The organism is Erythrobacter sp. SN6-5 (assembly GCF_057364945.1).
In genome coordinates, this window is the sequence record NZ_CP200282.1 from 1,139,085 (window position 1) to 1,251,207 (window position 112,123).

Here is a 112,123-nt window from a genome sequence, read left to right on the forward strand (position 1 = left end):
TATTGAGTTGACCGTGCGGCTAGCGCCAAGCGTTGGCTCTTTCGATGTGGCTGAATGGAACGCGCTCGACCCCAGCGGAAATCCTTTTGTCAGCCATGAATTCCTTACCGCCATGGAGGACTCTGGTAGCGTGGGCGACGGCACCGGCTGGGATCCGGTGCCAATCGCGATGACTGACGAGAATGGCAAACTGCTCGCCGCCATGCCGAGCTATGCCAAAGGCCACAGCCAGGGCGAATATGTGTTCGATCATTCCTGGGCGGACGCCTATCAGCGCGCTGGCGGGCGTTATTATCCAAAACTTCAGATTGCCTCGCCATTTACCCCTGCGGCGGGGCCACGCTTGCTGTTGTCCGATCCCTCATTGGCTCTGCATCTGCTCAAGGGCGCTGAATTGGTGTGCGAGCAAAATGGACTGTCCTCAGCGCATGCGACCTTCATCGATCAAGCGCAATTGCCGCTGTTCGAGGATGCTGGCTGGTTGAAGCGAAGCGATTTGCAATTTCACTGGATCAATCGCGGCTACAGCACCTTTGATGGTTTTTTGGATGCCCTCTCGTCCCGCAAGCGCAAAAACCTGCGCAAGGAGCGGGCAGCGGCGCAGAAAGGCCTGCAAATCTCTAGGCTTTCCGGAGACGACATAAAGCCAGAGCATTGGGATGCCTTCTGGCTGTTCTATCAAGACACTGGTGCGCGCAAATGGGGCGCGCCCTATCTAACGCGCGAGGCATTTACGCTGCTGCAGGAGCGGATGGGCGACCAGCTGGTTATGATCCTCGCACTGGACGAGGGGATGCCAATAGCAGGCGCGCTTAATTTCATCGGCCAGGATGCGCTTTATGGCCGCTATTGGGGATGCGCGCGTGATGTGCGCTTCCTGCACTTTGAGCTGTGTTATTACCAAGCAATCGAAATTGCGATCGAACGCGGTCTCGATCGGGTCGAAGCCGGTGCGCAAGGTGGCCACAAACTCGCTCGTGGTTATGAACCAGTGCAAACTTGGTCGGCGCATTGGATTGCCGACCCTGGTTTTCGTGACGCGGTCGCGGACTTCCTAGAGCGCGAGCGCGATGGCGTGGCGACCGATCAAGTCCTGTTGGGCAGGCGCACGCCCTTCAAGCAAAACTAGGCAGCTTGGCGGCGTGTTTCCGACAGCCATTGCCGCGCACGACGCTGAGCCTCTGCGATTTCGCGAGCGGTCATTTCGTCAGAAATGTCTGCGCGGCACCATGCGGCTTCTTCATGACCCTGCGCAGCAGCAAGATTAAACCATTTGTGGGCTTCAATAAGGTCGCATTCAGCCCCATTGCTGCCGGTTGAAAAGGAAACACCCAAATCAAAATGCGCTGAAATGTCGCCTTGAGATGCCGCCGCCAGATAATCGGCAAGGATCTCATTGTTCAGATCCGTGTCCAGTTCGGTGGCTACGCCGCCAGTGATAGGTTTAAGTTCCATAATTTGGTTACCCCGTTAATCACGAAACCAACACCCCCCGGCTGGCTCGCTTAACCATGTCCTCGCTACTCGTGGTCAACAATTGGTTAACGGCGACGTTAATTTTTGTGATCAAGCGGCACGAAATGCGTGAGATCCAGTATTTTACGTCTCGCGATGACACTGGGGTGGGGAAAGCCGCTTGTGCGTCTCAGACTGCAAGCCTATAGGCGCGCTCAATGCGTTGACTTAGGGGGCTTAGCCAAGCGTTTGGAAATTCCGCGCTTAGCGAATTGGACAGTCTCGCCGAAAGTGATTGGGGTAAGAGGACCACATGGCCACTGCGTCGACTGACGATATTGATATTCTCGCAAAAGCGAAGAGTATGCTCGAGCCGGGCTACGTGCCCAGCGATAACGAAGAGTATATGAACGAGCAGCAGCAGAACTATTTTCGTATGCTGCTGCTTGAGTGGAAACGATCGATCCGCGATGCGGCTGATCAAACACTCCAGTCTTTGCAAGACGGCCCAATTCGAGAAGCTGATCTCAATGATCGTGCATCTAGCGAGACGGATTGGGGCATTGAGCTGCGCACTCGCGACCGTCAGCGCAAGCTAGTGGCCAAGATTGAATCCGCTCTGCATCGGATCGACGAGGGCGAATATGGCTATTGTGAAGTAACGGGCGATCCGATCGGATTGAAGCGACTAATTGCCCGACCTGTCGCGACCATGACCGTTGAGGCGCAAGAAGCGCACGAGCGCAAAGAGAAAATTTCCCGCGACGACTGATCAGCCAGGCTAACGAACGGCTTGGAACAAGTGCCAGATTGGGACGCGTGCGTTTTCAAGGCTGCTCCTGCGCGCCTGTTAAACAATCATTAGGCACTGCGGCATAGCCCGCGAGACAGTAGACAATGCTCTGCGCGCTATTGTGGCGACGTAAGAGCCGATGGAATGGCAGTTTTGTTTGTGGTGGGCACAGGAGACTTCTTAGAATGACTGGTGTTGAAACTAGGAGCGTGTCGCGAGACAGTCTCTTTCTGCTCGCCGGTATTCGTGTGGAGCAGGCAGGGGACACGCACCGTATACGCGTGCGCAACTTGTCCGATGGCGGCATGATGGGCGAAGGCAATTTGCGCGTTCAACCCGGCAATCGGTTGGACATTGAGCTGAAAAATATTGGCTCTGTGACGGGAACTGTCGCTTGGGTTCAAGATGACCGTTTTGGTATCGCCTTCGATGAGGAAATTGATTCCCAATCTGCACGCAAGCCTACCAACGGTGACGATCAATCAGACACTGCGGGCTTGAGCACTGCTCATACGCGTAAAGCGCCGTCGGCTCCTGATCCACGGGATTTTCGCAAGGTCTGAGGATTTCCGTCGGCTTCAACGCTGACCAACGGGAAACAACCTGATAGGCTCGCGGGGATGATGCGAGTCTTGCTGCTTTTCCCCTTCTTTTTGGCGCTTTTGGCCTGTGGTCCCTCGGCGGACGACGGGCCGGTTAAAGTGGTGATCATTGGCGAGCCGAAGAGCCTGCTGCAGCAAGGTGTTCGCCTATCACCTGCCGCTCAGCATTTGCGCGCATCGACTCATGAAGGCTTGGTTGCACTCGACCCATCCGGTCAAATTCTCCCGGCAATTGCAGAACGCTGGATCGTCACTGACGATGGGTTGAGCTATATTTTTCGTTTGCGAGAAGCGACTTGGCCGGATGGTGAGGCGATTACAGCCCAGGGCATAAGACTCCAACTGCGCGATCTCCTGCGCCGCTTAGAGGGTACGTCACTCGGCCTCGATTTAGCAAAAATCACTGAAGTCCGGGCCATGACCGGTCGGGTGATCGAAATACGATTGAGCAGTCCGATGCCTGAGTTCCTCAGGCTCATGGCCCAGCCAGAGCTTGGCTTTGTGCGCGAGGGCAGCGGGATGGGACCGATGATCGTCTCCAGCGATGAAGAGACCCCGCTTCTTGCTCGTTTGAATGCCTTGCCGCCTCAGGAGCGAGGCCTGCCCGCCCGCCAGGATTGGGAAGAAAACGCTCGGCCGATCCTTGTGCGCGCCATGTCAGAACAGCGTGCAGTGGCCGCGTTCTCCAATGGCGATGTTGATATTCTGCTAAATGGCCAGTTGGTCAGCTTCCCATTGGCGCAGCTGGGCCCGCTGTCACGCGGAAATATTCGGGTCGATCCGGCGGCTAAGCCTGTTTGGGTTTGCGATCCGCAATGACGATGGCGTCTTGGCAACGCCCGCTTTGCGAGAAGCACTGTCGATGGCGATTGATCGGGATGCTTTGATCGAGCCGTTCAGTCTGGGTGGATGGCAATCGACCAGCTGGGTGGTGCCGTTGGATTTGCTTAAGCCTGTCACCACCGGTGATGAGCGGTGGCAAGACCTAACACTAGCTCAGCGCCGCAGTGTTGCATCTCGCCGGATTACCAGTTGGGAAACCGAGAACGGCGCAGAGGCCGTTTTGCGCGTCGCGCTGCCCTCTGGGCTAGGCGGTGATTTGTTGTTCAATCAATTGGTGGCAGATTGGGAGACCGTGGGCCTTCGGCTGATCAAGATGGAGCCTGGCACGGGCGCTGACCTGGAGTTGAGAGACCGGCTGGCGCGCTATTCCTCGCCCCGTTGGTATCTCAATCAATTCAATTGCGAGCTTGAAATTGGGCTATGTTCCGAAGCAGCCGACCAATTGGTGGCGCAGTCGCTGACCGCGCGCGACCCGCGTGAAAAGGCGTTGTTGCTGGCGCAAGCGCACGCGATAATGGTTGCGGAGGAGGTGTTTATTCCGCTTGGTGTGCCCGTGCGTTGGTCCCTGGTTCGGGGCACTGTTAACGCCTACCAGCCCAACCAATGGGGCGTGCACCCCTTGTTCCCGCTCTCTCAACCCACCATTTAGGGGGTAAGGAGAGACACTATGGATGGGCCTGAACGACCACAGGCGATAAATTTCGCCCTACCAACTGGCACGGATCCCGGTTCTGTGCGGCAACGCGTGGTCGCGATGGAAAACCTTCTGGAGCGCACTTTTCGCGTGCCAGGCGTCAATATGCCCATTGGTCTGGATGCGATTGTTGGTTTGATCCCGGTTATCGGTGATCTGGTTACCACCGCTCTTGGTGCCTATATTATTTGGGAAGCGCGCAACCTTAAAATTCCAAAGTGGAAGCTTTGGCGTATGGGCGTGAACGTCGCATTCGATACCGCTATTGGTTTGTTGCCGGTAGTTGGGGACGCAGCTGACTTTCTCTACCGCTCGAACTCGAAGAATCTGCGCATCATTATCAAGCATCTCGACGCACATCACCCGGAGACTCGGGTGATTGAAGGTTAGAACAAAGCCAAGAAAACGGGCGTTAAGCTTCCAGTTCGATGTCCCAATAGAGCCAATCTCGCCATGTCTCATGCAGATAGTTGGGCGGGAACATTTTGCCATATTGCTGCAATTGCCAGCTTGTCGGCCGAATTGGCTTCATCATCAGGCTCATATGCGCCTGTTTCGGTGTGCGGCCGCCCTTCTTCATATTGCACGGTGCACAAGCAGTGGTGATGTTCTCCCACGTCGTCTTACCGCCCAGACGGCGCGGGATGACATGATCGAAGGTCAGGTTCTGTCCAGGCCCCTGACCTTGCCCGCAATATTGGCATTGAAATCGGTCACGCAGGAACAGATTAAACCGTGTGAAGGCGGGAAACTCGCTTTGCTTAACATATTGCCTAAGTGCGATGACACTCGGAATCTTCATGTCCAGCGAAGGGGAATGAACCTCGCGGTCATAGCTCGCGACAATATCTACCCGGTCTAGAAACACCGCCTTGATCGCAGTTTGCCAAGGCCACAGACTCAGAGGGTAATAAGACAGCGGGGTGTAATCCGCGTTGAGCACGAGCGCGGGGCATGCCGACGGATTGCATGTCGGGTCTTCGTCGGCGCTGCGAAACCGCGCCACTCGCTCCATCAATTCGGCTTTGAACACACTCGTGATCCTTTCCGATTGCCATGAGAATGCCGTGGCACGTGAAATAGTCAAACCCATGACGTGCTGGGTTTCCACAAGGATTTTGGGTGGTATCGCGCTTCTTCCTCCACTGTGGCAGTGGAAAGCTGCGATGATTGTCACACGATTTGCCCCTAGCCCCAACGGTCACTTGCACCTTGGCCATGCCTTTTCGGCTATTATTGCGCATGATCTGGCTAAGGCAGCCGGAGGCACATTTTTGCTGAGGATTGAGGACATTGACGGTGCCCGGTCGCGGACAGAGCTGGTGGATGAATTCCGGCGTGATCTCGAATGGCTTGGGTTCGATTGGCAGGAAGTGACCCCACAGTCACAGCGGATTGAAAGCTATCGGGCTGCTGCGCAGAAATTGAAGGACGAAGGGTTCCTCTATCCATGTATATGCACGCGATCAGAGATTCAGCGCGCGCAGCAGGCAGCTGGCATTCAAAGCGGCCTTTATCCCGGGACTTGCAAGGGGCGAGACGATCTCGATCTGGAGAAACCGCATTGCCTGCGGCTCGATCTGAACAAAGCAATGGCAGGCGTCGGCGAATTGATCTGGACGGATGAACATGTCGGATCGGTGATGGTCGATCCGCGCGATTTCGGCGATGTCGTGATCATGCGCAAGGATGAACCCGCCAGCTATCACTTGGCTGCGACTTTGGATGACGCAGCAGACGGAGTGACTTTGGTCACTCGCGGCTCTGACCTCTTTTCATCGACTCATATTCACCGTCTTTTGCAAGAGCTTCTCGAACTGCCAGTGCCGCGTTGGCATCATCATAAACTCTTGCTCGACGAGCAAGGCAAGAAGCTTGCAAAACGGCGCGGTTCGTCTTCGCTGGCCGACATGCGAGAGCAGGGCGCGGACGGCCTCTTGCTGGCAGAGCAATTGCGGTTGCAACGTTTGCCGGGTGGTATCTCACTGGAAAGCGCCTAAATACTGCGCATGACATATTTTCTCATAGCTGTTCTGGCCGTCTTGAGCGTTCTGGTGCTTGTGTCGCTCGTTCGCGGTATTATCGCATTTCTTAAAACGACGAAGATCGACCTGGAGACGGGCGAGGGCGAGACTGCCACCGATATGCAATTGCTTCAAAACAAAGCGATGTTTGCACGGATCAAATATCAGGCGCTGGCTATTCTGGTCGTGGCGATCATTTTGGTTGTGGCACGCTAGGCCGGTCTAGGGGCGCAAAGAGACGTGGTAAAACTCAACAAGATTTACACCCGCACCGGGGATGACGGCACCACCGGTCTAGTCGATGGATCGCGTTCGGCAAAGCACTCGGCACGAATTTCAGCCATTGGCCGCGTTGATGAAACGAACAGCGCGATTGGTCTTGCCGCATGCCATTTGGCTGAGGGGCTGTATAAGCAACTCCTTACACGGGCTCAGAACGATCTTTTTGATCTCGGCGCTGACCTCGCGACTCCAAGCGAAGCCGGTGATTTCACGCCGTCGGAAATGGTGCTTCGGATCGTTCCTGCTCAAGTGACCTGGCTTGAGGATCAGATTGACGGCCTCAATGAAGAGCTAGAACCATTGACCAGCTTCGTGCTGCCCGGTGGCAGCGAAGCCGCCGCGCGCACTCACGTCGCCCGAGCTTCGGCTCGTGCAGCCGAGCGGGCGATGACCCGACTATCAGAACATGATGCTGTGAACCCATCAGCGCTTGCCTATATCAACCGACTGTCCGACTGTTTGTTCGTGCTGGCCCGAGTGCTCAACGACAATGGCCGCGCCGATGTTAAATGGGTGCCGGGAGCTAATCGCTAGCCAAGCGGGATTTGCATCGCTAACACGCGCTCTTTGCTGCACTTGCGAAGGGATTCTTCATGCGGACGATAGCGGTTATTGGAGCCGGGCAGATGGGCACTGGCATTGCTCAAACCATTGCTCAGCATGGCATGCCGGTTATGCTATCCGACGTGGATTTGGCTCGCGCTGAAGCTGGTAAAGCCGCTATTGAAAAGGCCCTTGTAAAACTGGTTGGGCGCGGAAAGATCGAAGCAGATGCTGCTGAAACCGTGCTCACCAAGGTCACGCCAATTGGCGATTACGCACCTATGGCCGAAGCAGGGCTGATTATTGAGGCCGCGACTGAGCAAGAGGCGATCAAGCAAGCGATCTTTGAGCGCGCTGGCAAAGTTCTGGCTGGCGATGCGATCATGGCCAGCAATACAAGCTCTATTCCGATAACGCGTATGGCGAATTATTCGCCCGATCCAGAGCGCTTTATCGGGTTGCATTTCTTCAACCCTGTGCCGGTGATGGGTCTGATTGAGGTTATCCCTGGGCTTGCGACCTCACAGGATACAACCGATCAAATTTCGGCATTTGCTGAAGGTTTAGGCAAAGAAGTGGTGTTGAGCCAGGACGAGCCAGGCTTCGTTGTAAACCGCATACTGCTGCCCATGATTAATGAGGCTGTGTTTGTTCTAGGCCAGTCAACCGCTGGTATTGAAGACATCGATAAGGGGTGCCGACTGGGTCTCAACCATCCCATGGGGCCCTTGCAACTCGCAGATTTCGTTGGGCTCGATACATGCCTTGATATCATCAAGGTGCTTTACAAAACGACGCGCGATACAAAGTATCGCCCAGCGCCGCTGCTCGTGAAATATGTCGAGGCGGGTTGGCTGGGCCGCAAAACCGGACGCGGTTTTTATGATTATACAGGCGAGGCGCCGGTTCCAACGCGGTAGTCTCTCTGGAGGCTTCTATGAGAAGGCGTCTTCCGACCTAATATGTCTAAAGATTAAGTCTTACAGATCGGGCTTGAGCCAATCCTGCGGGTTGGACCCTGGTTCTCTCTTTACTGGGGTGAGGCCGCCACGACTTTGAGATGACTCAGCCGCACCTTGGTTGGCTTGTGGATTAGCACGCGTGCCACCTGTAGTCGGAGAACTATCAGGATTTGGATCAAACCCGTTGGTATCATCAACCAGCTCTGCATCAGATGCAAAATCGCTAATCACCGGCTGTTCGTTTGGTACTGGGCTAGATGCTCGCTGGTCCGCAGGTATTGGTGGTAAGTCCGAGCTAATCTCGCTTTGCTCGCTATCTGTTGCTGAACCCTTAGTGTCTGCGGAAAGTGAGCTACCAAAAATCGCCACGCCGCCAACAACGATCGCGGCAAAGGCCAAGACGGGTTTGTAATTCTCGAATATCGCCATAATGGGTGAGCGATACCCGAACTTGGTTAAGGTTTGGTAGACGTCAACTCGTTTTTGAGATGGTACAGAAAATCAAGCGCTTCTCGAGGCGATAAGGCATCAAGATCAGCGCCTTCCAACTTCTCTTTCAGGATATCGCCAGCTTCGAGTTCTCCGGGTTCATCCGTCTGGGCTGCATTCGCGAACAGCGGCAATTCGCCCAGCCCAGCGGCGATGCCTCCAGTTTCTGCCCGGGCCGCCTCCAGTTTTTGCAGCACTTGCTTGGCTCGCTTTACGACTGGAGCCGGGACGCTAAGCCAATTTGGCCACAGCAAGACCATAAGAACGATCCGCAGGGCCTTCTGATACTTCGTGTAGGAGTACCAAATCACCCTTCCATTCGCGCGCTTTCACATGGTGCAAAGACAGCGCTTCACAGCTATCGGCTAGCCGAGCAAGCTCATGGTAATGGGTGGCGAACAAGCAGCGGCAAGTAATCTTGGAATGCACTGCCTCAACGACCGACCATGCGAGCGCCAAGCCGTCGTAGGTGGACGTTCCGCGGCCCACTTCATCAAGGATGACAAAGCTGCGCTCAGTAGCTTGCGAGAGGATTGCAGCGGTTTCGACCATCTCCACCATAAAGGTTGAGCGTCCCCTTGCGAGATTGTCTGAAGCGCCGACGCGGCTGAACAGCCGGTCGACTAGCCCAATTCTGGCTGCTTTTGCTGGTACATAACCGCCCGCCTGTGCCATCAAAATGATCAGCGCGTTTTGCCTCAGGAAGGTCGATTTACCGCCCATATTGGGTCCGCCAATCAACCACAGGCGGTCTTGCCGCGCCAGGTTGCAATCATTAGCGACAAAGCGATCATTGGTCTTGGCCAAAGCAGCTTCTACGACAGGATGGCGGCCAGCGGTGATCGCAAGTTCGGTCGTATCGACGATCTCAGGCTTGCACCAATCGCCTTCTGCTGCGCGCTCCGCCTGGCCCGCTGCTAAATCAATTCGGGCCAGCGCTGCTGCAGTTTGCGCAATGGCTTGCTGTGAGGCGATCACCGCGCCAGTCAGCTCTTCAAAATGCGCTTCTTCCGCTGTCAATGCGCGTCCGCCAGCCTCAGCAATTCGGGTTGCTTCTTCGTGCAGCGACACCGAATTGAACCGCACGGCCCCTTTCATCGTCTGCCGGTGGGTAAAGCCGCTGTCTTGCTCCATCAAAGCATCGCCATGCCGGCTAGGCACCTCAATGAAATAACCGAGCACACCGTTGTGTTTGATCTTGAGCGAGGCAATTCCCGTCTCTTCGCGGTATCTCGCCTCCATTGCGGCAATCGCCTTGCGCGCATTGCCGGAGACTTGTCGCAGCTCGTCCAGCCCTGCGTCGTAACCATCCGCGATATATCCACCTCCAGATCGCTCTGTCGGAGGGGCCGCAACAAGCGCATTTGTTAGCAAATCTACCAAGGCGCTGTGACCGGTCAGGCATGGCATGAGCTGCTTCAGCAGGCTTGGGTGATCGCTTTGCTTTATCAGCGTCTCATGAAGCAGTCGGGCATCTCTAAGGCCATCTCGCACCTGACCCAAATCTCGTGGACTTCCTCTACCAGCTACTACTCGGCCCAAGGCGCGGCCAATATCCGGCAGTGCGCGCAAGGTCTCGCGCAGGTCTGCGCGGTCAATCGGCTGGCTATGCCAGAACTGAACTAAGGATAGCCGCTCTTCAATTGCGGATTGGTCAAGCAATGGTGAGCCTAAGTCTTCTGCCAATTGCCGAGCGCCTAGCTCCGGTAACGCAGCGGTCGATTGCCGCGATCAAGCTGCCGCTGCGCGAGCCATCTTGAGATTGCAAGATTTCTAGGCTCGCGCGGGTCGCCTCGTCCATCACCATGCCTTCGGCACCGCGCCGTGAGACTGGCGGGAGGAGCATAGGCAGATTGCCGCGACTTACATGCTCGAGATAGGCAATCAGGCCAGCCGCCGCCGCCAGCATAGCGCGCGAGAAATCGCCAAACCCATCCAATGTCGCAACACCATGAAGCTTACGCAGCCGCTCCGAGCCATCGTCGCTTGAAAAATCACCTTTCGGCCGAGGCGTGATTTCATCTGGCCCATGCGTCCAGTTTTCCGGTGCAACAATTTCGTTTGCGCCAAGCCGTGCCAAATATGCACCCAGCATATCTGGCGTACATTCTTCTAAGGCCATTATGCCTGTTGAGATGTCGCAGCTGGCCAAACCGATCGCCCCGCGGACATCAGCCAATGCGACGAGCAAATTGGCATTGCGCGGCTCAAGCAAGGCTTCTTCAGTTAGCGTTCCAGCCGTCACAAAGCGCACGATGTCGCGTCTTACGAGCGCCTTGGAAGAAGGAGTGCCTTCCTTTTTAGCCCTTATTTTGGCTTCTTCTGGTGTTTCCACCTGCTCTGCAATCGCGACCCGGCAGCCGCCCTTGATCAAACGGGCCAGATAGCTGTCGGCGGAGTGTACCGGAACACCACACATCGGCACTGGCTCGCCGCTGTGTTCACCGCGGGTGGTGAGGGCGATATCGAGAATGGCCGATGCAGTCTTGGCATCGTCAAAGAACAGCTCGAAAAAATCGCCCATCCGATAGAACAGCAAGCAGTCACCCGCCTCTTGTTTGAGGGCGAGGAATTGCTCCATCATCGGTGTCGTTTTTCCGGCCATGGATTAGGCCTAGACACCCGTAGAGCGATTCGGAACGGCCCCTAGGCTCCTTTCCCCTATCGTTTGCATCGTTAGGTCGCTAAGCGCACGGTAGAAATCGATTTGGGAGACCTCCAGATGGCCGATGACCGGCAAGTCACATTCACGACCCGAGAAGCCCTTTTTTATCACGAGACAATTCGTCCGGGCAAAATTGAAATTGTGGCGTCAAAGCCAATGGCATCTCAGCGTGATCTCAGTCTCGCTTATTCACCAGGGGTTGCCGCTCCGGTTGAAGCTATCGCCGCTGATCCCAGTCTTGCGGCCCGCTACACTGCCCGGTCAAACTTGGTTGCGGTTATCTCAAATGGCACGGCTATTCTCGGCCTCGGTAATTTAGGGGCATTGGCCTCAAAGCCGGTCATGGAAGGCAAGGCAGTGCTGTTCAAGCGCTTCGCAGATGTCGATTCTATCGATCTGGAGCTGGCGACTGAGGATCCAGAGGCCTTCATTGAAGCGGTGGCGTTAATGGAGCCGAGCTTTGGCGGCATCAATCTGGAAGATATCAAAGCCCCGGAATGCTTTATTATCGAGCAAGCATTGCGTGAGCGGATGAACATTCCTGTCATGCACGATGACCAGCACGGGACCGCGATTATCACAGCCGCCGGGTTGCTCAATGCCTGTCATTTGACTGACCGAGACGTGAAAGACGTAAAGATCGTCGTCAATGGCGCCGGGGCTGCAGCGATTGCTTGCACTGCGCTTATCAAGGCAATGGGTGTTGCTCATGAGAACGTAATTATGTGTGATCGCACCGGTCCTATCACTCCGGGACGTGACAATGTGGATCAGTGGAAAAGCGCGCATGCCGTCGACACTGATGCGTCGAGCCTGGAAGAGGCGTTAGTCGGTGCTGACATTTTCCTCGGCCTGTCGGCAGCCGGAGCCTTGAAGCCGGAATGGGTGAAGAAGATGGCGGATAAACCCATCATCTTTGCAATGGCCAATCCCGTTCCAGAAATCATGCCAAACGAAGCGCAGGCAGTGCGTCCGGATGCGATCATTGCCACTGGCCGGTCGGACTTTCCGAACCAGGTAAACAACGTACTGGGTTTCCCATTCATATTTCGCGGCGCACTCGATGTGCAGGCGACCACGATAAATGAAGAAATGAAGATTGCCGCCGCCAATGCGATTGCGGAGCTGGCTCGCAAACAAGTGCCAGAAGAGGTTTCCAGCGCCTACGGCAAGAACCAAAAGTTCGGCAAAGACTACATTATTCCGGCGCCGTTTGATCCGCGCCTGATTGAGGTGGTTTCTTCCGCTGTCGCTAAGGCCGCGATGGATTCTGGCGTGGCACAGGCCAAGATCGAAGATTTTGACGCCTATCGTCATGCGCTGAAATCGCGCCTCAATCCAACAACCGCCGTCCTCACGGGCACCTACAACGAAGCGAAAGCCAATCCCAAGCGGATGGTGTTTGCCGAGGCGGAAGAGGAAGTGGTGCTGCGCGCGGCCATTCAGTTCCGCGATTTCGGATACGGGACACCAGTTTTGGTCGGCCGCACGAAGGCTGTTGTCGACAAATTGCATCAATTGTCGGTGTCTGACCCGGGCAGTTTTGAGATTCAAAACTCCGCGACCTCAGAACATGTCCCTGAGATGGTAGAATACCTCTACAAACGCCTGCAGCGCAAAGGCTACACAGAGCGTGATGTGCGCCGAATGGTAAACCAAGAGCGCAACGTCTTTGCGGCCCTACTGGTTGCACTTGGCCACGGCGACGGGATGATTTCTGGCCTAACGCGGACATTCGCGCAGACGGCTCGAGAGGTGAATCTGGTGCTCGACAAGAAGCCGGATGCATTGCCGTTTGGCGTGCATATGATGATCGGCAAAAACCACACAACATTTCTGGCTGACACGACGATTAACGAGCGCCCGAGCGCGGAAGAATTGGCTCATATTGCCAAGGAAACGGCCGCTGTCGCACGGCGTATGGGACATGAACCACGGGTCGCCTTCCTGTCGTACTCGACATTCGGGAATCCTTCAGGCCAATGGCTAGGCAATATTCGCGAAGCCGTTGCAATTCTGGACCGTGAAGATCCTGGGTTTGAGTATGAAGGTGAGATGGCGCCAGACGCCGCCCTTAATCCCAAGGTAATGGAGCTCTATCCGTTCAGTCGCCTGTCTGCGCCTGCCAATGTGCTGATTATGCCGGGGCTGCAATCAGCCAATCTTTCCGCAAAATTGCTCAGAGAGCTGGCCGGGAATGACACCATTGGGCCAATGTTGATTGGCATGGAAAAACCAGTTCAGATTGTGCCGATGACTGCGATTGCGCCGGATGTTTTGACCCTAGCGGTTCTCGCGAGCGCAGGCGTGGTGGGCTAGACCTCTGCATGCCTGGTATTGCCTGTCAACGAGATCGTTTTTCGATCCCACGCGACGTACACTACCTCAATTGCGCTTATATGGCGCCGCTATCGCACGACGTAGTCCGAGCGATGGCGGATGCCTCGCGACAAAAGGCGACGCCTTGGAATATTAGTCCGGCTGACTTCTTTGTTCATAGCGAACAATTTCGGCGCCGCGCGGCGCAGTTGACGGATGTTGGCGCAGACAATTTGGCGATCGTGCCATCGGTCAGTTACGCTTTGGCGGTTGCGGCCAACAATCTATCGCTATCAACCGGGCAAGAGATCGTAACCCTGGCGGATCAATTCCCATCCAACGTCTATGTTTGGCGCGAATTGGCCAAGCAATGCGGGGGAACGGTTGTGACGGTGCAGCGTGATGAAGACGCCGCTTGGACCGATGCTGTTCTGGATGCCATTGGACCAGACACGGCCATCGTCGCGGTGCCCAATTGCCACTGGGCCGATGGACGCATAGTCGATTTGGAGGCTGTCGGCGTTAAATGCCGTTCGGTTGGTGCGGCTCTGGTTCTCGACCTGACTCAGTCATTGGGTGCGATGCCAATTGACTTTGCCAAGGTGCGACCTGATTTCGCGGTCGCGGCAAGCTACAAATGGCTGATGGGACCGTATGGGATCGGCATGCTCTATGTCGATCCGAGCTATCATGATGGGCTGCCGTTAGAGCACAATTGGATCAATCGTAGCGGTTCGGAGGATTTTAATCGGCTGGTTGACTATAGCGAAGATTTTCAGCCCGGTGCTCGTCGGTTCGACATGGGGGAGAAATCAAATCCGCCGCAGCTTTTTGGCGCCAGTGCTGGGCTCGACTTTCTGATTGAATTCGGGGTGGAGAGGATTGCTGAAACTCTGGGTGAGCTGACCAGGGCGATTGCGCATGAGGCTGCAAAACTGGGGCTTACGGCTGCACCGCTTGGCGTGCGTGCGCCGCATTTCCTCTCGCTCGGTTTTCCTGAAGGCGTGCCCGATGGTTTAACCGGAAGGCTGGCGGCCAATCAGATCTTTGTTTCGCAGCGCGGGGATTCGTTGAGGGTGACACCGCACCTCTATAACGATGAGGCTGACGTTGCCGCGTTGCTTTCAGCGCTTTAGCTAATCAGTTCCTCAATCGGCACGTAGTCCATTTCATAGGCAAAATAGCGTGGGCTGAAGACCGCTAGGCCAGCTTCGCTGCGCCAGATCGGATCGCTCTTGAAGCCTAGCACAGCAATAGACTGTCCATCTTCATAGCCCGGATTGACGACCCCATCGCCGCTTGCAAGGTCAATCAGGCTGATAAGGTCGGGGCATGTCGCGATCACGACGCCGTCTCGGCGAGCGACGAGATGCTCGTTCTTTACGTCAGTTTCGAACGATTGGCCTGCAAAATCGCCGGTTCCGTTCAGCGTCACTTTGCCTTGAAGGAAGCCGTCTTCATCGGCCCATTCGGTGCCTGCGACCTCGCCAGTAAACAGCAGATAGCCATTGCCGGCCGCGCGTGCGGCCTCGATTGGATCATTACCGGCGGCCTTCGCTTCGCGAACGGCCTTACCGATCAATATCGCTAATGAGAGGCTACCGGTAACAAGTGTGCCTTTCGTCTTGGCCTGCTTACCCGTGATCGGAGAGTCCGCGACGCCGCAAGCGCGGCTGACGACGGCTACGCTCCGTAAAATGTCTTCTGCGCGAGTTGGATCGCCCAGAGTGCCGATCACCATTTCATCGCCAAATGGGGTGGCCGCACCAATCGGCGTCAGCGGCACTCCAGCAACCTTTACCGAATGCTGGTTGATCTCTGGAACCGCACGGCCGACTGTGTCGGCATCGAGCGCGGGAACGCCCAACCGCGCTGCTATCGAAAGGCCTTCAGCTAGGCTGAGAGGGCCGATCTCACCCAGAATAACGGCTGCAAACTTTTGATCCAGATGCCGCTCCAACGTTTCGAACGCAGCTTGTACTGGCTCTTCCACCTGGTTTTCTATGGCATCTAGCCGAGCCTGCATGTCCTCGCTCGTGGGCGCGAGGCTGGCCAAACCATAAGGGCAGGCGACCCTGTCATCATCAGATAGGCCCGAGACCGGAATCGCGCTGAACCGATGACCTGCCGCCAGGTCTGAGGCGATCAATTCACGCGCGTCGGCGAGGCTACCACCCCCACCTGTGCCGAGATAGGAGCTGCCGACGAGTGCATCTTCAAGCGCTTCAGCGTCTAGCAGCCTACCACCTTGATTGAGCGCAGCGGCAATCCGGTCACCGCCCGAACTGTTCGTGATCTCACTGCAAGCCGAAAGCGCTCCCGCGCCGATGGCCACTCCTGCCAGAAATTGTCGCCGCGCTACCATTTTGCCCCCTTATGTTAGGGTACAAGTCTGGCGCAGCAGAGCCGCGAAGGCAAATTCAACGTTTGCGGTAGCGAAAATACCAGACTTCATGCTCGAAGACTTCGCGCGCTTTCTTTTCATAGCGCGTTTCGGGCCAGCCCGATGGGCGGTTCTGAAAACTCTCCGGCCCCTCCGTCACCCATTCAAGACGGTCTGAGAAGCGCTGCATCACCATTAGTGCATGGCGCAGATAAATCGTATGATCGGTTCCGAAGCGGAATTCGCCGCCAGGTTTTAGCTTATCTGCGATCATGGCGATCGGACCGTCATTGACCATGCGCCGCTTTGCATGACGTGCCTTTGGCCAGGGATCGGGATGCAGAAGATACACCATAGTCAGAGCGCCATCGGGAATGCGGCTGAGCACATCGAGCGCGTCGCCAGCGTGCAAACGGACATTGGTGAGCCCTTGATCGTCGACATGGCCAAGCGCCGCTGCCACGCCATTCATGAATGGCTCTGCGCCGATCAACCCATGGTTCGGCAGCAAGTCTGCGCGGTAGGCAAGATGCTCTCCGCTGCCAAAGCCGATTTCAAAGTGCATTGGGCAATCCTGGCCGAACAGCCTTTCAGCGGTGACTGGCCCTTCTGCTGGTACGGCGATTCGAGGCAGCAAATCATCGACCAACCCCTGCTGGCGCGCGCGCAGGGGTTTGCCGACACTACGGCCGTACAAACGGTTGAGCGTCGTGGGGTCGCCTTCTTTGTGCGCAGTCATGTGCCCCCGCTAGAAAGAGCGCGGCCCTGTGTCCAGTGCTCAGTCCGCGACCGCCACTTCCATCGGCGCATTGTTGTAATCCATCGGGAACACTGATGCGGTGAATTGACCCTCAACATAGAGGACGATGCCGCCGGTCCGCTTGGCGATTTGCATCTGACCATATTCGTCGATCCGCTCCCAGCGGTCAGCCGTTTCGAGCTTTGCCCGGTCCATAAAGCTGGGGCTTAGTGCTGAGCAGGCCTCGTCGAACCACAGGATTTCCTGCGTTGGATAGCCCGGATATGTGAAGTTGATTTGGCAGGCGGGGCGTTCCCCGCGCTTCACGTCGTTTAAGGAAATGATCCGGGCTTCGCTCTCAATCGGTGCGTCCGCCCTGTCTGGAGGCGGCAGAGCAGGGGAACCTGTCCGCTTGATTTCTGCCGAACTTTGGTCGTCTGGGGGAGTTTCGGCCGAGGGCGCCGGATCGGCAGGCGCGGTTTGCTCTGCGCTCTCCTCCTTCGTCAGAGCGTCCGCATCTGAGCACCCAGCCAAGGCAGATGCTAGGGCCGCGAATGCGAGATATTGAAGGGCAGAGGGGCGTCTCATTGCCTCAGCTTAGTCTGGATCAAATTCGATATGAAGATGATTGTTCGCCGGATTGTTTGGGAAGACCTCAAATAGCACATCGTAATCTGGCCCAACAGCTTCGCTCACGGCATCTCGCAAGGCCCTCCCTTGAGCAATGGTCAGATTGTTGCCCCGGAAATCCAGCGCTTTGTTCTCATAGTGTAGTGAGTTCTCGCTATGCCGCGCGTCATTGCCGCTTGTAATGACAGGCTGAGGCAAGCCGAGCTGCTGCGCTGCCGCGGCCACCGCGCGGATCGCAGGGTCCATGGAGGCGTGCAACTGAGACAGGTTCACACTATCATTTTTGATGGCAACGCCCACTTCAGTGGCAAGCACTCTACCGTTGAAGGGACCAGTCGCAGGTTCAGCTGGTGACTGTGCAACGCTTGCCGTGCCCGGCAATCCGACTCTGAATTCGCTTGGCCGGTGGCGTTCAAGATCTGGCGTCGTGCCATGACGATGAATGGCGTCGCCTCGTCCTAGCACTGGTCCATCAAGTGCGTTGATCCAACCCAAATTGACGGAATCGGAATAGTTTGGATTCGCATAATTCAGATGCGATCCAATTGAGGATTCTCTGCCCTGAGCGCGCTCCGCAAGATAGCTGTCCACCAATTGATCGACCCGCGCGCTTACCTGAGCCATCGGGATTTGTTCGACCGATGTGCGCCCATCGCGCCAAGACACTGGGCCATTGATATCGGAGAATTGGTACCGTGCGTTCGCGACATCGGCGACTGTATCACCCCAGCGCCCTGAGGCGGTCCGATTGAGCAGAGTATCGATAATCCCATGCGCCTGTGCATCCCCGGCGGATTGCACCCATTCGGTTTGAAGGACGCGTTTCAAGTTATTGACGTCTGCCTGCGACAGACTGAGGGTCTCTCCGTTGAAGTTCGTCTCTCCAACGGCTCCAACATCGCTCGGCCCAGTGACGGCTGGTGCCCCATTGCCAGAGCCTTCGACCCCAGATTGCGGTGCCGAAGGCTCAGTTGGAACAGCCGCCCTTGTTGCTGGCAGAGTAATCTCTTGGCCCGGGTAAATAAGGTCAGCATTGCGGATTTGAGGATTGGCGTTCAGCACAGCTTGCAAGGATAGGCCTGCGTTTCGGGCGATAACCGCCAAGGTGTCACCCCTTACAACCGTATGGGTGCTCGTTCCCGTACCCGGCACGTTGAGACTTTCGCCCGCATATATCCGGTTCGGGTTGGATATCCCATTCGCCCTCGCCAGCGTCGCCACATCAGTTCCAAACCGCTGCGCAATGCTGCTGAGCGTGTCGCCGCTCCGTATCGTGTAGCTGCTTTGAGCGCTCGCACTTTGCATCGCCGCGGCGATACGGCCGGTATCGTTAGAAATATGCTGCGTGGCTGCGTTTACCATGACCATGCCTCCATCGCTGCGAGTACTCCCATAGCGATCACGCGCTGTAACTATACGATTCGTAGAGATTGCGGCGGGGCGACCTTAGAGCGCGGCAAGCACAGCAAAACGCCCGGAGCATCGCTGCCCCGGGCGTCTATTGTTCCCGTCCCAGAAGACTGGAGAATTCGTTCAGGCGCTTAAGCGGCCTCTGCTTCCGCATCCGGATCGCGCAGCACATAGCCGCGGCCCCAGACCGTTTCGATGTAGTTCTCACCACCGCAAGCATGGCTCAATTTCTTGCGCAGCTTGCAAATGAAAACATCAATGATTTTGAGCTCAGGCTCGTCCATCCCGCCATACAGATGGTTGAGGAACATTTCCTTGGTCAGCGTTGTGCCTTTGCGCAGGCTCAATAGCTCAAGCATGGCATATTCTTTACCGGTCAGGTGAACGCGGGCGCTGTCGACTTCAACAGTCTTCGCGTCGAGGTTCACGGCAAGCTTGCCAGTGCGAATGATGGATTGGCTGTGGCCTTTTGAGCGGCGCACAACAGCATGGATACGAGCAACCAGTTCTTCGCGGTGGAATGGCTTGGTGACGTAGTCATCAGCGCCAAATCCGAAGCTGCGAATCTTGCTGTCCATTTCGGCAATGCCTGAAAGGATCAAAACTGGTGTCTGCACCTTCGCAACACGCAGTTTCTTAAGCACGTCATATCCGTGCATGTCTGGGAGGTTAAGGTCGAGCAGGATGATATCGTAATCATACAGCTTACCTAGATCCAAGCCTTCTTCGCCGAGGTCGGTCGAATAGACATTGAAGCCCTCTGTCGTGAGCATAAGCTCAATTGCTTTGGCCGTTGTTGGCTCGTCCTCAATCAAGAGCACACGCATTGCTGGTCCCCTATATACCCAGATCATCGTAACAAAGTGTCACGGTAACTCCTCGCTAAGAGTTGTTGCCATGTATTAACCACATAAGTTCTGAACGGAAAAGGTTAATTTACCGTAAAGCATGAGAAACCGGCGAGTCGCAGGGGTTCGCACCTATGCGGCGGATGACCCAAATTCGCGCGTTTCTGAGGTGCTTAGGCATGCTCGGACGCGGCAAAGCTCTGACTCAGAGGTTGGCCAGTTTCTTTTGCCGACGTCGTTCTGCGCTTGAGCCGATACCTATGGCTTCACGATATTTAGCAACCGTTCTGCGCGCCAGATCGAAGCCTTCCTCTTTCAATAGGTCAGCGAGTTTCTGGTCAGACAGGATTTTCTTCTGCTCTTCGGCATCGGTCAAAGCTTTGATGCGGGCCTTAATTGCTTCGGACGACGCGCCTTCGCCATCGCTCGATGAAACGCCACTGGTGAAGAAATATTTGAGTTCGAAGCAGCCGCGCTCGCAATGCAGGAACTTGTTGCTAGTCACACGGCTGACTGTGCTTTCGTGCATATCAATTTCTTCGGCCACTTCGCGCAAGGTCAGTGGGCGAAGGTCCGACACACCATTGCGAAAGAAGCCCTCTTGCTTTTTCACGACTTCGGCCGCTGTCTTGAGAATGGTTTTTTGGCGCTGGTCCAGCGCCCGGATGAGCCAATGTGCGTCTGCCAGCTTTTCCTTCAGCCAGCTTTGCGCATCGGGATCCGGCGCGCCATCGCGCAGTTCAACAAAGTAAGATCGGTTGACGATCAGGCGCGGCAGCGTCTCCTCATTCAACGCAACATCCCAGCCGCCCTCGCCATTATCAGTGAGCAGGATATCAGGCACCACCGCGCTCGCTGTGCTTGCACCATAGGCCAGCCCTGGTTTTGGGTCATAACCGCGCAATTCGGCCAGCATGTCGGCAAAGTCTTCTTCGTCCACTCCGCAAACGCGCTTCAGCCGGGCAATTTCGCCTCGCGCGACCCATTCCAGATGGTCAATCAATTGTGCCATGCACGGGTCATAGCGGTCTGCCTCGCGCGCTTGGATCGCCAGGCATTCAGACAGGCTGCGTGCGCCAACCCCGCTGGGGTCGAGTGTTTGCACTGCCTTTAGCGCGTCCTCAGCATCGCGCAACTCCACCCCGAGGTCATAGGCAACATCGCGCAAATCGAAGGTGAGGTAGCCGGCCTCGTCGAGCAATCCGATCAAATGGCGCGCAATGAAGGCTTCTCCCTCGTTTTTGGCCGCCGCGCCAATTTGCTCATTGAGATGCTCTGCAAGAGTGATTTGTGCTGCGCTTGTTTGCTCAAGATCCGGCAACATGTCCGAACCGCCACCACCGCTCGCGGCCGCTCCCCACTCTGCATCCGCCGCAGCGGGTCCGCCCGCGCCGTCGCCTGTGTCACGGTCACGGTCAAGTGCGCCAGTGTCCAAATCGAGCGGAGCCTCGCTTTCGCCTTGCGCTTGGCCGATCAACTGATCGGCAGTGAATTCTTCGCGCGGTATGTCATCACTTTCTCCGCCAGGTCCGCTGTCTTCGCTGGACAGAGCCCCTGCCTCGAGCAGCGGATTGGCCTCCAAAGCGTCGGAGATGAAGGTTTCGATTTCGAGGTTTGACGCCGCCAGCAGTTTGATCGCCTGCTGTAATTGCGGCGTCATCACCAAAGACTGTGACTGGCGTAGGTCTAGCCTTGGGCCGAGCGCCATGATTTAGTTCCGCCGCCTCGTCACAAAGTGAAGCCTTCGCCCAAATAGAGCCGCTTGACGTTTTCGTCTGCGACAAGAGCCTGCGGTGTTCCCGCGAAGAGAACCTGTCCGCCATATATAATGCATGCGCGGTCTACGATATCGAGCGTTTCTCGAACGTTGTGATCTGTAATCAGGACGCCAATTCCGCGCTCTTTGAGGTCTTTCACCAGATCGCGAATGTCGCTGATCGAAAGCGGGTCGATGCCTGCAAACGGTTCATCAAGCAGCATGATGGAAGGCTTTGCCGCCAGCGCGCGGGCGATTTCGCAGCGTCGACGTTCGCCGCCTGACAATGCCATGGCTGGCGAGCTGCGCAGCTCAGTGAGGCCAAACTCACCGAGCAAACGCTCCAACTCCTGCGCTCGGGTATCACTGTCTGGCTCAACCATTTCCAGCACGCAATTGATGTTCTGCTCAACAGTCATGCCGCGAAAAATGCTGGTTTCCTGTGGCAGGTATCCAAGCCCTAAAATCGCGCGGCGATACATTGGCAGCTTGGTGACATCTTCGCCGTCCATCAGTATCCGGCCGGAATCCGGGCGAACAAGACCCATTATAGAGTAGAAGCACGTCGTCTTGCCTGCGCCATTGGGGCCAAGCAGGCCCAGCACTTCGCCCTTGCCGACCGTTAATGAAATGTCGCTTAGGACAGAGCGCTTGTCATAACTCTTAGCAATGGAAATGACCTCAAGGCCGCCGTCAGGCAGCGGCGCGGTGGCATCGGCGGTGCCGCTTTCAGGCATCTCGGCCAGGGCGTTTGTCTCATTCATCTGATAACCCTTAGCACCGCAATCCAGACATAAAAGGGCAGTATTACCCAATTTGGCAGGATTTTTGCGTGCCGCCATTCTCGCTCTGCGGAGTTGCAAACCATGCAACAAAATTGCGGTTTGGTTACTGAGCTTGCAAGATTCGTTGCAATTTGAAATACTCGGCGCTTGGGGAACGAATCCGTTGGAGAGCGGCACAATGAAAAATATCGCGCATCGCTATGACGTAGACCAGCAGACTGACAGCAAGGCTGAAGCTGGCGCTCTCGACTGGCGCAAATCGATGAGCGACCACGTTGCCTATGCGCTGCTCGTTTATACGGGGCTTCAGATCTTTGTGACGATCAAGGCGCTTAACACGGGTGGGGCATCGATCCTACCATACATCGCGCTGGTGGTTTTGGTCGCGGCAATCATTCCCGCCTGTCGCTGGTTCGAGAAGCGCTGGACTGGCCTGTCAGACAGCGAAGCGGCAGACCAAGCATATCGTCCGGCATTCCGGCGCGATCTTGCTGGCCTCTGGGTATTGGCGATTGGCCTGCCGTTCGTGCTGACTTTTTGCTTTAAAGCGGTCTCTTCGCTTCTTTGGGCTTAGATCACGCTCAGACCTGAGCGCGGTCGATTGCCTCTACAACAATCCGCCGGGCTTCTGCACGGTCGCCCCATTTACCGATCCGGACCCATTTTTCGGCTTCAAGATCTTTGTAGTGCGTGAAGAAGTGCTCGATCTGTTGAAAAATGATCGACGGCAAATCCTTGGTCTCACCAACGTCTGAGTAATACGGGAAAGTCGTGTCTACCGGCACGCAGATCAGCTTTTCATCGCCGCCGTGTTCGTCTTCTAGGTTCAGAACACCAATGGGGCGTGCGTGCACTACGCAGCCTGCCATAAAAGGTGTGCGCGCGATCACCAGAGCATCCAATGGATCGCCATCAGGGCTGAGCGTGTGCGGCACAAACCCATAGTTTGCCGGGTAACGCATCGGCGTGTGTAGAATACGATCGACGAATAATGCGCCGCTTTCCTTGTCAAATTCGTACTTCACTGGCTCTCCGCCAGTGGGCACTTCGATGATGACATTGAGTTCGTCAGGTGGGTTTTTTCCGGTCGAGATTTTGTCGATACGCATGCTGCTATCCTACTAGTGTCAAAGCCCTCTCCCAGAGCTTGAGTGCCCCCTAGCTGCGCGGCTCTATTGCGGCAAGATGATCTTGCCCCTAATCGCTCAAGTGAAATGTCGAAAAACACTCCAAAAGCCATTCGTGGGACGCAAGACATCTTTGGCGCTGATGCTGAAGCCTTCGCGTTCGTGGTCGAAACCTTTGAGCGCGTGCGCCAGGCTTTACCGATTTCGCCGCATTGAAATGCCAGTGTTTGAGAAGACGGAAGTGTTTGCGCGCTCGCTTGGCGAGACGACGGATGTTGTCTCTAAAGAGATGTACTCGTTTGAGGACCGCGGCGGGGATTCGCTGACCCTCAGGCCAGAATTTACCGCCGGAATTGCCCGTGCTTACCTGACCAACGGTTGGCAGCAGCACGCGCCGCTAAAGGCGGCGACCCACGGCCCGCTGTTCCGTTATGAACGTCCGCAAAAGGGCAGGTATCGGCAGTTTCACCAGATCGATGCCGAGATCATTGGTGCCGTGGAACCGCAGGCCGATGTTGAGCTGCTTGCGATGGCTGACCAACTCTTGAAAGAGCTGGGTATCGAAGGGGTGACGCTGCATCTCAACACTTTGGGCGATGGGACAAGCCGGGAGGCCTGGCGCGCGGCGTTGATCGAATACTTCAGCGCAGTGAAGGATCAACTGTCAGAAGATTCGCAGCAGCGGCTGGAGAAGAATCCGCTGCGTATCCTTGATAGCAAGGATGGCCGGGATAAACCGTTCCTAGCTGACGCACCAAAAATCGATGATTTCCTATCTGATGAGGCGAGGGCGTTCTTTAAGGCTGTGACTGACGGTCTGGATGCGGCAGGCGTCAAATGGGTGAGGGCAGAGGCACTGGTGCGTGGGCTAGATTATTACCGCCACACCGCCTTTGAGTTCATCCCGGACGAAGGTTCTGCAGCGGCAGAAGCTCTGGGTGCGCAAAGCACGGTCCTTGGCGGTGGGCGCTATGATGGTTTGATGGAAAGCCTGGGCGGGCTTGCTACGCCAGCGGTTGGCTGGGCGGCCGGAATTGAGCGCTTGGCGATGTTGGTTGGGGAGAAAGAAGAGCCGTTCATCGAAGTAATGGTCGTCGCAGAGCATCCAGCTTTTGAGCTGCATGCGCAAAAGGAAGTGGCTACTTTACGAAACGCGGGGATTTCTGCTGATTGTGTAATATCTGGCAGCCCCAAAAAGCGATTTGACCGAGCAAAAAAACAGAGGCCCGGGATGATAGTTTCAATGGCAAATTATCGCGTGGGGCCGATTGAGCATTCTTTTCGCCTTGTTGATGATAGATTGACGTCCGAGCGCTTCGATGAAGTTTATAAGGTTATTAGCGGCCTTAACGGTTTCTTGTCTTGACCATCCCCGCCGAACGCCTTGATCAGATCGCTCACCGCTTCGCGGAGCTGGAAGCTCGTATGGCATCTGGCACGCTGGAAGGTGACGAGTTTGTGCGTGCCTCACGCGACTACTCGGAACTGGAGCCGGTCGCGAAGCTATCGCTGCAGGTTAAGGCCATGCGAGAGGAAATCACCGGCCTCGAAGACATGCTGGCTGATCCTGAAATGAAGGCGATGGCTGAGGAAGAACTCGGTGAGCTACGGGAGCAATTGCCCTTGGCAGAGCGCCAGCTCGCCATTGCCTTGCTGCCTCGTGATGCCGCCGACAGCAAGCTGACCATGTTGGAAATTCGCGCAGGGACGGGCGGCGATGAAGCGGCTTTGTTCGCTGGCGATCTTTACCGCATGTATGAGCGCTTTGCCTCTGAGCAGGGGTGGAAAGTCGAACCTGTCAGCATGAACGCATCAGAAGTCGGCGGTTTCAAGGAAATCGTCGCCAATGTGCGCGGCGCTGACGTGTTTGCGAAGCTCAAATTTGAAAGCGGTGTGCACCGGGTTCAGCGCGTCCCTGAGACTGAGAGTGGCGGGCGTATCCACACCTCTGCGGCGACCGTCGCGGTGCTGCCAGAGCCGGATGAGGTGGATATTCGGATCGATCCAGGTGACCTCAAGATCGACACGTACCGGGCCAGTGGCGCCGGGGGTCAGCACGTCAACACGACCGACAGCGCAATCCGCATTACCCACGAGCCAAGCGGGCTGGTAGTCACCTGCCAAGACGGGCGCAGCCAGCATAAGAACCGTGAGAAGGCGATGCAGGTTCTGCGTGCGCGTCTGTTCGAGAAAACCCGCGATGAAGCGCAAGGCGCCGAGGCGGAAGCCCGCAAAGCTATGGTGGGTTCAGGCGATCGTTCCGAACGGATCCGGACCTACAATTTCCCTCAGGGTCGGGTAACCGACCATCGCATTGGGTTGACCTTGCACAAGCTTGAGGATGTGCTCGCAGGCCCGGGCCTCAACGAACTGGTCGATGCATTGACGGCAGAGGACGAGGGCAAGCGGCTGGCTGCGCTCAACGAATGACCGTCGCTGAGGCCCTGCGCGAGGCCGCTCACAAGCTCTCGAGCACAAGTGATACCGCGCGCCTTGATGCCGAAATTCTGATGGCGCACGCTCTTCGTGTAAGCCGCTCTGACATGTTGCTGAGGCATATGACGGATGAGGCGCCTGCTGGCTTTGCGGCTCTCCTAGAGCGGCGTCTAGGGCACGAGCCAGTGGCCTACATAACCGGCGTGCAGGAGTTCTATGGACGTGAATTTTGCGTCACATCCGATGTCTTGATCCCTCGTGGTGACAGCGAAAGCGTGGTTGAAGCAGCGCTTTTGAAAGCTCCAAATCCCGGCCGGATCCTTGATCTTGGTACGGGAAGCGGGGCTCTCTTACTCACTATGTTGTCGGAAACCGAGGCATCCGGCTTGGGTATCGACCAATCATCGGCAGCGATTGCTGTGGCACAGACCAATGCCGAAAGACTGGGCGTTGCTGATCGAGCACAGCTTCGCGTCGCCGATTGGAGCGTGCCTGGCTGGAGCGAGGGCAGCGGTCGTTACGATCTGATCATTTCCAACCCGCCCTATGTGGAAAGGGACGCGGTACTGGAGCCGGACGTGCGCGAATTCGAGCCTCCGAGCGCTCTGTTTGCGGGCGATGAGGGGCTGGATGACTATTGGCGCATCATCCCGCAACTGCGTGCTCTGCTAACGCCTGATGGTATCGCAGTGCTTGAAATAGGGGCAGATCAGGCGCCAGCCGTCAGCTCAATCGCTGAAACAGAGGGTTTTGATGTGGAGATTGTTCGCGATCTGGCAGGCCGTGATCGCGCGTTGATCCTCACTTGATCAGCGATTCGGGGTTGACGAATTTTCGTCAGGGCTTGGCAAACGCGGCCAGCCTCGCTAACCCCGAATCAGGCAATTGATCGGCACGGGCTGCAAATCAATTGGTCTAGCTCCGTATGAAAGCATGGATTTGCCGCGTGGATACCCCCGGCTCGTACAGCGCGGAGCGCGCGCCAAGATTGAAAGTGGCGTTTGGACGAGGGGTCTACTGGTCATGGTAAAATGAAAATTTGCCTGAGAGCCGTAAATGAGGATGAATTTCCTTGAATAACAATCGTAATAATCGTCGCCGCGGTCGCGGTAATCGCAATCAAGGCGGCGGCAATCAGCTAAACCGGATCGACAGCAGGGCACGCGGTAACGCGCCGCAATTGCTCGATAAGTACAAGAAACTGGCGCAAGACGCTCAGCATCACGGCGACCGGGTTCAAGCTGAATACTATTTGCAATTTGCCGACCATTATCTGCGTGTAATCGCTGATAATAAGGCCCGTCAGGACGAAGCGCGCGCCAAACGCCAGGAAGAGCGCGGCCAGTCAGGTGAGGACGGCGATGAGGATGAAGACGGTGAAAACCGTCGCCGCTCGCGCCTACCACGTTCACGCCGGGATGAACAGGCACATGACCAGCAATCTGACAGCGACAATGGCGCTGAAGCGGATGCGGGTGATGCAAGTTCGGATGACGTGGGCGAGGAAGAACCCAAGCGCCGCGCGCGTAAGCCGCGCGGTGAAGGTCAGTCGGAAGGTCGCACCACGCGCCGGAAACCTCGCGAGCCGCGCAAACCCAAAAGCGATAACAAAGTTGCTGATGAAATCGATGCTTCTGTTCTTCCGCCAGCGATTGGCGGTGACACACCGAGCGAAGAAGGCAGCGGCGACAGTTTGGAAACTGTGGACCAATAAAGCCTTAAGGCCGGGATGATCGCGGGAAAAACAGCCAATATGCGGGCCATCATTGATCGCTGGATTGGTATTGTCCGCGCGCACCCCAATTGGACCACATTACTGCTGGGCGCACTGGCCGCACTGGGTTTCCCACCTCTTGGATGGTGGCCGGTTACTCTAGTCGCTGTGTCTGCCTTTATCGTCTTGCTGAGCAATGCTGCCAATTGGCGCAGAGCCGCTCTGCTTGGCTGGCTGTTCGGTTGGTCACATCTGACCCTGGCCAATAATTGGATTGCGACGGCGTTCACCTACCAGGCAGAGATGCCGCAGTTCCTTGGCTGGCTCGCCGTACCGTTGCTGTGCGTTTACTTGGCTCTCTACCCAGCCATTGCGGCTGTGATTGCCCATATCGCTGCGAGACGCGCGGGATTGCCCGTGTTCGGAATGGCGCTTGCCGCCGCTTGGATTCTGACGGAGTGGCTGCGCAGCTGGATCTTTACTGGCTATCCATGGCCGCCGCTCGGCCTATCTTTGCTGGGATCTTGGGGGCGGCCCGGACTGGCAATTTTGCTGCCATGGCTTGGCACCTATGCGCTTTCGGGATTGGTGATTTTGCTCGCTACGGGCCTCGCTCATCTTGCGCTTAACAAGGCGCGGATCAGCCTCGCCGTTTTGGTCGCCTTGATTTCAATCGGAATGTTCTTTCCTTTGTCGAGCGTTCTTGAGCGCGAAGATGGCACAGTACCCTATGCCCTTATCCAGCCGCTGATCCCGCAACCAGAGATCAACGATCCGAGCAAGTTTGAAGAACAGTTTGCACGTATAACTCAGCTTACTTTGCCGGGGCGCGAGCACCCGCGGCTTGTGCTTTGGCCAGAGAGCGGGGTGCCGGATTATCTCGAAGATGGCTATCCGCAACGATACTATGATCGGATGACGGCAGCGGGCGATCCAGAGTTCGCGCGCAATCGCATCGCGTCGATTATTGGTTCAAACTCACTGTTATTAACAGGTGTCGTAAACCTAGACCTCGCTGAGAAGAATGGGTTCATCCGCGCGGTCAGCGCAAGAAACTCTGTCATAGCCTTGGACGGTGCGGGTGACATTACGCAGCAATATGCCAAGGCGCACTTGGTGCCATATGGCGAATATTTGCCGATGCGCGGCCTACTGGAACCGCTCGGCCTCAGCCGTTTGGTGGCAGGCTCCATTGACTATCTGCCCGGACCCGGCCCGCGCACTCTCGATACTGGCTCGTTTGGCAAAGTGGGCATCCAGATTTGCTATGAGATCGTCTTTTCCGGGCAAGTGGTCGACGCAGCCAATCGCCCAGACTACCTGTTCAATCCGTCCAATGATGGATGGTTCGGCATTTGGGGACCGCCGCAGCATCTAGCCCAGGCCAGATTGCGGGCCATTGAAGAGGGTTTGCCTGTGCTTCGGTCCACCACAACCGGGATCAGCGCGGTGATCGATGCCGATGGTATTGTGCGACAGAGCATCGCAAGTGGCAAAGCAGACCGGCTCGATGGCTATGTGCCTAGCGCCAAACCACCGACCCTGTTCGCGCGTCTTGGCAATGCTCTTCCTCTTAGCTGGGCAGCGCTTCTGATCTTGCTGGCGCTGGGTGTATCTAGACTGGTTGCGCAACGTCGCGCTCCGAGTTAGGGCATATCAGACATAAAGAATTCCTTATATCCCGTGAATTTAACGCAGAGGTACCATGCGTAGCGAATATTTGTTCACATCAGAAAGCGTTTCTGAAGGCCACCCGGATAAGGTCTCTGACCAGATTTCCGACGCCATTGTCGACCTGTTTCTATCGAAGGATCCCGAAGCGCGGGTCGCCTGTGAAACCCTGACCACGACGCAGCGCGTTGTGCTCGCGGGCGAAATTCGCGCCAAGGGGATCTACGAAAATGGCGAGTGGGCTGAGGGTGCCCTGGACGAAATTGAACAGACGGTTCGCGCCACTGTGAAAGAGATTGGATATGCCCAGTCTGGATTTCATCATGAAACCCTGACCTTTGAAAACCATCTACACGGTCAGTCAGCTGAAATTGCCATGGGCGTGGATGCCAGCTCTGAAGGCTCAAACAAAGACGAAGGCGCTGGTGATCAAGGTATCATGTTTGGCTTTGCCTGCGATGAAACACCTGATTTGATGCCCGCGACACTCGACTACAGCCACAAGATCTTGCAGCGCCTCGCGCGTGATCGCAAATCGGGCGCTGCTCCTTTTTGGAACCGGATGCGAAAAGCCAAGTGACCTTGCGTTATCGCGATGGGAAGCCGGTGGCCTGCACGGCCATTGTGGTCTCTACGCAGCATGCCCCTGGCTATCACGAAGGTGAGAAAGAGGCAGAGCTCAAAGCCTACGTTAAAGGCGCGGTTGGTGCCGTCCTTCCAGATGGTTTCATAAGCGATGAGACGGTCTGGCACATTAACCCAACCGGCGCTTTTGAAATTGGCGGCCCGGATGGAGACGCTGGCCTGACCGGGCGCAAAATCATTGTCGATACCTATGGCGGTGCGAGCCCGCATGGTGGAGGTGCCTTTAGCGGCAAAGACCCGACCAAGGTTGATCGCAGCGCGGCCTATATTACGCGCTATTTGGCGAAGAATATCGTCGCAGCAGGACTGGCGAAGCGCTGCACTATTCAGCTCGCCTATGCGATTGGTGTTTCAAGGCCACTATCGCTCTATGTCGACACCTTCGGTACCGGCACAGTCGGTGATGACCGTATCGAACAAGCGATCATCGGCATGCAGAGCCTTGGCGGTCTGACGCCGCGCGGCATTCGGACGCACCTTGGTCTGAATAAGCCGATCTATCTCAGAAGTGCGGCCTATGGTCATTTCGGCCGTCAGGCGGAAGGCGATTTCTTCCCATGGGAACGCACGGATCTGGTCGATACACTGAAGGCAGCGCTTACTTAAACGAACTAGCTATCTGCGACTCTGGGGTGTCTTCACCAAGCCTTGGTGATGGGCGATCCAGCGCCAATTCTGCATCAGAGAAAGTAAATGGACTGCGCACGCTCGGCTGTCCATCGAGCTCTACCTTTAGGCCACGCGCCTTCACTTGCGGGTCCGAAAACACGTGGTCAAGATCGTTGATCGGGCCAGCGGGCACTCCGGCGGCTGCACAGGCCTTTAGCAAGTCGTCGCGCGCCCAATTCGCAGTCTCATTAGCGATCATGACGTCAACCAGACCCCGATTGGCAATACGTGCTTCATTCGTCGCAAATCTCTCATCCTTGAGCAGATCATCACGCCTGAGCACGCTCAGCAGCTTGCGGAAGAGACCATCATTGGCGGGCGCAAGAACGACCGGGTCATCGCGAGTGGGGAATACGCCATAGGTGCTCACTTGAGCATGCGCATTGCCCATGCGCGGCGGCACCTGGCCCGTCGTGAAATAACTCGTCGCTTGATTGGCCAGCAAGGCGACAGAGCAATCGAGCAAGCTCATATCGATCCATTGACCTTTGCCAGTGCGCTCTCGCATGAGCAATGCAGCCTGGATGGCGTTGGCAGCATAGAGGCCGCATGTAAGATCGGAGATCGATACGCCATGTTTCATGGGCTCCCCGTCCGGCTCCCCGGTTAGCGACATGAAACCGCTCATCGCTTGGATGACAAAGTCGTATCCGGGTTCATCGCGCCTTGGCCCGTCTTGGCCGAACCCGCTGATGGAGCAATATGCGACCCTGGGGTTGGACTGAACGATATTCTTATAGTCTAAGGCGAATTTTGACAGCGTGCCGGGCTTGAAATTCTCCAGCACAACATCTGCCTCATCACACAGGTTACGCACGAGTTGGAGATCGTGCTCGACTGAAAAATCGGCTTTCACAGACCGCTTTCCGCGATTGCAGGCGTGGTAATAGGCGGCTTCGCGTTCAGTCGCTCCGTCCCGGCCTTCACGCTCAATCCAAGGCGGACCCCACAACCGGGTGCCATCGCCATGGGGACTCTCGATCTTAATAACGTCAGCCCCAAGGTCAGCGAGAATTTGGCCCGCCCATGGCCCGGCCAATACGCGCGCCAACTCCACCACGCGCAGGCCCGCCAGTGGTGCGTTTGGATTTCGCGGATTTTCTAGCCACATTGCCTTCGAGCCTCAGGCTAGAGCCACTTCGTACTTTGCGCTTGTTTTGGCGGCGATTTCCGCTTCGCTGACACCAGGTGCCAGCTCAATAAGGCGAAACGGGCTATCATGGTCTGTACGATGGAAGACGCCCAAATTCGTGATGATCATATCAACGACATTCTTACCGGTTAGCGGCAATGTGCATCCAGGGATGAACTTCGGATCGCCCGCTTTGCTGTTGTGATCCATCACGACGATGATCTTCTTCACCCCAGCAACCAGATCCATCGCACCGCCCATGCCCTTGATCATTTTGCCAGGGATCATCCAATTGGCGATGTCGCCGTTCTCGGCAACTTCCATGGCGCCGAGCACTGTCAGGTCAATGTGACCGCCGCGGATCATGGAAAAGCTGGTAGCGCTATCGAAATATGCCGAGTGCGGCAGCTCACTGATGGTTTGCTTGCCCGCGTTGATCAGGTCCGGGTCCACTTCGTCATCATAAGGGAACGGTCCAATTCCAAGCATACCGTTCTCGCTTTGCAAGGTTACATGCATGCCTTCTGGAATGTGATTGGCGACCAATGTCGGTATGCCAATGCCAAGATTGACATAATAGCCGTCTTGCAATTCCTGCGCGGCGCGTGCTGCCATTTCGTCACGAGACCAACCGGTTTTTTTATCTGACATGTGTGTTGCTTTCAATTTTGATCAAGCACAGGGGGAATAAGGAACCAGCCATTGCCGATTATGGACTCGAGGGCAAAGGCGGCTTCGGGTTTCAAAAGATAATCGTACAATTCGTCAAAGTCGCTGCGGGTGTCGCCAGCAATGGCAACGATGCAATGGGTCTCAGACAATTCGCCGCGCCGTGTTTGTTTACGGTCGGCCTGATATCGCATTAGCAGCAGGTTGTCCGATTTGTCCGGATCAAGACCAGAGGCATGCAGGGCGCGCCGCACTTTGCCCGCATCAGCTGCAGAATTGGCGGAGAGCCAGGTTATCTCAAGGCCCAGCGCCCGCAGGTTAGCCAAACCTTCTGCGAGAGCGGGTTGAGCGTTTGGCGCGTTTGGCGGTGTGAACAGACCATCGCCTGGGTCTAAGTCGATCAGCACGGTTGGTGTGCGTTCTCCGCAGTCGTCGCGCTTGCCATCAAGTGCTGGCGGATTGGTGAGGACCGCCGTGCTAGCTCGCGGAGCATCCTTATCTGTTTGCCGCAATATCTGCCCCGCCTGGTCGCTTGCATAAGCGATCAGGGCTGCATATTCGCTACTAATTGGTGCTGACGTATCAGGAGAGCCAGGTGTTGCTATCCGTTTATCCGGTGTGAAAGCGCTCTCATCGATGATGGTGCCTTCAGGCGCTCCCCGTTCGATCTCCACGCGCGGGTCTGGTTCATCCGCTTCCTGTCTGTCACGGTCGGCGTTCGCTCCGGCAAGGGCTCCTCCCGCAACGACAGGAATGACCGCCGCAACACAGCCATTGAGCGCAAATGCTGCGACGAGCATTCCGGCTATCAAGGGCGAGCGGTGGGAGAACATTTATCAGCCTTTAGCGCTAGCCGCCGCTATTCAGGCGCTGACGCGCTCGCGCGTCGTGCGGAATTCAATTTGTTTATCGTAGGGTGCGCCAAGGACCAGGCGCTGCACGAACACACCGGGCAAATGGATTTCATCTGGACTCAATTCGCCAACAGGAACGATTTCCTCGACCTCTGCTATGCAGACCTTGCCGCAAGTCGCGGCGGGCTGGTTGAAATTGCGCGCTGTCTTGCGAAACACAAGGTTTCCTGTCTCATCCGCTTTCCATGCCTTCACGATGGCAAGGTCGGCAAAGATCCCATGTTCGAGGATGTAGGTCTCCCCATCAAAGTCCTTATGCTCTTTGTCCTTGGCGACCTCGGTGCCCACACCGGTTTTGGTAAAAAAGCCCGGTATACCTGCACCGCCTGCGCGCATGCGCTCGGCCAGCGTGCCTTGTGGGCAGAATTCCACCTCAAGCTCGCCAGCAAGAAATTGCCGCTCGAACTCTTTGTTTTCACCAACATATGAGCTGATCATTTTTGCGACCTGCTTGGTTCGTAGCAGCTTGCCGATGCCTTCGTTATCGATCCCGGCATTGTTGCTGGCGAATGTCAGGCCAGTTACGCCGCTGTCGCGGATCGCATCTAGGAGTCGTTCTGGAATGCCGCACAGACCAAATCCCCCAGCGGCGATCAGCATGTCATTTGTGATCACACCTTCAAGAGCGTTCGCTGCATCTGGAAAAAGCTTGTTCATGGATGGGGCTGGCCTTGGTTGAGGTTGATTGTTGGTCTGTCGATTAGTCGTTTGAGGATTGGCTGTCACCACCTGACCGTGCGCTTTGGTGAGCTGCCTGGGTCAAGCCTAGAGTTTCGAGTGGTATGATTGCTTGGTGGCAATTTGGATGGATTGCCGCATACGCATGCAAACATTGCACTGCAACATTTCAGGCGACCTACAAAGCTCAAGGCGGCGGTATAGCATGACATTTTTGCGACAATTACAACTACTATATGCATTAAAATCAGATACTTGAAATCATAATAAGTAGACTTTGTTGCATTTTCTGCAATTGTAAATGCGCCTTTCGCACTTGCACAAAATAGCCCGTTTCTGCATATGACTGCCATGCCTAACAGGCATCCTCTCCCAAACTTTTAAGCCCGGTCTTTGGACCGGGCTTTTTCTTTGGGCGCGCGTTTTCTCCCTTTGACGCGACTCCCGGTCCGCTCGTTGTTTTGTCCTGAGTCCACTGTGAGGCACGGCGCTGTCCGTGCACATTTGCATTCCCACGCCAGTCTTCCTAGCTACAAGAGCCTGTAGTTAGAAAACCGCCCGAAGAGGAAGTGATGAATGGCTGATGCCGAAGCTGCGCCGCCGACCCGAACAACAAGGCTGCAAGTGGCGCCAGCCCGGCAGGAGGAATCGGGTCAGGGCATCGCGCGTATGCCGCGTTCAGCTTTCAAAACTCTCGGAATAACTGAAGGCGATATTGTTGAGATCGCTGGCAAAAGAACGACTGCCGCGATTGCCATGGCAGCCTACGCTGAGGACGACACGCTGGATGTTGTGCGGCTCGACGGTCTGCAACGCGGCAATGCAGAGGCTGGCTCTGGAGAAAAGGTAGAAATAAGCGCGGCAGAATCCCGCCCGGCGACACGGGTAGTCTTCGCACCAGCTCAGCGCGAGATGCGGTTGCAAGGGCCGACGCAGGCCTTGAAGCGGAACTTCTTTCGCCGTCCTTTGGTCGCAGGCGATTTGGTTGCAACCACCGGCCAACAACCGGTCCAGAACATGCCTTCTGACGTTCGCCAGATGCTCCGTGCGCCGAGCCTATGCACTGACACAAATCCGACTGTCCGTTTTCGCCACTGTGCCTAAAGGCATCGTGCATATCGACGAAAATACCGAAGTCGAATTGCGAACCGAGTTTGAAGAGCCACGTGATGCTCGCGCCGTGGTCAATTACGACGATGTCGGTGGTATGTCCGATACGATTCAGGCGCTGCGCGAGATGGTGGAATTGCCGCTGCGCTATCCAGAGCTCTTTACCCGTCTGGGTGTCGATCCGCCAAAGGGCGTATTGCTGCATGGCCCTCCTGGAACTGGTAAAACGCGCCTGGCTCAGGCTGTTGCGAACGAATCCGATGCTGAGTTTTTCACCATTAATGGCCCGGAGATTATGGGCTCCGGCTATGGTGAGAGCGAAAAGCGGCTGCGCGAGGTGTTTGAAGAAGCGACCCGCGCTGCACCCGCAATTGTCTTTATCGACGAAATCGACTCAATCGCGCCTAAGCGGCAGAACGTCCCTGGCGAGGCGGAGAAACGCCTGGTTGCGCAATTGCTCACGCTGATGGACGGCCTAGAAGCGCGTGCAAACCTTGTTGTGATCGCCGCGACCAATCGGCCAGATGCGATCGATGAAGCCTTGCGGCGCCCGGGCCGGTTTGACCGAGAAATCGTCATCGGTGTTCCCGACCAGGGGGGCGGCGTGAAATTCTGTCCATTCATACTCGCGGAATGCCGCTTGAGAGCGCGGTTGATCTGGATGAATTGTCCCGCGTTACTCACGGTTTCGTGGGTGCGGATCTGGCGGCCTTGGCGCGCGAGGCTGCAATTGATGCCGTCCGCCGGATTATGCCTAAGCTTGATCTTGATGCGCGGACGGTCCCGCCGGAGGTTCTCGAAGAGCTTTGTGTGACGCGCGAGGATTTCCTCGGTGCGTTGAAGCGGATTCAGCCGAGCGCGATGCGCGAGGTCATGGTTCAAATGCCCAATGTCAAATGGGACGACATTGGCGGCGTCGGCGACGCAATTGAGAAACTGAAAGAGGGCATTGAGCTACCACTCAAGAAACCCGATGCGTTCCGTCGTCTGGGTATTCGTCCGGCCAAAGGCTTCCTGCTCTATGGTCCCCCCGGGACTGGTAAGACATTGCTGGCGAAGGCCGTTGCGAAAGAGGCCGAGGCGAACTTCATTTCGATGAAAAGCTCCGATCTTTTGTCAAAATGGTATGGCGAGAGCGAGCAACAAATCACTCGCATGTTTGCGCGCGCTCGTGCGGTTGCCCCATGTGTCATCTTCATCGACGAGATTGATAGCCTCGTGCCCGCGCGTGGGTCGGGCCAAGGCGAACCGCAGGTAACCGGCCGCGTCGTGAACACCATTCTGGCTGAGATGGATGGTATGGAGGACTTGCAATCGGTGGTTGTGATTGGAGCTACCAATCGTCCGACTTTGGTGGATCCGGCGTTGCTTAGACCGGGCCGTTTTGACGAGCTGGTCTATGTCGGAACACCTGATCCGGAAGGTCGCGAGCATATCTTGCGGATCCACACGTCGAAGATGCCATTGGCTAATGATGTCGACCTATCCGTAGTGGCCAGCAAGACCGAGCGCTTCACTGGTGCGGACCTCGAAGATGTCGTGCGCAGGGCGGGCCTTAATGCGCTTCACCGCATGGGCAATGATGTTGAAGAGGTGACGGCAAAGGACTTTGAAGAGGCACTCAAAGATCTCGCGCGCAACCGTTACTGGAAAGATGGAAGCAGAATATCGCAAGATGCGCGGTGAGCTGAAAAAGCGGGCAGCTGAAGTCAATCCAATCGGCTTCTTGCAACCAGAGAAACTGGAACCAACCCGAGCCAAAAAGCACGAGTGATGCGCCGTTCTAAGTGAGCGTCAGTTTCCTTGCGCTCGTTCATTGGCGGATTGCACTTCGAGCCGGTGCCGGATCAATGCATCCGGCTGGTTGGTTCGCAGCCAGGAAATCATGTGCTCGCGCGCTGCGCAGCGTAGGGTCCACAGATCGCCAATGGTCGCCGCGCTCATGGACAGGCGCAGCTCCATGCTTTCTGGATAAGCTTCTGTCATCAGCATCGCGCAGGTGCGCCCATCAAACAGCTCGTGGGAGCCTACGAAGCGCTCAAATTCGGCGCGAATTGGCGGGACGTCAGCGGCCGGGTCAAGGTGCAGGAAGACCGGGCCGGTCAGCATTTCGCTCTTGCGTGACCAGTTTTCAAAACTGTTGTCGAGAAAGCGGGTTGTTGGGACGATCAGCGCTCTTTCGTCCCAGGTGCGAACTTTGACAAAGCTCATATGGATCTCCTCAACGCGGCCCACTTCGCCATCCACTTTGACCATATCGCCAAGCCGCATAGGCTCAGTCAAAGCGACCTGAAGTCCCGCAATCAGTGACTTCAGCGCAGGTTGAGCCGCGGCACCTACCGCTAGCGCAGCCAAGCCCGCTGATGCCAGCAGCGTTGTGCCAATGTCGCGAACGGCGGGAATGCCAAGGAGCATCAAGCCGACCGTGATAAAAATGATCGTAAACGTTGCCGTCCGGCTCAAAATGGCGATCCGGGTTTTGCGACTGCGCATTGCTACGGGATCGTTCGAGGCCTCCAGCCTCAGCTCCAACGCCGCGGTAAAGCCCTTCACCAGAGTGTAAGCGATCCAACCCAGCAGCGCCGGGCGCAGGAATTTGGCCAGCGGTTCCCAGATAGATTGCAATTCGGCGTTCATTTGCGCCGCGATCGTGATGCCGATCGCAATGAATGACCATTTGATCGGAAGGCGGACACGCTCAACGATCATCTCGTCCGCCGTTGTTTGGGACATTTTGGTCAGCTTGCCGACCGCACCATAGACGAGCCGGTAGATCAGGTATGCAATCCCGATTGCCAGCAACAGGGCGAGGCCAGCAACGCCCCATGCGAACCAATCGATGGTGAGATTTGCGGGATTGAATTGATCAAGCATGATGCGCACCTATGCAGACGCGTACACGAATACAACCATGGATGCGCCCGCATGCTCGCTGCGCAGACATGGCGTGCAACCAACTAGTGCGCTGCATCCCAGCTTGGTCCGGTCCCGATTTCAATCTGCAATGGCACATCGAGCTTGACCGCAGGCAGCGCGGCTTCCGCCATCACGCGCTCGATAACCGGGCTGGCCTTGGCCACATCCTCTTCAGGTAGCTCGAACACCAATTCATCATGAACCTGCAGAAGCATGCGAACATTGGATAGGCCTGCTTCTTCCAAGGCGGGCAGCATACGCACCATGGCGCGTTTGATAATGTCTGCGCTGGTGCCTTGGATAGGCGCATTGATGGCCGCGCGTTCGGAGCCTTGGCGTTCAGCCTGGTTCTTTGACTTGATCCGGGGGAACCAAGTCTTTCGCCCGAAAAGGGTCTCGGAATATCCGCGCTCGCGCACCGTCTCCAGCGTTTCCAAGATGTATCTCTGGATGCCGGGAAAGCGCTTGAAATAAGTGTCGATCATGGCTTGCGCTTCGTCCGGTTCTACTTCCAATCTGCCCGCCAGCCCCCAGCGCGATATGCCGTAAAGAATAGCAAAATTGATCGTCTTTGCCTGGGCGCGGGTATCTCTGGTTACTTCGCCGAACATCTCGTTCGCAGTGCGTGAGTGGATGTCTTCGCCTGAGGCAAAGGCTTCCTTGAGTGTGCCAACATCGGCCATATGCGCGGCCAGTCGCAATTCGATTTGCGAATAGTCAGCGGCAAGCAGGACGTTACCGGGCTCGGGCACAAAGGCTTCGCGGATCTGGCGTCCAATAGCAGTTCTGATCGGAATGTTCTGTAGGTTCGGATCGGTGGAAGACAGCCGGCCTGTTTGTGCGCCTACCAAGCTATAGCTTGTGTGCACGCGGTCGGTCTTGAGATTGATCGCTTGTTGCAAAGCGTCGGTGTAGGTTGATTTGAGCTTCGCCAATTGGCGCCATTCGAGCACTTTGTTGGCGATCTCTGCGCCTTGACCGGCAAGTTTCTCCAGCGTGCTGTGATCGGTTGAATATTGTCCACTCTTGCCTTTACGCCCCCCTTATAGCCGAGCCTATCAAACAGGATTTCGCCCAATTGCTTCGGGCTGCCAACGGTGAATTCTTGCCCGGCGTCAGCATGAATTTGTTTCTCGAGAGAGGCTATTTCTGTCGCGAATTCCTCGGACAGCTTTGCCAACCGTGCACGGTCGACCTTGATGCCCTCACGCTCGATCGCCGCGACAACCGGAATCAGTGGCCGGTCAACCCGCTCGTAAATTTGCGAGCCTCCTTCTGATGAGAGGCGCGGTTTGAGATGCTGATAGAGCCGCCACGTTACATCGGCATCTTCGGCGGCATATTCGGTCGCACGGTCGAGCGGGACCTCGCCAAATGGGATTTGCTTCTTGCCGGTTCCGCAGACTTCTTTGAATGACAATGGCGTGTGGTCGAGATGGCGGACGGAAAGATCATCCATTCCATGCCCGCCGCCAAGGCCTTGTTCACCGCGCCCAGAATCCAGAGCAAAGCTCATCACCATTGTGTCTTCGATCGGACTGACGGCCAGGCCGTATTGTGCCAGAACGTTGAGGTCATATTTGCCGTTCTGGAAGATTTTCAGAACGGCATCAGCTTCGAACAAAGGTCTCAGCGCAGCGAGCGCGGCGTTGCGGTCCACTTGTTCTGGCTTTTCTGAGAGCAGATCCACACCGCCATGAGCGAGCGGGATATAGCAGGCATCGTTTGGACCCAACGCGAGGCTGACGCCGACAAGCTCAGCCTGCATCGCATCAAGCGAGGATGTTTCGGTGTCGACAGCCACCTTTCGCGCTGCAAACGCACGAGAAACCCAGTCCTCCAGACGTTCCATGGTCTGCACCGTTTCATAGGTGCTGCGATCAACGGCTGGCATCTCAGGAAGCGCCTGACCGCTGCCATCTTCCGTGCCTGCATCGCCCGCTGTTTTGGCTTTGGCAGGATCCAGGTTTGTCGCGCGTTCAGGGCTACCACTGCCCGCTCCGAGGCGTTTCAGCAGGCTGGTGAAACCATGTTTTTGGAGAAAGGCCGCCAGCGGTTCGGCAGGCACACTTTCGAGCTTAAAGCCATCAAGCGGTTGCGGTAGATCGGCATCTTCCTTGAGCGCCACCAGCACGCGGCTCAACTCTGCTTCCTCGCGCCCGCCGAGTAACCGCTCCTGCAGCTTCGACTTCTTCATGTCTGGTGCCGAATCCAGAGCTGCGCCGAGCGAGCCGTGTTCAGCGATGAGTTTGCTCGCTGTCTTTGGGCCGACACCATAAATGCCGGGAACATTGTCGACGCTATCGCCCATCAGAGCGAGAACATCGCCAACCAGTTCAGGGACGACGCCGAATTTTTCCTCGACCTCAGGGATATAGATGCGCTGGTTTTTCATCGTGTCGAGCATGTCGACCCGTCCGCCGCTGCGCTCACCCACCAATTGCATTAAATCCTTGTCAGACGACACAATGGTCACATTCCAACCTTGTGCCTGCGCCGCCCGGGCATAGGAGGCAATCAAGTCGTCGGCCTCCAATCCCTCTTGCTCAATGCAAGGCAGGCTAAACGCCCTTGTCGCATCCCGAATAAGCGGGAATTGCGGCACCAAGTCCTCCGGTGGAGGAGGGCGGTTTGCCTTATACTCTGGATAAATATCGTTGCGGAATGATTTGGATGAGGCATCCAGAATGACCGCCATGTGAGTCGGACCATCGGCTTGGTCGAGGTCTTCGGCTAACTTCCAAAGCATGGTGGTGTAACCATAGACTGCGCCGACCGGCGTTCCCTCGGGATCGGTCAGAGGAGGCAGGCGGTGATACGCCCTGAAAATATAGGATGAACCATCGACGAGATAGAGGTGCTGTTGCTCGGCCATGATGCGGTGCTAGCACCGTGCAAGGCAGGTGATAAGCCGGTTTGGTCGAGGCATGGCGGCTATCACCCACGCAATAGTGAGCAACGACAGAACGGGCGGCAAATAAGGCGGAAAAATGGCGAAAAAGGCGATTTGACCTTGCGTTGCCATAAAGTTGCCACTATTTAGGATCTCGAAGCTGGGCGTTCTAGACTTGGCTTTGGCATTCTCCGGGGGGACCGGATGTGCTTAACACACTCGCTGGATAAGGAATTGAATCCTATGCGTAAAATTATTCTTGCTGCCGCTGTTGCTGGTTCGGCTCTTGGCCTTGCTGCATGCTCTGAAACCGCTGAACAAGCTGGTGAAACCGTTGACGCGATGGCCGCTGACGCAACTTCTGTTGTTGAAGATGGCGCGGAAGCTGTTGAAGGCGCTGCTGATGCGACTGCAGAAGCTGCTGGCGATGCAGTTGATGCAACTGGCGAAGCTGCCGAAGGCGCTGCTGCTGAAGTAACTGAAGCTGCGGAAGGCGCTGCCGAAGCTGCTGAAGAAGCAATGACCGGCGAAGCTGCTGAATAATTCAGCCTTTTAGCTTTAGCTAATTAGATTGAGGGCGGTGCCAGATAGGTGCCGCCCTTTTTCCATGCGCCGCGTTTTCTATCCGGCAGATTTCCGACGTGCTCAGCCACCAGTGTGCGGAGCGATTGTCCAATTTTGCTGATTGCGCGCTTTGGCTCCGAAGCCATCATAAAGCGCACGCGCAATTGCGGCGATCCGGCGTTCGCGGGCCAGTCGTGACCCTTGCCCGGTCACATAAATGGCGACGGCAATTGCACGGCCATCTGGTGCTTCGATAATTCCAATATCGCTCGACGTGTTATTGAGCGAACCTGTCTTGTGACTGACCCGTGCATCCGCTTCAGCATGTTCGCTACGATGCGGCGCTTACCGGTGCGAGTGCGGCTCATCGCGCCAAGCAGGACACGGCGGCTTTGCGCGGATAGGAAGTCTCCGCGATAGAGACCTTGGAGCAACTGGATCATCGCTTTGGGTGTCGCCGAATCCCGCGGATCAATCCATGCAGCTGGATCATATTCCCCATCATCGCGGACCAAAGTGGCGATATCACGGTCAATGCTGAAGTTCTCAATGCCCTGGCGGCGTACCCAATCATTGACGCGTTCTGGCCCGCCAACTGCCGCGAGCAAAGCATCGGTTGCCGGATTGCTAGAGCGAGTGATCATAATCTCTATGAGATCGATCGCCTGCATGTAATTGCCTTTGCGCACGGGTGCTGCGGCGCTTGAATATTTGGCCGAACGGATCGGAATGAGCAGCGGGAACTCGCTTGTCAGCGAATAGCGTCCTTGCTCAACCATCTCGAGATAGGCACCGGCGACCGCAATCTTGCTGGTCGATGCCATTGGAAACAGCTGGTCACCCAAAACATAAAGTTGGTCGCCTGTTGCAAGATCGACGGCAGCAACTCCGATGCGTCCTTTGTCGCCGTCGGCGAGTTCAGCAATCCGCTGCTCAAAGCCGGAGGCATAAACGGCCTCAAAACTCTGCGGGTCGCGAACATTAGTTCCCAACGCATTGTCAAAGCTGGCAAGCAGTTCATTGCCTTGCGCAGATGCTGGACTGGAGATCAGGAGTGTGGCCGCTAAGCCTGCGAAAAGTGGTGCGAGACGACGTTTGAACATGAAGCGAATATACTCAACTAGGGTTATCGGAGGCTTAACAATTGGCGATTCGCCGCGGCAAGCTTTAGTTTCATCGCTCGCGATGAACGGTGTGTCGCAAGCGACCGGATTCGCTGGACACCAGCCAAGGCGGCGTGGGTTATCACTCTATGGATCGATTACGAGGTCCGTACCGCGCCGACTGCGCATTGCGATGCATTGATTGATCTTGACTGTAGCGAGCGCCTCGGCAGTGTGATCGTCAAGCTTTGAACAGGGTAAATTTCTAATGATTCGCACAACACAGATCGTAAAAACTTCAAGCTTCGCGATTACTGGGCTTTTGCTTAGCACATCAAGCATTGCGCTGGCGCAAGACGCTCTGATTGTGCAGCCTGGCGCACCCGGGCAGGAAGGCCGCGTGCTGAGCGCCGATGAGGCAACCAAGATTGCGGCGACTACGCATTCACCGGCTGACGTTGGCTTCATGCAAGGTATGATTGTACACCATCAACAAGCGGTAGATATGGCGGTTCTGGTGAAAGACCGCACGAACCGCGAAGAAGTCGTAACGCTTGCTGGCCGGATCGAAGCAAGCCAAGCCGATGAAATCAAGTTCATGGAAAGTTGGCTGAAAGATCGCGGCGAGCCGACTGAATTGCCCGGTCATGCTAGCCACGCGGCGCACATGCATCACATGATGGCCGGCATGGCTAGCCCGGATCAAATGGCTGCTTTGGCAGCCGCCTCGGGGGTCGAGTTTGACCGACAATTCCTCACTCTGATGATCGCTCACCATGAGGGCGCGATCGACATGGTCGAAGACTTGCTCGACCAGCCCGGCAGCGCAGCTGATCCGGTCTTGTTCAAGTTCGCAAGTGATGTGGACAGCGATCAAACCAGCGAAATCGACAAGATGAACCTCGTTCTGGCCAGTCTCTCTGCCGATCCCCGTGCGACATTGAAAGCTGGTTTTGCAGATGCAGGAGAGGCAATCCTCAACCTGCGTAAGGTGGCCAGCCTATCAAAACCCGCTGGTTTCTTTGACCCGGCGAATCCCGCCGATTTGCGGCCAGCCATTCCTGATGAGGAAAAGGACAAAGCCGACAAGACAGCTGACGAAGCAGTAAAGGCAACTGACCCCAAAGCAGACGCACAGCCGGCCGAGGATACACCGCTGCGCGAAGAGGAAGAAGACCTCACAAAGTTCGCTGAGCGCTCACCCCTGCTCGATTTTGCCAACACCGACATGGCCTTCTTCGACGATATCATGGTCGCTGGCAGCTATCACGGATTTAACATCTACAAACTGAGCGAAGACGGCGCGCCAAACCTTATGAGCTCAGTCGTATGTCCCGGCGGCCAAGGAGACGTGTCGGTTGTGGGTGACATCCTAGTGATGAGCGTTGAGCAAACGCGGGGACGCGTCGATTGCGGTCTGCAAGGCGTGGTTGAAGATGTGAGCAAAGAACGTTTTCGCGGCCTTCGCATCTTCGACATCTCAGACCTTGCCCGTCCGCGCCAAGTCGGCGGCGTACAGACCTGCCGGGGCAGCCATACGCACTCCATCGTCAGCGCCGATGACGCAAAGATTATCGTTTACAATTCCGGCACCTCAAGCATTCGGGAAGAAGATGAGCTGGCTTAGCTGTGTTGGCGATATTGCCGGGGATACTCGGACGGCTCTGTTCAGCATTGATGTGATCGAGATTCCGCTTGCCGACCCGTCTCAGTCGCGCATCGTAAAATCGCCCCGCGTCTTCGCTGATCCAGAAACCGGAAGTATCGCTGGCCTTTGGACTGGCGGTGATAGCGGCGAAGGCACGCAGGATACGCGCCCGACCGACGAATGCCACGATATCACGGTCTTCCCAAGCAAGAATATCGCTGCAGGTGCGTGCTCGGGCAATGGCATTTTGTTCGACATCTCTGATCCGATGAACCCGGTGCGGATTGATGCGGTGTTCGACAAAGGTTTTGCCTATTGGCATTCCGCAACGTTCAACAATGACGGCACGAAAGTGATCTTCACCGATGAATGGGGCGGCGGCGGACGTGCGCGTTGCCGCGCATCTGACCCGATGACCTGGGGCGCGAATGCGATCTACGATATCGTAGAGGGCAAGCTTGAGTTTCGCAGTCACTACAAAATGCCTGCGCCGCAAGGCGACAAGGAAAACTGTGTTGCGCACAATGGCTCAATCGTTCCGGTGCCGGGCCGCGATCTATTCGTCCAATCCTGGTATCAGGGCGGGATCAGCGTGATGGATTTCACCGATAGCTCGCAGCCAGTTGAGATTGCCTATTTTGATCGCGGCCCAATTGATGAAGAGCAATTGGTGGTCGGCGGTTATTGGTCGTCCTATTGGTACAATGGACGGATTTATGGGACCGAGATCACGCGCGGTATTGATGTGTTTGCGCTTGAACCAAGTGAGTTCCTAACCGCTGACGAAATCGCTGCAGCAGAAGCAGCCAGTTATGCCAATACGCGGTTCAACCCGCAGACCCAGACAGAGGTCACTTGGGATGCGGACGTGATCGAGGCCGCAGCGAACAGCCGCAGCGGCGGCTAACTCTAAGCGTCACCAAACCTGGTGCATGTAAAATAAAGGGCGGGGCGGCAATTAGGCCATCCCGCCCTAGTGTTTTTAGCGAAGAGATATTAGCTCTCTTTTGACCGTGCGATCCACTGATCTACTTGTTTCTCAAGGATGCTGAGCGGGACTGAGCCACCGCCAAGAACAGTGTCGTGGAACCCGCGAATATCGAAGCTATCGCCCAATTCGGTTTCCGCTTTGGCGCGCAGTTCCTGAATGCGGATCATACCGATTTTGTAAGCGGTCGCCTGGCCTGGCATCACGATGTAGCGGCGTACTTCAGAGCGTACCGTCGTCTCGGGCATTGGCGAGTTCTCTAGGAAATAATCGATCGCCTGCTGTTCGCTCCATCCCTTGGAATGGATACCTGTGTCGACAACCAGCCTGATGGCTCGCCATATCTCCGTCGTTAGCCTGCCGAAATCAGAATAGGGGTCTTCATAGGCCCCCATCTCTTTTGCCAGAATTTCTGAATACAGCGCCCAGCCTTCGCCGAACGCCGGGATATAGCCGCCTTGCGCGCGGAATTTTGGAATGCCAGTCAGCTCTTGTGCAATCGAGCTTTGCATATGGTGACCGGGATTGCCCTCATGATAGGCGATCACTTCCAGCGGGGGGATCGGCATGGCGCGCATGTCGGATAGGTGGGCATAATATACACCAGGCCTTGAACCATCTGGCGTGCCGACGCGGTAGTGCTGGGCCGCGCCATCCTGCTCGCGGAAAGGCTCCACCCGTTTTACGACCAGATCGGCCTTTGGCAGAGTGCCAAAGAATTCAGGCAATTTGGTTTTGATGAAGGAAAGATGCTCCTCGGCCTGATCAATATATTGCTGCGCACCTGCATCTGTATTGGGATAATAGAACTGGTTGTCCTCGCGCATGAACGCAAAAAAGGCCTGCAGATCGCCGTCAAATTCGACCTGATCTTTGATCGCCTCCATCTCGGTGCGAATGCGGTCGACTTCGGCGAGGCCGATCTCGTGAATTTCATCCGCCGTCAGGTCGGTGGTGGTCATCAGCCCTAAGCGATAATTGTAGAAATCTGCACCGTTCGACAGAGCGCCCACGCCTTGCGCTTGCTCATCGGCATTCGGACGATCTTCGGTGAACCAATCAATCACACGCTGATAAGCGGGCGCCATCTGATCGATCAGAGCTGCGCGGGCTTCTTCGCGCAATTCGTCAGCGCGTTCTTCGGTGATTGCGCCTGTTTCGACCAGACCGGCGAGACGCTCTTCACTCGCCACCCACAACGCCGATGGCTCACCTTCATCGAATGGCGCACCTCTGATGAGCTTGCCCGATTCAGCGATAACGGCATCATAAGAAAAACGAGGAGGGCGGGTGCCAGCCTCTGCATTTGATTGCGCGCGCTCCAGCAATTGATCCATCGCCGTGCCGATTCCGCCGAGGCGTGAGATAAACGCGGTCATATCGCTTTCATCTTCGACCTTATGCTGGCCGATAACAAAGCTGGGCAGCGATGTGTGCGTGCCGTTCATCTGGTGGAGGACGTATTCCTGGCTGTTGAACTCAGCCGCAGCTTCGGCCTGATCCTTGCGAAATTGCCACATGTCCCATGACAGCTTGGCTTCGTCTGACAGCTCATCATAGTCGAAGTTTGCTTCCATTTCAGCGGTAGCGGACTGCCACCATTCGATCTGAGCCGCTTGCGCAGCGAGACTCATGTCGTCGATCTTGTCGTAATCCGTTTTGCGACCAAGTGCGGTCTGCCGGATGGGGCTGAATTTCAGCTCTTCCTCAAACTTCTCGTCAAACCAAGCGTTAATGCATTCGGTTTGTGTGGTCGCGCATTCGATGGTTTGGGCGGGAGCGCTCATCATGTCGCATCCGGTCACAGCAACAGACGCGAGGAGCAGCGCTGCAAATTTCGTTCTCATGGATCAGTCCCTCATTCGTAAAATTACTGAGGATCGCCATGCGCCACTCGATCCAAAATGGGAAGCCATGCATTCGACAAATAAAAAACCCCGGCGGACGAACGTCCACCGGGGCCTTCTTGTAAGCGTTGGGTGATGGGGGCTTAGAAGCCGCCCATGCCTCCCATACCGCCCATGCCGCCCATATCGGGCATTGCAGGGGCCGCTGCGCCTTCTTTTTCCGGCGCGTCAGTGATCGCCGCTTCAGTGGTGATCAGCAAGCCAGCAACCGAAGCTGCGTCTTGCAAAGCGGTACGTACAACCTTGGTTGGGTCGATCACGCCAGCTTCTACGAGGTTCTCATAGGTGTCCGTCGCAGCGTTGAAACCTTGAGTTTCATCGCCTTCACGCAGCAGGTTGCCTGAAACAACCGCACCGTCATGGCCAGCGTTCGCAGCAATCTGACGAACTGGCGCCAGGATCGCACGGCGAACGATGTCGATGCCGCGGGATTGATCGTCGTTTTCGCCTTTAACGCCTTCTAGAACCTTAGAAGCGTAAAGCAGTGCAGTACCGCCGCCAGGGACGATGCCTTCTTCAACAGCTGCTCGGGTAGCGTGGAGCGCATCATCAACGCGGTCCTTGCGTTCCTTCACTTCGACTTCTGAAGCGCCGCCAACTTTGATCACAGCAACACCGCCAGCGAGTTTCGCAAGGCGTTCTTGCAGTTTCTCGCGATCATAGTCGCTGGTCGTGGCTTCCATCTGAGCCTTGATCTCACCGACGCGGGCCTTGATGTCTTCTTCAGCTCCAGCGCCGTCGACGATCGTGGTGTTGTCTTTGTCGATGGTGACGCGCTTGGCTTCACCCAGCATGCCGAGCGTAACGTTCTCGAGCTTGATGCCGAGATCTTCGCTGACCATTTCGCCCTTGGTTAGGATCGAGATGTCTTGCAGCATTGCCTTGCGGCGATCGCCAAAGCCAGGAGCCTTGACCGCAGCAACCTTAAGGCCGCCGCGCAGCTTGTTGACCACGAGGGTCGCGAGCGCTTCGCCTTCGATGTCTTCAGCAATGATCAGCAGCGGACGGCCGCTTTGAACAGCGGCTTCGAGTACCGGCAGCATAGCTTGCAGGTTCGACAGTTTGGCTTCGTGGATCAGGATGTAAGGGTTTTCGAGTTCAACCGTCATCTTGTCCGGGTTGGTGATGAAGTACGGCGACAGATAGCCGCGATCGAACTGCATGCCTTCAACCACGTCGAGCTCGAATTCGAGGCCCTTGGCTTCTTCAACCGTGATGACGCCTTCTTTGCCGACTTTTTCCATGGCTTCGGCAATCTTCTCGCCAACTTCCTTGTCGCCATTGGCAGAGATCACGCCAACTTGTGCAACTTCGGATGAGCCAGCGACTTCTTTCGAGCGGCCTTTGAGGTTTTCGACAACCTTGGATGTGGCGGAATCGATACCGCGCTTCAGATCCATCGGGTTCATGCCAGCTGCAACTGCGGTCATGCCTTCACGGATGATGGCTTGGCCCAATACGGTTGCAGTGGTGGTGCCGTCACCCGCGAGGTCGTTGGTCTTCGACGCAACTTCCTTGAGCATTTGCGCACCCATGTTTTCGAACTTGTCAGCAAGTTCGATTTCCTTGGCGACGGTTACGCCGTCCTTGGTGATGCGCGGTGCGCCAAAGCTTTTGTCGATTACAACATTACGACCCTTCGGGCCGAGTGTTACTTTTACGGCATTGGCGAGGGTGTCTACGCCCTTGAGGATGCCTTCACGGGCATCGCGGCCGAACTTTACGTCCTTAGCAGCCATTGGTGTTTCTCCTGAAAAATTGGATTGATTGGAAAGCTATTGGGATCGCTCGGCTCAGCCGATCACGCCCATGATGTCACTTTCCTTCATGATCAGCAGGTCTTCACCGTCGATCTTAACTTCGGTGCCGGACCATTTGCCGAACAAAACGCGGTCGCCAGCGTTGACGTCGAGTGCGATGCGCGCACCGCTGTCGTCGCGTGCACCTTCGCCAACGGAGACGACTTCGCCTTCGCTCGGCTTTTCTTGTGCGCTATCAGGGATGATGATGCCGCCAGCGGTTTTCTGGTCAGCTTCGATGCGACGGACCACAACGCGGTCGTGCAGCGGACGAAATGCCATAGTGATGACCTTTCTTCTTAGGTTGATGAGTAGATTGGCACTCTCCTCCTGAGAGTGCCAGCGCAGGGCAAATGGGGATGCTGGGACGCGGAGTCAACAGCGCGCCATGCACTTTTTTACATCCGCTAATCCGGATGGATCATTGCGGGCGCGCGGTTAGACCCAATCGTTCCCGCAAAACCCACCGCCAAGTGAGAAGAACGGCCGCACAAGCTAGGCCAACAGCCAGGCCAATCCAGACACCAATGCCCTGCAAAGGCGTGAAGAACCCCAGCCCCAATGCCAGTCCAAAACCGGGCACCCAATAGCTGAAGATGGCGATCCACATTGGCACGCGCGTGTCTTGCAGTCCGCGCAGAGCTCCCGCGGCGACAGCCTGTACGCCATCAACCAGTTGGAAAGCGGCTGCGAGCACAAGAAATTGCAATGCGAAGCCCACCAATGCTGCATTTTTCGGATCGGCAGTGTCGACAAAGATCAGCAACAAGTATTCGGGCACCAGAACCATAGCGGTTGCTGTGAGCGCCATAAAACCTGTGCCGATGATTAGCGCGACCCATCCGGCGAGCCTGATGCCTTCGATCTCACGTGCACCATAATGATAGCCGACGCGGATGGTCGCCGCTTGGCCGACTCCAAACGGCACTTGAAACGCCAAGGCTGCGATATTCAGCGCGACGATATGTCCAGCAAGTTCCGCCGCTCCAATGCGTCCCATTAGGAAGGCAGCGGCGCTAAACACGCCTGCCTCTGCGGTCACGGTCAGCGCTATTGGAGTGCCGAGGCGAATGATAGTGCCGAGCCGTTTCCAATCGGGCCGCCAGAAGCGATAGAATATATGATACCGGGCCAGCGCTGGGTTGATGAGAATGATCGCCACATAAGCGCCTAAGGTCACCAGGGAGGTGATGATTGTCGCGACCGCAGCGCCCGTCAGGCCGAGTTCTGGCGCGCCAAAATTGCCGAAGATAAAGGCGTAATTTGCCAGCGCGTTCACGGGAATACCAAGCGCAGTAATGGCGGTTGCGACAACCGGGCGCCCCAATGCGGAGACGTAATTGCGCAAAGCAGCCGATAACAGCATTGGGATCAGTGAGAAGATGATCACCTGATTGTATTCATTCGCGAGCGCTATAATCGCTGCCTCTTGCCCGGTGAGGCGCATCGCCGGATCCAGCAGCAGGGCAAAACCCATCCCTCCAATGCCAGCGATCACGGCGAGCCACAGCGCCATTCTGGTTGCGCGGCGTACTGGCCTGAACGAGGTAGAGCGTGAGCCAATCGCCTCCGCAATCAGAGGAGCAACAGCCCCAACCAATGATGCGAGGGTCCATACAACAAGGCCGAATAAACCAGCCGCCAGACCAGATGCGGCCAGCGGTTCTTCTCCAAGCCGAGCGATAAAGATGACATCGACGATGTAGATCGCAGCCTGCAGCAGATTGGCGAGCGCGAGCGGCGCAGCAAGCAGGGTCGTCTCGCGCAATTCCTTGCCCCAAGTGGGCGAATTATGAGTTGCAATCTCGCTCATACAGTCGGCCCGGATAGGCCCGTGGCCGCTTTGATCAAAGGCGGTTTTGGATAACCGCTGCCCTACGACGTCAGATGCGCTATATACGCCACACCCGATAGGTGCCTCTTCGCCAGCGTTTCTGGCTCAGTCGGGCAAGTTGAAAAAGAGGTTTATCCGGTTGTCCCAGGCGCCTTCTCACGCTGGTAGTGCTCCAAGTATTTATCGAGATATTGCTCGGCTTCTGCGTCCCAAACTCCATCCAGTCGCTTGATTTGATCTTTGAAGTCGAACTGGAAGGCACCGGGCTGTTCGATGCGTAGGACAAAGCCAGCTATCATGTCGCCAGCCCCTCGCTTCCGCTGCAAATATAGCTCGGTGCAGGCGTCTCGTGCGGCTTTATCCAATTGAAACTGATCCTGCCTCAGTTGGCCGTCACTTCCGGATATCAATACGATCCCAACATAGTCGGAATCGAAGCCGTCTGAGACTTCCCGAATCTCATAATCAAGGATCACCGCTTGCCATGCATCGACTGGCAAGGCGCCAGCAACCGCCCTTACGACATTTGTCTGTGCTTGAGTGAAATCCATATCTGAGGGCTTACTTATTGTCGAAGGTTCTGGTTCTCCAAGCGCCGTCATTGACCCGATATTGAGCAGTGAAGCTATCAGGGCGAGCGCTTGCATTGCTTGGGTCATACTCGGCTTGTATCCTGACTTCAACGCGGTTTCCAGGTTGCTCGGCTATCCTGCCAACTTCATTCTCAAACCGCTTGAATGCACCTTGATTAAGGTTAGGCGCGCCATCGCCAATTGGCCGCCCGTTGCCTGGCACAACATTCAGCCGATTGGTCTGCCCGCCAAATCGATCGGCAATCATGTGAAAGCCAACATCAGTTGATCGGCCTTCACGTCCGATATCCGCCTGCAATGTCGGATCGTTCCGTCCAGCAGGAGTAAGGTCAATTTGCCCCTGGGCTACGGATACTCGCCCATTGGCATCGGTGGTGTAGCTGTAATTGCCATATTCATAGCGAGTGTTGGGGGCGGCATTGTTGGCGGCGCGGTTGAAATCGGCCGCATTGTCGAATTGCCGCACTGGAATATTATCGGCTGCCCTTGCTCCTGCGCCGAAGAACTCATCAAGCTGAGATTTCATACGCTCCAGAGATTCGCGTGCTCCCGCTGGCAGGCTGTCGATCGCGCCTTGCGGAATGCGGTTCACCAGGTTCTGAATCTCTTTCAGCGGAGCTTCCATGGTTGCGCGGAGCGCTGGATTGCGAGCCGCCATGGAAACGGCATCAGCAACGGTTTGCGCCCATTTACCCACTTTGCCAGCTTTCGCCGCATCGCCAAGATAAGGAATAATGCCAACGGCCGAGAGCGTGCCGTTTAGCAGATGCCCGCCAGCATCACCCCAATTGCCATTCCATGCTGAGCCTATCGAACGGCCAAGTGAAATGATTGCATTGCTGCCATCGGCAAACGGAGTGGGCTCAACAATGCCAACCAAATCCAAAGTGAGCTGAGTCAGGTCAGCGACCACAGTCGCGGTAGAGGGGCCGGGATCGTTGGCAGCCACAGGCGTCTGCGCCGTTCCTGAACGCATGAATTCGCCCTGTTCGCGCGGAGACATTTGCGCCAGGGCGACTTGCTCCATCGCATTCGCCTGGGCCGGAAAGGCCGATTGAAGTGCCGCCAGATCACTGCGAAGTCCAGCGGTATTGAGGACGGGATCGCGGTTTTGATTGACCAGATTTGCCGCGACGCTGAGCGGGCTCGCGTCATTTTGAGATTGCGATTGTAACGCCGATTGGCTGCGATTCACTTCGGCCATTAGATTTCTCCAACACTATGCGGTGCAGCATATGTTGGCGAGTGACGATGCGGTATCTGCAGATCGTATAGGGCGGTGCAACTCACCGCATCACAGCACTAGTCCAGCGGGTGGAACAGCAAGCCTGCGAGCGCGACCAGCCCGCGCATGCCATCAAGCTCCAGCTTGCGGACTGCGCTGTTGAGGTGCGTGCGAGCGGTGCCCTCGCTGATAGCCAGCAAAGTCGCAATATCAGCATTGGAGCGCCCCCATCCTGCGAACCTGAGGGCTGCTGATTCCGTCCGGGTCAGCTGCTGCAATGGATCAACTAATGATAGCGGAACCCGCGCTCCATCGACCAGGAACTCGCCGACGGTGACTTCGCGTTTGCGCGATGGGTCCCGCTTGGCTGCGCTTCGCATTTCCTCGATCAGCGCGAGCAATTCAGAATCTACTTCTGAGCCATCCCGTGAGCTGGCGCGGGTAGCGAGCCCCTCAGTCGGAAGGTTAGGGCGCTGTGTCATTGCGGCGTGCCTGCGCGCTCCAGCATGCCCTGCGCAACGGCATCGCGTGACATCAGCTCGTTTACGACGAGGTTGCCGAGCAAGGGCAATATCAAGATGAGCACAAAGATCGCGGCAGTGGCCTTAATCGACAGCGATAGCATGAACACGTTGAAGTTTTGCGCGAAGCGATTGAGCAGTCCCATACCAAGGTCGATCATAAACAAGACCATAAGCGCAGGGGTAGCGAGAATAAACGCAATCATAAAGTATCGGCCAAATTCCCATTCAAACAGCGCGACTGCCGACATATCAAGCTCAACCCCGCCCGGTCCCATGGGCCAAAGCGCATAGCTCATCATCAAAGTTCCAATGAGCAGCGTTAGCCCGCCAGCGGTTACGAAGGTTACCTGCGCGAATCTGCCCAGCAGGGTGGCGGAGAGTGACTGAGTGTTGCCAGAAATTGGATCGACAACTTGCGCAATGGTTGCGCCAGTTTTGCTATCGATGATCTCGCCTGCTGAGGCCATCGCCCACAGAAAGGTTGCATAAAACAGGCCGATCACAACGCCTGCCGCCGCTTCGCGTCCAAACAGCGCCAGCCACTGACCTGCGGTTAAGGTGCTGGGGGAGAATGAGACAGGCAGTGACAGGGCGACCAAACCAAAGGCGATGATAAGGGAATTGCGCACTAGCGGCGGGATTAATTGCGGTGAGAACAAAGGCAACATGATGAATGCCATGGCGAACCGCGCTGATGCAGCCCCCACAAGTAGCGCCTGTTCTGTCCAAGGCGCGGCGGAAATCAGCGACTGGCCAAGGGCGCCCCCAACACTCATCCAACCAGCCCATTGAGGTTGCTGAATATCTTATCGCTAAAGGCGAACAGGCTGCCAACCATCAGGCTGGCGGTGATGAACAGGGTGAGCACAATCGCGAAGAATTTAAGTGTGAACTGGAGCGTTTGCTCTTGGATCTGCGTTGCCGCTTGCACCACAGCGACCATCAGGCCGACCACTGATGCCGCAATAATGGGTGGGGCGGAAAGCAGTAGCACCAGCCACAATGCCTCAAGCGTGATATCAGTGAGGTTCATGTGGAGCGCCTCGCCTTGCTACATCGCATAGGAGAGCACCAATCCATGGCTGAGCTTTGCCCATCCATCGATTACGACGAATAGCAATATCTTGAACGGCAGTGAGATTGTGACCGGGCTAAGCATCATCATATTGAGCGCGAGCAGGATGTTCGAGATTACCAGGTCAATGATCAGGAAGGGCAGGAAAATCAGGAAGCCGATCTGAAAGGCCGTTGTTAACTCGCGCACCGCGAATGCTGGTACAATGATAACAAAATCGCTGTCGTTAATCTCTGCCGCGCGTTCCGGCCCGCTGATCCGCCGCTGTGTTGCCAAGAAAAAGGCGCGGTCTTCTGCATCAGTGTTTGCGAGCAGGAACTTACGCAGCGGCTCTTTCGCTTTGTCAGCGGTCGATATGATCTCCTGAGTGTCGCCAAGCTGAGACGGCCCAGCCGGATTTTCACCCGGCATGCTGGCTTCGGTTTCGCTGCCCATTCCCGCCGCAGCCGACATGTCTTGAAGTGTCGGGTACATGACATAGACCGAAAGGATGAGCGCCAGTCCATTCAGGACGATATTGGGCGGGGTCTGTTGCAGGCCGAGAGCGCTGCGGACGATGGCCAGAACAACCACGATTTTGGTGAAACTTGTGACCATCACGGCTAGGAACGGAGCGAGCGCGATCAACAATACAGTGATCAGCGCGGAACCTGGGGTGAATGTCCCGAGTTCCATCATTTTGCCTCTGCCGTCAGCTCGTCCGTATCCCCCAATGGTTCGCTGGGAGAGGCTTCTTCAGCCTTGGGCGTGGCGATGTCCGTCCTTTGATCGTCGGGTTGGTTCGCAGCAGGTGACGGGCTCTCGACCAACACCGCAAATCGGTCACCCACGCGGACAATTTCGCCTTTACCAACGGGCAATCCGCCGACGCTGATTGTAACCTGCAGGCCCTCTGTGATCGGCCCAAGATCAATCGATCCAGCATCAGCAAGGGCGGTCAAATCATCTTGCGACAGAACGGCGTCGGGCAATTGCAGAGCCACTGGCACGGTCATTTGATTGGTGTCTTTTGGATCACTCATCGGAGCTGCCTCGAGATTGTTGGGGGAGTTTGTGAGCGCGGTGATCAGTCGCCCTGTTTGCGGATCGAATGCAACGCCGTAGCTTAATGGACTCGTCGCATTTTCAATGACTGGCCAAGGTGATCCAGAGAGCAGCAGCAGATCGCCTCCACCCAGAGCTTCGGCTTCGTTTAATGTGAGCCGGGTCGCCGCGAGCGAAAGCTGCACCGGCACCGGAGTGGCTGCCGGGCACGGTATGGGCGGCGACGCAAGCGGTGCGATCTCGCCCAAAGGCTCACCGGCGCGCGAAAGCTGAACGCAGGCAAGTTCAGCGTCCAGCTCGCCGTGATTGTTGAACTCAGCGGCGAGGCCTGTTGCCTGCTCAATCTCATCTAGCGACGAATTGTGCAAAGCCAAGGCGCTCACCAAGGCGTCAGCCGCTGCGCCCTGCGGCGCGCGCGTCTCTAGCGGCGGGCGAAATGCAAGACCATCTGCCTTGTACCAGTCCGCCTGACCAGACGAAGCTGGCACAACTGATGTCACAATACCGCGACAGGCCAGCAATCGAGCCGTGTGATGCGCCCAGGCACATTGATCGGCGTTCAAGCTAGGCAAGCTGCCCGCTATGCCCTCGAGTTGTTGGTGACGAGCGCTCATATCTGCCCCTCATCGGACATGCGAAGCCGAAAGCGTGGCCGTCCCTTTGGGGCATCACTTGGCATCTGCTCGGCGTCGTAGTCCGCAGTGCCTATGGATGCCTCGGTAGAGTCAGGAGCGGGCCATTCCCGCAGCCTAGAGATAGAATGTGCGGTTACTCCCAGCAGCATCTCCTCGCCCTCAATCTCGATTAGGACCAGACGTTCACGCGGGCCGATTGGTAGGGCTCTGATAAAGCGCAAATTTCGCGTGTCTTGCTGGCCGCCAAGCTTCCCAAAGCTCCCGTCTTGAAATCGGCGCATCAGGTAAAGCCCACCCCAGGCAAGGGCGATTACGAATGCCAAAGACAAGACAATTGCTAGCAGGGACGAAAGCACCGTTCCGATGGTCATGACGGTTCTAACTCCATTGGTTCTGTATCAGTTGGGTCGCTGGGCGGCGTGTGGCCATGGTCCAGCTCACATTCCATCGGAGCCTTTCCTGCGCGGGCACGCTTGGCCCACAAAATCACCTCGGCGATGGCATCGAATAATTCCTCCGGAACCATCTCACCAACTTCGCCGCGTGCCCAAAGTTTGCGTGCGGTGGGAATGTGACGGACTATTGGCACTTCAGCATCAATGGCGGCCTCCCGCATGGCCTGCGCGATCTCACCATCACCGCGCGCCAGAACGACCGGGACCGGTGCGCGGTCCGGATCATAATCGAGCGCGATCGCTAGATGAGTAGGATTGACCAACAAAGCCGATGCATCTTGGGTAGCTGAGACAGCGCCTGATTGCGCCCATTCTTGACCCAGCTGGCGGCGATGATCCTTTACATGAGGATCGCCTTCGTCCTGCTTCACTTCTTGTTTGATGTCGCGGCGGCTCATCATCATTTTCTTGAGAAAGCGCTGTTTAGTCCACACATTGTCAATCAATGCGATCCCTACGAAAAGCCCGCCAACCCAGGCGAGGATTTCAAGTGCGATACCGAAGGTAAGAGCCGCATCGCGCGATCCCGCCTGTGCGCCAAGCCCATCTCGCCAGACTGGCTCTGACGCAGGCAGCAGCATCGAGCCCATTTTCTCAATATGTCCGTAGGCGACCAGCCAGACGACGGAGAGCACGGCGAGCACTTTTGCCAGTGTTTTGACCAGCTGAACCAGTCCGTCTTTACCGAACAACCGCTTCAATCCCTTGATTGGATTGATATTCTCGAATTTCGGTTCAAGTCGCTTAGGCGCGAACAGGCCGCGAGTCTGGAATATTTCTGACAATCCGCCCAGCGCGGACAAGGGGATCAATACCACTGCGCTCAGCATAAGCAGTAGCAATGCTCCCTCTCCGGCGAGGCCGTCGAAGGCTAAGTCAAAGTCTCCACTGGCCGCCTGACTCACAACTCGGCCGCCAAAGTCGGCGATGCTTCGAGCGATCCAAGCGCCCGCTACGAGCAGCAATAAAATTGCCCCGAAGGTGCCGAGCATGGACGAAATGTCTTGTGCCTTGGCAATGTCGCCCTTTTCGCGGGCGTCTTTCAACTTCTTGGGAGTCGGCAGCTCTGTCTTGTCGCCGCCTTTATCTTCATCCGCCATTTATGCCTGCCACTCACCTCATAAGACGCCCGTCAGAAACCGGCTCTAATTCTGCGCGCGCGTGAGGCACTTTATCCTCGTGCGCGACTCCGGATGGCAGGCCCGGAAATCACGTTATTTGCACCCTTGTTAGTAAAGTCAACGGACTTTGAAGTCGTTACCAGTGAAACTTGTGGCGACTCGACTCGGTTGCAGTAATCACTTCATAAATGTGTCACAGACGAATTGCTCCAATTTTACGGTGAACCGAAAATGGCAAATGCACTCGATTCGTCGCACAATGCACGCAATTCTGGGCAATTGAGCAAGTTTTCCCATGGTTTACGTTGGCACTTCAAACTTATCAAATATCCTTTACCATCATGGTTGCTGGATTGGTGGGGTCAAAGGCAGGATTCCCGACCCGTTGGCGAATAGCTAGGTTACTTGATTGGTTTGGAACTAAGTTCTGAACAGGAGGTCGCATGTCAAGTAAATTATATAACAAACATGGGCGAATTCTTCGTCGCATGAAGTTATTTGGTTCGATATCTACTGTAATTGGCGTCAGTTTTTCTCTGTTGAACGGGGCTGCGGTCGCCGCGAAAGAGCGTGCTCCGGAACCGATCGAGAATCCTGGTGAGTGCGAGGTGGATGCGCCCATTCGAGTGGCAAGCGTTGATTCGCTTCGACATTTTGAAGGTTTGCTCGGACATTGCCCTGAGACCTCAGTAATCGAGTCGCCAGCGTTCAAGGCAAATCGGCCTCGCGGAGTTGTTCGCAGCACGATGATCTCAGAAGAAGCCGAGCCGTTACGGCCTGATGGCGGTTATGATGGTGATCCAAGGTTTATTCTCGCGAAAAAAACGGACCCAAAGGTGAGCAAAGAGCCAAGTTTGGAAGCTGAGACCTTCAAACTTGGAGATGGATCAATTGTCGCAATTATCCCTCCTGAAAGCGCGCGCCGTCCCATCGAAGCTGAAGGTTTGAACGGGCTGGGGTTGATCAATGATCAGGACAGCGAAGCGGTCCTGGCACTCAGTCCGCAAAGCTACGGAACGCGTTTCGATGCGATCATTGGGGAAGCGGCCAGGGCGCACCGGGTTGATCCTTTGTTGCTTCACGCTGTTATCAAGCAAGAATCTAGATATCGGGACCGAGCAGTCAGCCATGCGGGCGCCAGAGGCCTGATGCAGGTCATGCCGGGTACGGGCCGCGATCTGGGAGTGAGAGATCCGCAGCATCTTTTTGATCCTACCACCAACATCAATGCCGGTGCGAAATTGCTTAGTCGATTGTGGCAAACGTTCGATGGAAATTTGGAGCTAGTGCTTGCCGCATACAACGCCGGTGAAGGCGCTGTTCGTAAGCATGGCATGAAGATCCCGCCCTATCGTGAAACTCAAGATTATGTTGCCAAGGTGAAGGCGAATTACGTCTCACTTGCTGACGAGAACGGGATTGCGGTGAACTTCTGATGGCGCTCAGCGCGAAGCTCAAAAATGCCGCATCGGCGGTTCCAACGGCCCAGCTGGTCGTGATCGGTGGGCTGGTAGCAATCTTCGCAATGTTCATTTTGCCAATGCCTCCAGCGATGCTGGATGTGTTCATTGCCTTCAACCTCACTGCCGCCGCTCTGCTTGTGATAGCTGTTATTGGCGTTCGCCACCCGCTCGAATTCTCTACTTTCCCATCTATCCTGTTGTTCACGACCGTTGCGCGGCTTGCGATTAGCGTGGCGACCACACGGATGATCTTGACCGAAATGGATGGCGGTCAAATCATCACTGAATTTGGCGAAACGGCAGCTGGCGGGAATATCATTGTCGGGCTCGTCGTCTTCCTGATCATCACAGTCGTGCAGTTTATCGTGATCTCGAAAGGCTCAGAGCGGGTCGCGGAGGTGTGCGCACGCTTCAGCCTAGATGCGATGCCGGGCAAGCAGCTTTCGATCGATAGCGACCTGCGGTCCGGGATGCTGACCAAAGATGAGGCGCGCAAGAAGCGTAGCGAATTGGAGCAGGAAAGCCGACTCTACGGTAGCCTCGATGGCGCCATGAAATTCGTAAAAGGCGATGCAATTGCCACAATCGTGATCGTGGTTATCAATCTTATCGGTGGCATCGCGGTTGGCTCACTGTACCATGGTCTCTCACTGGGTGAGGCCGCTGCAACGTTTTCCATTTTGACGGTTGGCGATGGGCTTGTTGCTCAAATCCCGGCGTTTTTATGCGCGCTTGCTGCCGGATTGCTGGTTACGCGTAGCAATGATCCAAGCACGAAACCTGACCTTGCACCTGCGATCTTCTCTGAAATCGGTGCACGCCCTGGTACACTCATTGCTGCAGGTGCGATCGCTCTGGCGCTCGGACTGATACCGGGTTTTCCTTGGGCGGTGTTCTGCGCTCTAGGACTTACGCTGATGTTGGTGGGCGCTTGGCGTGATCCAGTACTCGGGCGGAAAATGCGTGAATTCGCAGCGCGCGGGCAAGACGACGATGCGCCCATCGCGGAGGAAATCATCCTGAAGGCGCGCCCCGCTCCGCAGGTCGAGCCACTGGTTCTGTCGCTCCAATGGGGTGCAATGAGCGCTAGCAAAATGGCGCTTTTGACGAGTGAACTGGATGCGGCCAAAGACGATCTACAAATGGTGTCCGGCGTCGCCCTTCCGGCGCTACGAGTGCAGCGGATGGCGGATCATGCATCCGAAGGAAGTTGGGAGCTGCTCGCCTATGACGCTCCGCTTGGTGCAGCGTGCGAAAAGCCCGAGCAAATTCAGGAACGTCTGCCTGCATTTATGCGCGAGCTGCTCCGCCGCAATCTGACCCTGTTCCTCGGCCTGCAAGAGGTCACCGATCAGCTTGATGTTTTGGGCGAGACCCATCCAGAGGTGGTGAAAGAGGCGGTTCGCGCCGTGCCGATTCAGACCATCCTCGAGGTGCTGCGTATCCTGGCTGATGAGCAGGTGTCATTGCGCAATATGCGCGATTGCATCGCTGCGATCAGCGAGGCTTAGCCAAACCGAGCGTGAGGCGCATATGATTGCAGCGCGAGTCCGCATCGCTTTGAGGCGGAACATTGTTGCGCCGTTATGTGAGGATGGCCGTCTGAAAGTGATGATGATCGGTCCGCGCGCAGAAGATGCGATCCGAGCTACATTGACGAGCATTGATGGCCAGCCGCGCTTGGCTGTTGATCCTCTACGCATGCGTGATCTCGTGAAATTGATCGGGCAGGAAGTAGAGGCTGGGGGCGCCCGCGCCATCCTGACTGCGCAAGATTTGCGCTAAGCCATTGCGCCTCGTGTGTGCGGCCGATCTGTTTGATGTTCCAGTTTTGAGTTTCAACGAATTAAACCCCGCCGTCCCACTTGATGTGGTGCGGCAACTCGACATCGCTCCGGATTTGGTTGCCCACGCAGCCGAGCCGGACGAAATTTATGCGGAGGCTGCGGAGTGAACCCCCTAAACACCCGTTCGATTTTCCCTATTTTCAAGGGTGTTATGCGCAGGCCAATAATGGCTAAGCCTCAGCTTAGCAGCCTTGCTCTCCCCAGTGGGTGCAACCGCTGGGGAGGTGCCGTTTGAAGAGAGCCCGATATCGATCAGCGCGCGTGGTCAGGATGTGCGCGACTTTGTTGCAGATCTGTTTAGCGAAGCGGGCCTTCGCGCAAAGGTCAGCATGGGGGTGAAAGGCAAGGTTCAAGGGGTCTTCAAAGACGATCCGCTGACGATTTGGGGCACAATCTCGCGTGCTTATGGACTTGTTGTTTACTGGGATGGTTCGGTTGCCCGGGTTTACAGCAATGATGAGATTTCGAGCCGATCCATCCCTACATTTGCTGGCGAGAAGGTTCGAGATCAGGTCGAGTCGATGGGCCTTACGGATAAGGTCAACAAAGTTCAGACTAGGAACGGGATGGTTCTGGCAACAGGAGTGCCATCCTTTCTCGACAAGGTTGAGCATATGGCTGGCCAATTGCAAACCCAGGCCCTGTCCGCTCCCGCGCCTGTTGTTCCAGTTGCAAAGACACGGCCTCTTGTCGCCTCGCCTTTGCTCCGTGCGCCGCTTGCCCGCGCCAGCGTTCGTTCGGAAGTGATCCGGCATGCGGGTCTTCGCAGTCCGTTTGAAGTGCGCATTTTCTATCTGAAATATCGCAGTGCAGCCGACAGACCGGTGCGAAATTCTGACTTGCTGACGATTATTCCAGGGGTTGCGACTGTCCTTCAGGAGCAGATGGGTGATGGCTAAGCAAGTTGGCAATGTCACTTCGAACTCCACCAATGAATACACCACCACCGGGCTTCGTAGCCTACGCGACCGACCATTTGATGATCGAGATCGCGATTTCAGTCGCCGGGACGATGGTGACCAGCGAGAATTCGAACGTGACTTGAATGGACCGCGCATTTCCGCCGATTCAACAGTCAACGCTGTGATCGTGCGAGATCGCCCGGAAACCATGGGCGTCTATGAACAGCTGATCGCGAACCTCGATATTGAGCCGCTGATCGTTGAGACGCAGGTTACGATCCTAGAGCTCAATGTCACGAAACTTAAAGAGCTTGGCCTTGATTTCGGTTTCGGGATTGAGAGCCTTGGATTGCTGTTTGGCGGCGGTCCAAACTTCGGCCCGGGTGGGATCACTGGTGGCTATCTGAGCGGTGATGGAAAGCTGTTCATTGCTCGGGTGAAGGCGTTGGAGGAACGCGGTGCCGTTCGGGTTGTGACCCGGCAGTCACTCTCTTCATTGAACAATGAGGTAGCCTCCTTTGGAGACAGCACCCAGCAAGTGATCAAGCTGGAGGGTGAGCGCGAGGTTGATGCGGTTACGGTCGATTATGGTCTGACAATGAGGGTGCGACCATCTGCGATCGAAGATGGCGGTGAAATGCGGATCCGTATGCAGGTTGAGATCGACGATACCCAGCTCAACGGCATGGTCATCGACGGAGTGCCCGTGACCGGGGGTGCCAATTTGGCAACGCATATGATCGTGCGCCAGGGTGAGAGTGTGATGCTGGGCGGTATGACCCGGACAACGACGTATGATCGGAAGCGCAAAACCCCGGTTTTGGGCGACATCCCTGGACTTGGTCAGCTGTTTCGTAAGCGCCGCAAAGGCGAGGATCACTATGAACGCCTCTTCCTGCTGACGCCCAGGATCAGCAATCTCGGCACCTCTCAACTGTCCGCGAATGAGGTCGAGCCTTTGTCCATGGAGCAATTGCGCGGCGAAGAGCCGATCACTCCGAGACAACGCCGATGAACGCGCATTCGTCAGTTGCCGAGGTGCATGAGGCCGGTGAGAGCATAACGCTCACGCTACGGGTGCTGAACGGGCGCTCGCAAGGCGCAGAACACCGTCTGCCGCCTGGGCGTTCGCTGGCGATTGGTCACAGTTTTGAAAACGATATCGTCCTGCGTGACCGCTCGACCAAAGGCTGCGCGCTAAGGCTCGCAACCTGCGGAAAACGCCCAATGCTTGAAATCATCGCTGGTGAGGCAGTGGTGCTGGGCCGCGATATGGGGGCGGGCGAAAAACTGGTGCTGGAGCCCTATCTTCCGGTTCAGATTGGCGATCTGCAATTTGCGATCGGTGGCAATGATGAAGAGCGTTGGTCGGACGCGAGCGAAGCGGCCAGTGAGACCATGGTCGTCGCTTTGCAGGAAGCTGAAGCTCTGCCTGCGACAGATATGGGCGAGCGATTGGCGCTGCGCTCTCAGCCCGCTCGCACAAAGATTGCCGGGATCGAGTGGACCGCCGGAAAGCTGGGTCTGATCGGTGCAGCGCTGCTAGTCATTGCAGGCGGTGCGTTTTTTGGGAACACCGTGCTTAGCCCCGATGCCGATGATCCCACGGCCATTGAGCTTGCTCTGGTTGATCAGGGGTTTCGGGGCCTAGAGGTTGGACGCGCCGCGGACACAGGCGCGCTCGCGGTAACCGGCCTAGTGCCTAATGAGAGCGCTCTGCTTCAATTGCGCGAATGGGCGACGGCAGAGCATCCTTCTTTGTTCGTTGGAGTCGAGACGCTTTCGCAAGCAGCGGAAACCGCAACCGACCTGCTGTCCGCGCAGAAAATTGACGCACGCGCTTTGCCAGCAGGTGCAAGTGGTTTGATAATCGAAGGGCCGTTTCTGCCCAAGGACAAACAAGGCGAACTGACTGCTCTGGTTCAGAAAGACCTACCGCATGTCCGCTCGGTTGAGTTTCGATCAGACCCCAATCGCGGAGGCAGTGATCTCGCCTATTTCTTCAACGCACCGGGATATGGCGCGGCGAGCTTTGTGGCAGGTGACCCCGGCTATCTGGTGACCGAAGATGGGACGCGCTGGTTCGTTGGTGCGAGCCTGCCAACCGGCCACAAAATCGTTGAGATTGGCGACGGTCAGGTGACCGTAGAGCGTGAAGGGATGCGCGACACTCTAGTGATGTGAAACGAGAAAATTGAGCTGAGTACGAAAGGAAGTGACATGACAGATATTAGTGGAAGGGTATTGGCAAATTTAAGCTCCAGCCCATCAATGTTTACCAGCAACCGTAATCGCAGTTGGTTTGAAGCCTTTGCTGGGGCCTGGGGTTCTGCGCTCGACAATCAGGCATCAAAGATTGAGCAGCAAGCCAATGTGATTAGCGGTGAAGAAGGGGCCGACAGCCCGTCTGAAATCACCAAGCTAACGGCGGAATCTATGCGCATGAGCTTTATGGCCCAGAGCAGCCACACTTCGCTCGACAGCGTTTCGAAAGCGCTTGAGACGATGGCTCGGAAGAACTGATCCATGAGTATCGAGCTACTCACGGCGGCCATGCTTCCCGGCGGGGTGCAGCAGTCCAGCGGAGGGGCAGACCGCACCATTTCGCTCGGCCCGTCGGCTTCTGCCCAAGGGGCGCAAGGCACAGAAGCCGCACGCTTTGCGCAAGCGATCGACAAGGCCTCCAGCGCGAGCGGGGTCAATCGAGCCGATCTTCCCGCTCCGCTTGGCAACATGCTGCGCGCGCTTGACGGGATCGATGTGCAAGCGCGCTCAGTGACGGATTTCGCGCAGTCAGCACAGGCCAGCAATGGCGAGCTGACACCGGGCGAGATCGTGCAGCTGACGATGAAGTGTCAGGAGTTTATGTTCCAGTGTCAGCTGACCTCGAACATTGCCAATCGCAGCGCAGACGGGCTGCAACAATTGTTCCGGCAACAGGGGTAAGGTGACTATGGGCAGCGGACAGGTTGGATCAATTGGCTCAGGTCTGCAGCGAGGTCTACGTGGCTTGGCTGCGCTGGTTTTGATGGTCGCCGTGGCGGCTTGCAGCGGGCAGGAATTGTACCGCGATGTGGCTGAGCGGGAAGCCAATGAGATGGTCGCCGTGTTGGAACGAGCAGGCATCGAGAGCGGTAAGAGCCCGGGTGAAAAGGGCGTCTTCACCGTCACCGTCGCCCAAGGGGATTTTGCGCGCTCGGTAGAGGTTCTGCGGCAAAATGGCCTGCCGCGTGATCAATATGAATCGCTGGGCACGGTGTTCAAAAAGGAGGGTTTCACCTCGTCCTCTTTGGCTGAACGCGCCCGATTGGTTTATGGTCTGAGCCAAGAGTTATCCCATACGATCAGCGAATTTGACGGGGTGGTTGAGGCCCGTGTCCACCTCGCTTTGCCTGAGGCAGATGTGCTGACCGGAGTTGCCAATCCTCCCTCGGCATCGGTTTTTGTGAAGTATCGCGAAGGCTTTGATCTCAGAGCGCAGACCGCCGCGATCAAGGCTCTGGTTACCAACAGCATTGAAGGGCTGGAGTACGAAAAAGTCAGCGTCGCAATGACTGAGGCGAAACCGTTGCCTGTGGTGACGTCGAATGCGCCAACTTACCAGCTCAGCGAAATTCTGGTCACGCTGGCTGCTGTTTTGGGCGTCGGTCTGCTCGGGCTTTGCGCATTGCAATTGTGGCGCGGTCGCCGCCGTCGATCAAAATCCAGAGCTCCGGTCGAACAGTCAATTGGGATGAGCCATGGCGGTTGAGGCGCTAATAAGCGAAGGATTGCCAGCGCGCGCGCAGCGATTTGCCGCCCGGCTGCGCGGAGAGAGCCTGCCCACATTTAGCGATCTGGTCGATCCACCCGCTTGGAGCGTCGCGGAGCAAGAACGCCATAGTGAATTGGTTGTGACTATTGGCTTGCTTCATGCACGCCCGGCGATTGATGCGGAGCTCAATGGTGCCCGGCTTGCGGCCTTGGCTGCGTTCGTCGGGGAAGATCGTTTCGATGCGATCTGCGATGCCGATACAGATCAGCTTAGAGCAGAATTTCTCACCGACGATCTGCCAACGCCTGTCGAGCTGGTGGAACAAGGTGAGGCGCTGGTCGAAAGGGTCCAGCGGCACCGCGAGTTCGCGCCATTGGCTGAGCTTGCAGCAGAAGTCTTGGCGCAGGCGCAAACACCTGAGATGGAGCCGGCGGAATGAGCGAATTCGTTATGTGCGGCGATGTCTTGGTCCGGCCGTCCTCTTCTCGGATTGCCAAAGACAATGTGAGTGATTTTCGTGAGAGCGCAGCGCTGCTCGCCGAGGCAAAGGCGATAGCTGATCAAGCTCGGACCGACGCAGCCGCGGTGCGGGCGGAGGGCTATGCTGCGGGCCGCGAAGAGGCGCTGGCAGAAATGCGCGATGCGCTCGCCAAATGCACGGTGCAACTGCATGAAGATATGGCCCGCGAAGATAATCGGCGTGAGCGCGCTGCGGCTATCGCGGCGATGGAAGCGGTTGAGCATTTGATTGGATCACGCGAAGAGGCATCGGTCGTTACGGGATTGGTCGAGCAAACCCTTAGTCGCTCAGGCGCCAAAGCCTCGCGGATCGTAGTTGCTCAGCAATGGGTCGAGGCGGTTCGCGGCCAATTGCCGGAAAGCAGCGCGCGATTGGTCGAGGGTGACCCACAACTGCAAGATATGGGTTGCCGAATTGAGGCTGGCGGCGGGCGGATTATCGCTGATCTTGAGATGCAAATGGCGGCCCTGCGAACGCGCTGGGACGTGGGTGCGGCCGACCTCAATGGCTAACTCCGGCGTCTCCTCTCTGCTCGATAGTCTACGTTCGCCGCTGTATGAGCAGCGCGGTCGGCTGGTCGGTGCGGTGGGTACAACACTTAGGGTGCGAGGCGCGCGCGGCCGCATCGGCGATGTCATGGAGATCGCGACAACCGAAGGTGAAGAGGCGCTGCGCGCAGAAATTGTCGGATTTGATGGGGACATGATGCTGCTGACACCGCTTGGCGAATTGCGTGGATTATACGCTGATGCCGAAGTGATTTTGCGCGAAATGGCCGACCGTGTGCTTAGCCAATGACAGCCTGTTGGGCCGCGTCCTGGATGCGGAAGGTGCGCCCATCGATGGCGCAGGGCCAATCGCTCCGTCGCCTGACCGCCCGCTGGTTGCGCTTCCGCCCGCGCCTATGGAACGCCCTCCCATTGATATGGCGCTGGAAAGCGGGGTTCGCGCTGTCGATGGCTTGCTCACGCTCGGCATCGGTCAGCGCATGGGAATTTTCGCGGCTGCTGGTGGTGGGAAGTCGACGCTGCTCGCAATGTTGGCTCGCCGAGCAAAGGCCGATGCGATTGTAATCGGCCTAATCGGAGAGCGCGGCCGCGAGGTGCGCGAATTTATTGCTGATACGCTGGGTGATGAGGGGTTGGCGCGTTCCGTTGTCGTGGTCGCCACGTCAGATCGCCCGGCAATGGAGCGCGTCCGTGCTGCGCGCGCGGCAACCGCGATTGCGGAAGGTTTTAGAGCGCAGGGCAAACATGTTTTGCTGCTAATGGATAGCGTGACCCGCTATGCTCGCGCACTGCGAGAGATCGGCTTGGCTGCCGGTGAACCTGCCGTTAGGCGCGGCCTGCCGCCTTCGGTGTTTGCTGAGCTTCCGCGACTGTTTGAGCGTGCGGGGACGGATGGCGAGGGTGCGATCACCGCGCTCTACACCGTGTTGACCGAGGGCGAGGAGGAAGACCCGGTTGGCGAAGAGGTCCGCTCTTTGCTTGATGGTCATATTCACTTGTCGCGCAAGTTGGCTGCGCGCGGCCATTTCCCCGCTATAGATATCGCCACGAGCCAGTCTCGGTTGTTCCGCAAGCTGTCTGGGCCAGGCCAAATTGCCTCCGCAGAAGCTGTGAGGGCGATGCTCGCCAAACTATCCGAGATCGAATTGCTGCTGCAAATGGGCGAGTATCAATCCGGGCAGGACCCACTCGCTGATGCGGCGCTAGAACAGCGCGATGCGATCGAGGCGTTTTTGTGCCAGCGTTCTGAAGATGCCAGCGATCAAGCGACCACGCTCGCCCGGCTGCGAGCGATTGGAGAGGCGATCCTATGAACCAGCAATTGCAGCAAGCAAACCGGATTGCGCAGTTGAGAGAGCGGCGCGCGCAGCGGGTTCGGCGCGAGGCCAAGGCTGCTGAGCTAACGAGCGCAGCCGCCGCACAGCAGGCGCATGATGTTTATAGATTGGAGCTCGAACAGCGCGAAGAAGCGGAGTTTATGCTGCGCTCTAATCCTGCCGACCCTCAGGCATTGCTATGGCGCCGCGTATCTGATGAAAAATGCGAAAACGCCAGCATGCTGCGCGCCGATGCTTATGATGCGTTGAGCGAGGCACGTGAGCATTTGCTTGTTGCCCGCACTGAGCATGAACGCGCTGCAGAACGGGCTGATCTGATCACTGAAAAAGCTATGGCTGAACGAAAAGCAGAAGCCTTACGGCGTGAGATCATTGCCGACGAAGCAGCGGAGGAATGCCGCCAATGACCCAGGCTCCCCGTGCAGCAAATGATTCCAGTGTCGCGCGCGCTCCGCGCCGGGCACCGGAGGCATCCAAGAGCAATGAGCCGCCGCGCTTAGCAAGCGGAGGTCAGAACGCTGAGCGAGCGATTCTCAGCAAAGGTAGAAAGAGGGGGCGATGACGCTGGCCGTTCTTCTGAGCAAAGCACAGATAGGGCAGGGCAGAACTCTTCCGTACGATCACGATCAGGTGACTTCGACAGTCTGTCAGGCGAGAGCGGCCATCAAAGCGAAGGGGAATTGTCGCGCGCTGATATGACTCGCATTATGGCTGGCAAAGACCCGCAAGCGATAGCGGCCCAGTCCGCGCTTTCACCTACTGACAAGGCCATGTTTGACCGGATGGCCGCGCAGATCGCGGAAAGCTGGCCAAACGCGTCTCAGCCGTCGGCAGAAATTGAGTTTCCACCCGGCTTCTTGGCACAAGGTGCGCATTTGCAAAGGCAAGCGGATGGTGGGATCGCCATTCGAATTGCAGGCCTCGATCCGAAATTGAATGCATTGCGGGCAGGATATGCGCAATTGGCTTTGCTGCATGGCTTGAGCTTAGCGCCGCCTGGACATTGCTTCTTTGCAGTTTGAGCGGGCCAGCAAGAGTGCCGACAACGCTCAGCCGGGACGGCTCTCTGATATACCCAGAGCGGTCTGATCAATCTGATTGAACGCTCGCTCAATCGTTTCGCCATCAGAAGGCTGTTCGTGCGCAGCAATCACGCGCGCAATAGTGTCTAGCGAGGCGGCTTCTGGTCGGGCCGCGAGCAAGCAAGCGCTTTCTTGCGCGAATGCTCCGAGGCTGCGTGCCAATCGGCCTTCGTCGGTTGGTCTGGCTTGCAGGTCACTGGCGAGTTCGCGGGCAACCGTGCGGATCTCGTAGAGATCTTCGCCATCGCGCAGCGGAGTCTCGTCTTGATAATCACGCTCATCTTCGGACATTCGAAATTCGCGAACCACGCGGCCTGCAATTTGCTTTGCTAACTTTCTTAGAGCGCCGCCAGTGCGACCTCCGGTTTTGCCAGAGCCAGCAGAAATGGCTGATACTGCGCTTACTCCGGTCGGGCGGATTGAGTTTACCATCTCCGGCCCTCCCTATTTCTGCGCACGATCGGCCAACCGCATAGATGCCATTGCCTGCTCGGTTGCAACAAAACCAGCCTCTTTCATCGCTGCATTGGGCCAATCACTGTGAAGGAACCCCTTGATGACCTCAGCTGGGGCAGGTGGCGGCCAAATCGGGCTGCGAGCTTGCACCATTTCGAGCAGCTTTAGTCGTTGCGGCTCATCACTGCTTTGCTCAGCCGGTTTGGTCAGCATCGCCGCTGGCAGAGCGCCTTTATTGCCCACTTGCCATGGGTTTGCGCCCGCCTTGAGCAGAACTTCCGCTGATCGAAAGTCCTGAAACATCAATGCTAGCTCAAGCGGGCTAGCGCCCAGTTCATCGGGGCGGTTCACATCCGCCCCTGCGCGCAGCAGCAGGTCAACCGCATCGGGCCTCTCAAAATAGAGGATTTCCTTCAGCGGCGTTGACCGGCCTGGTGTCTGGGCATCGGGCGAAGCGCCCGCTTGCAGTAGCATTGTCGCCATTAGCGGATCGTCAGCGAGCAACGCGTAAGTGAGCGCTAGGCTAGGCTGGTATGCCATCGGGATCGGCGCCAAGCTCTAGCAAAGCGCCCAGCATGCGGGGATCGCAATTGCCAATCGCGAAGCTGAGCAAGCCGCCGCTGTTGCCGCTGGCTGCGCGTTCATTTTCGCGCAGAACGCGGTGGGTGGATAGCAGCCGAGGGTTGGCGCGCACCATCTCTTCTACACGGCTAATATCGCCGTCCATCACCGCGTCAAACAGCTGTCTACCTTCTTCACCATTACTGAGGTGGGCGCGCACTTTTTGACGATCAGGAAGCTTAGGCTGCGACCGCGTGTAACAGGATGAGGTTTCGCTCAATGCAGAGCAGCTCCCAGAAAGACCAGCGAGTGCCAGAATAGCAGGTGATAAGGCTAGCGCATAGCGCATCGTAGATACCAGCCTATAGGCAAGCTAAGGTCGCGCGCCAAGTCAACCTCCTGGCAGACTGGCATTCACATAGCTCATGAAATGACGGTTCACCGCGTGGTCTTGATACCACTTCATGCCCTCAGGGCGGACGGGATCAAGCTCAATGCGCGTGCCGATCGCTTCTGGCATGTCGACAACGCTAGCGCCAAGCACGCCGCCCAGGATTGCGCCGATCATGCGGTCACCGCCATCTTGCAAAGTCGATAGGATCTCGCCGCGCACATAGAAAGCGCTAATATCAGGGACGTCCAACCGCCCGTCTTTTGCCGCTATGTTCCGAGCCTCGGTAAGGGTCGGTTCTGAGAGGCCAGCGGCGTTGAATGTTGTCGCATCAAGTTCTGCAGCGGTCGCTGCAGCCGAGGCCAATCCGCCGCCAAGCGAATGGCCAGTGAGCGTTACTCTTGCGCCCTCTGGCACGGTCAGCCGCTCGCCGATTTCCAAGGCGCGGTTGTAATAATCGGTTCGCAGGCCCAGTCCTTGGCCAAAATTGCCGCGCCAATCAGCGGCGCTTTGTGTGCCTTTGAAGGCGACCACATAGCTTGTTTGTCCGGCGATTTCTCGGGTGTAGACCTCGGCTTGAAAATCGGTTGTGGGCGAGGAAAGCATAGACTCGCTTAGCCCAATCTCAATGACCTGCGCACCTGAAGCGAGATCCCAACCAGGGGGTGGTGCGGTGCCAGGCGTGTAGACGTCGGTCGCCATCGCGGCGAGTTCGCGGGTGGTTGGCGGCGGCGGAGCGCCTGCAGCGAACACGTCAGCCAAGCCCGGCCTGACCCGCTGCAATTTGATCCGGCGCGGACTGTGTGCGATTGAATTGCACCGCATTGCTTGGCCCGCCGGTCGTTATTGTATTGCGAGCCGCCTCAATTCGCGCGTCACTGGCTGCCGCTAGCGGAGAGGTTTGGACGCCAACACCGATCTCACTGCGTCTGTCGGCAGCAAAATCATTTATGCGATTGGTTTCCATTGCCCGCTCCGTCTCGCCGTTTGGCGCTCCTGCATATCTGACTGCTAATGCCAAATATGGCGGTGAGCGTCTCTATACGTTTCGTATAGACGGCGCCGAGGACGGCGTACGAAGGCTCCGGCCTAGAACCGTTCCCACATCGACTCGAGTAGATTGTCATTCAAATCGAGCGCCTCGAGACGCGGGAAGTCGCTGCTCGCTGAACAACCTTCGATCCTCGCTGCGCCTTCTTCGCGCACCTGAGTGCTTTGCCCTGCGAAACCGAGCAGCGGTTCCTGCATGATCGGCGCAGCTCTTCGGCGGCGCGGTTTGCGGGCGAAGTTTAGGGTGCCATCAGCGTCGTCATAAGCCAGTCCGTCGACCTCGAAATAGCATCCGCCAACCGCCACTCCTTTGGCGCTGGCCCAGCCTGATCCATCGGTTTTCACAATTACAGCTGCCACGGCGGAATCGAGCAGGATCGGCAAGATCCGGCCATATAGGCCTGGTTGACCTTCTGCCGTTGGATAGGCTGCTTCGCTGGATACGAACAATCGATAGCCTGAGCCTGACATCCAGGACGGTGCACCGGTGCCAGAGCGCAGATCCGTTTGCCGCGCTTCATAGGCGGCGATAACGCAGCTAACCTTTTGGTCTTCGGTTTCCAGATTTGTGCAGCCGTCACGGCTCGCCGCCCAAGCCGCCCGGCGAGATGCGTACCCTTTCTTGGCGGTGCTTTGACGCTCCAGCTCCATTACTGAGCTTAGCAATGCGCGCGTGCTGCTGCCCGGAACATCGCATGCCAATTGCAAGGCGGGAACCAGCCGAGCATTGCCGCATGGGTCCGTGTCGCTGGCCTCTTCACTTGAGTCCTTGACCAGCTGGTCTACCTCTCCGGGAAACAGCATTATCGCGCGGCGGGGTGAGCGAAGGACAACCGGGCCAACCAGACGAGCGCCCTTCAAGCTTGGAAGGTGATCCAGCGCTAACTCAGTCTGATCGATTTGCGCTCCGCTAAGGTCAATGTCCGGCCAAAAGAAGCCGTAGAAACTGGCGCGGCGCAGATTGGCGTTCTTGAGTGATATGCCTTCACGTTCGGTCGGGCAGCCATCGGCCGCACCGCTGCCGCAAGCAATACGGAAATTGGTGAGGTTGGCGCCTGATAGATCAAGGTTGCGCATCGAACCGCTCCAGCCGCCATCAAGACGGCCGTTTTGCCAATCGGCTTGCCGTGCGTCGACTTGAGCCAGCTTGGCATCGCGCATCAAGACATAGGGCAGCTTCGCCCCTGCCATCATCGCGCCGGACAGATCGACATTAACAAAGCCAAGGCCCGATCCGGAAAAGCCCGTCCAATCGGTCTGGCTGAAATCTGTGCCGAAGAAGCACATATTATAGAGCCGCGCCTTCTTCATTTCGGCGCCAACGAACGAGCCGCCCTTGATATAGATCGTTCCCGCGCGCGTTTTCTTACGGATCTTGGTTAGATCCCGGACGCGCTTCATGCCGGTCGCGTCAATCGCAAAGCCTGGCTCGTTGGTGCCAATTGGTGGAGCATTGGCCAGACAGGAATCTTCCGGCACATCCACCTGTTCAAATAAATTGTCGCCGAGCCGCTTCCCGGTGACGATAATCGCGCCGGTGTCGCGCGCGAAGTCGTCCCCCAGAATGCTTTCCTCTACCTCTGTTTCGGAGGTCTGGGCCGACGCTACGCTCATGCCAAACGCGTTTGAGAGACCGATTGCACAGGTCAGTCCGGTGATAACGCTTAGCAGCTTGCCCATGTTTGCCCCTGATTTGGCGATTTTGCCTGAATTATCATTCAACTAGTCAATCGCGATTGGCCGATATCTGGCGGTGAATGACAAGCAGATGGCGACCAGCTGTTACGTAGCTGCGTCAGATGTTCGAGAATCGGGGTGTTTGGTGTCGCCTATGCGTTTTGCAGAGGCGATCTATGCATTCTGCCGATACTGCGACTCGGTGAATTGGATCAGAAAGGTCTCAAGGCAGACACCCGCCTTGGCAATAGTTTTCGATCTGAGGGAGTTTCAAAATGGCATTTGGTCTTGGAAGCATCGTACGTTCGGTCATCAACCCAATAAATTTGGCACAGCTTGCAATGGGCCCAGCGGGATGGGCTGGCCTGGCCATGCGCACCATCGGCGCGCAAATTGGGATGAACTTGATCCAGCAGCTGGGGCAGAAAATTGGATTGCCGCAGCCAATGATTGATATGGCGCAGTCAGCATTTGCATCAAGCGCTGGAATGCCGGGTCTAGCAAGGCAAAACATGCAGGAAGCCATTCAAGGTCTTGCGCAGCAGTTCGGTTTAGGTTTCCGGGATATCGCATCGCTGGAACGTGCGGCAAGAGATGACATGGACAATGGTCTCAACAGTTTGCTTGCGGCAAATTCAGAATCGCAAGAGCAACGCGAGGCACGTGCAAGCCGGGGCGGTAGCTGGCTCATGGCAATCGCTGAAACTCTGGGCCGTAAACTTGATGCGAAGGCATCTAAGCTCGAGAGCATGGCGAGCAAGTTAGATGATGACAAGCCTAGCGCTACCGCTAAGTTTAGCGCCGAATCTCAGCGCTTCTCCATGCTCTTCAACAGCACAAACACTGCGATCAAAACCATCGGTGAAGCGATGAGCCGAAGCGCTAACAAGCAGTAATTAGGACTCGCAATGAACAGCGCCCCGGTGGTATTGATACTCCCGGGGTGTTTTTTCGTGGAGACAAAGAATGAAGCATATTGTTTCGCTAGTCTGTGCTCTGGGGTTAGGGATCGCAGCAAACAGCTCGGCCGCAGCCCAAGACTTCTATATGCCACCCATAATCGATGGTAGCGTGGCTGTAGGTCTGGCCGCGCAAAGCCATGTTCAAAGGTCAGAAGAGCGACGCGCCCAACTAACTGCGCCTAGCAGGTCTGGTATTGATGGCGTTGGCACCAATTTTGACTTCCGCTTTGCGCCAGACAAGTCGCGTACGCGGACAAATCTGCAGAGTTTCGTCAATCGCACCAAAGACAAAGGTGCGGCTGCCGATTTGCAGACGCTGATTGATGGCCAGCCGCGTATCATCGAACTGATTGGTCAAGGCATTGGCAGCTATGGCCTTGATCCACATGACGTCGCCGATGTCTATTCTGTCTGGTGGATTTCGACCTGGCTCGCTGCTCAAAAGCGCAACGATACGCCTGATCGCGGCACGATCGAAGCCGTTCGTGAGCAAGTCCGCTCAGCCATGGCATCGACATCTGAGTTCTCAGGAACAACCGATGCACAGCGGCAAGAATATGCCGAGGCGCTTTTGCTTCATACGGCTGTGATGGACGGTGCTATTGAGGAAGCTAAAAACCAGCCAGCCACGCTAGAGAAGTTGGCAGGGGCCGCACGTCGGGCCGCCAAAGAGCATGGTCTCGACCTATCCTTGATGACGCTCACAGCGAATGGATTTGTCCCTCGGACAGGTGCCGACGCGAGCGAAGCGGTTGAGGGCGAGGCCGCCCATGCTTTGGCTAAGGACGGTTCGTCGGAGCAGAGCGATGGCAGCGATTCCTCGATGGGAATTGCCCTGGCCGCAGGTGCTGGTCTCGGCCTGGTGTTGCTCGCTGGCGGGGCGATCCTGCGTAAAAGCTAAGGCGCTCTGCCGAAATCCAAACGAGATTGAGCGGCGGCGTCATTGATTTGGCGTCGCCGTTTCTATTGGGCCGCACTATCCCGACGTGTTGACGCAGGGCGGAAACCTTACCGACAAACAAAAAAAGGGCGGCACCTTGCGGTACCGCCCTCCTATCTGCGGGCGCTTCAAGACACCCACAAAACTCTGGTCAAGATGACTTGAGCGAGCCCGTTACTTAAGTTCGACGGTACCGCCAGCAGCTTCGATCTTGCCTTTGATTTCTTCAGCTTCAGCCTTAGCAACGCCTTCTTTAAGCGGCTTCGGTGCGCCTTCAACAAGACCCTTGGCTTCGGTGAGGCCCAGACCAGTGATGGCGCGGACTTCTTTGATAACCTGGATTTTCTTGCCGCCGTCGCCGGTGAGAATGACGTCGAATTCGTCTTTCTCTTCAGCAGCCGGTGCGTCGCCGCCAGCCGCAGGGCCAGCAACAGCAACAGCAGCAGCGGCGCTTACGCCCCACGCTTCTTCAAGTGCGGTTGCGAGTTCAGCTGCCTCAAGGACGGTCAGCTTCGAAAGTTCTTCAACAAGCTTGGCAATATCAGCCATGATGTTCACTCCAAAAATTTGGCAGGGCGGATGGGTTCATCCCAAGGCCCCCAGTATGTTTCGTCTCTAATAAGAGCGTCTCTTAAGCAGCTTCGCTGGCGCCGTAGGCACCAAATACACGGGCAAGCTTGTTGGCGGGCGCGTTGACGACCTGAGCAACCTTGGTTGCTGGCGCGTTGACGAGACCCACAAGTTTGCCGCGCAGCTCGTCGAGGCTTGGCATCGAGGCGAGTGCCTTGACCCCAGCTTCGTCGAGCACCTGCGTGCCCATCGATCCACCGACGATTTCCAGCTTGTCGTTCGACTTTGCGAATTCGACTGCTGTTTTGGCTGCGGAGACTGGGTCTTCCGACCAAGCCAGCGCAGTTGGGCCGGAGAGAAACTCTTCGATCCCGGTATAATCGGTGTCTTTCAGGGCGAGCTTAGCAAGACGGTTCTTCGCAACCTTATAAGAAGCACCGGCTTCACGCATCTTGCCGCGCAGTTCAGTGGACTGGTCCACCGTCAGGCCGAGGTTGCGGGTGACAACGACCACGCCAACGTCTTTCAAGATGTCGTTGAGCTGGGCAACCGCATCGGCTTTTTGCGAACGATCCATGCTTTTGCTCCTTCACTAATGATCGCCCGGCATATGCCAGACGACCGGCTCACAATTGGCCTTGCCGCTAACCGACAAGACCGAATGTCCATTGATGGGGAAGGAGGATGCCGGTGAAGCATCAAAGGGGCCGCCGAATAGGGAGGCCTGAAATCTCTTTTCCCCGTCTAGGCTGGAAATTAAGAAAGCCAGATTGCCTTCACCAACTGTCTTGGACGGATGGCTGCCGAAACAGCCGAGGCGCGCAATTAGCCTACGCGCCCCGAATGTCAAGCTATTGTGGTTCGAATGAGAGTAGGTCGCCCGGTTGACAGTCGAGCTCGCGGCAGATGGCCTCAAGGGTTGAGAAGCGAATTGCCTTGGCTTTGCCGGTTTTCAAGATTGACAGGTTGGCAAGGGTCAGGCCCACACGCTCGGCCAGCTCGGTAAGGGTCATCCGGCGATTGTGCAGCAGGTCGTCTAGCTTTACCATGATATTGGTTCCTTCTTCGGCTGGCATCAGACGGTCCCTTCCAGATCATCGCGCATCGCTGCGCCATGTTTGAACACACGGGCGAGAATGAAGAGTACCACGACCATGATGATGCCTGTTAGGTCGAACCCGGAATCAACATTGAAGTTGGCATCTTCCATGGGTTCAGCCCATTTCGCCAGAAGCAAAGCGAGCCCGGCCAATGGGATTGCCATCACTTGGACAGCGAGCAGCATCCACGCCATGATATTTAACCGGTCGGCATTCTCCGGAACGAATGGATCGCCTTCACCGACTGTTGATATGATCGCGCGCAATTTGCCAAAGAACAGAAAAATCAAAACGACACATCCCATAGCCAGGGCCATCACGCCAAGCGTCGGCATTAGCGGCAATACGCCGACAGCGCCTTCAAATTCCGTGGTGATTTCAGCGTTGATCGCGCTCTGCATGAATACCACCGCGATCAGGCCTACGAGCAAAGCCGCAGCGCCGATTGCCATGAATATCTGCATCAGGATCGTGAGTATTTTGCCTAGCAAGCAGCAAGAGATCATTGGGTTTGTCTGTCATTGGAGAGCCTCCCTTCTATTCTCGATCAAGCCAGCTCGGGCATGGCTGAGTGGATTTGGCTGCTTACATTTGCCTGAGCCGGCGGAACGGTGACGATCACGCCGATTGAAGAGAAAGCCATGAGGACCGCAGCGAAAGCGGCGAATGATTGGGCGCCAAAATTTGTCATATATCGATCTCCTTGATGGTGCATATTGATATTCAATAATTTCGATCTAGGCGTGAGTCGGTTTATTGTCAATCAATAATATTGAAAAACAATATGTGATGCATCGAATAACGAGGTGTGGTGCCTGATCCTCCGGGAGGGGCTGTGCATATCGATTGCGCATTTTGGCCACCCGGAAACGACGTTTTTGATCTCTGCTTAATCGACTCGAGTGCGTGCGGGTTGTGTGGGGGCGAAACTGATGTTTGACTCGGGGCCTGCGAATTCCTACATGCTCGTCAATCGCTCGCTTCGAGCAAAGCCGATTCATACGCGGGAATGGGCTTAGGAATGGAAGCGGCGAGTTTCATATTCGCGACGTTATTACTGAGCTGCTGCAAAGCGATCCTCCTTTAAGGTCTCTTTGCGTGCGGCCTTTTTCGCGTCTGATATGAGGCTGATTTCGCGCGGTGCAGAAATCAATTGTGAGCGACCGGAGATTCTCTTCGGCGACAGATAAAGAGGCAATTTACCTCCATGGCTACTAAGGCAAAGCCCATCAAATCAAAGGGCGCGGCGCAAGGCACGGCCAAGCGGCGCATTCGTAAGATCTTCGGTGACATTCACGAAGTCGTGCAAATGCCGAACCTGATTGAGGTTCAGCGCGAAAGTTACGAGCAATTCCTGCGCTCAGACAAGGAAACAGGCTATGTTTCCGGTCTTGAAAAGACGCTGCGCTCGGTTTTCCCGATCCGTGATTTTGCTGGCTCTGCCGAGCTTGATTTCGTTCACTACGAACTTGAGCCGCCAAAATATGACACCACTGAGTGCCGTCAGCGCGGCATCACTTATGCAGCGCCGATGAAGGTCACGCTGCGTCTGATCGTGTTTGAAGTCGACCAGGAAACGGAAACCCGCTCCGTTCTCGATATTAAAGAACAAGACGTCTATATGGGTGACATGCCGCTGATGACGGAGAACGGCACGTTCATCATCAATGGCACAGAGCGCGTAATCGTATCGCAAATGCACCGCTCGCCTGGCGTGCTGTTTGATCACGATCGCGGCAAAACGCACTCCTCTGGTAAGCTTCTGTTCGCGGCACGCGTCATTCCGTATCGCGGTTCATGGCTCGATTTTGAATTTGATGCGAAAGACATCGTCAACGTCCGGATCGACCGCAAGCGTAAGCTGCCTGTCACCGCGCTGCTCTATGCGCTGGGTCAAGACAGTGAAGAAATCCTGCACTTCTTCTATGACACCGTCACTTGGGAACGCGCGAAAGACGGCTGGAAAATGCCGTTCGTGGCTGACCAATGGCGCGGCCAGAAGCCTGCATTCCCATTGGTGGACGCGAAGACCGGCGAAGAAGTGTTCGCAGCGAACCAGAAGATTTCGCCGCGCGCTGCCAATAAGGCTGCGAAAGACGGCCTCACCGACCTGCTGCTTCCTACCGAAGAAGTCGTCAGCCGCTATGCTGCGCGCGACATGATCGATGAGGCGACCGGCCGCATCTATGTCGAGGCGGGTGATGAGCTGACGCTGGAGCATGTTGAAACGCTCGATAATGCAGGCATCGACAGCCTCGAGCTGCTCGACATAGACGAGATCAACACCGGTCCGTGGATCCGCAACACGTTGAAGGTCGACAAGGCTGAAAACCGTGATGAAGGCCTTGAGGCCATCTATAAGGTGATGCGTCCGGGCGAGCCGCCTACCAAGGAAACCGCAGAAGCCCTGTTTGAAGGTCTGTTCTTCGATGGTGAGCGTTATGACCTTTCCGCGGTTGGTCGCGTGAAGCTCAACATGCGTCTTGAGCTTGATGCAGAAGACACCGTCACGACCCTGCGTAAGGAAGACATCCTCGCCGTGGTCAAAGAATTGGTCGATCTGAAGGACGGCAAAGGCGAGGTTGACGATATCGACAACCTCGGCAACCGCCGGGTCCGCTCGGTCGGCGAATTGCTGGAGAACCAGTACCGCGTTGGTCTGCTGCGCATGGAACGCGCGGTTAAAGAGCGCATGAGTAGCGTCGATGTATCGACTGTCATGCCAAACGACCTCATCAACGCTAAGCCAGCAGTTGCTGCGGTACGTGAATTCTTTGGCTCTTCACAGCTGTCGCAGTTCATGGACCAAACCAACCCGCTGTCTGAAGTGACGCACAAACGCCGCGTATCTGCGCTTGGCCCAGGTGGTCTGACGCGTGAGCGCGCGGGCTTTGAAGTGCGAGACGTTCACCCGACCCACTACGGCCGGATTTGCCCGATTGAAACGCCTGAAGGTCCGAACATCGGCCTTATCAACTCGCTGGCATCGTTCAGCCGGGTCAATAAATATGGCTTTATTGAAACACCGTATCGCCGGATTGAAGACAATAAGGTCACTGGTGATGTGGTCTATCTCTCCGCAATGGAAGAGCAGAAACACACCGTTGCCCAGGCATCGGCTGAACTCAATGAAGATGGCTCTTTTGTTGAAGAGTTGATTTCAGCGCGTCAGAGCGGCGATAACTTGATGGCTCCGAACGAGCAAATCACGCTCATGGACGTGTCGCCTAAGCAGCTCGTCTCGGTCGCGGCATCGCTCATTCCATTCCTGGAAAACGATGACGCCAACCGCGCGCTGATGGGTTCGAACATGCAACGTCAGGCTGTGCCATTGGTCAAGGCGGAGGCGCCTTGGGTCGGCACCGGCATGGAAGAAACCGTGGCCCGCGATAGCGGCGCTGCGATCGCGGCGAAGCGCGGCGGGATTGTCGACCAAGTCGACGCGACCCGTATCGTGATCCGTGCAATTGGCGATGTTGAGCCCGGCCAGTCCGGCGTCGACATCTACACGCTGCAAAAATTCCAACGCTCAAACCAGAACACTTGCATCAACCAGCGCCCGCTGGTGAAGGTTGGTGAGACGATTGAACCGGGTGATATCATCGCCGATGGTCCTTCGACTGATCTGGGTGAGCTGGCGCTGGGTAAGAACAGCCTCGTCGCCTTTATGCCTTGGAATGGCTATAACTACGAAGACAGTATCCTGATTTCGGAGCGCATCGTGAAAGATGATGTCTTCACATCGATCCATATCGATGAGTTTGAAGTCATGGCCCGCGACACCAAGCTTGGCCCAGAGGACATCACGCGCGACATTCCAAATGTCGGCGAAGAGGCTCTGCGCAACTTGGACGAGGCTGGCATCGTCTACATCGGTGCAGAAGTGCATCCTGGCGATATTCTGGCCGGTAAGATCACGCCAAAGGGCGAAAGCCCGATGACGCCGGAAGAGAAGCTCTTGCGGGCGATCTTTGGTGAGAAGGCCAGCGATGTGCGCGACACCTCGCTGCGTCTGCCACCAGGTGTTGCTGGCACGGTTGTGGAAGTTCGCGTGTTCAACCGTCACGGCATCGAAATTGATGACCGTACCCGGGCGATTCAGAACGAAGAGATCGAGCGTTTGCGCAAGGATGCGGCCGACGAACGCGGCATTTTGAACCGGGCGACCTATAACCGCCTTCGTGATATGCTGGTTGGCCAAACCATCGCTGCAGGTCCAAAGGGCGTGAAGAAGGGTGACAAGATCACCGCCGACATGCTCGAGGGTATTGAGCGCCACGAGTGGTTCAAATTCGCTGTTGCGGCGGACAAGCGCCAGACCCAAATCGAAGCGGTTAAGTCGCAATATGACGAAGCCGTTGGCGGGATCGATGCGAAGTTCGAAGACCGTAAAGAGAAACTGGAGCGTGGTGACGAACTCGCACCGGGCGTGCTCAAGATGGTCAAGGTCTTCGTCGCCGTGAAGCGCAAGCTTCAGCCAGGTGATAAGATGGCTGGTCGCCACGGGAACAAGGGTGTGATCTCTCGCATCCTTCCGGTTGAAGACATGCCATTCCTCGAAGACGGTACCGCTGTTGACGTGGTGCTGAACCCGCTGGGCGTGCCATCGCGTATGAACGTCGGGCAGATCTTCGAAACGCACCTCGGCTTTGCGGCTCGCGGGCTCGGCATGGATATCGCAGAGAAGCTTGAAGAGTGGAAAGCGGCCAATCCGAATGCGCGTCAAGACTATGCCAAGGCGAAGCCGCCAGAGGCTGTGCTTGACCGTCTGAAGGATGTTTACGGCGAGGCGTATCATGAGGATCTGGCAAGCCGTTCAACCGAGCAGATCGTTGATCTGGCGGGGAACCTCACCGCTGGTGTGCCAATGGGTACACCTGTGTTTGATGGTGCGCGCGAGCCGGACGTTTCGGACATGCTGGTGAAGGCTGGTATCGACAGCTCTGGTCAGTCGGTTCTGTTCGATGGCCGCACGGGTGAGGCATTCGACCGTAAGGTCACTGTGGGCATTATCTACATGCTCAAACTGCACCACTTGGTCGATGACAAGATCCACGCTCGTTCGATCGGTCCATACTCGCTCGTCACCCAGCAGCCGCTGGGCGGTAAGGCGCAGTTCGGCGGACAGCGCTTTGGTGAGATGGAGGTCTGGGCATTGCAAGCTTACGGTGCCGCCTACACCTTGCAGGAAATGCTCACCGTTAAGTCGGATGACGTCATTGGTCGTACCAAGGTCTATGAAGCCATCGTCAAGGGTGATGATACCTTTGAGGCGGGCATTCCAGAGAGCTTCAACGTTCTTGTGAAGGAAATGCGCAGCCTGGGTCTCAACGTTGAACTCAAATCTTTGTCTGACGGCGAAGATGGCGATGATGATCAGTGGCCTGAGGCAGCGGAATAAGCGGAGTGGCTGTTTAGCCCTCCCAACCCCGCTCCTAGGATTCACCCGCAAGGGAATGTGAAAAATGAACGAACTTACCAAATTCACCAACCAGCTGGCCAAGCCGGAAACTTTTGACCAAATCCAGATTGGCATTGCCTCGCCAGAGCGCATTCGCAGCTGGTCATTTGGCGAAATCAAAAAACCGGAAACGATCAACTATCGTACGTTCAAGCCTGAGCGTGATGGCCTGTTCTGCGCTCGTATCTTCGGTCCAGTAAAGGACTACGAATGCCTGTGCGGCAAGTACAAGCGCATGAAGTACAAAGGCGTCGTCTGCGAGAAGTGCGGCGTTGAGGTTACCGTTACCAAGGTTCGCCGTGAGCGGATGGGGCACATTGAACTGGCCGCGCCGGTTGCGCATATCTGGTTCCTGAAGTCACTGCCATCGCGCATCGGCTTGCTGCTCGACATCCAGCTTAAGCAGCTTGAGCGCATCCTCTATTTCGAGAGCTATGTAGTGATCGAACCGGGCCTGACCCCGCTTGAGAAATTCCAACTGCTGACCGAAGACGAGTTGCTCGAAGCTCAGGACGAATACGGCGAAGACGCGTTCTCTGCCGACATCGGCGCAGAGGCGGTCAAGCATATGTTGATGGATCTCGATCTTGAGCAAGAGCGCGATGACCTGATGGAAGAGCTGGCGACCACCAAGTCGACGCTCAAGCCGAAGAAGATCATCAAGCGTCTCAAGGTTGTTGAGAGCTTCATCGACTCGGGCAACCGCCCTGAGTGGATGATCCTCGAAGTGATTCCTGTGATCCCGCCAGAGCTGCGCCCACTGGTGCCGCTGGATGGTGGTCGTTTTGCAACCTCGGATCTCAACGATCTTTATCGCCGCGTGATCAACCGGAACAACCGTTTGAAACGTCTGATTGAACTGCGCGCGCCGGACATCATCGTCCGTAACGAGAAGCGTATGCTGCAAGAGGCTGTTGACGCACTGTTCGACAATGGCCGCCGTGGCCGCGTCATCACCGGCGCTAACAAGCGCCCGCTCAAATCCCTCAGCGACATGTTGAAGGGTAAGCAAGGCCGTTTCCGTCAGAACCTGCTTGGTAAGCGTGTCGATTACTCTGGCCGTTCGGTCATCGTGACTGGCCCAGAGCTGAAACTGCACCAGTGCGGCCTGCCGAAAAAGATGGCGCTCGAGCTGTTCAAGCCGTTCATCTATGCCCGCCTCGATGCGAAGGGTCTCTCGATGACCCTGAAGCAAGCGAAGAAGTGGGTTGAGAAAGAGCGCAAGGAAGTATGGGACATCCTTGACGAAGTGATCCGCGAGCACCCGGTTCTGCTGAACCGTGCGCCAACGCTTCACCGTCTTGGCATCCAGGCGTTCGAGCCGGTTCTGATTGAAGGTAAAGCGATCCAGCTTCACCCGCTGGTCTGCTCGGCCTTTAACGCTGACTTTGATGGCGACCAAATGGCCGTTCACGTTCCGCTGAGCCTCGAGGCTCAATTGGAAGCGCGCGTCCTGATGATGTCGACCAACAACATCCTTTCGCCTGCCAATGGTAAGCCAATCATCGTTCCTTCGCAGGATATGGTGCTCGGCCTCTATTATCTCTCGATGGAGCGCCAGGAACACGCGCCGGAATTTATCGAAGAGAAAGACGGCACCAAGATCGAGAAGCTTCCGCGCTTTGCTGATATGGCCGAAGTGCACCAGGCGCTCGAAACCAAGTCTGTCACGCTCCACACCAAAATCATCGCCCGCGTCCCGCAGGCCGATGAAAAGGGCAAGGTCGTGATGAAGCGTTTCGTCACCACGCCGGGCCGGATGCTGATCGGTGAATGCATGCCGAAGAACCACAAGGTTCCTTTCGACATCGTCAACCGTCTGCTGACCAAGAAAGACATCGGCGATGTGATCGATGAGGTCTATCGCCACACCGGTCAGAAGGACACTGTCCTGTTTGCCGATGCGATCATGGTTCTTGGTTTCCGTCACGCGTTTAAGGCCGAGCATCAGCTTCGGTAAGGACGACATGATCATTCCTGACAGTAAGGAAGGCATGATCGAGGAAACCAAGTCGCTGGTCGCTGACTATGAGCAGCAGTATCAGGACGGCCTGATCACTCAGCAAGAGAAGTACAACAAGGTGATCGACGCTTGGAGCCGCTGCGGTGACCAAGTGGCCGACGCCATGATGGACGAGATTAAGGCTCAGCCGATCGACAAGGATGGCCGCGAGGCTCAGATCAACTCGATCTACATGATGGCTCACTCAGGTGCGCGTGGTTCACCCGCTCAGATGAAGCAGCTGGCTGGTATGCGCGGCCTGATGGCCAAGCCTTCGGGCGAGATCATCGAGACCCCGATTATCTCGAACTTTAAAGAAGGCCTGACCGTCCTTGAGTACTTCAACTCCACCCACGGTGCGCGTAAAGGCCTCGCTGATACCGCGCTTAAGACGGCAAACTCGGGTTACCTAACCCGCCGTCTGGTTGACGTGTCGCAAGACTGCGTCATCGTTGAGCTGGATTGTAAGACCGAGAACGCGCTGGAAATGCGCGCCATCGTTCAGGGTGGTTCGGTTATCGCATCGCTTGGCGAGCGTATTCTTGGCCGGACAACGGCGGAAGACATCGTCAACGCATCGACCGGCGAAGTCATCGTGAAGTCTGGCACTCTGCTCGACGAAGCGATGGTGAAGGAAATCGAGGCGGCTGAAACTCAGTCTGCGAAGATCCGCTCTCCGCTCGTTTGCGAAGCCGAGCAAGGCGTTTGTGGTAAGTGCTACGGGCGTGATCTCGCTCGCGGTACGCCGGTAAACATTGGTGAGGCTGTCGGTGTTATCGCGGCTCAGTCCATCGGTGAGCCGGGCACGCAGCTGACCATGCGGACCTTCCATATTGGCGGCGCGGCTCAGCTGAATGAAACCTCGCACCTTGAGGCGATTTCGGATGGTAAGGTCGAACTTCGCGACATGCCAACGATCACCGATAAGAAGGGCCGGATCCTCTCGCTTGCTCGAAACGGCGAAATCGCTGTGATCGATGCTGAGGGCCGTGAGCGTGAAATGCACAAGGTGCCTTATGGTACCGTGCTGATGTTCAAGGACGGCGCGAAGGTGAAGGTGGGTGACCGCCTGGCCGAGTGGGATCCGTTCACTCTGCCAATCATCACCGAGCAATCGGGCGTCGTGAAGTACCAAGACCTTGTCGAAGGTACGACATTGGAAGAGCGCACTGATGATGCCACCGGTATCGCCCAGCGTGTTGTGACAGAGAACCGTGCAACCGGCCGCAAGAAGAAGGAAGACCTGCGTCCGCGCATGACCCTGCTTGCTGAAGGTCAGACCGATGCGGATGAAACCGAGGCTCAGCGTTACATGCTGGCTCCGGGTACGACCCTGTCGGTCGATGATGGTCAAACGGTTGAAGCGGGCGACATCCTCGCACGTGCCAGCCGCGAAGCTGCCAAGACCCGCGACATCACCGGTGGTCTGCCGCGTGTGGCGGAATTGTTCGAAGCGCGTCTGCCAAAGGACATGTCAGTCATCGCCAAGATCTCAGGCAAGATCGAATTCGTTCGCGAATACAAAGCGAAGCGTAAGATCGCGATCGTGCCGGAAGAAGGTGATGCAGTCGAATATCTGATCCCCAAGACCAAGGTGATCGATGTGCAGGAAGGTGACTTTGTGAAGAAGGGCGATACGCTCATCTCCGGCTCGCCCAACCCGCATGACATTCTGGAAGTCCTCGGCGTGGAAGCGCTGGCGGAATATCTCGTTAACGAGATCCAGGAAGTTTACCGACTGCAAGGCGTGAAGATCAACGACAAGCACATCGAGACCATCGTTCGTCAGATGCTGCAAAAAGTCGAGATCACCGATGGCGGAGACACCACTCTGCTGCCTGGTGAGCAAGTTGATCTGGAAGAAATGAACGAGGCCAACTCGAAGCTCACCAAGAGCAAGAAGCCTAGCCAGTGGCACGCCGATCCTGCTCGGGATCACTAAGGCGTCGCTGCAAACCCGTTCGTTTATCTCTGCCGCTTCGTTCCAGGAAACCACGCGTGTTCTGACGCAGGCTTCGGTTGAGGGTAAGAAGGACACGCTGATCGGGCTCAAAGAGAACGTGATCGTGGGCCGCCTGATCCCGGCCGGTACCGGTGCGGGCATGAATCGTATGCGGGTGACAGCATCAAGCCGCGATGCAGCGCTGAAAGCTCAGTGGAAGAAGCAGCAGGACGCGTTGGCTGCGGCTGGTGCGGCGGAAGCTGAACCAGAAGCTGATCCAGTGTCGAGCGAAGAAGCCATGAAGGCGGCGATGGCCGCTGCGGCTCCATCGCCTGCTCCTGAAGAAGGCGGCGCTGAATAAGCGCAAGCAGTTTGGCTGCATTTGTAGCTCAACAGACAAGGCCCCGCTGGAGCTTAAGTGCTTCGGCGGGGCCTTTTGTATTTGATGTCGCTTGCCGTAATTCTCGCTCGTGATACGTTCCATGTGTCAAATGGAGAGGGGTGAGGGGTCTAAAATGAAAAGGTTTTTTCTGACGGCTGCAGCCGTATCTGGCCTGTTGGTGCCCGCTGGGGCATGGGCACAGGATGGGGCGGAGACGATTATCGTCACTGGCTCGCGCTCGGATCGCGGAGATTTCGACGAGTATTACGATGATGAGCAATCCGCGATCGGCCTCACCCGCAAGGCGGACTATTTCGTCAAACCAATCTACGTGAACTCGGATTCGCGCGAAGAAAATGTCCGCCGTAGCGAGGTCGATGCGATGCTTCGCGCCGTTATCGAGCGGGCAGAGGCAGAAGGTATCACTCTGGTTGCGGGCCAATACAAGCTCTCGCCCCTGACACTTGAGTCGATGGAAGACTTGCTCGTCTATGGCCGTGGCAACAGGCCAGACACTACGCGGGTCAGACTTTATGCGCGTCTTCCGGTTGGAGGTAAATTTAGGGGCCAGGACGAGGTCGATGAAACAATCCAGGCCTTTCGTAAGAATGTGCTTAGCTACGGGACGGTCATATATCGAAACGGGGACTACCGATCTCGCGATAGACAATCCCGATCAATACCGCGGTTCGGTAGTTAAGGCGATCGCAGACGAGTCCAGGAGGTATGCCGCAATGTTCGGAAGCGATTACGGAATCGAAATTCGCGGCCTTGATTCGGAGCTCTTCTTCAAACAGGCAAGTCAGACCGAGGTGTTCCTATTCATCGAGCATAGCTTCATGATTAAGCCGAAGTAGGTCACAAAATATTATAGCTATTGCGAGGCAATCGCAACAAAGGTAGTACAGAAGCGTAGCGAGTCGCTATGCCGCATTGCCGAGGTCTTTATGAAAACGCCGCGTTCCAGTTTACCGTCCACCACTCCCAAAGCGGGCAAAGGCAATTGGATCGCGGCGCTTGCAGAGCCAGCGAAGATAGAAATGCTCGGCCCAATTGCCGCTCGCTTTATCTACTCGCTACGACTGATCGCTTTGCATGAGCGTGCGAGGCAAGATCCCGTGCCGGAGCTTGCAGTCCGTCTTGGCAATGTGAGCGCCGCGAGCCGATCATTGTCGCTGGCCCAAGCAATCTCGCGAACTTGGCCTGAGAATATTCACGTTGCGCGCTTCTGCTGCCGTATGCTGAGCCATGATGAGGCCTGCATCGGCGCGATGATTGATCATGCTACCGCGCGGTCCCGCATCGAATTTGGCCGCGAGCTTGGCGGGTTGGTGCGGCCAGAGCGGATTGCCGAACTGTGGGACAGGACACAGGCATTGATCCTGGCGGAATCGCACGGGTAGACCGGCTGCAACAATGCTTGCCCGAAGGGCGCGCGCTGGCTACCGCTTTAGGCATGACCATTACACGTTTTGCGCCTGCTCCGACGGGCCGTCTTCATGTTGGCAATATCCGTACCGCGCTCCACAATTGGATGCTCGCGCGTAAGGCGGGCGGCAAATTTCTGCTGCGCATTGACGATACCGACGCGGCGCGTTCCAAAGAAGAATATGTCGATGCCATCCACGAAGACCTCGCGTGGCTAGGTATGCAGCCAGACATGGTGGAGCGTCAGTCCCTGCGGCTCGAACGCTACGATGCTGCATTTGACGTTCTGAAGGCCGCAGGGCGGATCTATCCGGCCTATGAAACAAGCCAGGAATTGGAACTGAAGCGTAAGGTGCTGCTCGGTCGCGGATTGCCGCCGATCTATGATCGCGGTGCCTTGAAGCTGACGGACGAGGATCGCGCAGCGAAGGAGGCTGATGGCATTCAGCCGCATTGGCGCTTTAAGCTCGATCATGACGAGCCGATTGTGTGGGAAGACGGCGTGCGCGGTACGGCAAAATTTGATCCTGCCCAGCTTTCTGATCCGGTCATTCGGCGCGCGGACGGGTCATGGCTCTACATGCTTCCCAGCACAGTTGATGATGTTGAAATGGGCGTCACTCAAGTGCTTCGCGGTGAAGATCATGTTTCCAACACTGCCGTTCAGATTCAGATGTTTACCGCGCTTTATGCTGCGCAATTTTCTGCAGCATCAGGCGCGCCTAATGTCCTGCCGAAATTCGCGCATGAAGCCTTGTTGGTCGGCCGCGAGGGCAAGCTCTCCAAACGGCTCGGCTCGCTCGGCTGCGATGCCTTTAGAGAACGCGGGATTGAGCCAGAGGCGCTGATTGCTTTGCTGGCCCGGCTGGGCACGTCGCTCTCCGTAGAGCCGATTGCGAACATGAAGGATTTGCTTGAGACGTTTGATCTGTCGACCTTTGGCCGCGCGCCAGCAAAGTTTGACGATGCCGATCTGGAGCGGGTGAACACCGCCATTGTCCACCAAATGGAATTCGCGGAAGTCAAAGATCGCTTGCCAGAAGGCATGGGCGAAGACGCGTGGCACGCCGTTCGCCCAAATCTGGAAACTGTCGGCGGGGCGCATGACTATTGGCGAATCGTCACCGGTCCGGTTGATCTGCCCGAGTTCTCTGACGAAGACCGCGCCTATCTCGCCGATGCGGCCAGCACGCTGCAATGGGGCGATGATCCTTGGGCTGCGCTCACGTCAGCGCTGAAGGAGAAGACCGGGCGCAAGGGGAAGGCCTTGTTCCTGCCTTTGCGGCAAGCGCTCACCGGTATGAACCACGGACCGGACATGGGTGAATTGCTGCCAGTGCTGGGTGAAGAGGTCGCGCGCCGCCGATTGGAGCGGGCTTCAAACTAGGCTTTCGTTAGCTCTCGTGCCTCTCAAGCTCATTACCGGATAGCGTTACGACGTGGAGCAAATTGGTCGCGCCAGGGGTGCCAAATGGCACACCAGCAAGCGCGATCAGCTTGTTTCCAGCTTCGCCAAATCCGTGGCGCAGAGCCATGCGTTTACCCTTGGCAATCATCTCTTCAAAACTGCCGATGTCCTTGGTCGCGACCGCATGTGCGCCCCACAGCAAGCACACGCGGCGAGCAGTCCGGTTCGATGGGGTGAGCACCAGGACCGGTGTATCGGGTCGCTCGCGCGACACGCGCCGCGCGGTCGAGCCAGAGGCCGTGAACACTGTAATCGCACTGATCGGCACGGTATCGGCAATTGTCATACAGGCATGTGCGAGCGCATCGGATGTTGTCGCGTCTGGCGGTGTCTCGAGAAAACGCACGCGCTCTTTATAACCTTCATCGCGCTCGACCTGACCTGCAATCTTGTCCATCATGGCCACGGATTCCTCTGGCCATTCACCCGCGGCACTCTCCGCAGATAGCATCACTGCATCGGCGCCATCATAGACGGCATTGGCGACGTCAGAGACCTCCGCACGGGTCGGCATCGGACTTTCGATCATGCTTTCCAGCATTTGCGTAGCGACAATCACTGGCTTGCCCGCGCGCCGCGTCGCATTGACGATCTTCTTTTGCAGCGGCGGGACTTCAAACGGCTCCAGCTCCACACCCAAATCGCCGCGAGCAACCATGATGCCATCGGACAGCTCGATGATCTCATCCAATCGGTGCACCGCCATTGGCTTTTCGATCTTCGCGCACAGAGCGGTGTCATTGCCGATCAGCCTGCGCGCCTCGGCAAGGTCTTCTGGCCGCTGAACGAAAGACAACGCTATCCAATCCGCCTCTTGCTGAACTGCAAAGGCCAAATCGCGGCGGTCCTTATCGGTGAGCGCAGGGATGGGCACCTCCGCGTCAGGTACGTTGACGCCTTTACGGTCAGAGATGACCCCGCCAACCTCAGCCGAGCAGAGGATTTCTTCGTCGCTTGCCTTGATCACCTTCAGCTTGATCTTGCCGTCATTGATCAGCAGGCGCTGACCCTTTTCCAGAATGCCGAACAGCTCTGGATGAGGCAGACATACGCGGGTTTCGTCACCCGGCTCTGGATTGCGGTCGAGCGTGAAATGGCCGGAGTGGCGGATCACCGCGCTGCCATCTTTGAACGTACCCACGCGCAGTTTTGGACCCTGTAAATCGGCCAAGATCGCGACGGGGCGAGCAAATTCTCGTTCCATATCACGGATCGCCGCAATCGAAGCGGCATGATCGGCGTGTTCACCGTGGCTCATATTCACCCGGAACGCATCTGCGCCCGCGCGAAACAATTTGCGCAGCATTTCTGGCGAGCTGCTGGCCGGGCCGATTGTCGCCAAAATTTTGACCTTGCGGCCGCGAGGGTTCATCCGATTGAGGTCGCTCTTTTTCATGGTGCCAGCTATGGCACAGGTGAATGTCAACTCAAGGACTAGCTTCAAATGGATACGAATGCGCCCAATCACGACAGCCAGAATATCGGCCCGCTGGAGCAATTGGATGATGCAGTGGCGGCTGCCGCTTTCCGCCGGTTAGTGCGCCATTTACAACACCGTCATGACGCGCAGAACATTGATTTGATGGGGCTATCGGGTTTTTGCCGCAATTGCCTGGCAGACTGGATCCGCGATGCGGGCTTTGACGGTGACAAGGCAACCGCGCGTGAGCTGATCCATGGTATGCCAATGGATGAATGGAAGGCGACCCGCCAAACCCCGGCGACCGAAGAACAATTGGCTGCCATGCAGGCCAGCGTTGCCAAAAATCGCGTGGATTAGCGACGAGTCCGGTTCACGGCTGATCCGCCTTTGGCTATCGCAGCGCTCAACTGATTCTCAAATTTTGGAGCACATAGAATATGGCTGATGCCACAGATGACCGCCTGCGCCTTTTGATCGAGCGCATTGAGCGCCTTGAAGAAGAGAAGAAGGGCACCGCCGATGATATTCGCGATGTCTACGCTGAAGGAAAAGCGGTAGGCTATGACGTAAAGATGATGCGGCAGCTTATCAAATTACGTAAAATGAAGCCAGATGATCGAGCCGAAATGGAAATGTTGATAGAGACCTACAAGGCGGTTGTTGGCATGAGCTAGTGTCTCGATTGCTGAGCAACTAGCTCTCGGTAAAGCGCTGAAATTTCTGGATCGTTGGATTTGAGGTCCAGCAATGTCTGCTTTACTCCGCCAAGGTAGTCTAGCTGCACTTCTATCGAATTTTCGAGAAGATCTAGAATTTTTTCAGAAAGCCAATAGAATGCCTCAAGGGTCTTCCCGACTTCTTGTTCGCTAAGATTCAGATCTTCTGCAGATTTTGGGTGGGTAATCCGATTGCGGATGGCTTGGGCATCGTGGAGTTTGTCCCATTCATTTTCGGAAAAATCGATTTCTTCTTTTGAGGTGGTTCGATGCGCAATACGAGCGCACAGTCGAATAGTTGTTCTGAGTTCTAGATAATTTGGGCGGCTTCTAATCTCTCCATTTTGACTGACGAAGAAGGTGCGCTCTGATAAGACGGCACTTTCTTCGTCAGTCAGCCCAATAGTCTGCTCTGCGGCCTGCTTTACTTGCTCGCGGAGGACCCAGACCCATCCCTCGATAGCGGCAAAAGCGTTTCGGACAACGTCACGCCTTGCTGCCTGATTATCTTGCGTTTGTTGATGTGATAATGCACGCGCAACATCTTCGGTCAGGATGACCGTAAAGCTGTTCCCCTCGTCCTGTTCCATAAAAAATCCTGACAATCGCTCGTTGATCTTGCAACTTTCTAGCAAGGCTCAACCAGAACTTATTCTAGACAGTGATACTGTCAAGAAAGGGTGATTTGATCGGATGGTCGCGCGGCTTGCTTGAAGCGCTCGCACGGCTGGGCTAGGCCGGATTCAGCAGTTTTCAATTCGACCACATAAGAGTTCTCATGGCAGGCCATTCCAAATTTAAGAACATCATGCACCGTAAAGGTGCGCAGGACAAAAAACGTTCTAATCTGTTTTCCAAGCTTTCCCGCGAAATTACCGTGGCTGCGAAAATGGGCACGCCCGATCCGGATATGAACCCGCGTCTGCGGCTGGCGGTCAACACCGCCAAAGGCCAATCGATGCCGAAGGACAATATCCAGCGCGCGATCGACAAGGCAAGCGCAGGCGATGACGAGAATTACGAAGAGGTCCGTTATGAAGGTTACGGCCCCGGCGGCAGCGCGATCATCGTTGAAACGCTGACCGACAATCGCAACCGTACGGCAACGGCGGTGCGGACTGCGTTTAGTAAGAATGGCGGCAATCTGGGTACAGAAGGTTCGGTTGCGCATGGCTTTGAACGGCTCGGGCTGATCGAATATTCGGTCGTTGCTGGCGATGAAGACAAAGTCCTGGAAGCGGCCATGGATGCAGGCGCAGAGGATATTGAATCCTCAGAAGACGGCCACACAATTTGGACCGCATCAGAAGATTTGCACGAGGTTGCCTCTGCGCTTGAGAAGGCTCTGGGTGAGGCCAAGGAAGTCAAGCTCGCATGGAAGCCGAACCTAACGGTTGAGCTTGATGAGAAGGGCGCTGGCACATTGCTGAAGCTGATCGATACGCTTGATGATGATGACGATGTGCAGACCGTTTGGGGCAATTACGAAATTTCTGACGAGGTGATGGCGAAGCTTGACGCTTAGGTTCGCTTCATGCCGGGCTACCTGCATTGAGACTTCGCGAATGGGTTTTAGCGATTGGTTTGGCCGCAGCTTTCCTGCTGGCTATCGCTTGGCGTTTGGGGTTTAGGGTCGGTCTATGATTATCCTTGGCCTTGATCCTTCGCTCAGCTGCACTGGCTGGGGCGTGCTGCGCAGTGAAGGCAGTCGGATCAGCCACGTTGCCAATGGCCAGATCAAGACGGATGCCAAAGCGCCGATCGCCGTGCGACTATCGCATCTGGTCACTGCGCTGGATGCGGTGATTGCTGAGCATGATCCGGACCGGGCGGCGGCGGAAGAGATCTTCGTCAACAAAAACCCGCAATCAACTTTAAAATTGGCGCAGGCGCGCGGTGCCGTGTTGGCCGCCTGCGGGGCGCGGGGGCTTGAAGTGCGTGAGCATGCGGCGCGTTCGGTCAAGAAGTCGGTGGTTGGGACAGGCGCAGCGGATAAGGAGCAGGTTCAGGCTATGCTCAAGGTTTTGCTCCCAAGTGCGGCTCTTGCCGGTGCGGATGCGGCCGATGCGCTAGCGGTGGCCATTGCTGATGCGCATCTGTCCTACACGCCGCCAGACAGATAAGGGTGCGAACTGTGATGCGACATTTGGCGAGCAATTGTGATTGTATAGGTGCAGAACACGCGCCAAGTGGGTTGGTTCGAAAACGTCAAACGTGTTCCAGGAATATGGGTAAGGATTGGGCATGAAACTGCAGATTTACGGGATTCCGAACTGCGATACGGTCAAGAAAGCGCGCAAATGGCTGGATGCCAAAGGTCACACTTTCGACTTTCATGATTACAAGAAGGCCGGTGCTGATCCGGCCAAGCTGGAGGCATGGATCTCGGACAAAGGCGTTGATTTGGTGCTGAACCGGCGCGGTACGACATTCCGCAAGCTGTCCGATGCTGACAAGGCCGACATTACGCCTGCGAAGGCTGTCACATTGCTGCAAGAGCACCCGTCCATGATTAAGCGGCCCATCGCCGAGTATGACGGCGGCTTGCTGGTTGGGTTTAAGGAGGAAGAATGGTCCGCGGCTCTGTCTTAGGTTTGCTCGCATGTGCGCTTTCAGTGATTTCACCAATATCGATGCCTGCTTCTGCGGCGGCGCAATCTGGGACATCGCGCGTGGCTGATGGGCCGCTCATCATCGCCCACCGCGGTGCCAGCGGTGATCGACCGGAACACACGCTTGCCGCCTATGAGTTGGCGATCGATCTGGGAGCAGACTATGTCGAGCCAGATCTGGTCGCGACCAAAGATCTGGTGCTGGTCGCGCGGCATGAAAACGAACTGTCTGGCACCACGGATGTGGCAAGCCGCGAGGAGTTTGAGGATCGCCGCCGCGACAAGATGATCGACGGCCAATTGGTCGCCGAGCTGGTTTGCAGAGGACTTCACTCTCGCCGAAATCCGGACCCTGCGCACCAAGGAACGCGTGCCGAGCGCGCGGCCCGGCAATACGGTCTATGATGGGCTCTATCAGGTGCCGACCTTCGAAGAAGTAGTCCAGCTGGTACGGGCCAAGGAGGCAGAGACCGGGCGCAGTATTGGCCTCTACCCAGAGCTCAAGCACCCGACCTTCATGCTGCAAGAAGCTGGCATTGATATGGTTGACCTGCTGGTGCGCGATTTGCGCGCTCTGGGTCTGGATAAGGCGGACAGCCGCATCTTCGTGCAGATCTTCGAGGTGGGTCCGCTTCAGAGGCTCAACCAGCGAGTGGATGTGCCGCTGGTGCTGCTGATCCATCCGCAGGGCGGACCTTATGACGAGCCGGAGTTGCGCTGGGCCGACATGGTCACTCCGGCAGGTCTGGCGGAGATCGCCGAATATGCCGATGGTATTGGCCCAGGGCTAAGCTACATCGTCAATGAAGACGGCTCGCTCACCGATCTGGTCAATAATGCTCACGCAGTCGGCCTCACGGTGCATCCTTGGACCCTGCGCAAAGAGAACGGCTTTCTGCCTTCCGCATTGAAAGGGACCGGCGGGCCAGCGGGCGACGGCCGCTACCAATGGCTGTGGAGCCGCGCGATAGAGAGCGGCGCAGACGGGTTCTTCACCGACAATGTTGGGGAGCTAGTGGAAGTGCTCAAGCAGCAGAAACGCTAAGTCCGGCGAGCCGACAGGATGTAATTGAGCGCTTCATCGTCTGACAGATGCAAGCCTTTGCCTGGTCGGTAAGCGATGCCTTGCTGATCGATCAGCTCAAGCCCGACGTCTGACAGTAGGTCGGCCAACTCCTCTGGTGTTATGAAGTCAGACCAATCGTGCGTGCCCTTGGGTACATAGCCGATGGCTTCGGCGGCGCCCACGAGCAGCAAGCGGCTCGCGGCGGTGCGGTTTGGCGTCGACATGACGAGCAATCCGCCGGGCGCAATCCGGTCGGCAACACTAGCGAGAAACGCGGACTTGTCAGCAACGTGCTCAACAACCTCCAGGCAGGTCACGAGGTCGAACTGTCCAATATCAAGTCCAGCCAGTTCGCCTGCCATATAACGAATGTCTAGTCTGACTGCTTCGGCGTGTGCTGCGGCGGCTGAAATGTTCTCAGCGGCCGCGTCAACCCCCGTTACCGCCGCGCCCAAGCGCGCCATGGGTTCGCAAACGAGGCCTGCACCGCAACCAATGTCGAGTGCGCTCTTGCCCAGTAGAGGTTTGGCGCTGTTTGCCGAGCCACTCCAATGCGTATCGATCGCGCCGCGAATGAACTGCAATCTTACTGGGTTCACCTGATGCAAAGAGGCCATCGGCCCTTTCGGGTTCCACCAGTCGCGCGCCAAAGAAGCGAAGTGTTCCGCCTCCTCTGGGCGGATAGTTACACTTGTGACATTTGCCTTTGTCATCCACCGCCCTTAACAGCGCGCAGCACAGTGAACCAGCAGGAGCGAAAATAAATTGGCCAAGAGTGGGCAACGGATCGTGATGAAGTTCGGCGGCACATCAATGGCCGGTACCGAGCGTATTCGCCGCGTCGCCAATCTCGTGCGCGCGCAAGCTGCTGCGGGGCATCAGGTGGCCGTGGTTGTTTCGGCCATGGCTGGCGAGACTGACCGGCTGATCAATTTCTGCCGCGAAGCCAATGCGCTCTATGATCCTGCTGAATTTGACGTTGTTGTCTCCAGCGGAGAACAAGTGACCAGCGGGCTGCTTGCGCTCACGCTCCAGTCATTGGGTAGCAAGGCGCGAAGCTGGCTCGGCTGGCAATTGCCGGTGCGCACGATTGAGGCGCACTCAAAGGCGCGGATTGAGACAATCGATGCGCCTGGCTTGGTCGAAGCGTTGGAAAATGGCGAGATCGCCGTCATTCCAGGTTTTCAAGGCGTGTCCGAGGAAGGTCGCATCACCACGATGGGACGCGGCGGCTCAGACACCTCTGCCGTCGGGATTGCTGCTGCGGTTAATGCAGACCGCTGTGACATCTACACCGATGTTGATGGCGTCTACACGACCGACCCGCGCATCGTCGCCAAGGCGCGCAAGCTCAAGGCGGTGACTTACGAAGAAATGCTCGAACTGGCCTCGGTAGGGGCCAAAGTGCTGCAGACCAGGTCGGTGGGACTGGCGATGAAAGCTGGGGTGCGTATTCAAGTGCTTTCCAGCTTTGGCGATGACGATGCAGCGAGTGCAGATGAACTGCCGGGAACGCTGATCGTCTCGGACATGGAAATGGATCAATTGGTGGAGAACGGCGATATGGAACGCCAGCTGGTAACCGGTATTGCGCATGATAAGAATGAGGCGAAAATCATCCTCACCCGTGTGCCTGATAAGCCCGGCGCAGTGGCTCACATTTTTGAGCCGCTGGCCGATGCCAGTATCAATGTCGACATGATCATTCAAAACGTTGGCCGTGATAAAGGCGAGACCGACGTTACCTTCACCGTCCCTCAGGCGGATCTAGCCCGCGCGCAGGCGATGCTGGAAGACCGGCTTGAGGATATTGGCTTCAACAGGATCATCACCGACAGCCATATTGCCAAGATCAGCGTCGTTGGCGTCGGTATGAAAAGTCATGCTGGTGTGGCCAGCACTATGTTTCGCGCCTTGTCCGATCGCGGGATTAACATTCAGGCGATCTCAACTTCAGAGATTAAGGTCAGCGTGCTGATCGATGAGGATGAAACAGAGCTCGCTGTGCGCGTTTTGCACACTGCCTATGGGCTTGATGCAGTGGATGAACCCGCCTGACCGTGTGGCTGGACGGCGCCTAACCGGTTAAGGTCTCGCTTCGTCGGGTTAGACGTTAGCTGCTAACTACTTCTTAACTCTGCTCGGCAAGATTTGCGGCTCGCAAAGGAGTCGCGACTATGGTGTTGAGAGCGCATCTGGGCCCAATTGAGCCTGCCTACAGTTCTGATGGACAACGCGATGAGCCACGGCGCGAGCTGCGGCTGGAGACCAGCGGCGTGTTGCCTGGCGGTGTGAACGCGAATGTTACCGTCCATAACATCTCGGCAACGGGCTTGCTGGTCGAAACGGCCCTGCCCGTCGTACGCGGGGAAACGCTGGCTGTGGAGCTTCCGCAGATTGGCGAGGTGGTCGCAGAGATCGTCTGGGTCAGCGGTTCTTTGTTCGGATGTGCCTTCGCGAAAGCCCTTAGTCCTGCGGCCTTGGCTGCGGCTGAATTGCGCTCAGACGCACCGCTGCCAGAGGCGATCGGAACGACCGCTGCTATTGCGGCGATGACTCCAATCACCAATGAGACCCTTGGTCTCAAATTGTCGCGCTTGCGCAAGGAACGCAGCCTTACCCTCGCTCAAGTTGCTGAATACCTTGGGGTTAGCAAGCCGACCGTGTGGGCATGGGAGAAAGGTAAGGCGCGCCCGTTGCCGGATCGGCTTGATGCGATCGCTCAGGTGTTGGGCGTTTCAACCGATGATTTATCCGGTGCAGCCACACCTGATGATAGCGCTGCGATCATTAATGAGAGCCGTTTACGTATTGCTACCAGCCTCGGAACGACGCCGGATAAGGTGCGTATCATGATCGAGCTCTGAGAATATTGTTTTACAAACATAAGGTTCAAGTTGAGGTAGAAGAAAGTCAACATTGATTCGCATGCGGCATACCAAGCAGAGAATCCTTTGAGAACCTTACGATCTGATATGAATAGATATTAGCATGAATGCCAATAAATTTTCAGATTGTGGTAAGTATATCTGAGGTTGATTCGTTTTTTAGGTAAGTTAATTTACCAAACTAACTCTGCTTCAGAAAAGTAATGCAAGTGCGAGCTTTTCAATAGCGATTACTCGCATTTGTTAGTTTATTTGTTGATTTAACTTTAGAACGGTTTGACCCGGGGGGTGTCAAAGCCGGGGGCAATACGGCAATGGAAATTGGTTTAAGCGCGACAGAGGGTGCCGAGCTGCACGGTCTACTGGCCGAAGCTGCCGGTGACATTGTCGTAAAATTGGATGCGAATGGCTTCATTCAGCATGCATCACCGAATATGAGGGCAATGGGGCTTGAACTCAGTCAGCTCTTGTTCCTGCCGCATATCGCTGACTTGGCTTGCGCCAATTACGTGGACGGCCTGCGCGCCTTTGTCGCAGCCGCCATGGGCAATAATGCGCCAGAGGGGCCTTTCGAATTTCCAATTGTGATACCAGGCGAGACGGGCTTGGTCGGCCAGGGCAAATGGCATTCGCTCAGCCTACGTCCTGTCATCAATGATGATGGCGCAACCTGCGGCGCTCTTGGCCTGCTGCGCTCGATCGAACATCTCCGTATGCTCGAAGGTGAGCTCTATGCCAGCGCAACCACCGATCATTTGACGGGCCTTTGCAACAGCAAAGTCTTCGCCGCGAAATTACGGCGCGCGAAGAAGAGTGATGAAGGCGGGGCGCTCGCCCTGTTCGAACTTGACCGTTTCCGCGCGATTTTCATGCAATATGGCCAGAGCGCAGCGGAAGAAGTGCTGTGGGCGTTTGCGCAATTCCTCGAAGCAATGTCGCAGCCAGACTATGATCTTGCGCATCTCGATGGCGGCCGCTTTGCGGTATGCCTGCCGGGCCTAACTTCAGAAGAGGCCCGGGAATGGTGTGAGGATGTGTTGGAAACTTTCGCGGCGCTGGCGATTGGCGCGACACCTGGCGAACCGCGCCTTTCGGCCAGCGTGGGTCTAACTACACTCAGCTCCACCGTTGATGAGGCGTTCAAGCAGGCTGAGCTTGCTCTGGTGATGGCGCGCGCTAGCGGCGGCATGCGCGTCGGCGTTAGCGGCGATACCCGCGGGCCAATTGTCTTTCGTGAACGGCCATTGGTTGGTCAGCTTGGAGTCAGCTTCGCAGCCCGCTAAGGGCTAGCAATGGCGTTTACAACAACAATACTTCTGCTTGGCTCGGGCGAATTGGGCCGCGAATTTGTCATCTCAGCAAAGCGGTTAGGCGCGCACGTTATCGCGTGCGATGCCTACGACAATGCGCCAGCGATGCAGGTCGCTGACGAGCGTGAGGTTTTCTCCATGCTGGATGGGAAGGCTCTCCGTGAAGTGGCGATTCGACACATGCCTGACCTTATCGTCCCAGAAATCGAAGCGATCCGAACCGAGGTCTTAGCCGAATTGGAGGCCGATGGTTTCAACATCGTGCCTTCGGCGCGTGCAGCTCTGTTGACTATGAACCGCGATGCCATCCGGGATTTGGCCGCTGACCAACTCGGTCTCACAACCTCACGCTATCGTTATGCTGAAAGCCTGGACGAAGTGCGTGAGGGCGCGGCCCATACCGGCTTCCCATGCGTTATCAAGCCGGTGATGTCATCGTCTGGCAAAGGGCAAAGTAAGGTTGACGAGGCTGCTGGGCTGGAGGCGGCTTGGAACTATGCGGTCGACAACATGCGCGGGGACCGGCGGCGCGTGATTGTCGAACAATTCATCGACTTCGACTATGAAATCACCTTGCTGACCGTGCGCCATGCTGGCGGGATCAGCTTCTGCCCGCCCATCGGCCACCGTCAGGAACGCGGTGATTATCAGGAAAGCTGGCAACCTGCCGCGATGAGCCCCGCAGCGTTGGCCAAAGCGCAAGAGATGACATCTAGAGTGGTGACGGAGCTTGGCGGCAAGGGACGCGGCCTCGGTCTGTTCGGAGTCGAATTCTTTGTACGCGGTGAGGAGGTGATCTTCTCAGAGTTGAGCCCGCGCCCGCATGATACAGGGATGGTAACGCTGATCTCGCAGGATCTAAGCGAGTTTGATCTGCATGCCCGCGCTATTTTAGGCTTGCCCATCCCCGCGGAGATTGCCGCGTGTCCCTCCGCCTCAGCGGTGATCTTGGCCGACCGAGACAGTTCAGATTTCCACTTTGAAGGAGTGGCTGATGCTCTCGCTCTCAGCGAGCAGCAGGTGGATGTTCGCATCTTCGGAAAGCCTGTCACGCGGCCCTATCGCCGTATGGCGGTTGCGCTCGCCAAAGCAGACGACACCGATGCCGCACGCATGCTGGCCGGTGAGGCCGCGAGCAAGGTGCGCATTGCCTATCGCGATTGAGGCCTCTAATCGCCTCAAGCATGAGTGATTATTCAAAGAGCGCGGCCCTGATGCAGCGCGGAACCGATTTTCTTGGCTGCGAAACTGCGATCCTTTGCGGCGCGATGAGCTGGGTGTCAGAGCGTAATCTCGTATCGGCAATTTCAAATGCTGGCGGGTTTGGTGTGATCGCCTGCGGGGCGATGACGCCAGAGCTGCTCGATACAGAGATCGCGGCGACCAAAGCGATGACCGCTAAGCCATTCGGCGTGAATCTGATCACTATGCATCCGCAATTGTTCGATCTGATCGCAGTGTGCGGCAAGCATGGCGTCACGCACGTGGTGCTGGCAGGCGGTATCCCGCCCAAAGGTAGTGTCGAGGCGATCAAGGAATTCGGCGCGAAAGTGATCGTTTTTGCCCCAACGCTCGCCTTGGCAAAGAAGCTGCTGCGTTCCGGCGGTGATGCTTTGGTGATCGAGGGCATGGAGGCAGGCGGCCATATCGGTCCAGTTTCAACCAGTGTCTTGGCGCAGGAATTCCTGCCAGAACTGGCCGAAGATCACTTGGTGTTTGTTGCTGGCGGCATTGGCCGGGGCGAGGCGATTGCGAGCTATCTTGAGATGGGCGCTTGCGGTGTTCAGTTAGGCACGCGTTTTGCCTGCGCGGCCGAGAGCATCGCACATCCCGATTTCAAGAAGGCCTTCTTCCGTGCCAAGGCGCGCGATGCCGATGCCAGCGTTCAGGTCGATCCGCGCCTGCCCGTGATCCCGGTACGTGCGCTTAAGAACAAGGGCACGGAAGAGTTCACTGCCAAACAGATTGAGGTTGCCGGGATGCTAGACCGGGACGAGGTTGATATGGGCGAGGCACAATTGCAGATCGAGCATTATTGGGCGGGCGCATTGCGCCGTGCGGTGATCGACGGCGATGTTGAGAATGGCAGCCTCATGGCCGGTCAGAGCGTCGGGATGGTAAAGGCGGAAGAACCCGCCGCTGATATCATCGCGTCCCTGATGCGCGAATGCGAGGCTGCCCTGGAGGGCAGATAGTATGGCTCCTTCGGACGAGCAATCAGGCAGCAATGCCTTGATCCTTACGCTTGATTGCGCTGATCAACCGGGCATCACTGCGCGGGTTACGGCGTTTCTGTTTGAGCGCGGTTGCAATATCCTCGAAGCGCAACAGTTCAATGATCGCACCAGCGATCGCTTTTTCATGCGTGTGGCGTTTGATCCGGCTGGTCGTTTGAGCAAAGATCTGCGTGAAGAGTTCGGCGTGTTTGCTGGTGAATATGGCATGCGCTGGAAGCTCGCATTACGCGATCGGCCGCGCCGGGTTCTCATCATGGTCAGCAAGTTTGACCATTGCCTTGCCGATCTGCTGTATCGCTGGCGGACAGGCGAGCTCAACATCGAACCAGTTGCCATAGTCTCCAACCACACTCGTGAAGCGGTGTCCCACAGTGAAATCGGCGATGTGCCATTCTTTCATCTGCCCATCACCAAAGAGACGAAGCCGCAGCAAGAAGCGCAGATGCGCCAGATTGCTGAAGACGTGGGCGCCGAACTGGTGGTCTTGGCACGCTACATGCAGATTTTCTCAGACGAGCAGTCGCTGAATTTTGCCGGGCGCTGTATTAATATCCATCATAGCTTCTTACCTGGATTCAAAGGGGCACGGCCCTATCATCAGGCGCACGCGCGCGGCGTAAAGATGATTGGAGCGACCGCGCATTTCGTCACGCTGGACCTCGATGAGGGGCCGATCATCCACCAGGATGTCGAGCCGATCAGTCATGCCGATCAGCCCGATGATCTGGTTCGCAAAGGGCGCGATATTGAGCGCCGCGTTCTGGCCGAAGCTGTCCGATTGTTTGTCGAGGAGCGGGTGCTGCTAAACGATAGCCGTACGGTTGTGTTCAGAGGTTAGAACGCCGAATCATCGCTCCGCAACTTTAGCAGGCTTCTCAATCGCCTTATCCTCGTTGGCGCGGTGGATCACATAGGCACGGACGGCTTCGATCTCTTCGGGTGAAAGCGATTCGGCAAAGCTCACCATGCCGTTGTCTTTCAATATCCCGTCGCCAACGACTGCCATCCAGCTTTGCTTGTTGCCGAGCGTTCCTGAGCGTCTGAGGTCAGGCAGCACCGTAGAACCTACGGCTGCAGGCGCGTGGCACACAGCGCAATAGCGAGCATATTTCTCTGCTCCTAATGCAATGGTCTGTTCGTCCGCGCGGCTCACTGGAGGATCAAGGGGCAAGGCTGCAAGCTCAGGCTCTGGCGGCAGTTCCGCTTCACCACCAAGCTTGAAGACGAGCAGTCGGCTGATGTTTCGCACAGGTGCAAGATCATTGAGGATCCCGCCATCAACCGTGATCGCGTAGGCGCCGCCCCAACCGGCCAGCACAGCAACATATTGCTCGCCATCAACAGTGTAGGTTATGGGCGGGGCGACCACGCCGGTCTGTGCTCCAAAGCTCCAGACTTTGTCGCCTGTCGCTGCGCTGTAGGCGTTGAACTCGCTGCCTGCTGTGCCTTGGAAGACCAGGCCACCGCCCGTTGCGAGCAGGCCGCCATTCCAAGGTCCAGGATGGTCGACGGTCCATTTCGCCTCCTGGCTAACCGGATCCCATGCGACCAGCCTGCCCTTCAGCGTGCCAACCACTTCGCGGCGAATGCCCAGATCTGGCGGCAAGTCGCCAGCGCCCAGGTTAAATCCGATATTGAAACCGCGCGCGCGGTCGGGCTTCCAATTTGCCTCGGGCGCATAAACCATGGCCGCCTCAAACGCCGGGATGTAAACCAAGTTTTCACCGGGGTGATAGGCCATCGGGTGCCAATTGTGCCCGCCGAGTGCGCCCGGCGTAACAATTGCTGGCTTGCCGGTTTTGTCGACGCGGGTTTCTGGGTTTTCAATCGGGCGGCCATCTTCGTCAATCCCGCTTGCCCAATTCACCGCCACATAAGGTTCCGCCGAGATAAACTCTCCGGTTGCGCGGTCGATCACATAAAAGAACCCGTTCTTGGGCGCTTGCATCAACACCTGACGCTCGGTGCCATCAATCTCCATATCGGCCAGAATTATGTGCTGGGTCGCGGTGTAATCCCAGGTCTCGCCCGGCGTGGTTTGATAGTGCCACACATATTCACCAGTGCTCGGTCGGATCGCGACTATCGAAGATAGATAGAGGTTATCGCCTTCGCCTGTCCCGTCCTCGCCAGGCGAACGATAGGCCCGGTTCCATGGGGAGCCATTGCCAACGCCGATATAAAGCAGGTCTAAATCTGGGTCATAGGCCATCGAGTCCCAGACGGTGCCGCCACCGCCAATCGCGTCTTCGCCGACGAGGGCATCGCCGCTCCATGTTTCAGCCGCCGCCTTCAGATATTCAGGTGATGTCTCACCTTCATTGCCTTCTGGAACGGTATAGAAGCGCCACAGCTCCTCGCCATTCTCCACATTATAGGCCGCGACATATCCGCGTACCCCAAATTCTGCGCCGCCATTGCCGATGATAACCTTGCCATCGATGATCCGCGGCGCACCGGTCACCGTGTACGACTGGGATTGGTCTACGGTCACCGTCTCCCACTCAACTTCGCCGTTGTCGCGGTTGAGCGCGATCAGACGTCCATCAAGAGTGCCTAGGAACAGTTTGTTCCCCCAAGCGGCGAGGCCCCGGTTAACAACATCGCAGCAAGCTTTGACCGCGGTCTCGCCGGGCACTTCGGGATCATAGTCCCATAGCGGCTCTCCAGAAGCGGCATCGAAGGCGCGGACTTTGCTCCATGCGGTGGTAAGGTACAGCTTGCCGTCCATTACTAGCGGGGTCGCCTCTTGGCCGCGTGCGGTGTCCATATCGGCGAACCATTCGAGTCCCAGATCGCCTATTGTCTCTGCATTGATTTGCTGAAGCGGGGAGTAGCGCTGTTCCGAATATGTGCGGCCATGGGTGATCCAATCCGCGTCATTGTCGCCAGCGTTGACCAATGCCGCGTGAGTGGTCCCGCCTTCTGCTTCGCCTTCTTCGAGCATTCCGCAACTCGCCAAAGCGATCGATACCGCCAGCGCAAACCCTGTTCTTATCATTATCTCGCCTCTCCCTCAGGCTGGCATGTTGCCGTGCATTCATGCGCTTGTCCATCTTCGGAATCTGAGGGGGCGAGTCGGTTGGGGATGCGGGCCTTTGCTATTGCGCACGGCTGGGTTAGGTTAAATGCAGTTCGGTCTGCGGTGATTTCTAGATTACCGAGTTTAGGGCCAAAGGGGAGTTTGAATTCATGGAATACGTGCTTGGTGCATTGCTGCTGGTGCTAATTGTGTTCTTGGTCATGGGTGTTCTCGTGGTCAAACAAGGCTTCGTCTACACAGTCGAGACATTCGGCAAATACACTAAGGCTGCCGAGCCTGGTTTTCACATCATCTATCCGTTCATGCAACGAGTAGGGCAGAAAGTGAATGTGATGGAGCAGGTGCTCGACATTCCCGGCCAAGAGATCATCACCAAGGATAACGCCATGGTCGGCGTCGATGCGGTGGTGTTTTTCCAAGTGCTCGACGCTGGTAAGGCGGCGTATGAGGTGGCCAACCTTTACAATGCGATCATGGCACTGACGACGACCAACTTACGTACAGTGATGGGGTCTATGGACCTTGATGAGACACTTTCTAAGCGTGATGAAATCAATGCACGTCTGCTAAGCGTCGTGGATCACGCCACCTCACCATGGGGCATTAAGATCACGCGCGTAGAGATCAAAGATATCCGCCCGCCACGTGATATTTCAGAGGCCATGGCGCGGCAAATGAAGGCGGAGCGCGTCAAACGTGCAGAAATTCTCGAAGCAGAAGGCGACCGTGCATCCAACATCCTGCGCGCTGAAGGTGACAAGCAATCCGCCATCCTGCAAGCGGAAGGCACGAAAGAAGCCGCGTTCCGTGATGCAGAAGCGCGCGAACGCGCCGCTGAGGCTGAGGCTAAGGCGACCCAAATGGTGTCAGACGCCATCGCCTCCTCAGGCAGCCAGGCGATCAACTACTTTGTTGCGCAGGAATACACCAAGGCGATTGGCAAGTTTGCGGATAGCGCCAATGCCAAGACGATCCTGTTCCCGGTTGAGGCAACCCAGCTGATCGGTTCGCTCGGCGGGATCGGCGAATTGGTGCGCGAGGCGGTTAGCCCTGCCGAAGGCGATGTTACAACCAACGCTGGAGCGCCTCTGCCGAAATCACGCGCTCGCACCACTGTGCCACGTACAGGCGACAAATGATGGACGATTGGGGTTCCTTCGATCCGCATTGGATATGGGTCGCGTTCGGCCTGGTCTTGGCCGCGCTCGAAATGCTGGTGCCGGGCGTCTATCTCATCTGGCTTGCAGTTGCCGCGATCGTCACTGGTCTGCTTACATTCGGCCTTGATCTCGGACTACCCAGCCAGGTTGTAATCTTTGTATCGCTGTCCTTGATCGCTGTGTTCAGTGCGCGGCGGTTTCTGCGGGACCAACCGATCAAGAGCGCCGATCCGATGCTCAACCATCGCGGTGCGCAATTGATTGGCGAGAGCGCTGTTGTGACGCAAGCCTTTGAAGGCGGCTCAGGTCGGATCAAGCATGGCGACAGCGAATGGCTCGCCCGCGGACCAGATTTGGACGTTGGACAGCGTGTTCGTATCTCTGGCAGTGAGGGAGCGGTGCTGCTCGTTGAGGTCGCTCACGCAATCGCAGACGGTTCGCCAACCGGCGTGGAGGAAGAGCCCAGCTAACTAACTGGCGGCGCGCTCATTGCTCAGGCCAAACCGGCCAAATTTGCGATATCGAACCATCCATTTGTCCAGAAATAGGCCAAGCGGCTTCGGCTCGATGCCCAGCTCTTTGAAGCCCGGACGGTTGCCGGAAGTGACAGATCCCAATTTGAGTAGCTTCCATTGATCCCGGCTCATCGGTGTGCCGGGTAGGGCCGCAAACATTGCCGAAACGCCATCCGGCATGGCGATGAATTTGCGCGTCCGGCCCTGAGCAGCGGCGATCCGCTGATTGATTTCCATCATGCTAAGCTGCTCCGGTCCGCCAAGTTCAAAGGTCTTGCTGCCATGCTTTGTCGGCTCTTCAAGGGTGCGCAGGACTGCCTCGGCCACATCATCAGCGAACACCAATTGCAGTTTCGCCTCAGGCGCAAAGACCGGGAGCGCGGGCAGGTTCGCAATCATTGAGCCAAACATATTGAGGAAATTGTCGTCTTTTCCGAACACAATCGAAGGGCGTAGGATGGTCGCCTTGGGAAAAGCGGCCGTTACACTTTCTTCGCCTTGCGCCTTGGCACGGGCATATTCAGCACTCGAATTGGCGTCGGGACCGATTGCGCTGACATGCACAAACGCTTTCACGCCTGCCTCTTTAGCGAGCCTAGCCATCGTACCAGGTGCCTCACCCATAACCTTGGACTGGTCGCCATTAAATGTGCCGACCAAATTGACCACATAGCTCGCGCCATCAATCGCGGCGGCCACGCTGGCCTCATTGGTGATGTCGCACCGCGCGAATTGAAGTTGACCGAGATTGGCAAGTGGTTTCAGTGAAAACCCATTTTCAGGATTGCGGCTCGCAATGCGGAGGCGCGCGCCGCGCTCCAACAGGCTTTGCGCGACATAATTGCCGATAAAGCCGCCGCCACCGAATACGGTGACTAGCTGATCTTGAAAGAGGTCTGATTTGGGCATTTGCCTGTGCTTTCCCAGCCTTGAATAGTCTCGCTTCCCCATGTCCTAAGCCGCGCACCACTGCAAGTGCCGCGATCACTTAGCGACCTTGGTATGCGTATTGGCGTTGACAGTAGGGCGCGCACATCGCTATTGGCCCGCCCTCACCGCGAGTAGGCTCTTGCAGCGCCGCGAGCAGGTGTGCCCAGATGGCGGAATTGGTAGACGCGCTAGCTTCAGGTGCTAGTATTCGCAAGGATGTGGAGGTTCGAGTCCTCTTCTGGGCACCAGCAACTTGTTCCCTGACATCCCTGAATGCTTGCAAATGCCCGGTAAACCGTGCATTTGTCGTCCATGCTTGCTCCTTGTAAATTCAGGCGATGCCCCCAAAGTCCAGTCTTTCTGGGGGCACTGTCGGGGGCATTTGTAGCTGACTGCCCCCAGGGGCTAAATTGCGATGCCCCCAAATGGCGCTGACTGTCGCAGAGATTAAGGCTTTCAAGCCAGCCGAGAAGCCTTTCAAGAAAGCTGATGGCAAAGGGCTATATCTTGAGGTTTCTCCAAGCGGATCAAAGTTGTGGCGCTGGAAATATCGGATCGCGGGCAAAGAGAAGCGGCTGGCACTGGGGGCATGGCCAGAAGTTGGCTTGGCCGAGGCGCGTGATCTGCGTGACGCCGCAAGACGGCAACTCAGCGAAGGAACCGATCCGTCGCTTGAACGCAAGAAAGCGAAAGCAACCGCGCGGTTCGAGGCTGCAAATACCTTTGGCGCAATAGCTTCCGAATACATCGAGAAGAAGATGGTTGGTGACGGGCGTGCAGAAGGCACGCTGCGAAAGGCGCGATGGTTCTTGGAGCTGCTTGCACCTGACATAGGCGGTGTGCCGATCGTCGATGTTGATCCTCAGATGTTGCTGGCTGCCCTTCAGAAGTTAGAGGCGAAAGGAAACTTCGAGACCGCTAAGAAGTGTAGGAGCTTTGCGAGCCGTGTTTTTCGTTATGCGATCTGGACTGGCAGAGGTCAGCACGATCCAGCTTCAACTCTTCGAGGAGCCTTGATAACTCCTCGGGCGCAGCATTATGCAGCAATCCTTGATCCGAAGAAAATGGGCTCCTTGCTTCGCGCTATCGGCGAATACGATGGTCACCCAGTCACGAAGTTCGCTCTCCTGATTGCGCCTCACATATTCGTTCGTCCTGGCGAACTGCGCCATGCCGAATGGAATGAGTTCGAAATGAATGCCGCGATTTGGAGGATTCCCGCGGGCAAGATGAAAGCCAGAAGGGCTCACGCCGTTCCGCTCTCTGATCAGGTTCTTGCCTACCTGCGAGAATTGCGCGTTGTCTCTGGTGATGAAGGATACGTCTTTCCGTCTTTCTACACGCACACGCGCCCGATGAGCGAGAACACCATGAATGCGGCTTTCAGGCGAATGGGCTTCTCGAAAGACGAGGTCACTGCCCATGGCTTGCGCGCAACAGCATCCACCTTGTTAAACGAAAGCGGATTGTGGAACCCGGACGCGATTGAGCGCGCACTTGCGCATGGCGACAGTGATGCGGTGCGCGGGGCTTATAGCCGGGGTAATTACTGGGATGAACGCGTAAAGATGTCGCAATGGTGGAGCGACTATCTGGATCTTCTGAGGACAGGGGGAGAAATAGTTAGCTTCAAGGCGGCGGCAAAGAATGCTTAGGTCACCGCTTCCGTCCTTTGCGCTTCGTGAGATGTATCGACCTTTGAAGAGTCGCTATGATTAAGCGAAGATCAAAGACTAGACCGCCGTATGAGACCTACGGTGTCTCGCGCGAACAGATTGCGGAGGACTGGGAGCAATGGAAGGATTGGGGTTTTATCGGTGACTCCGAGGCTGAAGCTGAGATAGTCGAGAATGCTTGCCGCGAAATGCATTTTACTGCAGGTCCAAAAGGCGGCTGGGCCCGCGTCGCACGTGAGTTGCGCATCATTCACTTCCAGCTACCGGAAGCGAGAACCGAAACCAGTCCGAGCCGTATGCAGATGGCCAACAGGTGCTCAAAGCTGGCTGACCAGCTCTGGCAGATCGGCAGAGAAATGAGTTCGATGACTGGGCACGAAGATTTTACCCTCGCTGCACTCGAAGCGAAGAGCTTTGCTTCGGATGGAGAGCCTTTTGAGTTTGTAAATCTCCCAGGCAGCATCCTTGATCTTGTCGGTCCCATGAGGAAGATGGCATCATACTTGGAAATTTCGAGTAAGTGGTACTCTCGTAAAGGAAGGCTAGCGTCGCAGCGGGAACGGCGAATGGTGTTAGCTTGTAAGCTGCGGCCCTTTTTTGAGGAGCAATTTGGCATAAAGGCCAAGCTAAGAGGCGGCTCTTCAGCTCGATCCATTGAAGACGAAAGCCCATGGGCAAAGTTCTATCAATCAGCCGCATGGCTTGCGCTTGGCGAGAAAAGTACCCCCGACCGGCAGGGCATCTTAATAGAAGAACGGCTACCGATAGAGGAGTCGTATATTGAGGTAGATATTGGCAAGCCAACATCTGACTGATTTTCCTAACCTAGCGGCATAGTTGGGCACCTCCATAGACTTCTGGAGGTTCCAATGGATAAGCTAATAACAATCAAGGAATTTTGCGAACGTTACGGTGTGGGCCGCTCGACCGCCTACAGAGAGAATCAGGCTTACCGCCTGCCGTTTCGGAAGATAGGCCGCGCCACCCGTATTGCAGAAAGCGATGCGAAGCAGTGGTGCGAACGCCTGCCTGCCCGCTGAGCTCGTCGCGTTTTAGTTCTGACCCGATGACTCTATCATGGTTTCATGCACGGTGGTTTGCATCATGAGCGGTTACGGCGGCAGTAGACGTAAGAGAAAAGTTGATAAAAAGGGTCGCAATTCTCCGACATTTTCCATGCTTCCTCATGCTGTTCAGGACAGCCCTGCATATCGCAGCCTTAAGGTCGGGCCAAGGGCGCTACTTTTCGAGATCATACGGAGGTACAATGGAAATAATAACGGCGAGATCGTAATGGGTGCGCGCCAGGCTCGCGATGCCGTCAACATCTCCGACAAAGATACTGCTCTGCGCTATTTACACGAATTGGAGAATAGAGGGCTAATCAAGGCTACTCGGAAGGGGGGCTTCAATATGAAAGACCCTACCGCTCGGAGAGCGACTGAATGGGCTCTGACGTGGCACAGAATTGGGAATCAGGTTCCGACCCGTGAATTTCGCCAGTGGAAATCTGACTAACCGCGGTCCTGAATTTCTGGTGTCGTGGTCCGGATAATCCGGACAAGGTCCTTTAAACCTATGTGATTAGTCCGGAAAATCCGGACCAAAAGCTTCAATAATCGCAATTCGCGGTCGGGATGATCCGGACACATATATATCTAAGCCATAGGCTTATACGAGCTAGGCACGAACTATCGTCTGCGCCGTTGTGCGTTCTGGAGACACGGTTGGCATTGATCAGTTCCGCCAGTTGGGTGGCAGGACCGGCGTGGAGCCATCCAAACGAGCGCAGCGCTGGTCCTGCCAAGCAAAGCGCAGATTGTTCTTAAAGTGGACCCATCACCCCGTGATGGGCACGCTCACCATTGGAACAGAAGCCTTGACCGTCTTCACAGTCACAATGCAGATTGGTTCAAAGAGACTACTCGAGCGGACTAGCGCCTCGGCTCTCGCCTTGCACTCGTGTTTGGTCAGAGCTTCTTCCACTTTGAGCATACTAAGTGCGTTTCTCCTCGCGAGAAGTAGTGACACTTTCCATGATTGGCACATCCATCCTCTGGCTCAGCAAAAAACCGAGGGTTTGCGATCAGGTCTCTACAGAGGCCCACATACCCATTTTCTGGCAAACGCTTTGCGTTTCGCGCCACACGACCAGAGAAGATGAACTTCTGCGCAGGGTTCCGCTCAGCAATGGCAATGCTATCTTGAAAACGTGCTTCTATCAGGTCATTAAGCGCTGGATAGATGAGCTTTTTGTTTATGTTGTAGAATCCCGATGAAAGATCGACATAGTCGAAAGGAAGACTCGCAATTCTATCTTGGAAAGCTTGGGCGCCAGCTGCGTCAAAATCGGCGTCACCGGTCTTCATTGAGATGCGAATTGAGCATTCTACTCGTCGGCGTTGGAGCCATTCGCCTAGGTCTCGCAAATGCTCCTCAACACGGTCTGCCTGTGGGTTGATCCTACGGTCCACAAGGAGACTCAACAGATATCCATGCGCGGCATGAATTTGAATGTGCTTAAACCCGTGATCTAGAGCGAGAGCTGCACCCAGCTTAAAGGATCTGAGAGTATCGTAGACCCCTGATTCGTCCATCGACTGTACCAGTTCCTTTGCCGCACTGATGACAAATCGACCGTTAGCGGACATGAAACTCCGAGAGCCTTCGTATCCCTTCCATGCAGTTGCAAGTTGGATCCCGGGAAGTGTGCCTCGCTTTTCGATTGCGTGCGCGATCTCCGACCAAACACCGCTTTTTCCGATTGTAGGTGTTGACGCATTGCTCTGATAACCGCCAGGAACCACCACGTTGCCTACAATTGCACAATGAAGCGCTTCTGAGGCACGTTGCTGGTAGAAGTCGATAAAGCGATTGTCTGGTTCGCCCTCTGAGACGAAGCCGGTGTTCGCCGCCAGAAAGAAGACGTGTTTACCGTTCCAGCTTGCGATATCGTTCGTCATTCAAGTCCATCTTCGAAAGAACGTCCTGCTCCAAATCGCCGCCAATCGCCATGGACAAACGGAAAACATAAATCGCGACATCTGCGAGCTCCTCGCGTAGGTGAGGCGATACATCTTGGAGAGTGCGCGCGCCATAGCGTGGGTTTGTTAGCCCCAGACCCACCTTTTTGAGTTCGTTCGCGAACTCTCCTACTTCACCCATTAGTCCAACAAGATCGCGATTCAGCTGATCATACTGCTCATCATCCGTGTCAAAGCGGACTGGAAACCCCCGCCTTTCATCAGCTCTAATCTGCCTATTCACTATCTCCGAGAGATGCATAATCAATTCCTTCGGACATGTTTGAGCAATTCTGAAGCGATAGCAATAAGTGTAGTTCCGGCCAAACTTGCTGCGAGACCGATTAATCCTTCGATGACCTGTTCATTTACAAGAAATATGAGCAAAGCGTTCAGCGTGATTGCTAAA

At 56.4% G+C, this 112,123-nt stretch carries 109 protein-coding genes, 1 tRNA gene and 7 pseudogenes (2 of these 117 only partly in view); 65 read left to right on the forward strand and 52 right to left on the reverse strand.

Annotated elements, in window-relative coordinates; translation table 11 throughout:
• Positions 1-1,129, forward strand: the 3' portion of a protein-coding gene (locus tag AC0V6Z_RS05665) for a GNAT family N-acetyltransferase (protein ID WP_472640387.1). Its footprint begins 8 nt before the window's first position; the window shows 1,129 of its 1,137 coding nt (coding positions 9-1,137); the start codon falls outside the window, past its left edge; the stop codon is at positions 1,127-1,129.
• On the opposite strand, the gene AC0V6Z_RS05670 is transcribed toward AC0V6Z_RS05665, so the two are convergent.
• Positions 1,126-1,455: an SEL1-like repeat protein gene (locus tag AC0V6Z_RS05670; RefSeq protein ID WP_472640388.1), complete on the reverse strand. Its 330-nt coding sequence runs from the start codon at positions 1,453-1,455 to the stop codon at positions 1,126-1,128. The two genes, AC0V6Z_RS05665 and AC0V6Z_RS05670, sit on opposite strands and share 4 nt — an antisense overlap.
• Positions 1,456-1,768: 313 nt before the next feature.
• Here AC0V6Z_RS05670 and dksA point away from each other — a divergent pair, with 313 nt between their 5' ends.
• The 5 genes from dksA (at position 1,769) to AC0V6Z_RS05695 (ending at position 4,777) form a co-directional block, all read left to right on the forward strand.
• Entirely contained in the window at positions 1,769-2,227 is a 459-nt protein-coding gene (dksA, locus tag AC0V6Z_RS05675) for an RNA polymerase-binding protein DksA (RefSeq protein ID WP_472640389.1), read from the forward strand.
• Positions 2,228-2,433: 206 nt separating this feature from the next.
• Entirely contained in the window at positions 2,434-2,811 is a 378-nt protein-coding gene (locus AC0V6Z_RS05680; RefSeq protein ID WP_472640390.1) for a PilZ domain-containing protein, read from the forward strand.
• A 57-nt stretch (positions 2,812-2,868) separates the two neighbouring features.
• Positions 2,869-3,669, forward strand: coding sequence for an ABC transporter substrate-binding protein (locus AC0V6Z_RS05685; RefSeq protein WP_472640391.1), 801 nt, complete (start codon positions 2,869-2,871; stop codon positions 3,667-3,669).
• A 10-nt stretch (positions 3,670-3,679) separates the two neighbouring features.
• Positions 3,680-4,342: a hypothetical protein gene (locus AC0V6Z_RS05690; protein ID WP_472640392.1), complete on the forward strand. Its 663-nt coding sequence runs from the start codon at positions 3,680-3,682 to the stop codon at positions 4,340-4,342.
• 18 nt (positions 4,343-4,360) lie between these two features.
• The gene (locus tag AC0V6Z_RS05695; RefSeq protein WP_472640393.1) at positions 4,361-4,777 is read left to right on the forward strand and encodes a DUF4112 domain-containing protein; all 417 of its coding nucleotides are present in this window, start codon (positions 4,361-4,363) and stop codon (positions 4,775-4,777) included.
• 22 nt (positions 4,778-4,799) lie between these two features.
• Here AC0V6Z_RS05695 and AC0V6Z_RS05700 read toward each other — a convergent pair whose 3' ends face one another.
• Positions 4,800-5,402 (reverse strand): HNH endonuclease, encoded by a 603-nt coding sequence (locus AC0V6Z_RS05700; protein WP_472640857.1) that lies wholly within the window; start codon positions 5,400-5,402, stop codon positions 4,800-4,802.
• A gap of 151 nt (positions 5,403-5,553) precedes the next feature.
• Here AC0V6Z_RS05700 and gluQRS point away from each other — a divergent pair, with 151 nt between their 5' ends.
• From gluQRS to AC0V6Z_RS05720, 4 genes are read left to right on the forward strand one after another with little or no spacing between them, the layout of a single operon-like run.
• Positions 5,554-6,387 (forward strand): tRNA glutamyl-Q(34) synthetase GluQRS, encoded by an 834-nt coding sequence (gene gluQRS / locus AC0V6Z_RS05705; RefSeq protein WP_472640394.1) that lies wholly within the window; start codon positions 5,554-5,556, stop codon positions 6,385-6,387.
• A 9-nt stretch (positions 6,388-6,396) separates the two neighbouring features.
• Positions 6,397-6,627: a hypothetical protein gene (locus tag AC0V6Z_RS05710; protein ID WP_472640395.1), complete on the forward strand. Its 231-nt coding sequence runs from the start codon at positions 6,397-6,399 to the stop codon at positions 6,625-6,627.
• Positions 6,628-6,651: 24 nt separating this feature from the next.
• On the forward strand, positions 6,652-7,227 hold the full coding sequence (locus tag AC0V6Z_RS05715) for a cob(I)yrinic acid a,c-diamide adenosyltransferase (RefSeq protein ID WP_472640396.1): 576 nt from the start codon (positions 6,652-6,654) through the stop codon (positions 7,225-7,227).
• Between the two features lie 59 nt (positions 7,228-7,286).
• Complete coding sequence (locus tag AC0V6Z_RS05720; protein WP_472640397.1) at positions 7,287-8,156, forward strand: 3-hydroxyacyl-CoA dehydrogenase NAD-binding domain-containing protein; 870 nt, start codon at positions 7,287-7,289, stop codon at positions 8,154-8,156.
• A gap of 60 nt (positions 8,157-8,216) precedes the next feature.
• Here AC0V6Z_RS05720 and AC0V6Z_RS05725 read toward each other — a convergent pair whose 3' ends face one another.
• Together AC0V6Z_RS05725 and mutS are read right to left on the reverse strand one after the other, a co-directional pair.
• The gene (locus AC0V6Z_RS05725) at positions 8,217-8,627 is read right to left on the reverse strand and encodes a hypothetical protein (protein ID WP_472640398.1); all 411 of its coding nucleotides are present in this window, start codon (positions 8,625-8,627) and stop codon (positions 8,217-8,219) included.
• A 26-nt stretch (positions 8,628-8,653) separates the two neighbouring features.
• Positions 8,654-11,292: pseudogene (mutS, locus tag AC0V6Z_RS05730) on the reverse strand (DNA mismatch repair protein MutS).
• 117 nt (positions 11,293-11,409) lie between these two features.
• On the opposite strand from mutS, the gene AC0V6Z_RS05735 reads away from it, so the two are divergent.
• Positions 11,410-13,671: an NADP-dependent malic enzyme gene (locus tag AC0V6Z_RS05735; protein ID WP_472640399.1), complete on the forward strand. Its 2,262-nt coding sequence runs from the start codon at positions 11,410-11,412 to the stop codon at positions 13,669-13,671.
• A gap of 80 nt (positions 13,672-13,751) precedes the next feature.
• Positions 13,752-14,807 carry an aminotransferase class V-fold PLP-dependent enzyme gene (locus tag AC0V6Z_RS05740; protein ID WP_472640400.1) on the forward strand — a complete coding sequence of 352 codons (1,056 nt, stop codon included), beginning with the start codon at positions 13,752-13,754 and terminating at the stop codon, positions 14,805-14,807.
• Here the strand turns inward: AC0V6Z_RS05740 and AC0V6Z_RS05745 are convergent.
• From AC0V6Z_RS05745 to lptB, 7 genes are all read right to left on the reverse strand, one after another.
• Positions 14,804-16,036, reverse strand: coding sequence for an S-methyl thiohydantoin desulfurase family protein (locus AC0V6Z_RS05745; protein ID WP_472640401.1), 1,233 nt, complete (start codon positions 16,034-16,036; stop codon positions 14,804-14,806). The genes AC0V6Z_RS05740 and AC0V6Z_RS05745 overlap by 4 nt on opposite strands.
• Positions 16,037-16,091: 55 nt before the next feature.
• Complete coding sequence (gene trmB, locus AC0V6Z_RS05750) at positions 16,092-16,793, reverse strand: tRNA (guanine(46)-N(7))-methyltransferase TrmB (RefSeq protein WP_472640402.1); 702 nt, start codon at positions 16,791-16,793, stop codon at positions 16,092-16,094.
• Positions 16,794-16,832: 39 nt separating this feature from the next.
• Positions 16,833-17,381: a hypothetical protein gene (locus AC0V6Z_RS05755; protein ID WP_472640403.1), complete on the reverse strand. Its 549-nt coding sequence runs from the start codon at positions 17,379-17,381 to the stop codon at positions 16,833-16,835.
• 9 nt (positions 17,382-17,390) lie between these two features.
• Positions 17,391-18,785, reverse strand: a complete 1,395-nt coding sequence (locus tag AC0V6Z_RS05760; RefSeq protein WP_472640404.1) for a LysM peptidoglycan-binding domain-containing protein — start codon at positions 18,783-18,785, stop codon at positions 17,391-17,393.
• 179 nt (positions 18,786-18,964) lie between these two features.
• Positions 18,965-19,660 carry a response regulator transcription factor CtrA gene (gene ctrA, locus AC0V6Z_RS05765; protein ID WP_472640405.1) on the reverse strand — a complete coding sequence of 232 codons (696 nt, stop codon included), beginning with the start codon at positions 19,658-19,660 and terminating at the stop codon, positions 18,965-18,967.
• 226 nt (positions 19,661-19,886) lie between these two features.
• The gene (gene rpoN / locus AC0V6Z_RS05770; RefSeq protein WP_472640406.1) at positions 19,887-21,389 is read right to left on the reverse strand and encodes an RNA polymerase factor sigma-54; all 1,503 of its coding nucleotides are present in this window, start codon (positions 21,387-21,389) and stop codon (positions 19,887-19,889) included.
• 20 nt (positions 21,390-21,409) lie between these two features.
• Positions 21,410-22,201 carry an LPS export ABC transporter ATP-binding protein gene (gene lptB / locus AC0V6Z_RS05775; protein ID WP_472640407.1) on the reverse strand — a complete coding sequence of 264 codons (792 nt, stop codon included), beginning with the start codon at positions 22,199-22,201 and terminating at the stop codon, positions 21,410-21,412.
• Positions 22,202-22,400: 199 nt separating this feature from the next.
• Between lptB and AC0V6Z_RS05780 the strand changes: the two genes are divergently transcribed.
• Positions 22,401-22,796 (forward strand): hypothetical protein, encoded by a 396-nt coding sequence (locus AC0V6Z_RS05780; protein WP_472640408.1) that lies wholly within the window; start codon positions 22,401-22,403, stop codon positions 22,794-22,796.
• 7 nt (positions 22,797-22,803) lie between these two features.
• Here the strand turns inward: AC0V6Z_RS05780 and ppa are convergent, their stop codons facing one another.
• Positions 22,804-23,331: an inorganic diphosphatase gene (gene ppa / locus AC0V6Z_RS05785; protein WP_472640409.1), complete on the reverse strand. Its 528-nt coding sequence runs from the start codon at positions 23,329-23,331 to the stop codon at positions 22,804-22,806.
• Positions 23,332-23,436: 105 nt separating this feature from the next.
• Here ppa and hisS point away from each other — a divergent pair.
• The 6 genes and pseudogenes from hisS to metK all read left to right on the forward strand — a co-directional run bounded on the left by hisS (position 23,437) and on the right by metK (position 30,421).
• Positions 23,437-24,715 (forward strand): annotated as a pseudogene (hisS, locus tag AC0V6Z_RS05790) (histidine--tRNA ligase).
• Positions 24,712-25,779: a peptide chain release factor 1 gene (gene prfA / locus AC0V6Z_RS05795; RefSeq protein ID WP_472640410.1), complete on the forward strand. Its 1,068-nt coding sequence runs from the start codon at positions 24,712-24,714 to the stop codon at positions 25,777-25,779. The pseudogene hisS and the gene prfA overlap by 4 nt, the downstream one beginning before the upstream one ends.
• Positions 25,776-26,594, forward strand: coding sequence for a peptide chain release factor N(5)-glutamine methyltransferase (prmC, locus tag AC0V6Z_RS05800; RefSeq protein ID WP_472640411.1), 819 nt, complete (start codon positions 25,776-25,778; stop codon positions 26,592-26,594). The genes prfA and prmC overlap by 4 nt, the downstream gene beginning before the upstream one ends.
• Positions 26,595-26,857: 263 nt before the next feature.
• Positions 26,858-27,499, forward strand: a complete 642-nt coding sequence (locus AC0V6Z_RS05805; protein WP_472640412.1) for a DUF4167 domain-containing protein — start codon at positions 26,858-26,860, stop codon at positions 27,497-27,499.
• A gap of 15 nt (positions 27,500-27,514) precedes the next feature.
• On the forward strand, positions 27,515-29,149 hold the full coding sequence (gene lnt / locus AC0V6Z_RS05810) for an apolipoprotein N-acyltransferase (protein ID WP_472640413.1): 1,635 nt from the start codon (positions 27,515-27,517) through the stop codon (positions 29,147-29,149).
• 55 nt (positions 29,150-29,204) lie between these two features.
• Positions 29,205-30,421: pseudogene (gene metK / locus AC0V6Z_RS05815) on the forward strand (methionine adenosyltransferase).
• Here the strand turns inward: metK and AC0V6Z_RS05820 are convergent.
• From AC0V6Z_RS05820 to AC0V6Z_RS05835, 4 genes are read right to left on the reverse strand one after another with little or no spacing between them, the layout of a single operon-like run.
• On the reverse strand, positions 30,414-31,595 hold the full coding sequence (locus AC0V6Z_RS05820; protein WP_472640414.1) for a CaiB/BaiF CoA transferase family protein: 1,182 nt from the start codon (positions 31,593-31,595) through the stop codon (positions 30,414-30,416). The pseudogene metK and the gene AC0V6Z_RS05820 overlap by 8 nt on opposite strands.
• Before the next feature lie 12 nt (positions 31,596-31,607).
• Complete coding sequence (locus AC0V6Z_RS05825; RefSeq protein WP_472640415.1) at positions 31,608-32,267, reverse strand: CoA transferase subunit B; 660 nt, start codon at positions 32,265-32,267, stop codon at positions 31,608-31,610.
• A gap of 11 nt (positions 32,268-32,278) precedes the next feature.
• Positions 32,279-33,118, reverse strand: coding sequence for a hypothetical protein (locus AC0V6Z_RS05830; protein WP_472640416.1), 840 nt, complete (start codon positions 33,116-33,118; stop codon positions 32,279-32,281).
• A gap of 30 nt (positions 33,119-33,148) precedes the next feature.
• A complete protein-coding gene (locus AC0V6Z_RS05835) occupies positions 33,149-33,856 on the reverse strand; it encodes a CoA transferase subunit A (RefSeq protein WP_472640417.1) in 708 nt (235 codons plus the stop codon).
• A 597-nt stretch (positions 33,857-34,453) separates the two neighbouring features.
• On the opposite strand from AC0V6Z_RS05835, the pseudogene AC0V6Z_RS05840 reads away from it, so the two are divergent.
• A pseudogene (locus tag AC0V6Z_RS05840) lies at positions 34,454-36,761 on the forward strand (CDC48 family AAA ATPase).
• 20 nt (positions 36,762-36,781) lie between these two features.
• Here AC0V6Z_RS05840 and AC0V6Z_RS05845 read toward each other — a convergent pair.
• Positions 36,782-37,861: a mechanosensitive ion channel family protein gene (locus AC0V6Z_RS05845; RefSeq protein ID WP_472640418.1), complete on the reverse strand. Its 1,080-nt coding sequence runs from the start codon at positions 37,859-37,861 to the stop codon at positions 36,782-36,784.
• Positions 37,862-37,944: 83 nt separating this feature from the next.
• Positions 37,945-40,778, reverse strand: a pseudogene (polA, locus tag AC0V6Z_RS05850) (DNA polymerase I).
• A gap of 261 nt (positions 40,779-41,039) precedes the next feature.
• Between polA and AC0V6Z_RS05855 the strand changes: the two are divergent.
• Positions 41,040-41,339 (forward strand): hypothetical protein, encoded by a 300-nt coding sequence (locus AC0V6Z_RS05855; protein WP_472640419.1) that lies wholly within the window; start codon positions 41,040-41,042, stop codon positions 41,337-41,339.
• 102 nt (positions 41,340-41,441) lie between these two features.
• Here AC0V6Z_RS05855 and AC0V6Z_RS05860 read toward each other — a convergent pair.
• Positions 41,442-41,630: pseudogene (locus tag AC0V6Z_RS05860) on the reverse strand (serine hydrolase); the annotation flags it as partial.
• The gene (locus AC0V6Z_RS05865) at positions 41,570-42,463 is read right to left on the reverse strand and encodes a serine hydrolase (RefSeq protein WP_472640420.1); all 894 of its coding nucleotides are present in this window, start codon (positions 42,461-42,463) and stop codon (positions 41,570-41,572) included. The gene AC0V6Z_RS05865 and the pseudogene AC0V6Z_RS05860, both read right to left, overlap by 61 nt.
• Positions 42,464-42,731: 268 nt before the next feature.
• Here AC0V6Z_RS05865 and AC0V6Z_RS05870 point away from each other — a divergent pair, with 268 nt between their 5' ends.
• A complete protein-coding gene (locus AC0V6Z_RS05870) occupies positions 42,732-44,090 on the forward strand; it encodes a DUF305 domain-containing protein (RefSeq protein WP_472640421.1) in 1,359 nt (452 codons plus the stop codon).
• Complete coding sequence (locus AC0V6Z_RS05875; RefSeq protein WP_472640422.1) at positions 44,077-45,018, forward strand: LVIVD repeat-containing protein; 942 nt, start codon at positions 44,077-44,079, stop codon at positions 45,016-45,018. The genes AC0V6Z_RS05870 and AC0V6Z_RS05875 overlap by 14 nt, the downstream gene beginning before the upstream one ends.
• Before the next feature lie 89 nt (positions 45,019-45,107).
• Here the strand turns inward: AC0V6Z_RS05875 and AC0V6Z_RS05880 are convergent, their stop codons facing one another.
• The 13 genes from AC0V6Z_RS05880 to AC0V6Z_RS05940 all read right to left on the reverse strand — a co-directional run bounded on the left by AC0V6Z_RS05880 (position 45,108) and on the right by AC0V6Z_RS05940 (position 57,290).
• Positions 45,108-46,946 carry a DUF885 domain-containing protein gene (locus AC0V6Z_RS05880; RefSeq protein ID WP_472640423.1) on the reverse strand — a complete coding sequence of 613 codons (1,839 nt, stop codon included), beginning with the start codon at positions 46,944-46,946 and terminating at the stop codon, positions 45,108-45,110.
• A gap of 143 nt (positions 46,947-47,089) precedes the next feature.
• The gene (gene groL / locus AC0V6Z_RS05885; RefSeq protein ID WP_472640424.1) at positions 47,090-48,745 is read right to left on the reverse strand and encodes a chaperonin GroEL; all 1,656 of its coding nucleotides are present in this window, start codon (positions 48,743-48,745) and stop codon (positions 47,090-47,092) included.
• Between the two features lie 54 nt (positions 48,746-48,799).
• The gene (gene groES, locus AC0V6Z_RS05890; protein WP_472640425.1) at positions 48,800-49,087 is read right to left on the reverse strand and encodes a co-chaperone GroES; all 288 of its coding nucleotides are present in this window, start codon (positions 49,085-49,087) and stop codon (positions 48,800-48,802) included.
• A gap of 139 nt (positions 49,088-49,226) precedes the next feature.
• Positions 49,227-50,618: an MATE family efflux transporter gene (locus AC0V6Z_RS05895; protein ID WP_472640426.1), complete on the reverse strand. Its 1,392-nt coding sequence runs from the start codon at positions 50,616-50,618 to the stop codon at positions 49,227-49,229.
• 152 nt (positions 50,619-50,770) lie between these two features.
• Positions 50,771-51,190 carry a hypothetical protein gene (locus tag AC0V6Z_RS05900; protein WP_472640427.1) on the reverse strand — a complete coding sequence of 140 codons (420 nt, stop codon included), beginning with the start codon at positions 51,188-51,190 and terminating at the stop codon, positions 50,771-50,773.
• Between the two features lie 10 nt (positions 51,191-51,200).
• Entirely contained in the window at positions 51,201-52,436 is a 1,236-nt protein-coding gene (locus tag AC0V6Z_RS05905; RefSeq protein WP_472640428.1) for a DNA/RNA non-specific endonuclease, read from the reverse strand.
• Between the two features lie 98 nt (positions 52,437-52,534).
• Entirely contained in the window at positions 52,535-52,939 is a 405-nt protein-coding gene (locus tag AC0V6Z_RS05910) for a helix-turn-helix transcriptional regulator (RefSeq protein ID WP_472640429.1), read from the reverse strand.
• Positions 52,936-53,757: a type III secretion system export apparatus subunit SctT gene (gene sctT / locus AC0V6Z_RS05915; protein WP_472640430.1), complete on the reverse strand. Its 822-nt coding sequence runs from the start codon at positions 53,755-53,757 to the stop codon at positions 52,936-52,938. The genes AC0V6Z_RS05910 and sctT overlap by 4 nt, the downstream gene beginning before the upstream one ends.
• Positions 53,754-54,014, reverse strand: coding sequence for a type III secretion system export apparatus subunit SctS (gene sctS / locus AC0V6Z_RS05920; RefSeq protein WP_472640431.1), 261 nt, complete (start codon positions 54,012-54,014; stop codon positions 53,754-53,756). Before sctS ends, sctT begins: the two co-directional genes overlap by 4 nt.
• Before the next feature lie 18 nt (positions 54,015-54,032).
• Positions 54,033-54,734: a type III secretion system export apparatus subunit SctR gene (sctR, locus tag AC0V6Z_RS05925; RefSeq protein WP_472640432.1), complete on the reverse strand. Its 702-nt coding sequence runs from the start codon at positions 54,732-54,734 to the stop codon at positions 54,033-54,035.
• Entirely contained in the window at positions 54,731-55,714 is a 984-nt protein-coding gene (locus AC0V6Z_RS05930) for a FliM/FliN family flagellar motor switch protein (RefSeq protein ID WP_486176439.1), read from the reverse strand. Before AC0V6Z_RS05930 ends, sctR begins: the two co-directional genes overlap by 4 nt.
• Complete coding sequence (gene fliO, locus AC0V6Z_RS05935) at positions 55,711-56,106, reverse strand: flagellar biosynthetic protein FliO (protein ID WP_472640434.1); 396 nt, start codon at positions 56,104-56,106, stop codon at positions 55,711-55,713. Before fliO ends, AC0V6Z_RS05930 begins: the two co-directional genes overlap by 4 nt.
• Positions 56,103-57,290, reverse strand: a complete 1,188-nt coding sequence (locus AC0V6Z_RS05940) for an EscU/YscU/HrcU family type III secretion system export apparatus switch protein (protein ID WP_472640435.1) — start codon at positions 57,288-57,290, stop codon at positions 56,103-56,105. The genes fliO and AC0V6Z_RS05940 overlap by 4 nt, the downstream gene beginning before the upstream one ends.
• 464 nt (positions 57,291-57,754) lie before the next feature.
• Between AC0V6Z_RS05940 and AC0V6Z_RS05945 the strand changes: the two genes are divergently transcribed.
• From AC0V6Z_RS05945 to AC0V6Z_RS06020, 16 genes are all read left to right on the forward strand, one after another.
• On the forward strand, positions 57,755-58,747 hold the full coding sequence (locus AC0V6Z_RS05945) for a lytic transglycosylase domain-containing protein (protein WP_486176440.1): 993 nt from the start codon (positions 57,755-57,757) through the stop codon (positions 58,745-58,747).
• On the forward strand, positions 58,747-60,285 hold the full coding sequence (locus tag AC0V6Z_RS05950) for an FHIPEP family type III secretion protein (protein WP_472640437.1): 1,539 nt from the start codon (positions 58,747-58,749) through the stop codon (positions 60,283-60,285). Before AC0V6Z_RS05945 ends, AC0V6Z_RS05950 begins: the two co-directional genes overlap by 1 nt.
• Positions 60,286-60,307: 22 nt before the next feature.
• Entirely contained in the window at positions 60,308-60,559 is a 252-nt protein-coding gene (locus AC0V6Z_RS05955; RefSeq protein ID WP_472640438.1) for a hypothetical protein, read from the forward strand.
• Positions 60,560-60,572: 13 nt separating this feature from the next.
• Positions 60,573-60,728: a hypothetical protein gene (locus AC0V6Z_RS05960; RefSeq protein WP_486176441.1), complete on the forward strand. Its 156-nt coding sequence runs from the start codon at positions 60,573-60,575 to the stop codon at positions 60,726-60,728.
• Between the two features lie 96 nt (positions 60,729-60,824).
• Positions 60,825-61,520 carry a hypothetical protein gene (locus AC0V6Z_RS05965; RefSeq protein ID WP_486176442.1) on the forward strand — a complete coding sequence of 232 codons (696 nt, stop codon included), beginning with the start codon at positions 60,825-60,827 and terminating at the stop codon, positions 61,518-61,520.
• Entirely contained in the window at positions 61,513-62,538 is a 1,026-nt protein-coding gene (locus tag AC0V6Z_RS05970; RefSeq protein WP_472640440.1) for a hypothetical protein, read from the forward strand. The genes AC0V6Z_RS05965 and AC0V6Z_RS05970 overlap by 8 nt, the downstream gene beginning before the upstream one ends.
• On the forward strand, positions 62,535-63,707 hold the full coding sequence (locus tag AC0V6Z_RS05975; protein ID WP_472640441.1) for a SctD/MshK family protein: 1,173 nt from the start codon (positions 62,535-62,537) through the stop codon (positions 63,705-63,707). The genes AC0V6Z_RS05970 and AC0V6Z_RS05975 overlap by 4 nt, the downstream gene beginning before the upstream one ends.
• A gap of 36 nt (positions 63,708-63,743) precedes the next feature.
• The gene (locus AC0V6Z_RS05980; RefSeq protein WP_472640442.1) at positions 63,744-64,046 is read left to right on the forward strand and encodes a hypothetical protein; all 303 of its coding nucleotides are present in this window, start codon (positions 63,744-63,746) and stop codon (positions 64,044-64,046) included.
• Positions 64,047-64,049: 3 nt separating this feature from the next.
• Positions 64,050-64,469, forward strand: coding sequence for a hypothetical protein (locus AC0V6Z_RS05985; RefSeq protein ID WP_472640443.1), 420 nt, complete (start codon positions 64,050-64,052; stop codon positions 64,467-64,469).
• 7 nt (positions 64,470-64,476) lie between these two features.
• Positions 64,477-65,274, forward strand: a complete 798-nt coding sequence (gene sctJ / locus AC0V6Z_RS05990) for a type III secretion system inner membrane ring lipoprotein SctJ (RefSeq protein ID WP_472640444.1) — start codon at positions 64,477-64,479, stop codon at positions 65,272-65,274.
• Positions 65,264-65,716, forward strand: coding sequence for a hypothetical protein (locus AC0V6Z_RS05995; protein ID WP_472640445.1), 453 nt, complete (start codon positions 65,264-65,266; stop codon positions 65,714-65,716). The genes sctJ and AC0V6Z_RS05995 overlap by 11 nt, the downstream gene beginning before the upstream one ends.
• Complete coding sequence (locus tag AC0V6Z_RS06000; protein ID WP_472640446.1) at positions 65,713-66,309, forward strand: FliH/SctL family protein; 597 nt, start codon at positions 65,713-65,715, stop codon at positions 66,307-66,309. Before AC0V6Z_RS05995 ends, AC0V6Z_RS06000 begins: the two co-directional genes overlap by 4 nt.
• A complete protein-coding gene (locus AC0V6Z_RS06005; RefSeq protein ID WP_472640447.1) occupies positions 66,302-66,595 on the forward strand; it encodes a hypothetical protein in 294 nt (97 codons plus the stop codon). The genes AC0V6Z_RS06000 and AC0V6Z_RS06005 overlap by 8 nt, the downstream gene beginning before the upstream one ends.
• A gap of 7 nt (positions 66,596-66,602) precedes the next feature.
• A complete protein-coding gene (locus tag AC0V6Z_RS06010) occupies positions 66,603-67,619 on the forward strand; it encodes a FliI/YscN family ATPase (RefSeq protein WP_486176443.1) in 1,017 nt (338 codons plus the stop codon).
• A complete protein-coding gene (locus AC0V6Z_RS06015; RefSeq protein WP_472640449.1) occupies positions 67,616-68,050 on the forward strand; it encodes a hypothetical protein in 435 nt (144 codons plus the stop codon). Before AC0V6Z_RS06010 ends, AC0V6Z_RS06015 begins: the two co-directional genes overlap by 4 nt.
• Positions 68,051-68,350: 300 nt before the next feature.
• Positions 68,351-68,665, forward strand: coding sequence for a hypothetical protein (locus AC0V6Z_RS06020; protein ID WP_486176444.1), 315 nt, complete (start codon positions 68,351-68,353; stop codon positions 68,663-68,665).
• 27 nt (positions 68,666-68,692) lie between these two features.
• Here the strand turns inward: AC0V6Z_RS06020 and AC0V6Z_RS06025 are convergent, their stop codons facing one another.
• From AC0V6Z_RS06025 to AC0V6Z_RS06050, 6 genes are all read right to left on the reverse strand, one after another.
• Positions 68,693-69,157 (reverse strand): hypothetical protein, encoded by a 465-nt coding sequence (locus AC0V6Z_RS06025; protein WP_472640451.1) that lies wholly within the window; start codon positions 69,155-69,157, stop codon positions 68,693-68,695.
• A gap of 12 nt (positions 69,158-69,169) precedes the next feature.
• Positions 69,170-69,721 (reverse strand): ankyrin repeat domain-containing protein, encoded by a 552-nt coding sequence (locus AC0V6Z_RS06030; protein WP_472640452.1) that lies wholly within the window; start codon positions 69,719-69,721, stop codon positions 69,170-69,172.
• Entirely contained in the window at positions 69,705-70,022 is a 318-nt protein-coding gene (locus AC0V6Z_RS06035) for an ankyrin repeat domain-containing protein (RefSeq protein ID WP_472640453.1), read from the reverse strand. Before AC0V6Z_RS06035 ends, AC0V6Z_RS06030 begins: the two co-directional genes overlap by 17 nt.
• Before the next feature lie 111 nt (positions 70,023-70,133).
• On the reverse strand, positions 70,134-70,886 hold the full coding sequence (locus tag AC0V6Z_RS06040) for a Tle-like phospholipase domain-containing protein (protein WP_472640858.1): 753 nt from the start codon (positions 70,884-70,886) through the stop codon (positions 70,134-70,136).
• A gap of 1 nt (position 70,887) precedes the next feature.
• Positions 70,888-71,100 (reverse strand): hypothetical protein, encoded by a 213-nt coding sequence (locus AC0V6Z_RS06045; RefSeq protein ID WP_472640454.1) that lies wholly within the window; start codon positions 71,098-71,100, stop codon positions 70,888-70,890.
• A gap of 122 nt (positions 71,101-71,222) precedes the next feature.
• Entirely contained in the window at positions 71,223-72,863 is a 1,641-nt protein-coding gene (locus AC0V6Z_RS06050) for a pentapeptide repeat-containing protein (protein WP_472640455.1), read from the reverse strand.
• Positions 72,864-73,135: 272 nt separating this feature from the next.
• On the opposite strand from AC0V6Z_RS06050, the gene AC0V6Z_RS06055 reads away from it, so the two are divergent.
• Both AC0V6Z_RS06055 and AC0V6Z_RS06060 read left to right on the forward strand, forming a co-directional pair.
• Positions 73,136-73,756: a hypothetical protein gene (locus tag AC0V6Z_RS06055; RefSeq protein ID WP_472640456.1), complete on the forward strand. Its 621-nt coding sequence runs from the start codon at positions 73,136-73,138 to the stop codon at positions 73,754-73,756.
• Between the two features lie 151 nt (positions 73,757-73,907).
• Positions 73,908-74,723 carry a DUF6683 family protein gene (locus tag AC0V6Z_RS06060; protein WP_472640457.1) on the forward strand — a complete coding sequence of 272 codons (816 nt, stop codon included), beginning with the start codon at positions 73,908-73,910 and terminating at the stop codon, positions 74,721-74,723.
• A 213-nt stretch (positions 74,724-74,936) separates the two neighbouring features.
• Here AC0V6Z_RS06060 and rplL read toward each other — a convergent pair whose 3' ends face one another.
• From rplL to AC0V6Z_RS06085, 5 genes are all read right to left on the reverse strand, one after another.
• Positions 74,937-75,311 (reverse strand): 50S ribosomal protein L7/L12, encoded by a 375-nt coding sequence (gene rplL / locus AC0V6Z_RS06065; RefSeq protein ID WP_472640458.1) that lies wholly within the window; start codon positions 75,309-75,311, stop codon positions 74,937-74,939.
• Between the two features lie 82 nt (positions 75,312-75,393).
• Positions 75,394-75,909, reverse strand: a complete 516-nt coding sequence (gene rplJ / locus AC0V6Z_RS06070; RefSeq protein WP_472640459.1) for a 50S ribosomal protein L10 — start codon at positions 75,907-75,909, stop codon at positions 75,394-75,396.
• 274 nt (positions 75,910-76,183) lie between these two features.
• A complete protein-coding gene (locus AC0V6Z_RS06075; RefSeq protein ID WP_472640460.1) occupies positions 76,184-76,408 on the reverse strand; it encodes a helix-turn-helix domain-containing protein in 225 nt (74 codons plus the stop codon).
• Positions 76,408-76,923, reverse strand: a complete 516-nt coding sequence (locus AC0V6Z_RS06080; RefSeq protein ID WP_472640461.1) for a DUF2975 domain-containing protein — start codon at positions 76,921-76,923, stop codon at positions 76,408-76,410. Before AC0V6Z_RS06080 ends, AC0V6Z_RS06075 begins: the two co-directional genes overlap by 1 nt.
• A gap of 56 nt (positions 76,924-76,979) precedes the next feature.
• The gene (locus AC0V6Z_RS06085) at positions 76,980-77,123 is read right to left on the reverse strand and encodes a hypothetical protein (protein ID WP_472640462.1); all 144 of its coding nucleotides are present in this window, start codon (positions 77,121-77,123) and stop codon (positions 76,980-76,982) included.
• Between the two features lie 516 nt (positions 77,124-77,639).
• Here AC0V6Z_RS06085 and rpoB point away from each other — a divergent pair.
• The 5 genes and pseudogenes from rpoB to AC0V6Z_RS06110 all read left to right on the forward strand — a co-directional run bounded on the left by rpoB (position 77,640) and on the right by AC0V6Z_RS06110 (position 89,034).
• Positions 77,640-81,833 (forward strand): DNA-directed RNA polymerase subunit beta, encoded by a 4,194-nt coding sequence (gene rpoB, locus AC0V6Z_RS06090; RefSeq protein ID WP_472640463.1) that lies wholly within the window; start codon positions 77,640-77,642, stop codon positions 81,831-81,833.
• A 64-nt stretch (positions 81,834-81,897) separates the two neighbouring features.
• A pseudogene (rpoC, locus tag AC0V6Z_RS06095) lies at positions 81,898-86,198 on the forward strand (DNA-directed RNA polymerase subunit beta').
• A 154-nt stretch (positions 86,199-86,352) separates the two neighbouring features.
• Positions 86,353-86,919 carry a hypothetical protein gene (locus AC0V6Z_RS06100; protein WP_472640464.1) on the forward strand — a complete coding sequence of 189 codons (567 nt, stop codon included), beginning with the start codon at positions 86,353-86,355 and terminating at the stop codon, positions 86,917-86,919.
• A 247-nt stretch (positions 86,920-87,166) separates the two neighbouring features.
• Positions 87,167-87,622: a DNA-directed RNA polymerase subunit beta' gene (locus AC0V6Z_RS06105; protein WP_472640465.1), complete on the forward strand. Its 456-nt coding sequence runs from the start codon at positions 87,167-87,169 to the stop codon at positions 87,620-87,622.
• A gap of 53 nt (positions 87,623-87,675) precedes the next feature.
• Positions 87,676-89,034, forward strand: a complete 1,359-nt coding sequence (locus AC0V6Z_RS06110; protein ID WP_472640466.1) for a glutamate--tRNA ligase — start codon at positions 87,676-87,678, stop codon at positions 89,032-89,034.
• A gap of 7 nt (positions 89,035-89,041) precedes the next feature.
• Here the strand turns inward: AC0V6Z_RS06110 and pyk are convergent, their stop codons facing one another.
• On the reverse strand, positions 89,042-90,511 hold the full coding sequence (gene pyk / locus AC0V6Z_RS06115) for a pyruvate kinase (protein WP_472640467.1): 1,470 nt from the start codon (positions 90,509-90,511) through the stop codon (positions 89,042-89,044).
• A gap of 48 nt (positions 90,512-90,559) precedes the next feature.
• Here pyk and AC0V6Z_RS06120 point away from each other — a divergent pair, with 48 nt between their 5' ends.
• Together AC0V6Z_RS06120 and AC0V6Z_RS06125 are read left to right on the forward strand one after the other, a co-directional pair.
• Entirely contained in the window at positions 90,560-90,895 is a 336-nt protein-coding gene (locus tag AC0V6Z_RS06120; protein WP_472640468.1) for a DUF1244 domain-containing protein, read from the forward strand.
• Positions 90,896-90,975: 80 nt separating this feature from the next.
• A complete protein-coding gene (locus AC0V6Z_RS06125; protein WP_472640469.1) occupies positions 90,976-91,212 on the forward strand; it encodes a DUF2312 domain-containing protein in 237 nt (78 codons plus the stop codon).
• Here AC0V6Z_RS06125 and AC0V6Z_RS06130 read toward each other — a convergent pair.
• Positions 91,209-91,844: a hypothetical protein gene (locus AC0V6Z_RS06130; RefSeq protein ID WP_472640470.1), complete on the reverse strand. Its 636-nt coding sequence runs from the start codon at positions 91,842-91,844 to the stop codon at positions 91,209-91,211. The two genes, AC0V6Z_RS06125 and AC0V6Z_RS06130, sit on opposite strands and share 4 nt — an antisense overlap.
• A gap of 188 nt (positions 91,845-92,032) precedes the next feature.
• Between AC0V6Z_RS06130 and AC0V6Z_RS06135 the strand changes: the two genes are divergently transcribed.
• From AC0V6Z_RS06135 to AC0V6Z_RS06155, 5 genes are all read left to right on the forward strand, one after another.
• Positions 92,033-92,779: a YebC/PmpR family DNA-binding transcriptional regulator gene (locus AC0V6Z_RS06135; protein WP_472640471.1), complete on the forward strand. Its 747-nt coding sequence runs from the start codon at positions 92,033-92,035 to the stop codon at positions 92,777-92,779.
• A gap of 115 nt (positions 92,780-92,894) precedes the next feature.
• Positions 92,895-93,377, forward strand: a complete 483-nt coding sequence (ruvC, locus tag AC0V6Z_RS06140) for a crossover junction endodeoxyribonuclease RuvC (protein WP_472640472.1) — start codon at positions 92,895-92,897, stop codon at positions 93,375-93,377.
• A gap of 121 nt (positions 93,378-93,498) precedes the next feature.
• A complete protein-coding gene (locus tag AC0V6Z_RS06145) occupies positions 93,499-93,846 on the forward strand; it encodes an arsenate reductase (RefSeq protein WP_472640473.1) in 348 nt (115 codons plus the stop codon).
• Between the two features lie 80 nt (positions 93,847-93,926).
• On the forward strand, positions 93,927-94,271 hold the full coding sequence (locus AC0V6Z_RS06150; protein ID WP_472640474.1) for a glycerophosphodiester phosphodiesterase family protein: 345 nt from the start codon (positions 93,927-93,929) through the stop codon (positions 94,269-94,271).
• A complete protein-coding gene (locus AC0V6Z_RS06155; protein WP_472640475.1) occupies positions 94,237-94,911 on the forward strand; it encodes a glycerophosphodiester phosphodiesterase family protein in 675 nt (224 codons plus the stop codon). The genes AC0V6Z_RS06150 and AC0V6Z_RS06155 overlap by 35 nt, the downstream gene beginning before the upstream one ends.
• Here the strand turns inward: AC0V6Z_RS06155 and ubiG are convergent.
• Positions 94,908-95,645: a bifunctional 2-polyprenyl-6-hydroxyphenol methylase/3-demethylubiquinol 3-O-methyltransferase UbiG gene (ubiG, locus tag AC0V6Z_RS06160; protein WP_472640476.1), complete on the reverse strand. Its 738-nt coding sequence runs from the start codon at positions 95,643-95,645 to the stop codon at positions 94,908-94,910. The genes AC0V6Z_RS06155 and ubiG overlap by 4 nt on opposite strands.
• A gap of 79 nt (positions 95,646-95,724) precedes the next feature.
• Between ubiG and AC0V6Z_RS06165 the strand changes: the two genes are divergently transcribed.
• From AC0V6Z_RS06165 to purU, 6 genes are all read left to right on the forward strand, one after another.
• Positions 95,725-96,990, forward strand: a complete 1,266-nt coding sequence (locus AC0V6Z_RS06165) for an aspartate kinase (protein WP_472640859.1) — start codon at positions 95,725-95,727, stop codon at positions 96,988-96,990.
• A gap of 119 nt (positions 96,991-97,109) precedes the next feature.
• On the forward strand, positions 97,110-97,799 hold the full coding sequence (locus tag AC0V6Z_RS06170; RefSeq protein ID WP_472640477.1) for a helix-turn-helix domain-containing protein: 690 nt from the start codon (positions 97,110-97,112) through the stop codon (positions 97,797-97,799).
• Between the two features lie 335 nt (positions 97,800-98,134).
• Positions 98,135-99,103 carry a sensor domain-containing diguanylate cyclase gene (locus AC0V6Z_RS06175; protein ID WP_472640478.1) on the forward strand — a complete coding sequence of 323 codons (969 nt, stop codon included), beginning with the start codon at positions 98,135-98,137 and terminating at the stop codon, positions 99,101-99,103.
• 9 nt (positions 99,104-99,112) lie between these two features.
• Complete coding sequence (purT, locus tag AC0V6Z_RS06180) at positions 99,113-100,294, forward strand: formate-dependent phosphoribosylglycinamide formyltransferase (protein ID WP_472640479.1); 1,182 nt, start codon at positions 99,113-99,115, stop codon at positions 100,292-100,294.
• A gap of 20 nt (positions 100,295-100,314) precedes the next feature.
• Positions 100,315-101,325: an NAD(P)H-dependent flavin oxidoreductase gene (locus tag AC0V6Z_RS06185; RefSeq protein WP_472640480.1), complete on the forward strand. Its 1,011-nt coding sequence runs from the start codon at positions 100,315-100,317 to the stop codon at positions 101,323-101,325.
• Between the two features lies 1 nt (position 101,326).
• Positions 101,327-102,205 carry a formyltetrahydrofolate deformylase gene (gene purU / locus AC0V6Z_RS06190; RefSeq protein WP_472640481.1) on the forward strand — a complete coding sequence of 293 codons (879 nt, stop codon included), beginning with the start codon at positions 101,327-101,329 and terminating at the stop codon, positions 102,203-102,205.
• Positions 102,206-102,214: 9 nt separating this feature from the next.
• Here the strand turns inward: purU and AC0V6Z_RS06195 are convergent, their stop codons facing one another.
• Positions 102,215-104,368 carry a PQQ-dependent dehydrogenase, methanol/ethanol family gene (locus AC0V6Z_RS06195; protein WP_472640482.1) on the reverse strand — a complete coding sequence of 718 codons (2,154 nt, stop codon included), beginning with the start codon at positions 104,366-104,368 and terminating at the stop codon, positions 102,215-102,217.
• 191 nt (positions 104,369-104,559) lie between these two features.
• Here AC0V6Z_RS06195 and AC0V6Z_RS06200 point away from each other — a divergent pair, with 191 nt between their 5' ends.
• Positions 104,560-105,549, forward strand: coding sequence for an SPFH domain-containing protein (locus AC0V6Z_RS06200; protein ID WP_472640483.1), 990 nt, complete (start codon positions 104,560-104,562; stop codon positions 105,547-105,549).
• Entirely contained in the window at positions 105,549-106,040 is a 492-nt protein-coding gene (locus AC0V6Z_RS06205; protein ID WP_486176445.1) for an NfeD family protein, read from the forward strand. The genes AC0V6Z_RS06200 and AC0V6Z_RS06205 overlap by 1 nt, the downstream gene beginning before the upstream one ends.
• Here AC0V6Z_RS06205 and AC0V6Z_RS06210 read toward each other — a convergent pair whose 3' ends face one another.
• Positions 106,041-106,994 carry a complex I NDUFA9 subunit family protein gene (locus tag AC0V6Z_RS06210; RefSeq protein ID WP_472640485.1) on the reverse strand — a complete coding sequence of 318 codons (954 nt, stop codon included), beginning with the start codon at positions 106,992-106,994 and terminating at the stop codon, positions 106,041-106,043.
• A gap of 182 nt (positions 106,995-107,176) precedes the next feature.
• On the opposite strand from AC0V6Z_RS06210, the gene AC0V6Z_RS06215 reads away from it, so the two are divergent.
• The 4 genes from AC0V6Z_RS06215 (at position 107,177) to AC0V6Z_RS06230 (ending at position 109,731) form a co-directional block, all read left to right on the forward strand.
• Positions 107,177-107,263: transfer RNA gene (locus tag AC0V6Z_RS06215), tRNA-Leu, on the forward strand.
• Positions 107,264-107,440: 177 nt separating this feature from the next.
• The gene (locus AC0V6Z_RS06220) at positions 107,441-108,670 is read left to right on the forward strand and encodes a tyrosine-type recombinase/integrase (RefSeq protein ID WP_472640486.1); all 1,230 of its coding nucleotides are present in this window, start codon (positions 107,441-107,443) and stop codon (positions 108,668-108,670) included.
• A 56-nt stretch (positions 108,671-108,726) separates the two neighbouring features.
• Positions 108,727-109,506 carry a hypothetical protein gene (locus AC0V6Z_RS06225; protein WP_472640487.1) on the forward strand — a complete coding sequence of 260 codons (780 nt, stop codon included), beginning with the start codon at positions 108,727-108,729 and terminating at the stop codon, positions 109,504-109,506.
• Between the two features lie 54 nt (positions 109,507-109,560).
• Entirely contained in the window at positions 109,561-109,731 is a 171-nt protein-coding gene (locus AC0V6Z_RS06230) for a helix-turn-helix transcriptional regulator (protein ID WP_472640488.1), read from the forward strand.
• Between the two features lie 930 nt (positions 109,732-110,661).
• Here the strand turns inward: AC0V6Z_RS06230 and AC0V6Z_RS06235 are convergent.
• The 3 genes in view from AC0V6Z_RS06235 to AC0V6Z_RS06245 are tightly spaced (at most 20 nt apart) and all read right to left on the reverse strand, a layout consistent with a single transcriptional unit that may run on beyond the window.
• Positions 110,662-111,654, reverse strand: coding sequence for an oxidoreductase (locus tag AC0V6Z_RS06235; protein WP_472640489.1), 993 nt, complete (start codon positions 111,652-111,654; stop codon positions 110,662-110,664).
• Positions 111,623-111,958 (reverse strand): hypothetical protein, encoded by a 336-nt coding sequence (locus AC0V6Z_RS06240; RefSeq protein WP_486176446.1) that lies wholly within the window; start codon positions 111,956-111,958, stop codon positions 111,623-111,625. The genes AC0V6Z_RS06235 and AC0V6Z_RS06240 overlap by 32 nt, the downstream gene beginning before the upstream one ends.
• Positions 111,959-111,978: 20 nt before the next feature.
• A protein-coding gene (locus AC0V6Z_RS06245; RefSeq protein ID WP_472640491.1) for a dCTP deaminase crosses the window boundary here: on the reverse strand, positions 111,979-112,123 show its end. The gene runs 629 nt beyond the window's last position; only the last 145 of its 774 coding nucleotides appear in the window; its start codon lies beyond the right edge, outside the window; it ends in the stop codon at positions 111,979-111,981.

Bases quoted from the DNA above. Each gene is read 5' to 3' on its own strand.
- AC0V6Z_RS06120 (WP_472640468.1), top strand. From the start codon at position 90,560: ATGGATACGAATGCGCCCAATCACGACAGCCAGAATATCGGCCCGCTG.
- AC0V6Z_RS05670 (WP_472640388.1), bottom strand. From the start codon at position 1,455: ATGGAACTTAAACCTATCACTGGCGGCGTAGCCACCGAACTGGACACG.
- AC0V6Z_RS05870 (WP_472640421.1), top strand. From the start codon at position 42,732: ATGATTCGCACAACACAGATCGTAAAAACTTCAAGCTTCGCGATTACT.
- AC0V6Z_RS05820 (WP_472640414.1), bottom strand. From the start codon at position 31,595: ATGTGGCTAGAAAATCCGCGAAATCCAAACGCACCACTGGCGGGCCTG.
- AC0V6Z_RS05950 (WP_472640437.1), top strand. From the start codon at position 58,747: ATGGCGCTCAGCGCGAAGCTCAAAAATGCCGCATCGGCGGTTCCAACG.
- AC0V6Z_RS05685 (WP_472640391.1), top strand. From the start codon at position 2,869: ATGATGCGAGTCTTGCTGCTTTTCCCCTTCTTTTTGGCGCTTTTGGCC.
- AC0V6Z_RS06170 (WP_472640477.1), top strand. From the start codon at position 97,110: ATGGTGTTGAGAGCGCATCTGGGCCCAATTGAGCCTGCCTACAGTTCT.
- AC0V6Z_RS05835 (WP_472640417.1), bottom strand. From the start codon at position 33,856: ATGAACAAGCTTTTTCCAGATGCAGCGAACGCTCTTGAAGGTGTGATC.
- AC0V6Z_RS05825 (WP_472640415.1), bottom strand. From the start codon at position 32,267: ATGTCAGATAAAAAAACCGGTTGGTCTCGTGACGAAATGGCAGCACGC.
- AC0V6Z_RS06015 (WP_472640449.1), top strand. From the start codon at position 67,616: ATGAACCAGCAATTGCAGCAAGCAAACCGGATTGCGCAGTTGAGAGAG.
- AC0V6Z_RS06135 (WP_472640471.1), top strand. From the start codon at position 92,033: ATGGCAGGCCATTCCAAATTTAAGAACATCATGCACCGTAAAGGTGCG.
- AC0V6Z_RS06165 (WP_472640859.1), top strand. From the start codon at position 95,725: ATGAAGTTCGGCGGCACATCAATGGCCGGTACCGAGCGTATTCGCCGC.
- AC0V6Z_RS06005 (WP_472640447.1), top strand. From the start codon at position 66,302: ATGGCTAACTCCGGCGTCTCCTCTCTGCTCGATAGTCTACGTTCGCCG.
- AC0V6Z_RS06030 (WP_472640452.1), bottom strand. From the start codon at position 69,721: ATGGCATACCAGCCTAGCCTAGCGCTCACTTACGCGTTGCTCGCTGAC.
- AC0V6Z_RS06050 (WP_472640455.1), bottom strand. From the start codon at position 72,863: ATGGGCAAGCTGCTAAGCGTTATCACCGGACTGACCTGTGCAATCGGT.
- AC0V6Z_RS06025 (WP_472640451.1), bottom strand. From the start codon at position 69,157: ATGGTAAACTCAATCCGCCCGACCGGAGTAAGCGCAGTATCAGCCATT.
- AC0V6Z_RS05845 (WP_472640418.1), bottom strand. From the start codon at position 37,861: ATGCTTGATCAATTCAATCCCGCAAATCTCACCATCGATTGGTTCGCA.
- AC0V6Z_RS05865 (WP_472640420.1), bottom strand. From the start codon at position 42,463: ATGTTCAAACGTCGTCTCGCACCACTTTTCGCAGGCTTAGCGGCCACA.
- AC0V6Z_RS06175 (WP_472640478.1), top strand. From the start codon at position 98,135: ATGGAAATTGGTTTAAGCGCGACAGAGGGTGCCGAGCTGCACGGTCTA.
- AC0V6Z_RS05740 (WP_472640400.1), top strand. From the start codon at position 13,752: ATGGCGCCGCTATCGCACGACGTAGTCCGAGCGATGGCGGATGCCTCG.
- AC0V6Z_RS05760 (WP_472640404.1), bottom strand. From the start codon at position 18,785: ATGGTAAACGCAGCCACGCAGCATATTTCTAACGATACCGGCCGTATC.
- AC0V6Z_RS05720 (WP_472640397.1), top strand. From the start codon at position 7,287: ATGCGGACGATAGCGGTTATTGGAGCCGGGCAGATGGGCACTGGCATT.
- groL (WP_472640424.1), bottom strand. From the start codon at position 48,745: ATGGCTGCTAAGGACGTAAAGTTCGGCCGCGATGCCCGTGAAGGCATC.
- AC0V6Z_RS05855 (WP_472640419.1), top strand. From the start codon at position 41,040: ATGCGTAAAATTATTCTTGCTGCCGCTGTTGCTGGTTCGGCTCTTGGC.
- trmB (WP_472640402.1), bottom strand. From the start codon at position 16,793: ATGACTGCGCACAAAGAAGGCGACCCCACGACGCTCAACCGTTTGTAC.
- AC0V6Z_RS06110 (WP_472640466.1), top strand. From the start codon at position 87,676: ATGACCATTACACGTTTTGCGCCTGCTCCGACGGGCCGTCTTCATGTT.
- AC0V6Z_RS05875 (WP_472640422.1), top strand. From the start codon at position 44,077: ATGAGCTGGCTTAGCTGTGTTGGCGATATTGCCGGGGATACTCGGACG.
- AC0V6Z_RS05725 (WP_472640398.1), bottom strand. From the start codon at position 8,627: ATGGCGATATTCGAGAATTACAAACCCGTCTTGGCCTTTGCCGCGATC.
- AC0V6Z_RS05780 (WP_472640408.1), top strand. From the start codon at position 22,401: ATGAAAAATATCGCGCATCGCTATGACGTAGACCAGCAGACTGACAGC.
- lnt (WP_472640413.1), top strand. From the start codon at position 27,515: ATGATCGCGGGAAAAACAGCCAATATGCGGGCCATCATTGATCGCTGG.
- AC0V6Z_RS05710 (WP_472640395.1), top strand. From the start codon at position 6,397: ATGACATATTTTCTCATAGCTGTTCTGGCCGTCTTGAGCGTTCTGGTG.
- AC0V6Z_RS05895 (WP_472640426.1), bottom strand. From the start codon at position 50,618: ATGAGCGAGATTGCAACTCATAATTCGCCCACTTGGGGCAAGGAATTG.
- AC0V6Z_RS06125 (WP_472640469.1), top strand. From the start codon at position 90,976: ATGGCTGATGCCACAGATGACCGCCTGCGCCTTTTGATCGAGCGCATT.
- AC0V6Z_RS05755 (WP_472640403.1), bottom strand. From the start codon at position 17,381: ATGAGACGCCCCTCTGCCCTTCAATATCTCGCATTCGCGGCCCTAGCA.
- AC0V6Z_RS05940 (WP_472640435.1), bottom strand. From the start codon at position 57,290: ATGGCGGATGAAGATAAAGGCGGCGACAAGACAGAGCTGCCGACTCCC.
- AC0V6Z_RS05910 (WP_472640429.1), bottom strand. From the start codon at position 52,939: ATGACACAGCGCCCTAACCTTCCGACTGAGGGGCTCGCTACCCGCGCC.
- AC0V6Z_RS06060 (WP_472640457.1), top strand. From the start codon at position 73,908: ATGCCACCCATAATCGATGGTAGCGTGGCTGTAGGTCTGGCCGCGCAA.
- lptB (WP_472640407.1), bottom strand. From the start codon at position 22,201: ATGAATGAGACAAACGCCCTGGCCGAGATGCCTGAAAGCGGCACCGCC.
- AC0V6Z_RS05735 (WP_472640399.1), top strand. From the start codon at position 11,410: ATGGCCGATGACCGGCAAGTCACATTCACGACCCGAGAAGCCCTTTTT.
- AC0V6Z_RS05905 (WP_472640428.1), bottom strand. From the start codon at position 52,436: ATGGCCGAAGTGAATCGCAGCCAATCGGCGTTACAATCGCAATCTCAA.
- rplL (WP_472640458.1), bottom strand. From the start codon at position 75,311: ATGGCTGATATTGCCAAGCTTGTTGAAGAACTTTCGAAGCTGACCGTC.
- AC0V6Z_RS06210 (WP_472640485.1), bottom strand. From the start codon at position 106,994: ATGCCCAAATCAGACCTCTTTCAAGATCAGCTAGTCACCGTATTCGGT.
- ctrA (WP_472640405.1), bottom strand. From the start codon at position 19,660: ATGCGTGTGCTCTTGATTGAGGACGAGCCAACAACGGCCAAAGCAATT.
- AC0V6Z_RS05955 (WP_472640438.1), top strand. From the start codon at position 60,308: ATGATTGCAGCGCGAGTCCGCATCGCTTTGAGGCGGAACATTGTTGCG.
- AC0V6Z_RS05975 (WP_472640441.1), top strand. From the start codon at position 62,535: ATGAACGCGCATTCGTCAGTTGCCGAGGTGCATGAGGCCGGTGAGAGC.
- AC0V6Z_RS05945 (WP_486176440.1), top strand. From the start codon at position 57,755: ATGTCAAGTAAATTATATAACAAACATGGGCGAATTCTTCGTCGCATG.
- AC0V6Z_RS06105 (WP_472640465.1), top strand. From the start codon at position 87,167: ATGAAAACGCCGCGTTCCAGTTTACCGTCCACCACTCCCAAAGCGGGC.
- AC0V6Z_RS05970 (WP_472640440.1), top strand. From the start codon at position 61,513: ATGGCTAAGCAAGTTGGCAATGTCACTTCGAACTCCACCAATGAATAC.
- AC0V6Z_RS06020 (WP_486176444.1), top strand. From the start codon at position 68,351: ATGGCTGGCAAAGACCCGCAAGCGATAGCGGCCCAGTCCGCGCTTTCA.
- pyk (WP_472640467.1), bottom strand. From the start codon at position 90,511: ATGAAAAAGAGCGACCTCAATCGGATGAACCCTCGCGGCCGCAAGGTC.
- AC0V6Z_RS05930 (WP_486176439.1), bottom strand. From the start codon at position 55,714: ATGAGCGCTCGTCACCAACAACTCGAGGGCATAGCGGGCAGCTTGCCT.
- purU (WP_472640481.1), top strand. From the start codon at position 101,327: ATGGCTCCTTCGGACGAGCAATCAGGCAGCAATGCCTTGATCCTTACG.
- AC0V6Z_RS06145 (WP_472640473.1), top strand. From the start codon at position 93,499: ATGAAACTGCAGATTTACGGGATTCCGAACTGCGATACGGTCAAGAAA.
- AC0V6Z_RS06195 (WP_472640482.1), bottom strand. From the start codon at position 104,368: ATGATAAGAACAGGGTTTGCGCTGGCGGTATCGATCGCTTTGGCGAGT.
- AC0V6Z_RS06235 (WP_472640489.1), bottom strand. From the start codon at position 111,654: ATGACGAACGATATCGCAAGCTGGAACGGTAAACACGTCTTCTTTCTG.
- AC0V6Z_RS05745 (WP_472640401.1), bottom strand. From the start codon at position 16,036: ATGGTAGCGCGGCGACAATTTCTGGCAGGAGTGGCCATCGGCGCGGGA.
- AC0V6Z_RS06075 (WP_472640460.1), bottom strand. From the start codon at position 76,408: ATGCCAGCCGAAGAAGGAACCAATATCATGGTAAAGCTAGACGACCTG.
- AC0V6Z_RS06230 (WP_472640488.1), top strand. From the start codon at position 109,561: ATGGATAAGCTAATAACAATCAAGGAATTTTGCGAACGTTACGGTGTG.
- sctJ (WP_472640444.1), top strand. From the start codon at position 64,477: ATGGGCAGCGGACAGGTTGGATCAATTGGCTCAGGTCTGCAGCGAGGT.
- sctR (WP_472640432.1), bottom strand. From the start codon at position 54,734: ATGATGGAACTCGGGACATTCACCCCAGGTTCCGCGCTGATCACTGTA.
- AC0V6Z_RS05980 (WP_472640442.1), top strand. From the start codon at position 63,744: ATGACAGATATTAGTGGAAGGGTATTGGCAAATTTAAGCTCCAGCCCA.
- rpoN (WP_472640406.1), bottom strand. From the start codon at position 21,389: ATGGCGCTCGGCCCAAGGCTAGACCTACGCCAGTCACAGTCTTTGGTG.
- AC0V6Z_RS06130 (WP_472640470.1), bottom strand. From the start codon at position 91,844: ATGGAACAGGACGAGGGGAACAGCTTTACGGTCATCCTGACCGAAGAT.
- AC0V6Z_RS06185 (WP_472640480.1), top strand. From the start codon at position 100,315: ATGAGTGATTATTCAAAGAGCGCGGCCCTGATGCAGCGCGGAACCGAT.
- ppa (WP_472640409.1), bottom strand. From the start codon at position 23,331: ATGCGTATCGACAAAATCTCGACCGGAAAAAACCCACCTGACGAACTC.
- AC0V6Z_RS05680 (WP_472640390.1), top strand. From the start codon at position 2,434: ATGACTGGTGTTGAAACTAGGAGCGTGTCGCGAGACAGTCTCTTTCTG.
- AC0V6Z_RS05995 (WP_472640445.1), top strand. From the start codon at position 65,264: ATGGCGGTTGAGGCGCTAATAAGCGAAGGATTGCCAGCGCGCGCGCAG.
- rpoB (WP_472640463.1), top strand. From the start codon at position 77,640: ATGGCTACTAAGGCAAAGCCCATCAAATCAAAGGGCGCGGCGCAAGGC.
- dksA (WP_472640389.1), top strand. From the start codon at position 1,769: ATGGCCACTGCGTCGACTGACGATATTGATATTCTCGCAAAAGCGAAG.
- gluQRS (WP_472640394.1), top strand. From the start codon at position 5,554: ATGATTGTCACACGATTTGCCCCTAGCCCCAACGGTCACTTGCACCTT.
- AC0V6Z_RS06000 (WP_472640446.1), top strand. From the start codon at position 65,713: ATGAGCGAATTCGTTATGTGCGGCGATGTCTTGGTCCGGCCGTCCTCT.
- AC0V6Z_RS06200 (WP_472640483.1), top strand. From the start codon at position 104,560: ATGGAATACGTGCTTGGTGCATTGCTGCTGGTGCTAATTGTGTTCTTG.
- sctT (WP_472640430.1), bottom strand. From the start codon at position 53,757: ATGAGTGTTGGGGGCGCCCTTGGCCAGTCGCTGATTTCCGCCGCGCCT.
- AC0V6Z_RS05985 (WP_472640443.1), top strand. From the start codon at position 64,050: ATGAGTATCGAGCTACTCACGGCGGCCATGCTTCCCGGCGGGGTGCAG.
- AC0V6Z_RS05830 (WP_472640416.1), bottom strand. From the start codon at position 33,118: ATGTTCTCCCACCGCTCGCCCTTGATAGCCGGAATGCTCGTCGCAGCA.
- AC0V6Z_RS06100 (WP_472640464.1), top strand. From the start codon at position 86,353: ATGAAAAGGTTTTTTCTGACGGCTGCAGCCGTATCTGGCCTGTTGGTG.
- fliO (WP_472640434.1), bottom strand. From the start codon at position 56,106: ATGACCATCGGAACGGTGCTTTCGTCCCTGCTAGCAATTGTCTTGTCT.
- AC0V6Z_RS06220 (WP_472640486.1), top strand. From the start codon at position 107,441: ATGGCGCTGACTGTCGCAGAGATTAAGGCTTTCAAGCCAGCCGAGAAG.
- AC0V6Z_RS06045 (WP_472640454.1), bottom strand. From the start codon at position 71,100: ATGGAAACCAATCGCATAAATGATTTTGCTGCCGACAGACGCAGTGAG.
- prmC (WP_472640411.1), top strand. From the start codon at position 25,776: ATGACCGTCGCTGAGGCCCTGCGCGAGGCCGCTCACAAGCTCTCGAGC.
- AC0V6Z_RS06055 (WP_472640456.1), top strand. From the start codon at position 73,136: ATGGCATTTGGTCTTGGAAGCATCGTACGTTCGGTCATCAACCCAATA.
- AC0V6Z_RS05695 (WP_472640393.1), top strand. From the start codon at position 4,361: ATGGATGGGCCTGAACGACCACAGGCGATAAATTTCGCCCTACCAACT.
- AC0V6Z_RS05700 (WP_472640857.1), bottom strand. From the start codon at position 5,402: ATGGAGCGAGTGGCGCGGTTTCGCAGCGCCGACGAAGACCCGACATGC.
- rplJ (WP_472640459.1), bottom strand. From the start codon at position 75,909: ATGGATCGTTCGCAAAAAGCCGATGCGGTTGCCCAGCTCAACGACATC.
- AC0V6Z_RS05900 (WP_472640427.1), bottom strand. From the start codon at position 51,190: ATGGATTTCACTCAAGCACAGACAAATGTCGTAAGGGCGGTTGCTGGC.
- groES (WP_472640425.1), bottom strand. From the start codon at position 49,087: ATGGCATTTCGTCCGCTGCACGACCGCGTTGTGGTCCGTCGCATCGAA.
- ruvC (WP_472640472.1), top strand. From the start codon at position 92,895: ATGATTATCCTTGGCCTTGATCCTTCGCTCAGCTGCACTGGCTGGGGC.
- AC0V6Z_RS05880 (WP_472640423.1), bottom strand. From the start codon at position 46,946: ATGAGAACGAAATTTGCAGCGCTGCTCCTCGCGTCTGTTGCTGTGACC.
- ubiG (WP_472640476.1), bottom strand. From the start codon at position 95,645: ATGACAAAGGCAAATGTCACAAGTGTAACTATCCGCCCAGAGGAGGCG.
- sctS (WP_472640431.1), bottom strand. From the start codon at position 54,014: ATGAACCTCACTGATATCACGCTTGAGGCATTGTGGCTGGTGCTACTG.
- AC0V6Z_RS06225 (WP_472640487.1), top strand. From the start codon at position 108,727: ATGATTAAGCGAAGATCAAAGACTAGACCGCCGTATGAGACCTACGGT.
- AC0V6Z_RS06085 (WP_472640462.1), bottom strand. From the start codon at position 77,123: ATGACAAATTTTGGCGCCCAATCATTCGCCGCTTTCGCTGCGGTCCTC.
- purT (WP_472640479.1), top strand. From the start codon at position 99,113: ATGGCGTTTACAACAACAATACTTCTGCTTGGCTCGGGCGAATTGGGC.
- AC0V6Z_RS06205 (WP_486176445.1), top strand. From the start codon at position 105,549: ATGGACGATTGGGGTTCCTTCGATCCGCATTGGATATGGGTCGCGTTC.